Origin of the sequence: Stutzerimonas nitrititolerans, from assembly GCF_003696285.1 — a bacterium.
GTDB classification, from domain to species: Bacteria; Pseudomonadota; Gammaproteobacteria; order Pseudomonadales; family Pseudomonadaceae; genus Stutzerimonas; species Stutzerimonas nitrititolerans.
On sequence record NZ_RFFL01000010.1, the window covers coordinates 56228 to 171570 of the forward strand.

Below are 115343 nucleotides of genomic sequence, written 5' to 3' on the forward strand. Positions count from 1 at the left end.
CGACATCCTGTCGGACGAAGCGTCGATGCTCACCGGTTCCATCGGCATGCTGCCGTCCGCTTCGCTCGATTCCAGCAACAAGGGCATGTACGAGCCGTGCCATGGCTCGGCACCGGACATCGCCGGTCAGGGTATCGCCAACCCGCTGGCGACCATCCTTTCCGTGTCGATGATGCTGCGTTACAGCTTCAACCAGGTGGCCGCAGCCGATGCCATCGAGCGCGCGGTCAGCGACGTGCTCGACCAGGGCCTGCGTACCGGTGACATCTGGTCCGAAGGTTGTAACAAAGTCGGTACCCAGGCGATGGGCGATGCAGTAGTCGCGGCGCTCGCGAAGTTGTAATCTCTTGGCCCGCCTTCAGAGCGGCGGGCCACTTTATATATAGGTGTAGTTGCGATGAAACGTGTAGGTCTGATCGGTTGGCGCGGTATGGTGGGTTCCGTGCTCATGCAGCGGATGCTGGAGGAGCGGGATTTCGACCTGATCGAGCCAGTCTTCTTTACCACTTCCAACGTAGGCGGTCAGGGACCTTCCATCGGCAAGGATATCGCGCCGCTGAAGGACGCCTACAGCATCGACGAGCTGAAAGGCCTCGACGTGATCCTGACCTGTCAGGGGGGCGACTACACCAACGAAGTGTTCCCCAAACTGCGCGAAGCCGGCTGGAACGGTTACTGGATCGATGCCGCCTCTGCGCTGCGCATGGAAGATGATGCCGTCATCGTGCTCGATCCGGTCAACCGCAAGGTGATCGATCATCAGTTGGCGGCCGGGACCCGCAATTTCATCGGCGGCAACTGCACCGTCAGCCTGATGTTGATGGGCCTCGGTGGCCTGTTCGAAGCCGGGCTGGTGGAGTGGATGAGCGCGATGACCTACCAGGCGGCATCCGGTGCCGGTGCGCAGAACATGCGCGAGCTGATCAAGCAGATGGGCACCATTCATAATGCCGTTGCCGAGGAACTGGCCGACCCGGCCAGCGCCATCCTCGAGATCGACCGCAAGGTTGCCGAGTGTCAGCGTTCCGAGACCTTCCCGGTGGACAACTTCGGCGTGCCGCTGGCCGGCAGCCTGATTCCCTACATCGACAAGGAACTGCCCAACGGCCAGAGCCGCGAGGAATGGAAGGCGCAGGCCGAAACCAACAAGATCCTGGGCCGCTTCAAGAACCCGATTCCGGTCGACGGTATCTGCGTGCGCGTCGGCGCCATGCGTTGCCACAGCCAGGCGCTGACCATCAAGCTGAACAAGGATGTGCCGATTTCCGACATCGAGGGAATCATCAGCCAGCACAACCCCTGGGTGAAGCTGGTGGCCAACCATCGTGACGCCAGCATGCAGGAGCTCAGCCCGACCTCGGTAACCGGTACGCTCAATGTACCCGTTGGCCGCCTGCGCAAGCTGAACATGGGATCCCATTATCTGGGTGCCTTCACCGTAGGCGATCAGCTGCTTTGGGGTGCCGCCGAGCCCTTGCGTCGAATGCTGCGGATTCTTCTGGAACGTTGAGTTTCAGAATGAACGAAAAAAGCGCCGCCGGTCATGCCGCGGCGCTTTTTCGTTTTCATCGGCTGGCGGCAAAGGTGCTCATCGACATAGTGCTTCTCACTGGAAAAGATTCACGAAATGAGGCGTCGTCGATGGCACGCTCGTTCATTAAGTGGCCAAGAGCCAGTATGTGGGTTGGCGGCCTTTCGACCGATAGCATGCCTGTGCGGTCAATTTGTGGATTGTGTCTGATAACGTGCCAAAAGGCGCAGCAGTCAAGGCCTGCGGTCCGGTGGGTTGTTGATAAAACACTATCTGTAAAAGATACTTACCGGAAATTCGAAGAACTATTCTAGTGTGGCGCCTCGGATGTTCGCGTGAGAATTGGCGGCAAAAGCATCGCCAGAATCATGCAGTCAACTTCCGAGGCACCAGACTAGCCAACACTGTTCAGGCTTATCGCTGGCAGGGGGCCGCCGAGAGGTGGCGCAGGCAGTGACTTCAAGACCCTCTCGAAAGTCCGAGAAAGCAAAACAAGGGATTACATAATGGTTCGGGTTCGCAATCTGGTGCTGGCAATCGCGGCTGCTTCCGCGCTGACTTCCGAAGCGGCTTTTGCGCTCGGACTGGGAGAGGTCACGCTGAAGTCGGCGCTGAATCAGCCGCTGGTAGCCGAAATCGAACTGCTGGATGCGAAGTCGCTGGCCCCTGGCGAGGTGGTCCCGGTACTGGCTTCTGCCGAGGACTTCAATCGTGCAGGAGTCGACCGGCAGTATTTCCTGACCGATCTGAAGTTCACCCCGGTTCTGCGTCCTGATGGCAAAAGTGTCATCCAGGTCTCGTCCAGCAAACCGGTGCGTGAACCCTATCTGAATTTCCTCGTGGAAGTCATCTGGCCGAGCGGGCGCTTGCTCCGCGAATACACCCTGTTGCTGGATCCGCCGCTTTACTCGCCGGAAACCGCAGCCGCCGTAGCCCCGCAACTGCCGGTCGCCGTGCCTGCGCCGCGCCCTGCGGCTACCCCGAAAGCAGCAACGAGCGCTCCCGCCAGCCGGCCGGCTGCGCCTGCGTCGGTGCCAGCGTCCGCGCAGGGTGGCGAATACAAGACCACCGCGAACGATACGCTCTGGGAAATCGCCGAGCGCAATCGCCAGGGCGGCACCGTTCATCAGACGATGCTGGCCATCCAGGACCTCAATTCCAGTGCGTTCATCGACGGCAATATCAACCGGATGAAGAGTGGCCAGGTGCTGCGCCTGCCCAATGCCGAACAGATCGCCAGTCGCTCGCAGTCCGAAGCCATTCAGGAAGTGTCCCGGCAGAATGCCAGTTGGCGTCAGGGCACGGCCGGCGCGCGCCAACTGGATGCCACCCAGCGCAGCACCGCCGGCGCGGCACCGACTCGCAGCGAGACGGGCGACAGCCTGCGTCTGGTCGCACCGGAAGCGGGCAAATCCACCGACGGAAGCGATTCCGGCACGGGCGGTGATGAGAAGGCATTGCGCGACCAGCTCGCCACTGCCCAGGAAAGTCTTGACTCCAGCCGTCGTGAAAATGCCGACCTGCAGGACCGTCTGGGTGATCTGCAGGGACAACTGGACAAGCTGCAGCGCCTGATGCAGCTCAAGGATGATCAGCTGGCGAAGCTGCAGGCCCAGTTGGCAAACGGTGTTGAGGCCACCGACGATACAGCGGCCGCTGGTATGGATGAGCCGGGCGCTTCGGCCACCGGTGATGACGCAGGCGAACCGGCTACAGGCGAGGCGGATCAGGCCGCTGTAGAAACGGAACCCGCCGCTGCTGCACCGGCTGCTGAACCGAACGCTACGCCTGCACCTGCACCTGCACCTGCAGCCCAGCCGGCAGCTGAGCCAAAAAAGTCGGCAGCGCCGGCAGCCAAGCCTGCTCCGCCAGTTGCCCCCGCTCCCAGCGAACCGGATAGCTTCATCAAGGACCTGATGGGTAACTCGATGCTGCTCGCGGTCGTCGGTGGCAGCGCATTGCTGTTGTTGCTGATTGGCTTGATGGCGCTTTCTCGTCGTAATGCCATGAAGGAGGCCGAGCTGCAGGATAGCCTCCTCGCGGAGAGTCTGCCGGACAACCTGTACACCGCCGAGGTGGATCGCCAGGTAACCGCGCCCGCCGAAGACAAGGCGGACGTGCGCAATGATCTCGCCACGCCTCGCGCTGCCGATCCGATTGCCGATACCAACAGCGATCCACTCGCCGAGGCCGACATCTATATTGCCTACGGCCGCTTCAATCAGGCCGCCGAGTTGCTGCAGAACGCCTTGAATGACGAACCTCAGCGCAGCGACCTGCGGCTCAAGCTCATGGAAGTCTATGCGGAGCTGGGCAATCGCGAAGGTTTTGCTCGAGAAGAAGCCGAACTGCGCGAGATCGGCGGCTCGTCGGCTGGCATCGACCAGCTGAAGCTCAAGTATCCAGCGATGGCTGCGGCCGGCTTTGCAGCGGCTGCCGCTACCAGTTCCAGCGATGATTTCGATAGCTTCAGCCTGGATGACCTGGCGCTCGACGAGCCTGCCCCGGCAGTGCCCGGACAGGATATGAACGAAGAAGCATTCGATCTGAGTCTGGATGATCTGGAACTCGATTCGCCCGAGACGCCTACTGCTGCTGGCGATTCCCTGAGCCTGGACGACTTGAGTTTCGATGACCTGGCGAGCGAGCCCGCTGCAGAGTCTCAGTCTGCCGAGGCGTTTTCTTTCGAGCTGGATGAGCCGGCGCCTTCGAACGATGTGTCGCTGGAAGATGAACTGGCCGACTTCTCGTTGGATCTGGACGATGAAAAGCCTGCCGCCTCTGCGAGCGCTGGGCTGCAGCTTGACGAGGAATCAGCAACTGCATCGGCGGATTCGCTGGAAGACACTGGCTTCGAGTTCGACCTTCCTGCCGAAGCGGACGAGCCGGAAGCCGCTCTGGCCGACGAGTTCGATCTGTCGCTGGGTGAGGAGGAAGTGGCGGAGCCGCAGGCCGACAGTTTCTCCAGTCAGCTGGAAGCGGTCGAGACCGAGCTGGATGAGCTTTCGCGCGATCTCGATACTCCGGTGCCGACCAGTGCCGATGACTCGCTCGATGAAATGGACGAGGACTTCGACTTCCTCTCCGATACCGACGAAACCACTACCAAGCTGGACCTTGCCAGGGCTTACATCGATATGGGCGATGCCGAAGGGGCGCGCGACATTCTCGATGAAGTCATCAGCGAGGGGAGCGATGTTCAGCAACAAGAGGCGCGCGAGATGCTCGCCAAACTCGCCTGATTATGATCGAAGCAGTACCTGCAGCGGCAGCCGAGATGGCTGCCGTTGGCATTTCCAGAATTGCCCTGGGCGTCGAATACAAGGGGTCGCGTTATCGCGGCTTTCAACGCCAGCGTGCGGGCGTCCCCTCCATCCAGGAATCCCTCGAAACGGCCCTGAGCAAGGTGGCGGGCGGTGCTCCGGTCGTTCTGAGCTGCGCAGGACGCACCGATGCGCTGGTTCATGCAAGCGGCCAGGTGGTGCATTTCGACACACCGGTAACGCGCAGCATGCATGCCTGGGTAATGGGCGCGAACATGAACCTGCCCGGCGATATCAGCGTGACTTGGGCCAAGCAGATGCCGGCGCATTTCGATGCCCGTTTCAGTGCGATGGCGCGGCGTTATCGCTACGTCATCTACAACGACCAGATCCGTCCTGCGCATATGGCCGAGGAGGTCACCTGGAACCATCGGCCACTCGACATCGAGCGGATGCGCGAGGCGGCCAAGGCGTTCGAGGGTACCCACGATTTCAGTGCGTTCCGCGCCCGTCAATGCCAGGCCAAGTCACCGATCAAGACTATTCATCACTTGCAGTTGCTCCAGCATGGACGACTCATCGTCATCGATGTGCGCGCCAATGCCTTCCTGCATCACATGGTTAGAAACTTCGCCGGTGTGCTGATGACCATCGGCGCCGGCGAGCGGCCGGTAGAGTGGGCGAAGGAAGTGCTGGAATCGCGAGTGCGGCGTACGGGTGGTGTCACCGCGCATCCTTACGGGCTGTATCTCATTCAAGTGGATTATCCTGCCGAGTTCGAACTGCCCGAGCGCTACCTTGGGCCGCATTTTCTCTCGGGCCTGGTTGACGTCCGTAACGATCAGCCCTGTTGAGCTGGCAGCCACAAAAGATAAGCATGGACAATCGAAGCGTTTGTAGGGTGGAAAACGCGCGCAGCGATTTTCCACGCGTGGCAAGAATACGTCGACAGGTTCAGCGCCGCCCGCGTGGATGACTTCGGCATCCACCCTACGGATTTGGTAGACGGTAGGGGCGACCGTGCTCACGTGCCTGCAAGGCACTTGCAGGCTGTGTCGCTTTTGTTACCATCCGTGGTCTTTCAAGCAGATAGGCAATCAATTGGCGGTCGTTCGTAGCAAGATATGCGGGATTACCCGTATCGAAGATGCACTAGTCGCAGCCGAAGCCGGTGCGGATGCGATCGGCCTGGTGTTCTATGCCAAGAGTCCCAGAGCCGTGACTGTGCAACAGGCCCGCCAAATCGTTGCTGCGCTCCCACCTTTCATCACTACGGTTGGGTTGTTCGTCAATGCCAGCCGTTGTGAGGTCGGTGAAATCCTCGATGCGGTGCCTCTGGACATCCTGCAGTTCCATGGCGACGAAACGCCTGCCGAATGTGAGGGGCATGGCCGTCCCTGGTTCAAGGCCCTGCGGGTGAAAGCCGGCGAGGACATCGAGGCCCAGGCAGCACGCTACGCAGGGGCCAGCGCGATCCTGCTGGATACCTTCGTGGCCGGTGTGCCGGGCGGCACGGGTGAGATGTTCGACTGGTCGCTGATCCCGGACCGATTGCCTAAACCAGTGATTCTCGCCGGCGGGTTGACTGCGCAGAACGTGCAGCAGGCGATTGCGCAGGTTCGCCCGTTCGCCGTGGATATCAGCGGCGGGGTGGAGCAGAGCAAGGGAGTCAAGGATGCCGTCAAGGTGCGTGAATTCGTCGAGCATGTGCGCTCGGCCATGTGACCCTCGGGCGATCCTTGCCGTCCAGTAACGAATCGCTGGAAGAGAGTGCCCGCTTGGGCCGCTCGCGACAGACGACTGAGTTTTTGCGAAATGCCGCTTGGCGTCTCGCCCACGCGGTGGAACCGCAGGCCTTTCCGGCTTGCAGCCGCAACGATGATTTGCCCTGAGGCCTATCGCAGAAGCCTCGCCGGGACTGAGCTGTGGAGAATAAAAGCATGAGCAACTGGCTGGTAGACAAGCTGATCCCTTCGATCATGCGCTCGGAAACGCAGAGAAGTTCGGTACCCGAAGGACTGTGGCACAAATGCCCATCATGCGAGGCCGTGCTGTATCGTCCCGAACTGGAAAAGACTCTGGACGTATGTCCCAAGTGTCAGCACCACATGCGTATCGACGCGCGTACCCGTCTCGACATCTTCCTCGATGCCGACGGCCGCGAGGAAATCGGCGCCGATCTGGAGCCGGTCGACCGCCTGAAATTCCGCGACAGCAAGAAGTACAAGGATCGCCTGTCCGCCGCGCAGAAGCAGACGGGCGAGAAGGATGCACTGATCGCCATGCGCGGCACCCTTCTGAATGCGCCGGTCGTGGCCTGTGCTTTCGAGTTCGCCTTCATGGGCGGGTCGATGGGCGCCATCGTGGGTGAGCGTTTCGTACGTGCCGCCAACGTTGCACTGGAACAGCGCTGCCCGCTGGTCTGCTTTTCGGCCTCCGGCGGTGCGCGTATGCAGGAAGCGCTGATTTCCCTGATGCAGATGGCCAAGACCTCCGCCGTGCTGGCACGCATGCGCGAAGAAGGCTTGCCGTTCATTTCGGTTCTGACCGATCCGGTCTACGGTGGGGTGTCCGCCAGTTTGGCGATGCTGGGTGACGTGATCGTTGCCGAGCCCAAGGCGCTCATCGGTTTTGCCGGTCCCCGCGTGATCGAGCAGACCGTGCGCGAGAAGCTTCCTGAAGGCTTCCAGCGCAGTGAATTCCTGCTCGATCACGGTGCGATCGATCTGATCATTCCGCGTGCCGAACTGCGTCCACGTCTGGCGCGCCTGCTGGCACAACTGCAGCAACTGCCTTCCCCGGTCGAGCCCGCGCTGGTAACGGCGAGCGCATGACCCATCGGAGCCTGGGCGACTGGCTCGCCTACCTCGAACAGCTGCACCCGACTGCCATCGACATGGGGCTGGAGCGTGCGAGGGAGGTGGCCGTCAGGCTCGGTCTCGGGCGCCCGGCGCGGCGCATCGTTACCGTCACGGGTACCAACGGCAAAGGCTCCACCTGTGCTTTCATCGCTTCCCTGCTGCACGCGCAGGGGCTGAAGGTGGGTGTGTACAGCTCGCCACATCTGCTGCGCTACAACGAGCGCGTGCAAATCGATGGTGAGCAAGCCAGCGATGAAGCGCTTTGTGCTGCCTTCGCTGCCGTCGAGGCGGCTCGTGGCGATGTATCCCTGACCTATTTCGAAATGGGGACGCTTGCGGCTTTCTGGCTCTTCCAGCGGGCCGGCCTGGACGCCGCGGTGCTGGAGGTCGGGCTGGGCGGGCGCCTGGATGCGGTCAATCTGGTCGATGCGGATGTTTCCGTGGTGACCAACATTGGCCTCGATCACAGCGAGTGGCTGGGCGACAGCCGCGACAGCGTAGCGACCGAGAAAGCTGGAATCTTTCGCAGCGGCAAGCCCGCGCTGTGCGGCGACCTCCATCCGCCGGCTTCATTGCTCGACTGTGCTGCCAGCCTGCCGGCACTGCTCTATCTGCGTGGACGGGATTTCGATCTGGCCCTCGACGCCCAGGGCTGGCACTGGCGCGGTGTGAGTTCTGCCGGTGAACCGCTGGAGCTGCACGATCTGCCCTTGTTATCGCTGCCCGTGGAAAACGCGGCGCTGGCGATTCAGGCGTTCGTGCTGCTGGAACCAGACTGGCAGCCCGAGCGTGTGGCCGGCGCCCTATTGCAGACCCGAGTGACGGGACGATTGGATCGACGCACGCTGCGAAGCAAGGGCCAGGATGTGCCGCTCTTGCTGGACGTCGGGCACAACCCGCACGCGGCGAGCTATCTTGCCGAGTCGCTGGCGGCGCGACCGCCGACCGGGCGCCGCCTGGCGGTGTTCGGTCTGCTGGCAGACAAGGATCTGGACGGCATTCTTGATGTACTGCTGCCACGGGTCGATGGCTGGGCCGTGGCGCCGCTCGCCACACCTCGTTCGGCGCCGGCCAGCGATCTTCAGGAGGCATTGCTCCGACGCGGCGCCTCGGTCAGTATTCATGCGGGCGTCGCTCAGGCGCTGGAGGCACAGTTGGCGCAGGCCGAGGAAGGAGACGAGATCCTGCTCTTCGGATCCTTCTACTGCGTGGCCGAGGCGCTGGAATGGCTGAACCGATACGCTGGGGAGAGCGAGCATGGCGATGGATAGAGGGTTGATTCAGAGGATGGTCGGGGCGCTGGTGCTGATCGCGCTGGCGGTCATCTTCGTGCCCATGCTGTTCAATCGTGAAGATGACGCGCGGCGCGTCGAGGTCGATGCGCCCGCAATGCCACAAACCCCGGCGATGCCGGACGTCGAAGTACAGCCGGTTGAAGTGCCGGAGCCTGCGGCGGAACCCTTCCCCGAAGAGTTCGAAATCATCGAAGAAGGGCCCGAGACGGCGGCACAAGTGCCGGCGGAGCCCATCACGGCACCGCCAGCCGTCGCGGAGCCCACACCCACGCCGCCAGCCGAACAGCCAGAACCGGAGCAACGTCTGGATGCCGCCAACCTGCCCGTCAGTTGGTCGGTGCAACTGGCGAGCCTTTCCAATCGTGAAAGCGCTGAGGCGCTGACCGCGAAGCTCCGCTCGCAGGGCTACAACGCCTATGTGCGGACATTCGAGGGAATGAACCGGGTATTCGTGGGGCCGCTGGTCGAGCGGGCCGAGGCCAACCGCCTGCGCGATGTGCTGGAACGTCAGCAGAAGCTGAAAGGCTTCGTGGTGCGCTTCAAACCCGAGGAAAGCTGAAGCCTCGAAGGTCGTTGGCGGCGAAGGCAGACGGCAACCTGCCGGAAGACGCAAGAGCTTCGCGCCGGGGCCGGCCCTCCCACGAAGCGACAGTCTGCACAGGGCTGCCTTTGCAGGAGGCGCGCCCTCGCGGCGAACGCGTGAATGATCGCGCCCATGCTCCTGCGTGGGCACGCAGCTTGCGATCCTCCGCGTCGCAGAGCGCAGAGCGCTCTGGTTCGGGTTCCCACGCAGGCGCATGGGACAGTCTGCACAAGGCTGCTTTTGTAGGAGCCCTTGCGGCGAACGCGTGAATGATCGAGCCCATGCTCCCGCGTGGGCGCGCCGCTTGCGGTGCTCCGCGTCGCTGGGCGCACAGCGCCCTGGCTGGGGTTCCCACGCGGAGCATGGGAACCATCAGAATTACAAGCGGCCAAACCAACCGATCCGCAATCCTTCATCCGACTTACTCCCGCCCCAGCCCTCTGCTAAACTTCTCCGCCTTTCTCCTTCGCAGGAACCCCCGTGACTTTCACCTGGGTCGATTGGGCCATCGTCGCCGTCATTGTCATTTCCAGCCTGATCAGTTTGAAGCGAGGTTTTGTCAAGGAAGCGCTGTCGCTGCTCACCTGGATCATCGCCGGTGTGGTGGCGTGGATGTTTGGCGGGGCGCTCTCGCACCACCTCGCCGAGTTCATCAGCACGCCGTCGGCACAGGTCATCGCCGCGTGTGCCATCTTGTTCGTGGCGACATTGCTGGTCGGTGCGTTGGTCAACTTTCTGATTGGCGAGTTGGTGCGTGTTACCGGGCTTTCCGGGACCGACCGTTTTCTCGGCATGGTATTCGGCGCGGCGCGCGGGGGATTGCTGATCGTCGTGCTGGTCGGCTTGCTGAGCCTGGCACCGGTACAGGAAGACCTCTGGTGGCGTGAATCGGCGTTGGTGCCGCATTTCCTGCTGGTGGCCGACTGGTCGAAGAACCTCATTCTGAGTTTTGGAAGCCAATGGGTCGCCGGCTCGCTCGAGGCGCCCTGATCTATTACTGCGGACGTGCCGCCGACTCGCCGGTCGCGTCCAGATTCGCCTGTATAACTGAGAGGTTCTTGCATGTGTGGCATTGTCGGCATCGTCGGTAAGTCGAACGTCAATCAGGCGCTGTATGACGCGCTTACGGTTCTGCAGCACCGTGGGCAGGACGCCGCCGGGATCGTCACCAGCCATGGCGGCAAGCTGTTTCTGCGCAAGGACAACGGTCTGGTACGCGACGTGTTTCAGCAACGTCACATGCAGCGACTGGTCGGCAATATGGGAATAGGCCATGTGCGCTATCCGACGGCAGGCAGTTCCAGCTCGGCGGAAGCCCAGCCTTTCTACGTCAACTCGCCCTATGGCATCACGCTTGCGCACAACGGCAACCTGACCAACGTCGATCAGTTGACCAAGGAAATCTACGAGTCCGACCTGCGGCATGTGAACACCAACTCCGACTCGGAAGTACTGCTCAACGTGTTCGCCCATGAACTGGCGGTGCGCGGCAAGCTGCAGCCCACCGAGGAGGATGTCTTCGCTGCGGTCACCAAGGTGCACGACCGTTGCGTCGGCGGTTACGCCGTGGTGGCCATGGTGACCGGTTACGGCATCGTCGGTTTCCGTGACCCCAATGCGATTCGTCCCATCGTGTTCGGCCAGCGCCACACCGATGAAGGCGTCGAATACATGATCGCTTCGGAGAGCGTGTCGCTGGACGTGCTCGGCTTCACCCTGATTCGCGATCTGGCGCCGGGCGAGGCGGTGTACATCACGGCGGACGGCAAGCTGTTCACCCGCCAGTGCGCGAACGAGCCGCGCTACGCGCCCTGCATCTTCGAGCACGTCTACCTGGCGCGTTCCGACTCCATCATGGATGGCGTCTCGGTGTACAAGGCACGCCTGCGCATGGGCGAGAAGCTGGCCGACAAGATCCTGCGCGAACGCCCCGAGCACGATATCGACGTGGTGATCCCGATTCCCGATACCAGCCGCACCGCGGCGCTGGAGCTGGCGAATCGTCTGGGCGTCAAGTTCCGCGAAGGTTTCGTGAAGAACCGCTACATCGGTCGCACCTTCATCATGCCGGGGCAGGCGGCGCGCAAGAAGTCGGTCCGTCAGAAGCTCAATGCCATCGATCTGGAGTTTCGCGGCAAGAACGTGATGCTGGTGGACGACTCCATCGTGCGCGGCACCACCTGCAAGCAGATCATCCAGATGGCCCGCGAAGCCGGCGCGAAGAATGTGTACTTCTGCTCGGCGGCGCCGGCGGTGCGCTATCCCAACGTCTATGGCATCGACATGCCCAGCGCCCACGAACTGATTGCTCACAACCGCAGCACCGAGGAAGTCGCCGAACTGATCGGCGCGGACTGGCTGGTCTACCAGGATCTGCCCGACCTGATCGATGCGGTGGGTGGCGGCAAGATCAAGATCGAGAACTTCGATTGCGCCGTCTTCGATGGCAAATACGTTACCGGCGACATCGACGCGGCCTACCTGCACAAGATCGAGCAGGCGCGTAACGACCAGAGCAAGGCCCATAGCAACCTGGGTAGCGCCATCATCGATCTTCACAACAACTAATCGGCATCGAGGCGGGGGCAGCGCTGTCGCCTCGATCAAGGTGAACGAGCATGACTACTGAATGGGATGCCGGGCGGCTGGACAGTGATCTGCAAGGCGCCGGGCTCGATACCCTGGCGGTGCGCGCCGGGCAGCACCGCACACCCGAATGCGAGCATGGCGAGGCGCTGTTTCTGACCTCGAGCTACGTCTATCGCAGCGCCGCCGAAGCGGCTGCGCGTTTTTCCGGCGAGGTGCCGGGCAATGTCTATTCGCGCTACACCAACCCCACGGTACGCGCCTTCGAAGAGCGTATCGCCGCGATGGAAGGGGCCGAGCAGGCCGTCGCGACGGCTTCCGGCATGGCGGCGATCCTGGCGACGGTGATGAGCCTGTGCTCGGCGGGCGACCACGTGCTGGTTTCGCGCAGCGTGTTCGGCGCCACTGTGTCGCTGTTCGACAAGTACCTGAAGCGTTTCGGGGTCGAGGTCGACTATGTCCCACTCACCGAACCCGCTGCCTGGCAGGCGGCCTTCAAGGCCAATACCCGGCTGGTATTCGTCGAGTCACCCTCCAACCCCCTGGCCGAGCTGGTGGACATCGCCGAACTGGCGCAGCTGTGCAAGGCCAAGGGGGCGCTGCTGGTAGTGGATAACTGCTTCTGCACGCCCGTGCTGCAGCAACCTCTGGCGCTGGGTGCGGATATCGTGATCCATTCGGCAACCAAGTTCATCGACGGGCAGGGAAGGTGTCTGGGTGGCGTGGTTGCTGGTCGTGCCGAGCAGATGAAGGAAGTGGTGGGCTTCCTGCGCACCTGTGGCCCGACGCTGAGCCCCTTCAATGCCTGGCTCTTTCTCAAGGGGCTGGAAACGCTGCGCCTGCGTATGCAGGCCCATTGCGCGAGCGCGCAGGCGCTGGCCGAATGGCTGGAGCAGCAGCCGGGTGTCGAGCGGGTGTATTACACCGGGCTTGCCAGCCATCCCCAACATGAACTGGCCAAGCGTCAGCAGAAGGGCTTTGGTGCCGTGCTCAGCTTCGAAGTCAGCGGCGGCAAGGAAGGTGCCTGGCGCTTCATCGATGCGACGCGGTTGATTTCCATCACGGCGAACCTGGGCGACAGCAAGACCACCATCACTCATCCCGCCACGACCACTCATGGCCGGCTGTCACCGGAAGACCGCACCAATGCGGGTATTCGCGATAGCCTGATCCGTGTGGCGGTAGGCCTGGAAGACGTGGCGGATCTGCAAGCCGACCTGGCAAGAGGTTTGGCAGCGCTCTGACGTCTCGGCACGCCTGATGATGGTGCCTGCGCTCCGTAGGCACCACCGCCCGGGGGGCGCTTTGGCGTCCCATCGACGCAGCCCGTCGGGCCGCAGTCGTTCCAATGTGGAGCATTCCATGCTGCGCACCCACGCAGAAGCATGGGCGCGATCAACAGGCGTAGGGTGGATAACGGCGAAGCCTTATCCACCTTGGGCTGAAGCGCCGCAGGATGAGTTTGACCTGTAGGCGCCCACCCGCAATCCAGGCGTAAAGCTTCGCCAGCGAGGGTGTGTAAATGCCTTAGTGGTTTCGGTCGATGGCAAGGCTTCGCTGCGCCTGCTTGGACTTGCAGGCGTTTGTGTCGCGGCTTCCGACAATCGGATCGGTGGAAAACGCTGCGCGGTTTTCCACCCTACGCCTTAATCCAGGCTACAGCCCCATGAAGGTAAGTGCGGAGGCTTTGGTCTTTTGTGGGGAGTGCCGGCCTCGGCACGAAGCTTTTCAGCTTTTAAGCAACGCTGCTGCTATCCACCATTTGCCGGCTGATACTGCACGACAAAGCCGTCCAGCCGCTGTTGCTGCGAGAGCCGGTCGCGCAATCGATTGGCTTCCTGGCGCTCTGCCACCGGGCCGACGAACACCCGGTTGAGTCCTCTCGATACCCGCACATAAGCATCGAAGCCTTTCGAGGTCAGCTGATCGCGCAGGGCTTGCGCGCTTTCAGGGTTTGAAAGGCTGGCGACCTGTACGGACCAGCCCGACCTTGATTGGGCCGGTGCTGCCTGGGGGGCGGCGTCCGGTATCGGTGCGGGTGCTGCTTGGCTTTGAGGTGCATTGTTCGGGCGCAGGTCGATGGCCGGCGCTGGAACACCCTGGCCATCGAACAGGCGCTCGGGCGTGGCGGGGAGAATGCTCGGTCTGCCGGCATTGGTCTCGATCACCCGTATATCGCTGTATTTCTTGCCGGAAAGGGCGGCGATACCAGCACGGTCACGGATTACCGTCGGCCGCAGGAACACCATCAGGTTGCGTTTGACCTGGGTTTCCTGGGTCGAGCGAAACAATGCGCCGAGAAACGGAATATCGCCCAGCAGCGGTACCTTGGAATCGGTGCGGGTGATGTCGTCCTGGATCAGCCCGCCCAGCACTATCACCTGGCCGTCCTCGGCAAGGATGGTGCTCTTGATCGAGCGCTTGTTGGTCACCAGGTCCACTGCCTGCGCCGTCAGGCTGGCGGTCGGCGCGATGGAGGATATCTCCTGTTCGATTTCCAGGCGCAGTGTCGCACCCTCGTTGATATGCGGCACCACACGCAAGGTGACGCCGATGTCCTCGCGCTCGATGGTGGTGAAGGGGTTGGTCGCGCCGGCGGCATCGGTGGTGTAGGCACCGGTCTGGAAGGGTACGTTCTGGCCGACCAGGATTTCCGCTTCCTGGTTGTCCAGTGTCAGCAGGCTCGGGGTTGAGAGCAGGTTGCTCTTGCTGTTGGCCGACAGTGCGGTAATCAGGGCCCCGAAGCTGCGTGTGCCCACGCCAATGATGGCGCCGTCGGGCAAGTTGCTGGGTATTTCATTCTCGTTGATGGCATTGAGCAAGCTACCGACGGAAAGCCCGGTATTGCCGAAGTTGACGCCCCCCGCGCCGCCGGTGCTGCCGCGCGCATCCACCGCCCACTGCACGCCGAGCGCGTCGGTGATGTCGCCGGAGACCTCGACGATGGCTGCTTCCACCATTACCTGCGCTCGGGGGACGTCGAGCTGGCGCACGATGGATTCCAGGGTGCCGATCAGTTCCGGCTCGGCGAGCATGACCAGCGCGTTGAGGCTTTCGTCGGCGCGGATCAGGATGTTCTGTGGGCGGCTGGCCGCTACTTCGCCATCCCCCGGCGTGGCCAGGCCCTCGGAGATATCGCCCAGGGTTTCCGCCAGTGCCTTGGCGTCGTTGTGGCGCAGGCGGATGACGCGCGTGTTGGCCGAGCGTGTACTCGGCGTATCGAGGGTCTGTGCGAGGCTGGCGAGCTTCTGCCGGGCCTGTGTCGGGCCGGTAAAAATCAGCCGGTTGGTGCGCGAGTCGGCGATGATTCGCGTGCCCGCCGTATCGCCGGCTTCGCCGCGCGCCAGAGTGTTGGTCAGCACTTCGGCAATGTCCAGCGCCCAGCCGTATTGCAGGTTGATCACACTGAAGTCGTCACTCTCGGTGCGGTCCAACTGGCGGACCAGATCTTCGATGCGCGCGATGTTGGCGCTGCGATCGCTGATGATCAGCGCGTTTGCCGAACTCACTGCCGCAAGGTGACCGTATTGGGGGATCAATGGCCGAATCAGCGGAATCAGCTCGGTCGCGGAGCTGTGTTGTACCTGGATCACGCGGGTTTCCAGCAGGTCGCCGCCGGTAGGGCCGCCGCCTGCCTCCGATTTCGCCTCGGCGTTGGGCACGATGCGCGCGACGTCGCCTTGCGTCAGCACGCTGAACCCATGAGTCGCCATCACCGACAGGAACAGCTGGTAAACCTCCGATAGAGAGAGGGTGGCATTGGATACCACGCTCACCTGGCCTTTCACGCGTGGATCGACGATGAAGGTCTGCCCGGTGAGCTGACTGATCTGGTCAATGAAGGCGCGGATATCGGCATCCCTCAGATTGATCGTCCAGCCTTCCTGGCTATCGGTACCCGGCTCGATGCCTGGCTCGGCAGCCAGTAGCGGCAGCGGTGCCAACAACAGGCAGGCAGCGAATAGAGCAGCGAGCGGGTGGGAGGAAAGTGGCGGCATCGTTCAGTCTTCTTCCGTGGGCGTTATTCGGAGGTCGTTTCATCGACCGGTGCATCGGAAGTTTCCAGTTGCTGACGCAAGGCTTCCATTTGTTGTAGCAGAGCGCTGTCGGGATTTTCAGAACCTTCGGTGGGCGGACTGGGTGCGGGCTCGTTGAGGTTGGAAAGGTCTTCGGGCAGCAATGGCGCGGAGTGTGTGACCGGAAAGTAAAGCGTTTCCAGACTGCCGTTGCGCAAAAGTTCCACCCGATCGGCATAGACCGTCTGCAAGCTGAGGCCGCTGTCGAGCTCATCTCCCGGATGAAAAAGCTCCGGCACACCGCCGGCACGCTGAATGATCGCGATGGAGCGCTCCGGCTCGGCATGCACGAAACTGCCATGCAGGGTCAAATCGACACTGGACAGGCTCGATACAGGGGCCTGTATCGGGGGCGGAGCGCCGAACAGGGTTTCCATGCGCTGTAGATCGGGTGCCACGCCCGCGACGGCCGCGGCATCGTCGCGGGTCTCCACAGGTGTTCGTGTGATGGCCAGCCAGTCGTTGATCTGCATGGCCAGGTAAGCGCCGAATGCCGCGACCACAACCGCGCTGAGGAGCAGGGGTAGCCTTTGCTGGAATCTCTGCAGCATCGCGGACGAGGCCAAGCGTGATACTCCTTGAAGCCCGTTTATTGGTGATGTCTGGCGTGACTGTTATTGGTTTGCTGCCGGACTCTGGCGTTCCGGTGATACGCGGCCGGGGCCGCAACTGGCTGAATGCACATCGCCGAAAGTCCAAACAGTCCTGTGCAACCGACTGTTTTCCGGCGAAAAGGTGCCGCAGCGGCACAAAATCCATCCACCAAGGCAACCTGACCACGGCCAGATGCAAAAAATTCAATGTCGGTGTTGACTTGATGTTGGGCTATGCGTAAATTGCGCGCCTCGCAAGGCGATCGGCTGATTAGCTCAGCTGGGAGAGCACCTGCATCACACGCAGGGGGTCGGCGGTTCGATCCCGTCATCAGCCACCAACTCTTGCGAGATACGGACGAAAGTCCGGCCGACGCGCAGCGGTAGTTCAGTCGGTTAGAATACCGGCCTGTCACGCCGGGGGTCGCGGGTTCGAGTCCCGTCCGCTGCGCCATATCTGCTTCAATCAAGGTCTGCTGAACACCTTGGAAGCCAAACAAGAAAGCGACCTTCGGGTCGCTTTTTTTGTTTCTGCCTTCTACCGGCCTCAGATTTGGGTGCGCTACTACGAGAGCGAAAAAAGTAGTGGCTGAGCTTCGGTTATAGGTCGCTATCCTCAGGACCTATGGGTGTTGGTGTGGCTTTAAGTCCTCCTGCTGTCTTCTCTGGCCGATATTTTGCTTGTAGGTCGACCAGGCTATTGAAAGCCAAATTTACGACGTGCCCGTGGAGGGCGCCTACTCTGCTATTCAATAGGCCCGGTTCTTTGAGGTTGATGAATGAAGGCTGTAATACTGGCTGGCGGCTTAGGGACTCGAATAAGCGAAGAGTCCCATCTCAAACCCAAGCCGATGATCGAAATAGGCGGCAAGCCGATCATCTGGCACATCATGAAGATTTACTCTCACTTCGGCATCAACGACTTCGTGATCTGCCTGGGCTACAAGGGTTATGTCATCAAGGAATACTTCGCCAACTATTTCCTGCACATGTCCGATGTGACGTTCGACATGGCAGAGAACCGCATGCACATCCACAACCGGCATGCTGAGCCATGGCGTGTGACGCTCGTTGACACCGGCGAGAATACGGCGACTGGCGGGCGGCTCAAGCGTGTGCGTGATTATCTAGGCGATGAGACCTTTTGTCTGACGTATGGAGATGGTGTTGCCAATATCGATATTGCCAAGTTGATCGACTTCCATCACAGCCATCGCAAACTGGCGACCGTTACCGCTGTACAGCCACCGGGGCGCTTTGGGGCGCTGGACGTGGAGGGCCAATGTGTGCGCGGGTTTCAGGAAAAGCCATTGGGTGATGGCGGCTGGATCAATGGTGGCTTCTTCGTGCTGGAGCCGGGCGTATTCGACTACATCGGCGGCGATGGCAATATCTGGGAGCAGGAACCCATGCGCCGTCTGGCTGACGATGGACAGATGATGACTCATCTTCATCATGGCTTCTGGCAACCGATGGACACTCTGCGTGATCGTAACCTCTTGGAAGATCATTGGAACAATGGCCAGGCGGAGTGGAAACTGTGGTCCTGAGCCCGGCGTTCTGGTCCGGTCGTCGTGTCTTGTTGACTGGGCACACCGGCTTCAAGGGCGGCTGGCTGGCACTCTGGTTGCGCGACTTGGGTGCCAATGTTCTGGGTTACGCGCTTCCGGCGTCGAGCGAGCCATCGCTGTGGGAGGAGGCACGCCTGCACGAAGTGGTGACCGGTGAACTGGCCGACATGCGTGATGCCCGGCGCCTGGCTACTGTACTCCAGGGCTTCAGCCCGGAGATCGTCTTGCACTTGGCGGCGCAGCCGTTGGTACGCGAGTCCTACCGAACGCCGGCGGATACCTATGCAACCAATGTAATGGGCACGGTCAACCTGCTGGAGGCTATACGCCGCTGTGATTCGGTCCGCGCTGTGCTGGTGGTGACCAGTGACAAGTGCTACGAGAATCGTGAGTGGGTTTGGCCCTACCGCGAACAGGACGCTCTTGGCGGCCATGATCCCTATAGCAGCAGCAAGGCCTGTGTGGAGTTGGTCTGCGCTTCTTGGCGTGACTCTTTCCTTCGGGAGGCCGGTGTCACCCTGGCTACTGCCCGTGCGGGCAACGTGGTAGGGGGCGGTGATTGGTCCATGGACCGCCTGCTGCCCGACATCCTGCGGGCCTGGCAGGCCGGTGAGACCCTGATCCTGCGTTATCCACATGCCGTGCGCCCGTGGCAGCATGTTTTGGAACCGCTGCACGGTTACTTGCATCTGGCCCAGGCTCTGCTGGAGCAGGGAGATGCCTTGGCTTCGGCATGGAACTTTGGCCCGGACGCCAAGAGCGTCGCCTCGGTGGCTCAAATAGTGGAGCGATTGGCCCGGCTATGGCCCGGCGAGGCACGATGGCAGCTGGAGAGTGATGCCCAGCCACATGAGGCCGGGTTGCTCACCTTGGATTCCTCCAAGGCGCGTCAACATCTGGGTTGGCGTCCGTGCTGGAGTCTTGAGGAAACTCTTGAGCGGACTTTTGCCTGGCACCATGCGTGGTGCGCCGGCGAAAACATGCAAGCATTCAGCCGCGCACAAATCGCGGCATATCAAGGCGATACTCCATGACAGACCAGACGGCGCAGCAGTTGCGCCAGCAAATTTCCGAACTGGTGGGGCGCTATGCCGATTTGCACATGGCGCCTGGGCCTTTCGTTCCTGGCCAAAGCAATGTTCCCCCATCCGGTAAGGTGATCGGCAGCGGCGAATTGAAAGCCATGACCGATGCCGTACTGGACGGTTGGTTGACCACCGGGCGTTTCAACGAAGCTTTTGAAAAGCGCATGGCCCGCTATCTAGGCCGACGTTACGTGCTCACTACCAATTCGGGCTCTTCCGCCAACCTGCTGGCATTTTCCGCGCTGACCTCCCCGCGCCTGGGCGAGCGGGCGATCCGCAAGGGCGACGAGGTGATCGGCGTGGCCGCAGGTTTTCCGACCACGGTCAATCCGATCCTGCAGTTTGGTGCCGTCCCGGTGTTCGTCGATGTCGAACTGGGTACTTATAACATTGACCCAGCCTTGGTGGAGGCGGCCATCAGCCCGAAAACCAAGGCCATCATGCTTGCCCATACACTGGGCAATCCCTTCAACCTCGAGGTCATTCGCGACCTCTGCGACCGCCATGGCTTGTGGCTGATCGAGGATTGCTGTGATGCGCTGGGCTCGCTCTACGAAGGTCGACAGGTCGGTGGTTTCGGTGATATCGGCACCCTGAGTTTTTACCCTGCGCACCACATCACCATGGGCGAAGGCGGGGCGGTATTCACCGACAGCCCATTGCTCAAGCGCATCATTGAATCCTTCCGCGACTGGGGGCGTGACTGCTACTGCGCACCAGGCGAAGACAACACCTGCGGCAAACGCTTCTGCTGGCAGCTGGGCGACCTGCCGGAAGGCTATGATCACAAGTACACCTACTCGCATCTGGGCTACAACCTGAAGATCACCGACATGCAAGCCGCCTGCGCCCTGGCGCAGATGGACCGTCTGGATGACTTCATCGCGGCGCGCAAACGCAATTTCGACTGGCTCAGCGAGCGTCTGGCCGGCAGCACTGATCAACTGATCCTGCCGCAGGCCACACCGGGTAGCGATCCGTCCTGGTTCGGCTTCCCGATCACTCTGCGCGACGGGTGCGGTGTCGAGCGTGTCGAGCTGCTGCGCTATCTGGACGAGCAACAGGTTGGCACGCGCCTGTTGTTCGCCGGAAACCTGACCCGCCAGCCGTACATGCAGGGCCAGCAGTATCGGATATCCGGTGAGCTGAAGATCACTGACAAGGTGATGCGCGATACCTTCTGGATAGGCCTGTGGCCGGGCTTGGGCGAAGCTCATCTGGAGCATGCTGCGCATAGCCTGGAAACCTATATGCAGAGGTTGCGCTGATGCGTGCCTACGTGCTCTGTGGTGGCTTCGGCACGCGCCTGCGCAGTGTGACCGGGGACTCGCAGAAAGCTCTGGTACCAATACACGGAGAGCCTTTTCTGGTCCATGTGCTGCGGCAGTTGGTCGTAGCCGGTATTACGGAGGCGGTGCTCTGCGCACATTACCGTGCTGACCAAGTGGCAAACCAACTGGAAGATTTGTCGCGGGCTAGCGGTCTGCCCTTGCGCATGGTCGTAGAGCCAGAGCCTCTGGGTACTGGCGGAGCGTTGCTCAATGCCCTTCGTGAATCGCCACCCGAGAATCGCTACCTGGTGCTCAATGCAGATACCTTCCTTGACCCCGAGGCTTACCGGTTGGCGGCCACCGCAGCGGGGGATGTTCTGGTGGCTGTACGTGTGGAAGATCGTGCCCGGTACGGCAGTCTCGAAACGGATACTCAAGGTCGGCTGGTAGCCCTCCGTGAGAAAGGTCAGCACGGACCGGGTTTGGTCAATGCTGGGGTCTATGCCTTCACGCCCATGGCTTTCGCCAATGCTGAGGTGAACGTCTGCTCTATGGAGCAGGACTTGCTACCCGCTCTGGTACTTGGGGAGGGCGTTGCGGTGCTGGAATACACCGATCGCTTCATCGATATCGGTACACCAGAATCCTTCGAGCACTATCTAAACAACTCTTACGGAGGGGCTACACAATGAACCCACTTGTGCAGACCCTCAGCATCGGTGCAAACCGTAGCATCCTCGATGCTGTTAAGTGCATCGAGGCAGGCGCATTACAAATTGCCTTCGTAGTTGCCGAGGATATGCGCCTGCTGGGCGTGGTGACCAATGGAGACGTACGCCGTCATTTGCTGCAGGGCGGCCTGACGGACCAGCCAGTAACCACTTGCATGAACCAGGAGTTCCGCTCAGTGCGCTTCGGTGCACCTCGTGAGGATCTGCTGAAGGCTTTCGACTTGGGCCACAATGCTTTGCCAGGCCTGGATACCGAGGGCCGTCTGGTGGAGGTTTACACCCGGCAGATGGCTGCCAGTGCCGAGGCGCCGGTGCTGGCACGCGCACGGGCTCCTGTGCGCATGAGCTTCGGAGGTGGTGGTTCCGACCTCACGTATTACTTCGTGGATAATCCTGCTGCAGTGCTCAGTTGCACCGTAGGCCTTTATGCCCATGCAACGCTCATTCCACGCACGGACTTGAAGATTCGCATCTTCTCCGAAGACCTAGGCACCGAAGAGCACTACCAAAATCTCAATGAGTTGTTGGCTACTGAGCACAAGAGCCTGTTGGCTACCATCGTATCGGTAATCAAGCCCCGCAACGGAGTGGATATTTACATACGCTCGGACTTCCCGGTCGGTTCAGGGCTAGGCGGGTCTTCGGCGGTGACGACCGCCGTGATCGCTGCTTTCAATGAGCTGCGCCAGGATCGCTGGAGCATTTATGAAGTTGCTGAGCTGGCTTTTCAGGCCGAGCGCCTGTGTTTCGGTATTGCCGGTGGTTGGCAGGATCAATACGCCTCGGCATTTGGCGGCTTCAATCTGATCGAGTTTGAGCAAGGGCGCAATGTGGTTCATCCGATTCGTCTTGAGGATGCCATTCGCAGTGAACTGGAAGAATGCTTGGTGTTATGCAATACCGGTATTTCCCATGACTCAGGTAAGTTACACGTTCAGCAGCGTGAAGAGATGACTTCCCAACAGTCCAAGGCGGCATTGCTCACCGAGAGCGTAGTCTTGTGCCGGCAGATGCATCACCATCTTATCCGCGGTGAATTACAGAAATTCGGTCAGCAACTCCACGAGGTATGGATGCTGAAGAAGCGCTTCTCGCGTGGAGTCAGCGATAACACGCTTGACCGCATCTACGAAACCGCCTGCGAAGCCGGCGCCTTGGGCGGCAAGCTGCTGGGGGCAGGTGGCGGTGGCTTTTTCCTGTTTTACGTGCAGCCTCAGCACCGCCAGGCGCTGACTCGTAGCGTGCAATCACTTGGCTGCACCATCAGTAACTTTCGATTCGAATCCAGTGGCGTTACCTCCTGGCGGACCAAAATTCAATGAGCAGCTATCAACTGAGTATCGATGGTTTCACCATCGGCGCTGAACGCACCTTCATCATTGCTGAAGTGGGCAACAACCATAATGGCTCGCTCGAACTGGCGAAAAAGTTGGTAGACGCGGCCATCGAGGCGGGTGCGGATTGCGTCAAGTTTCAGATACGTAACCGCGAGGCACTGTATCGGCGCAAGGCGGACGGTTCGCGTGCCGAGGATCTGGGCGTCGAATATATCCAGGACCTGCTGGACAAGGTCGAGCTGGCCATTGATGAGCATCGTCAGGTGCGAGATTACTGCGCGCAGAAGGGTATTACTTATCTATGCACACCGTGGGACGAGCCCAGTGTCGATGTGCTCGCTGATTTCAACGTGGGCGCGATTAAGATTGCGTCAGCCGATCTGTGCAATCCCTATTTGATTGCCAAGGCTGCCACGCTGGGCAAGCCGCTAATTCTTTCCTCGGGCATGTCGTTCGAGCACGAAATTATTCGGACAATCGAGCACCTCAAGAGCTTGGAAATTCCCTTCGCACTGCTGCATTGCAACAGTGCTTATCCGGCACCTGAATCGGATATTCAGCTTGGCTACCTGCGTCGTCTGCAAGAGTTGCATGGGCTGATCGGCTACTCAGGGCATGAGCGTGGTATCGCTATCACGCTGGGTGCCGTAGCACTGGGTGCCAAGCTTGTGGAGCGACACATCACTCTCGACCGCGCAATGGAGGGGCCGGACCACCTAGCCAGCCTGGAGCCTCAGGAGTTCCGCCAGTTGGTGGACGGTATTCGCCAACTGGAACTGGCGCTGCCGTGGTATGGCCCCGCTCGTCATGCCAGCCAGGGAGAGCTGCTGAACCGCGAGAACCTCGGCAAAAGCGTGATTGCCGCACGCGACATTCCTCGTGGTACCGCCATGGATGTATCGATGCTGCGTATCGCCAGCCCTGGCCAAGGTCTGCCACCGTATCGCCTACCGGAGTTGCTGGGCAAGCCGGCCCAACGTGACATCGGTCAAGGTGATTTCCTATTCGCGAGTGACCTGAGTGACCAGCAGGCCGATGCACGGCTGGAGTTCCGGATGCCGCTGCGCTGGGGTGTACCAGTGCGCTACCACGACTTTCTGGATTATCACCGCCGTATTACACCGGACCTGTTCGAGTTCCATCTGTCATATCGCGACCTGAGCCTAAAGCCGCAACCCTTCCTGGCGCCGGTCGAATGCTCGCGCCTGGTCATTCATGCCCCCGAGCTGTTTGAAAACAGCGAACTGCTCGATCTGGTCTCGGATGATCCGGCCTATCGCCAGCGCTCCATCGACAACCTGAAACGGGTGGTGGATGCCACGCTGCAGATCGGCGAGTTCTTCCCAAAAGCCGATGCTCGTCTGATTGTCGCCAACATTGGCGGCTTCTCGGCTGACGAGCCGCTTCCCGAGTCCATGCGCCCCGCGCTTTATGAACGCTTCTACGAGGCCTGTGAACATATCGACTTCGCCAGCACTGAGCTGATCCCGCAGAACATGGCGCCGTTCCCTTGGCACTTCGGTGGCCAGCGCCACCAGAACATCTTCATGTTGCCTGACGAGCTGGAAGCCCAGGCCCGCGAGCACAAGCTGCGCTTGTGCCTGGACCTGTCGCACCTGCAGATGACCTGCTTCCACTTCGGTCTCGACTTCCAGCAGGCGCTTGCGCTGTTGCTGCCGCATTCGGCGCATCTGCACGTGGCCGACGCCAAGGGCACCAACGGCGAAGGCGTGCTGATGGGCACCGGTGACGTCGACTGGCCCGCCACTTGGGCCAAGATCAAAGCCCAGCCCCACGTCAGCTTTATTCCTGAAGTGTGGCAAGGCCACAAAGACCATGGCGCGGGCTTTTGGTCCGCCCTTAACTTCCTGCAATCTCTGTAAGGGCGCCTGCCATGACAGATCAGACCTTGAGCCTTCGCCTCGACCAACTGCTGAGCGAGTCGCTGGACAGCGCCCGTGCGCGCCAAGCCAATACTCTGGACAGCCTGATTGGCAGCCTGGAGCAGCCTTTTGCCTTGTTCGGTGCCAGCCACTTGGGCCGTAAGGCACTGCAGGTGCTTAAACAGCTGGGCCATGTGCCGGGCGCCTTTATCGACAACAACAGTGCGGCTTGGGGCAGTGAGATCGACGGTGTGCCGGTGATGAGCCCGGCGCAGTTGGCTGAGCGTGAACAAGGCCAGTTGCCGGCGATTATCTGCACCATCTGGAGCGGCCATATCAAAGACCGCATGAGCCAGCGCCTACAGCCGCTGCGCGAGTTGGGCTTTAAGCGCATCGCGCTGTTTGGCCATCTGGCCTGGTGCTATCCGCAGCACTTCCTGCCGCATTATGCCCTGGACTTGCCGGAGAAGGTGCTGCAGCAAGCCGATGCCGTGCGCCGGGCCTTCAGTTTGATTGAAGACGCCGTCTCGCAGCAGCTGTTTGTTGACCACGTGCAGTGGCGTTTGGACCTCAACCACGACCTGCTGCCACCGGCCTCAAGCAAAGAGATTTACTTCGATGCGCACTTCAGCAGTGCCAGCGCCGATGAGGTGGTCTATGACATCGGCGCCTACAACGGCGACTCGGTGGCGGATTACCTGCGCCTTGGCCGCGCCTTTAAAGAAATCCACTCCTTTGAGCCTTCGCCGGCCAACTATGCCGAGTTGCAAGCCAACCTGACGCAGCTCAGCAGTGAGCATAGTGCCGCCTTGTTTGCCCACCCGCAGGCAGTCGGTGACAGCGTAGGCAGCGTGCTGATCGAAGACGACGGCGGCGCCTCCAACCGAGTCGGCCGTGGCACCCAGCAGGTGCAGAGCAGCACTCTGGATGAGCTGAGCAAGCAAATTGCTCCTGCCACCTTCCTCAAGATCGACATCGAAGGCTTCGAGCCGCAGTGCCTGGCTGGTGGCCGGCAGCTGATCGCGACGCATCGACCGGTCATTGCCGTGTGCGTGTACCACGAGCAGGACCACCTGTGGAGCATCCTCCTGCAACTGCATGAGTATTACCCTGGCTACCGCTTTGAGCTGTGTCCGCACCTGGCCGAAGGCTGGGACTTGGTGCTTTACGCCGTGCCAGCCGAGCGCCTGCCAACTCACTTGCAGCAAGGGGCGTAATGGTCATGCGGGTAGCCGATTACATCTTTGAATTCATCGCCAACCAGGGCATCGGCCATGTGTTCTTCCTGCCGGGCGGCGGCGCCATGCACTTGAACAACGCGCTGTATCGCCAAGAACGGTTGACTGCGGTGAGCATGCTGCACGAGCAGGGCGCGGCGATTGCGGCGGAAGGCTATGCACGGACCTCGGGCAAGTTCGGCGTGTGCCTGACCACCTCCGGGCCGGGGGCGACCAACGCCATCACCGGCTTGGCCGGTGCTTACTTTGAATCGACCCCGGCGCTGTATATCTCCGGGCAAGTTAAGCGGGCTGACCTTAAGGGCGACAGCGGCCTGCGTCAGTTGGGCACCCAAGAGCTGGATATCGTCAGCGTGGTCACGCCGCTGAGCAAATACGCGGTGTGCCTGACCGATGCGCAGCAAGTGCGGTTTGAGCTGGAAAAAGCCCTGCACCTGATGCTCACTGGCCGTAAAGGCCCGGTGTGGATCGACGTGCCGCTGGATATCCAAGCAACCGAAATCGACCCGGTGCAGTTGCCAGGCTTTGTCGCGGAGACGGATCTCACGCCGCTGGCACCCGAAGCGCAAGCGCTTGGCCGTTTGCTGGAGCGCCTGCGCAAGGCGCAGCGCCCGGTGCTGTTGGTGGGCAACGGCGTGCATGCGTCCGGGGCTGAGAACGAGATGCGTGAGCTGATCGAAACCTTGGGCATGCCGACGCTGACCACCTGGATCGGCGCTGACCTGTTGGAGCACGAACACCCGCTGTACGTTGGCCGCTGTGGCACGGTGGCGCAACGCGGGGCCAACTTCAGCGTGCAGAACGCTGATCTGGTGTTGGCCATCGGTTGCCGCATGGACTTCTCCATCACTGGCTTTAATCGCGCTCACTTTGCCCGTCAGGCGGAAATTGTGGTGGTCGATATCGACGCCGCCGAAGTGGCCAAGCTCGGTGATATGCCCGATGAGCGTTTTATCTGTGATGCCCGCGCCTTTATCCAGCAACTGCTGGCCGCCAACGCCGGGCAAACCCTGAATTGCCAAGCCTGGCGCGAGCGCTGCCAGGGCTGGAAAAACGCCTACCCGGTAGTCCTTCCGGAGTACCGTGAGCCCAGCGAATACGTCAACACCTACGTGTTTACCGAAGCGTTGTCAGAGGCCATGGCCGAGGGTGATCAGATCATCCCCGGCAGCTCCGGCGCAGCGCTGGACACCTTCTGGTTGTCGGTACGCCTCAAGCGTGGTCAACGCGCGGTGGCCACTGGCGGACTGGGCTCCATGGGCTATGGCCTGCCGTCTTCGATTGGCGGCTGTTTGGGTAGTGGCGGCCGGCGCACCATTTCCATCGATGGTGACGGCGGTTTTGTGATGAATATTCAGGAGTTGGAAGTGGTGCGCCGCTTACAGCTGCCGATCAAATATTTCGTCCTGAATAACAACGGCTACGCCTCGATTCGCGCCTCCCAAGGTGGCTACTTCAAGCAAATCATCGGCTGTGATCCGACCTCAGGTCTGACCCTGCCGAATATCTCCGCCTTAGCTACTGCCTTTGGCTTGCCGGTGCGCCGTATCGACGGCAGCAGCAATCTGCGTGAGGCCATTGATGAAGCACTGGCGCTGGATGGCCCGGTGCTGTGCGAAGTGATGGTGCCCCCGGAGCAAGCCATTGGCCCGCGTATCACCTCGAAAATCGGCCAAAACGGCGCCATGGTATCCAGCCCGCTGGAAGACCTCTTTCCCTTCTTGGGGCGCGATGAACTGCGCGCCAATATGCTGATTCCGTTGGTGGATGAGTGATATGAGCGATTACCTGAGCCACTACGCCGACGCGGGCCTGTACACCATGCAGGGCCGTCTGGGCGCGCCTGAGCAGGGCCGTTTCCAGTCGTTCCCCCGTGACGGCTGGCGCCTGGAGATTGAACGCGCGGCAGACATCGGCCTGCGTGGCATCGAGTGGATTTACGACCTGTTCGGCGAAGGCGCTAACCCGCTGGAAACCCCGGAAGGCCGCAGTGAGCTGCAGGCGCTGTTGGCCGCGCACAACGTCAGCGTGGTGTCGATCTGCGCCGACTACTTTATGGACCGGCCTTTGCTGCGCTGCTCCAGCGCGCAGAACCAGGAACTGCTGGCGCGGCTTGAATGGCTGCTCAGCATCTGCCCGGAGATGGGCATCAACCGCGTGGTGCTGCCGTTTGTAGATGCTTCCAAAATCAGCACACCGGCCGAACAGGACCAGGTCGTGGCCATCTTGCAGCAGGTGCTGCCGGCAGCTGAGAAAGTCGGCGTTGAGCTGCACTTGGAAACTGACCTCAATCCACAGGACTTCCGTGATTTGCTGGCGCGCTTGCCGCACCCGCTGATCAAGGTCAACTACGACGCCGGTAACAGCGCCTCGTTGGGTTATCGCCCGGCGGATGAGTTTGCGGCCTACGGTGAGCGGGTCGGCAGCTTCCATATCAAGGATCGCCGTCTGGGCGCCACCACGGTGCCGTTGGGGCAGGGCGACACGGATTTTGCCAGCCTGCGCGAGCAACTGATCAAGTACCACTACCGGGGCGATTTCGTCCTCCAAGTGGCCCGTGGCGAGGTCGGTGCTGAGCCGCAGTGGTTGGCGTCGATGGCTGAGCTGGCCGCCGATTGGCTGCGTGGCCGCGCCTTGAATGAGAGCCCTGCATCGTGAAAATTCTGTTTTGTGGCTTAGGCGGCATCGGCCAGCGCCATCTGCGTAACCTGCGCGAATTGCTCGGTGACGAGTTGCAGGTGCATGCCTACCGTGTGCGTGGTCAGCGCATCAAACTGTGTGACAACCTCACGGTGGATGAGGGCGCGGATCTCGAACAGGATTACCAGATCACCGTGCACCATGATCTGCAGCAGGCGCTGGCGCAGCAGCCGGATGCGGCTTTTATCTGCAACCCCAATGCGCTGCATGTGCCCGTGGCGTTGCAGTGTGTGCGCGCCAACGTGCCGGTGTTTATGGAAAAGCCCCTAGCCAGCGGCCTGGAAGGCATCGCCGAGTTGGTGGCGGAAGTGGAGCAGCGGCAGTTGCCATTTCATGTGGGTTATAACTTCCGTTTCCACCCCGGTTTGCAACGTCTGAAAGCCCTGCTGGAGTCGGGCTTTTTTGGTCGCGTGTTGAGCGTGCGCTCGGAAATCGGCGAGTACCTGCCCAATTGGCACCGCTATGAAGACTACCGGCAGATGTATGCCGCCCGCGCTGATCAAGGCGGTGGTGTGATCCTCTCGCAGATCCACGAAATGGATTTGATCTACTGGTACTTTGGCTTGCCCAAGAGCATCGTCACCCACGGTGGCCAGCTCAGCCATCTGCAGATTGACGTGGAAGACACCGCATCTTCACTGATGCGTGGTGTTAGCCCCGAGGGCAGCTTCCCGATTCTGCTGCATCAGGACTACGTGCAGCGTCCGCCGGTGCGCAGCTTCAAGGTTGCTGGTGATTGTGGCTATGGCGAAATCGATTTGATCGCCGGACAACTGCGGGTCTACGACAACGACGGCGAGCTGTATGAGCAAGACGACTTCGCCGGCTTTGTGCGTAACGACATGTTCCGCGCCCAAGCCGCGCACTTTATTGCCTGCGTACGCGGCACCGAGCAGCCTCGGGTGAGCTTGCACGATGGCTTGCAAAGTCTGCGTTTGGCCTTGGCAGCGCTGCGCTCGTTACGGGAGGAGCGCGAAGTGGCGCTCAGCGAGGTGAATATCCATGGCTAACATCGACGCGTTGTTTCGTCTTGATGGCCGTGTGGCCGTTATCACTGGCGGCGCTGGTTTGCTCGGCTATCAACATGCGGCCACTATCGCCGGCTTAGGCGGCCGGGTGGTGTTGCTGGATATCAATGCCGAGGATTTGGCAGTCAATGCGGCGCGCTTGCGTGAAGAAGCCGGCGCGGCGGTCATGACCCAGGTGGCTGACATCACTGAGCTGGCTCAGGTCGAAGTGGCCGGTGCCGAGGTGCTTAAGCGGTACGGTCGAGTGGATGTGCTGATCAACAACGCTGCGCGTAACCCCAAGGTTGAAAGCAGCGCCGACAAAGACTTCTCGCGCCTGGAAAACTTCCCATGGGAGCAGTGGCAGCTGGATTTGAATGTGGGCTTGGGCGGCGCCTTTAACTGCGCCAAAGTCTTCGGCGCGCAGATGGCCACGCAGGGCGGTGGCGTGATCGTCAACATTGCTTCGGACCTGGGCGTGATCGCCCCGGATCAACGCCTATACCGCCAAGAGGGTCGGGCACCTGAGTTGCAACCGGTCAAACCGGTGACCTATTCGGTGGTCAAGCACGGCTTGATCGGCCTGACCAAATACCTGGCCACTTACTGGTGTGAGCAGGGCGTGCGTTGCAACGCGCTGTCGCCAGGCGGTGTGTATGCCGGACAGAACGATGTGTTTGTCAGCAAGCTCGCACAACTGATTCCTTTGGGGCGTATGGCTGAGGCTGATGAATACCGTGGCGCCATCGCCTTTTTGTGCTCCGATGCCTCGTCATACATGAACGGCAGCAACCTGGTGATCGATGGAGGTCGCAGCACATGGTGAATACTCGCGAGCTGATCGCCACCCGCTGTATCTGCTGTGACAGCACGCACCTGCAGCGCTCGCCTGCGGTGCTGATGCCTTTTGTGGCGCTGCGCGTATTTGGCCATGAGCCGGTGCAAATCACCGAAGAGTGGGGCCTGCGCGACCTTAAGCAAGGCACCGCGTACACCCTGTGTAGCAGTCTGCAATGTCAGGACTGCGGGGCTTTGTTCCTTGATTACCGCTTTACCGATGCGCAAATGGCGGCGTTGTATCACAACTACCGTGACGAGATGTACAACAGCCAGCGCATTCGTTTTGAGCCGGGTTACGTCAACGTGGTGGCGCATTATCATCAGCGTGCGGCGTATCTCAGTGAGGTCGAAAGTTGGTTGGCGCAGTACCTCCCGACCAACCCGGCGGTGCTCGATTGGGGCGGCGATACAGGTATCAATAGCCTGTTCCGCGAGCGCAATCGCTTGCTGCATATCTTTGATATTTCCGGAGTTGAGCTGGTGCCCGGCGCCGAGCGGGTCGATGTGGCCGCGTTGAGCCAGCAACACTACGATCTGGTGATGTGCAGTCAAGTGCTGGAACACGTGTCCTATCCCCAGGAGTTGGTGGCGCAGATGCTGCCGGCGGTGGGACCGCAGACGCTGTTGTATCTGGAAGTGCCCCACGAGGCTTTAGTCCGTGAGCATCCCGGCAGCCTGGAACTGGCGCCGCTTAAGCGGCACTGGCATGAACACGTGAACTTCTACAGTGAGGCGGCCTTGCGTCAACTGCTGGCGCGCGCCGGTCTTGAGGTGGTTGAAGTGTTGTACTTGCCGGTGGATGTGGGCTGGACCCGCGCCGAGATCATGGGTGTTTTAGCCAGAAGGGCCGCAGTGTGAGTGCACAACGTCACCCGGTGATTGCCGAAGATATGTCGACTCTGCTCGCCCAACGGCAAGATTGGCAACGCCTGGCCGGCAAGCATGTGCTGATTGCCGGCGCCACCAGTTTTCTCGCCGCTTATTTGATCGAGTTTTTTGCCACGCTCAGCGAGCGCTGGCCCGAGCAGCCGGTGGTGATTCACGCCCTGGCCCGCTCGCGCAGCAAGCTGGAAGCGCGCTTCCAGCACTTGCTTGAATACGCCTGGTTTCGTCCGCTGATTCAGGATGTTTGCGCGCCGTTGCCTGATTTTGCGCAGCTGGATTACATCGTCCACGCCGCTGGCGCGGGCAGCCCCAAACAGTATCTGAGCGATCCGATCGCCACGGTGCGCTCCAATGTGCTGGGCAGCCTCAATTTGCTGGAGCAGGCCCGTCAGCATCAGGCGCGCCTACTGTTTATGAGCAGCGGCGCCGTGTATGGCCATGGCGAGAGTGATCAACCGATTGCCGAGCAGGACTTCGGCGCCCTCGACCCGCTGGATGTCAGCGCCTGTTATGCCGAAGGCAAACGCGTGGCTGAGACGTTGTGCGCCGATTATCACCGGCAGCATGGCGTGGCCAGCGTGATTGCACGGATTTCCCACACCTATGGCCCCGGCATCGCGCTGGATGATGGCCGCTCGTTTGCTGACTTTGTCGCCGCTGCGGTGGCCGGTCATGACATTGTGCTTAACAGTGATGGCTCCGGCACCCGGCCGTTTTGCTATGTGGCCGACGCCACGGCGGCGTTTCTTACCTTGCTGCTGCGTGGGGAGGGCGGCCAGGCCTACAACGTCGGCATGGATGAAGAAATCAGCGTCCTAGAACTGGCCAAGTTGATTGCGCGGCTGTCGCCCACGGCTGGCATTGAGGTTAAGCATCCACCGCTTAACCCTGAGCGGCAGGCGCTGTTTCGCACTGGTGGCCATTTTGATTTAAGGAAGATCGCGCAGTTGGGGTGGCAGCCCAGCACCGCGCTTGAGCGGGGGTTTGCCCGAACTCTGCGTTATTTCACCACTTAACTGGATGAACATGGATACCAACGCGAACAATCGCTTTGCTCTGGCGAAAGAGCAATTCACAGCGGACGAGATCGATAAGTTTCAGTACGCCAAATACCTCAACAGCCAGCACTTGGCGTTGTTTGATTATCAAGTGTTGCTGGCTGGTACCGATGTGGCCAGCATCCAGATCAGTGCTGACGGCGTGGTGGTGAATTCGGCCAGCCACGGCATCGGGATGTTGCTCGATACCATCGACATGCACGCCACGCCTTACAGCCTACTGGATTTTGGTCAGTATGAAGTGGAAGAAACCCGCTTCTTAAAATCCGTGCTGAAAGACGGTGAAGTGTTCCTTGATGTCGGTGCCAACTTGGGCTGGTATTCCCTAGTGCTGGGCAAGCAGTACCCCAATGCACGGATTGTTGCCTTTGAGCCAATTCCGTCCACTGTGGCCAAGCTTGAGCGCAACATTGCCTTTAACCAACTGAGCAATATCGAAGTGCAGGCTGTGGGCCTGTTTAACTCGCAGGATAACCTCGACTTCCTGTTCGCTCCTGATGTGTCTGGCGCCACCTCGCTGAAAGTCGCCGGGCAATCCCGTGGTAACACCGCCATTGAGCGCGTGCAGTGCCCGACTACCACCCTTGATCTGTTCTGTGCCAGCCGTGAGCTGCAGCCCAGCTTGCTGAAGATTGATGTCGAGGGCGCCGAACTGATGGTGGTGCAGGGCGCTGATCAGGTTCTGCAAGGCCTACCCGTGGTGCTGATGGAGCTGCTGCGCAAGTGGTCCAATGCCTTCGACTACCACCCCAACGATGTTTTCGCTCTGATGGCCCGCTACGGTTACCAGGCTTGGGTGTTTACCGCGAGCGGCCAGCTCGAACGGTGCGCTGAAGTCACTGACGACACCGTTCAGACCAATTTTGTGTTTCTGCACAACGACAAACACGCCCCAATCATTCAACAGTGGGCCGCAGGTGCAGAGCGTTAATTTTATGAATTCACTGTTCAGGCCAAGCGTGGTGTTTTGCCTTGTCTGCCTCGGAGACCACTGCTATGCGTAAGCTCCTCGCGAAAAGGCCGCAGCCTTATTACATCTACGCTCCTGACTACCGCCGGAGTTCGTCGGGCATTCGCGTGTTGCACATGCTGTGTGACGCGCTGATTCGTGCCGGCTACGAGGCCTACGTCACCACCCGCGTGACCTGCGCGGAGTTTATGACGCCGCCGCTGACCGATGAGGTGATCCAGGGCCACAAGGCCCACGGTCTGGAGCCGATCGTCATCTACCCGGAAATCGTCGACGGTAACCCGCTCAATGTCGGTCTGGTGGTGCGCTATGTGCTCAACCGTCCAGGCTTTATCGAGGGCAGTGGGGTCTTCGCTGATGATGATCTGCTCTATGCCTACTCCAGGGACTTGCTGCAGCCAGGAATGCCTGAAGACCGCATCATGATGCTGCCTCCCTTTGACCTAAACGTCTTCTGCCCGCCGGAGGACCCCAGCAAACGAGTCCCCGGCCGGGTTTGCTATTACAAGGGCCGTCGCGGTGAGCTGAATATCGATCCGGCCTTGCTGCCTGATGACGCCATTGAGATCACTCCACAGTGGCCGGCGTCTTGGGAGGCCATGGCGGATCTGTTCCAGCAGTGTGAAATGTTCTACTGCGCTGGCTCCTCTGCTTTGGCCTCCGAGGCTGGGCTGTGCGGTTGCCTGACGGTGGTGATTGTCGACGATGATGCGCCGCGCATTGGTATTTCCGAAGCTAAGAGTCCAGGCGCCGCTTGGGGCTTTGCCGAAGAAGAACTGGCCCATGCCCGCCGCACCCTGCCGAGCGTGCGTGAAACCTGGCTCAAGCTGCAGGACGAGTTCTGGCCAGCGCTGGATCACTTTATTGACGTCACTCAGCAAGCCGCCACCGAACGAGCGGCTAATAAGAAAAGCAGCCAGATCCGGAGTTGGTTGGCCAGCCGCGCACCCAGCAAGGTGCAAGGCGATCTGATCGAGGCTCGGCTTTACTCTCAGCCACAGCCGAGAGTTGGCCTGCTGGTGCTGGACCAGGGCGGTGATCGTGAGCGGCTCGAACGAACGCTGCAAAGTCTCGATGTATCGACCGGCTGGCATATCTATGTTCTTAGTACGTCTGCTGTATCGCTTCCAGCTGATGAGTGCATAAGTTTCACTCGACTCGATGGTGAGCCATGTGCTGATGTATTAAACAGGGTGGTTGCTAGGAGTAGCGCCGACTGGTTCGTGTTGGTCGAGGCAGGTGAGGAACTCACCTCGAGTGGCCAACTTATTGCGCAACTGGAACTCGTTCAGACACCCGGCTGCCGAGCTATCAGCTTCGATGAAATCTATCGTCAGGATGGCGCCCTCGGCGCCGCTTGCCGCCCTTTTTTCAATCTGGATTATCTACTCAGTTTCCCCGCCGGCATGGCGCGGCACTGGTTGTTTCGGCGTGAGGCCGTGCTTGAAGTTGGCGGTTTCGATTCTTCCTTGAAAGATGCCTTGGAGCTGGATCTCATCCTGCGCCTGATCAATCAGGGGGGTATGGATGGATTGGGGCATATTTCCGAACCCTTGCTGATTACGGATATGCCAGCCTTGGCCAATGTCGAGGACGAGCGCCAGGCGATTATTCGCCACTTACAAGCGCGTGGTTACCCCGATGCTCAAGTAACTGCAGCCAAGCCTGGCCGCTACCACGTGGCATACGAGCACGTTGGTAGCCCAGGGGTATCGATACTGATCCTGGCAGGTTCGCAGTTGAGCAAGCTGCAACGCTGTGTTGAAGGGCTGTTGGGAAGCACTGCCTACCAGACCTTCGAGATTCTGTTGATCGAGAGCCATCCACAGGATCAGGCCGTACACGAATGGTTGTCGGCCCTGGTGGAACTGCAGGAAGCCAAGTTGCGGGTCGTTCAGCCTGCGAGCCTGAACATGGCGGCCATGTTGAATCAGGCAGCCAATGAAGCGCTGGGTGATTACCTGTTGTTCTTGGCACCCGATGCGGCAATTGTTGAAGAAGACTGGTTGGATAATCTGCTCAACCATGCTCAACGAGCCGAAGTAGGTGGGGTAGGGGGGAAATTACTGACGCCAGGCGGTAGGATCGCCCAGGCGATGCAGATTCTCGGATTACAGGGACCGCTGGGTAATCCGTACGTTGGTGAAAAACTCGACGAGCCGGGATACATGCAGCGTTTGCAGGTGGATCAGAACGTCAGCGCATTGAGCCAGGATTGCCTGATGCTTCCGCGCGACCTGTATGTTCAACTGGAAGGGCTGGATGAAGAGGGGGTTCTGTCACCTTATGCGATGACGGATCTATGCCTGCGAATCCGGGAAGCGGGATACTTGCTGGTGTGGTCTCCAAGCGTGCAATTGATGCTCGACCGCCAAGAGTCTACCGAGGTAACCGCACAGCAACAGGATGCCATGTATGCCAAGTGGCTGCCGCAGCTGGCACGTGACCCTTCCTACAACCCCAATTTCTCCTTGGTGCAACCGGGAGGCTTCAAGCTAGCGGATACGCAGATTTCCTGGCGCCCGCTGGATATTTGGCGTCCATTACCTGTGGTGCTTGCCCATCCGGCCGATACCATGGGTTGCGGACATTATCGTGTCATGCAGCCATTCAATGCCCTGCGTGAGGCGGGAATGGTCGACGGTGCGCTGTCAGTCGGCTTGATGCACGTCGTGGACCTGGAGCGCTACAACCCCGATGCCGTGATCCTGCAACGGCAAATCGGTGAGGAGCGCCTGGAGGCCATGCGACGGATCAAGGCGTTTTCCCAGGCATTCAAGGTCTACGAGCTGGATGACTACCTGCCGAACCTGCCGATGAAGAGCGTCCATCGTCAACATATGCCTAAGGATATCGTCAAGTCCTTGCGCCGTGGTTTGTCCTATGTGGATCGCTTCGTCGTTTCTACGGATGTGATGGCGGAGGCGTTCGCCGAATTCCATCCGGATATTCATGTGGTGAAGAATCGGCTTGATCCGCGTTGGTGGGGCGGGTTGTCAACGGGTGCTCGTCGAACTTCCAGCAAGCCTCGTGTCGGCTGGGCAGGTGGCGCCAGCCATACGGGCGATCTGGAGATGATTGTCGATGTGGTCAAGGAGCTGGCGGATGAAGTGGAATGGGTGTTCTTCGGCATGTGCCCGGAGAAGCTGAAACCTTATATCCACGAGTTCCATGAAGGCATGGCGATAGAACGCTACGCCAAGAAACTGGCCAGCCTGAATCTCGACCTGGCGCTGGCGCCGGTCGAGCAGAACCTTTTCAACGAGTGCAAGAGCAACCTGCGTTTGCTGGAGTATGGTGCCTGTGGTTTCCCGGTGATCTGTAGCGACGTGCGTTGCTATCAGGATGGCCTGCTGCCGGTGACACGGGTGAAGAACCGCTTCCGTGATTGGGTGGATGCGATCAGAGCCCATATCAACGACCTTGATGCCGCTGCCAGGGCGGGGGACGACTTGCGCGCCGCCGTGCTGGGCGGATGGATGCTTCAAGGTGAAAATCTCGAAGCCTGGCGCAAGGCGTGGTTGCCGAGTTAAGCGGTCAGCAGAGAGTTATGCACTCCTGATGATTTGGAAATCCGCCCCCTATAGGGACAAGCGTACTCACGAACTGCACTGAAGCTTTTGATAATGCCGATGCTCTTGCTGAGGCACGATCAAAAGCCTTACGCCGAAGGCGGTCCTCCCACTAAGTGACAGCCTGCACTACGTAGCTTTTTATGAAGGCAAGCCCTAGCCGGGGCTGAAGGTTCGCTCAGGTTTTCTGCAGGCCTGCCGAAATGATCTGTGGGGTGATCGTGTAGGCCGTTCGGGAAGTCAAGGAAAACGGAAAAATTTCCTCAACACCCCTAAAGCTTTCGAAACCACCGCCGACATAAACCTCGAATGCGAACTTTATGGGTGCCTGGGTAATGTCCCTCCCCAAGGTCGCACACTCAGGCAAACAAGCTAGGTCCGATGGAGGACACACATCATGGCTTTGACCGTCAACACTAACATCGCGTCGCTCAATACCCAGCGTAACCTCAACACTTCGTCTAGTGCGCTCAGCACCACCATGCAGCGTTTGTCTACTGGCAGCCGTATCAATAGCGCCAAGGACGATGCCGCCGGACTACAGATTTCCAATCGATTGACCAGCCAGGTCAACGGCTTGGGTGTCGCGACCAAGAACGCCAATGATGGTATTTCTCTGGCACAGACGGCCGAAGGCGCTCTGCAACAGTCCACCAATATCCTGCAGCGTATGCGTGATCTTTCGTTGCAAGCAGCCAACGGTTCCAATAGTACTAGCGAGCGTGAGGCACTGGATGGCGAGGTGCAGCAACTGCAGAAAGAGCTGGATCGTATCAGCAACACTACTACTTTCGGTGGCCGCAAGTTGCTCGATGGTTCCTTCGGGGTCGCGAGCTTTCAGGTTGGTTCTGCTGCCAACGAAATCATCAGTGTTGGTATCGATGAGATGAGTGCTGACTCGCTGCGCGGTACATACTACGAAGCTAGCGGAACTGTGGCCGGTACGATCCCCGCGAGTGGTGGAACCGTATCGATTACGGTCAGCGGTGCGGCGGTTGATGGAGCAGCAAGCGGTGTTACTACTGTCAAAGTCGAACTGAAGGGCTCTGAAACCACTGAACAAGCGACAGCTAAAATCGCCGCTGCCATAAATGATGCCAACATCGGCATTGGCGCATTCGCTGATGGTACGAGTATTAATTATGTCAACAGAGCAGGTGAAAACGCCTCGGGAGCAACGACAAGCGCTATTACCGGTGTCGGTGTTACCGGTGCAGGTATGAGCGCCGGAGGTTTCACAACTAGCACTGCGGTGTCAGGTTCGGCAGCAAGCATCAAGGAAATCGACATCAGCACCGCTAAGGGAGCTCAGGCTGCTGTCCTCGTTATCGACGACGCGCTCAAGATGATTGACTCGCAACGTGCCGATTTGGGTGCGATTCAGAACCGCTTCGATAATACAATCGCTAACCTGCAAAATATTGGCGAGAACGTCTCGGCTGCCCGTGGCCGTATCCAGGATACCGACTTCGCTGCAGAAACCGCGAATCTGAGCAAGAATCAGATCCTGCAGCAGGCCGGTACCGCGATCCTGGCCCAGGCCAACCAACTGCCGCAGGCGGTGCTGAGCCTCCTGCAGTAAGCTGAACAGGTAGGTCTGCAATAACTGCGGGGGGAAGTGCTTGGCGCTTCCTCCCGTTTTGCCGTTGCGAGGTAACGAAAATGGATATTGCGATTTCAACCCGGTTGCCAACCGGCACGGCCCAGACGCAGGGACAGCAGGATGCGTTGCGAGGGGCCGCGAGGCAGGAGGAGGCGGCTGCCAAAAAGGTCCAGGCCGAGCAGAAAGTCACCGCCGAGTCGCTCGAAGAGGCTGTTTCCAGTATCAAGGATTTCGTCCAGACCATCCGCCGCGACCTGAGCTTCGATCTGGATGACTCCAGTGGCAGGATGGTCGTCAAGGTGACGGACAGGGCAAGTGGCGAGATTGTGCGGCAGATTCCCACTGAAGAAGCGCTGCGCCTGGCCGAAAACCTGGAAGAGGCACGTAGTTTATTGTTCAAGGCTCAAGCGTAGCGGCGCGATTATTGCTTTTGTCGAGCTTTACTTGAATAGCGTCAACCCTATGGCGAGGTATTGGTAATGGCAGGCATCACAGGTATTGGTTCAGGGATGGATATCGACGCGATGGTCGGTGCCCTGGTTGCAGCGGAAAAGGCGCCGAAGGAGGCGCAACTGAACCGTTTGGAGACTGCGACCACTACCAAGATTTCCGCTCTGGGAACCCTGCGTACAGCCCTGAGCAGCTTCCAGACGGCGCTCAAGGATCTGAACGATATCAAGCTGTTCGAAAACCGTTCCGCCAGGTCGTCCAATACAGATCTGCTGACCGCTACGGCCAGCAAAACCGCGCAGTCGGGCACCTACAGCGTCAAGGTCGAACAGTTGGCTACGGGTAGCAAAACGGCTACCAAGGCGCTTGAGGGTGATTTCACCGCAAGCGTAGCCGGTACTTTGACGGTCAAGGTAGGAAGCGGCGAAGGTATCGACGTCAAGATCGAAAAAGGCGCTTCACTGACGCAGGTAAAGGAAGCGTTGAATGCCGCCCTCAAGGATTCCGGTGTTAGTGCCAACCTGCTGACCGACCCCAGCACGGGCAAGACTCGTTTGGTGATGTCTTCCAGCAATACGGGAGAGGGCAAGGACGTTTCGATCAGCACCAGCACTGGGCTGGAAGCGTTTGAAATCGACACCGAAAGCGATGCCACTGCGGAGACGGGCGGCGTGTTGGAGCGTGCCCAAAACGCCAAATTCACCATCGATGGTTTGGCCTTGGAAAGCGCAACCAATAAGGTCGAAGGTGCTATTCCCGATGTGACATTGGATCTGGTTGCGGCCGACAAGGACAAGAGCATTACGGTTACGGTTGCCCAGGATCAGGAGGGTGTTACCGCCAATATCAAGAAATTCGTCGATGCTTACAACAACCTGATCAAGACAACCAATTCGTTGACCAAGGTGACCAAGGTTGGCGAAGACGGTACGCCACTGACCGGTGGGCTGGTGGGTGACTCCAGTGTCCGCAGCATTCTTTCCGGCATTCAGAATGAGCTGATTTCGGCCGGTGGCGGCGATGGAGTGCGGTTGCTGTCGGATCTTGGCATCACCACCCAGAAGGATGGCACGCTGGGTATCGATGACAAGAAACTGAAGACAGCGCTTGAGAATAATTTCGACGCAGTCGGGAGTTACTTTACTGGCGACACCGGCTTGATGAATCGCCTCAATAATCGCGTGGACGGCTTCAATCAGACTGGCGGTATTCTGGCGCAGCGGGTCTCCGGCTTGGAAGCCACCACCGCAGATATCAAGGCTCAGCGTGAGAAGTTGGAGCTGCGGATCGAATCGATGACGGCGCGTCTCTATTCCCAGTTCAATGCCATGGACACCATGGTCGCGCAGCTCTCCAACACCAGTAGCTGGCTGGAGTCCACGCTGTCAAGCTTGCCAGGTGTCGTCAAGAAGAGCGCTAAGTAAGCGAGCAGCCCCGCTGCTTGTCTGGTTGCAGGGGCTCGTTGGTTTCGATGCTAGCGTTATTTCGTTGGCCGTGAACGACCCCAGGCTCGTTGCTTGATAGAGTCCTGTGCTATGGCACCCGGTAGGCCTCGGCCAATCGAGGCGCTGCCTGAGGGCTCTGGCTCGAGGCCCGCTGCGATGCAGCTTTAGCGTTTCCCCGTTAAAGCTGTTCGAGTAGATGCCGATACAGGTGGTATTCCCGCATCACCCGGAGCAATTTCCTCATGTATGCCATGTCCGCCATGAAGCAGTACCAGTCGGTCAACACCAACGCTCAGCTTGTCGATGCAACACCGCATCGCTTGATTCAGATGTTGATGGAGGGTGGACTCACTCGCCTGGCGCAGGCGAAGGGGGCTATGGAGCGTAACGATGTTGCGCTTAAGGGCACTCTGATCGGCAAGACCATCGATATCGTTGGCGGCTTGCGCCAAGGGCTGAATCTGGAGGCAGGCGGGGAGGTCGCGGCTAATCTGGACAGCCTCTATATCTATATGACTACGCGGCTGGTGGAAGCGAATCGCAAGAATGATCCCACCGTCCTCGATGAGGTCGCTGGGCTGTTGCGAGAGATCAAGTCTGGTTGGGACGGCATTTCGCAGCAGGGTTGATCGGTTATCCTTGTCACGCCTTTTAAATTGCTGTTTTCAGGAGCAACCCATGAATGTCATTCAGTCCATCGCCGCTCTCAAGGCTTCATTACAAGAAGCACTTGCGCAGCAGGACTGGGAGGCGATGGGGGAGTTGGACAGGCGATGCCGTGCACTGGTAGCTGAGGCGGCAGTCGGCGACGCGTCAGGTGACCCAGCCTTGCGCGAGCAATTGGAGGAACTCTCGCGGCTATATGTCGTACTTCAACAAGCGGCCCGGACGGAGCGTGATCGGGTTGCTAGCGAGCTGACCCGGCTCAATCAGTCCAAGCAAGTCAATCAAGCCTATCGATCGCTCGAATAGGGTGGCTTCCAATTCAGGCTAGAAGATTCTTGGTGGAAAACGCTTCGCGGTTTTCCACCCTATGAAGAGCTGCGAGGGTATCGCAGCCTTCCATTCCTTACCTGTACTCGCACAGATAAGCGGTATCCGCTGCAACCTTCAGCTGAAACTTGCTGTTCGCCGGCACGGTGAACTGGCTGCCTGCTCCGAATGTTTCAAAGCGCTCGCTTCCCGGCAGTTTCACGTCCAGGCTGCCGGCGATCACGTGCATCACTTCCAGTTGGCTGGTGCCGAATTCGTAGTCGCCTGCTGCCATAACGCCAATGGTGGCGGGGCCAGCGGCCATGTCGAAGGCGATGGATTTGACGGTGCCGTCGAAGTATTCGTTAACCTTGAACATGCGGATTACCTAGGGTAGGTGAAAAAAGGCTGGCCAGTATGCCCAAGTGGCTCGAGGGCGTCATCTGGCGGAATGAAGGTATAGAGGACTGTGGCCACATTCGCCGCGGGGGCGGCCCCACAAAAATGGCCTGATGGTTCCCACGCTCCGCGTGGGGACCAAGTCGCAGCACTCTGCGCCCAGCGACGCGGAGCATCGCAAGCGCACGCCCACGCAGGAGCATGGGCGCGATCACTCATGCATCGTTGGCGTGGTGCATGTCGTGGGAGGGCCGCCCTCGACGCGAAGCTTTTGGGGGCAAGCAGATCCTCGGTTTCGCCGAGAGGGCGGCTTGCATGAGTGGCTAACTGCGAAATATGAAATACACCGCCCCCAATAGGCACAATCCGGCCCAGAGGTAATCGAGCTTCAGGGGTTGATGCATGTAGAGCACGCTGAAAGGCACGAAAATGGCCAGTGTAATGACCTCTTGCATGATCTTCAGCTGGCCGATCGATAGCTCGGTGTAACCGATGCGGTTGGCTGGGACCATGATCAGGTATTCGAACAACGCGATTCCCCAGCTGATCAGTGCGGCGATCAGCCAGGGTTTGGTATTGAGCGCCTTGAGGTGGCCATACCAGGCAAACGTCATGAAGAGGTTGGAGACGCAGAGCAGGGCAGCAGTCTGAAGCCAGATGGGCATAGGGGGCATCCTTGATGATGCGCGATGCTATTGGTAGTGGCGAGTTACCTGCAAGTGGGTGATGTGCGGCTCACGCGGCCTGGTGCGTTTCGCCGTAATCGACTAACAGAACTTGCCAGACAGACCACCAGGTACTCATTTATTATCGGCGCCCGTTTTTCTCGGATGACTGGAATGGATTGTCGCCCTGGCTGTGGTGCCTGTTGCATAGCCCCTTCAATCAGCACGCCGATGCCTGGCATGCCTTTGGGCAAGCCGGCGGGTGTCCGTTGCGTTCATCTATCCGAATTCAATCTTTGTGCGCTGTTCGGTGACGAGGCGCGACCGGCTGTATGTGCTGCGTTCCAGGCCGATCCGGTGGTTTGTGGGGAAAGTCGGGAGGAGGCGATCCGGCTGCTTGGTTGGTTGGAACAGGTAACTGCCTGTTAAGGTCGGAATTTCATGTTGCTTCAGGAAAGGAAGGTTTGCATGGGTTTGTGGAGTCGATTGTTGGGGATCGGTCTGGTGCTCTCCGTAGCGCCGGTTGTGACTGCCGAAGAGCAGTGGGTGTTGGCCAAGGACGAGGAGGGGATTCAGGTCTATCTGAAGGCTGTGCCCGGTTCGTCGTATAAGGCCTATCGCGGCGTTGCGACGATCCAGGCGGATCTCGCCAAGGTGCGGGCGCTTCAGGAAGATGTGGCCGATGCATGTGGGTGGGTGCATGAGTGCAGGTCACAGAAGCTCCTCAAGCATGAGGGCGCGCAGGCCTGGACTTACACACAATTCAATACGCCCTGGCCGGTAACGCCGCGAGACTCCATTGTGAAGGTCACTACCCATGAAAGTGGTGATGGTTCGTTGAGGCGCGATCTTGAGGGGGTTCCCACCTATCAGGACAAGAATGATGACTTCGTTCGGGTGAGCAAGGTCGATGGGTTCTGGCTGTTGGAGTCCAAGGCGGCTGGCAACGTGCAGGTGACCTATCAGGTGCATACGGAGCCGGGCGGAAGCGTACCGTCGTGGCTTGCGAACAAGTTCGTGGTCGAGGCGCCTTTCAATACACTCAAGGCGCTGCGGGAGCGTGCCGAGGCAGAGTGAAGGGGAGGAAGATGACGGTAGGTGGGTTTGGCCTTTTACTGTCGGTGCGTCTCCCTTGAAGGGTTATGTGTTGGTGTTGGGCGTTGGTGGCGGGCCTTTTTACCCTCTCCCCTGGCCCCTCTCCCGTCAAGGGAGAGGGGGTTATCAGCATGCGTTCTGCTGGCGTGGCGCATATGTTCCCTCTCCCCTCGCGGGAGAGGGCTAGGGAGAGGAGCTAGGCTTTTAATTGAGGCTTTGCCTGTATTACAAGCAAAGAAGGCTGCCCCAGGGCAGCCTTCTTTCATTGCAGTAACCGATTTCTTCAGCGTGGCAGGTCGCGCTTCGGATGGCCGGTATACAGCTGGCGTGGGCGGCCGATCTTCTGGCCGCTGGCGATCATTTCCTTCCAGTGGGAAATCCAGCCGACAGTCCGCGCCAGGGCGAAGATGACGGTGAACATGCTGGTTGGAATGCCGATGGCCTTGAGGATGATGCCCGAGTAGAAGTCTACGTTCGGGTACAGGTTGCGCTCGGCGAAGTAGGGATCGTTGAGGGCGATTTCTTCCAGCTTCATCGCCAGGTCCAGTTGCGGGTCGTTGATGCCCAGCTCGCCCAGGACTTCGTCGCAGGTCTGCTTCATGACCTTGGCGCGCGGGTCGAAGTTCTTGTAGACGCGATGGCCGAAGCCCATCAGCTTGAATGGATCGTTCTTGTCCTTTGCCTTGGCCAGGAATTTCTCGACATTCGAGACGTCGCCGATCTCGTCCAGCATGGTCAGCACGGCTTCGTTCGCGCCGCCGTGTGCCGGCCCCCACAGTGCAGCGATGCCGGCTGCGATACAGGCGAACGGGTTGGCGCCGGTGGAGCCTGCCAGGCGAACGGTGGAAGTGGAGGCGTTCTGCTCATGATCGGCGTGCAGGATGAAGATGCGATCCATTGCCTTGGCCAGCACCGGGCTGATCGGTTTGATCTCGGCCGGTGTGTTGAACATCATGTGCAGGAAGTTTTCCGAGTAGTTCAGGTCGTTGCGCGGATACATCAACGGCTGGCCCATCGAATACTTGTAGACCATGGCCGCGATGGTCGGCATCTTCGCGACCAGGCGGTGTGCGGAAATTTCACGATGCTGGGGGTTATTGATGTCCAGCGAGTCATGGTAGAAAGCGGACAGGGCGCCGACGATGCCGCACATCACGGCCATCGGGTGAGCGTCGCGACGGAAACCGTGAAGGAACGACTTCAGCTGCTCGTGAACGATGGTGTGATTCTTGATGGTGTCGACGAACTTGGCTTTCTGCTCGGTGGTCGGCAGTTCGCCGTTCAGCAGCAGGTAGCAGGTTTCGAGGTAGTCGGATTTTTCCGCCAGTTGCTCGATCGGGTAGCCACGATGCAGCAGGATGCCCTTGTCGCCATCGATGTAGGTGATCTTGGACTCGCAAGAGGCGGTCGACATGAAGCCGGGATCGAAGGTGAAACGACCCGTGGAGGTCAGGCTTCTTACGTCAATTACGTCAGGCCCTACGGTGCCGGTCAGAATGGGCAGTTCGATGGCTTCGGCGCCCTCGATAACCAACTGCGCTTTGTTGTCAGCCATGTATGGCCTCCTGTCTTATGCTTGGAATCATCATGGCCCCCCACGCAGGGCCCGCATCACTATAGTGAGATAAATCTCAAAGTCAATTTGCGTAAGCCCGTGTCGCAGAGGGGTTTTCTGGGTGAATTCGCAACACAGGTTGTCTGTTTACGGCATTTATATATAGGTCGCCATCAGCCTTTAGTGGCACTTCACCACATTGTCATTAGCGACCTAACTGTTTATACTCGGAAACCGACCGGCAGGGGCCTCACAGGCAGTTTCCTGTAGGTTGTCACTCGTGGGTGGCGGGTGCCGCAGTGCACTCTTCCCAACAACTTTGCCCTGTGTCCTGGGGCTCTCAAGTGTGAAAAAAAGCCGTGAAAAGCCAACGACCTGTAAACCTAGATCTTAGGACAATAAAACTCCCAATCACTGCTTACACATCGATTATTCACCGTGTATCCGGGGTGATCCTGTTTGTCGGTGTGGCCATCATGCTGCTCGCGCTCGACGCTTCGCTGTCTTCCGAGGAAGGCTTTGCCGAGGTCAAGGCGTATCTGAGCAGTCCGCTGGTCAAGCTGATCGTTTGGGGGCTGTTGTCTGCACTGCTGTATCACCTGGTGGCCGGCATTCGTCACCTGATCATGGACGCCGGACATGGCGAGACGCTGGAAGGCGGCAAGCTGGGTTCGAAAATCGTAATCGCCGTTTCGGTGGTGCTGATCCTGCTGGCGGGGGTGTGGATATGGTAACCAATGTCACGAACTTTTCGCGTTCGGGCCTGTATGACTGGATGGCTCAGCGCGTTTCGGCAGTTGTCCTCGCTGCTTATTTCCTGTTCTTGATCGGATACCTGGTCGTTAACCCCGGGCTCGAATACGCTCAGTGGCATCAGCTGTACTCCGCCACCTGGATGCGTATCTTCAGTCTCCTGGCTCTCGTCGCGCTGAGCGTTCATGCGTGGGTTGGTATGTGGACGATTTCCACCGACTACCTGACCAACATGGCGATCGGTAAGTGGGCTACCGGTGTGCGGTTCATCTTCCAGGCAGTGTGTGGCATCGCCATGTTCACTATGTTCGTCTGGGGTGTGCAGATTCTTTGGGGTATCTGATTCATGGCTAGCATTCGTACTCTTTCCTATGACGCCATCATCATTGGTGGCGGTGGCGCTGGCATGCGTGCCGCGCTGCAACTGGCCCAGGGTGGCCACAAGACTGCCGTGGTCACCAAGGTGTTCCCGACCCGGTCGCACACCGTTTCCGCCCAGGGTGGCATCACCTGCGCCATCGCCTCGGCCGACCCGAACGATGACTGGCGCTGGCACATGTACGATACCGTCAAGGGTTCCGATTACATCGGCGACCAGGACGCTATCGAATACATGTGTTCCGTAGGACCCGAAGCGGTATTCGAACTGGAGCACATGGGGCTGCCGTTCTCCCGTACCGAGCAGGGCCGCATCTATCAGCGTCCGTTCGGCGGTCAGTCGAAGGACTACGGCAAGGGCGGCCAGGCCGCTCGTACCTGCGCCGCTGCCGACCGTACCGGTCACGCATTGCTGCACACGCTTTACCAAGGCAACCTGAAAGCCGGCACGTCTTTCCTCAACGAATGGTACGCAGTCGATCTGGTCAAGAACCAGGACGGCGCCATCGTTGGCGTGATCGCGATCTGCATCGAGAACGGCGAGACCGTTTATATCCGTTCCAAGGCCGTAGTGCTGGCTACTGGCGGTGCCGGTCGTATCTATGCCTCCACCACCAACGCATTGATCAATACCGGTGACGGTATCGGCATGGCGCTGCGTGCAGGCGTGCCGGTTCAGGACATCGAAATGTGGCAGTTCCACCCGACCGGTATCGCCGGCGCGGGTGTACTGGTCACCGAAGGCTGCCGCGGTGAAGGCGGTTACCTGATCAACAAGCATGGCGAGCGCTTCATGGAGCGTTACGCTCCGAACGCCAAGGATCTTGCCGGTCGTGACGTGGTCGCACGTTCCATGGTCAAGGAAATCCTCGCCGGCAATGGCTGTGGTCCGAATGGCGATCACGTCATGCTCAAGCTCGATCACCTGGGTGAGGAAGTGCTGCACAGCCGCCTGCCTGGTATCTGCGAGCTGTCGAAGACCTTCGCTCATGTCGACCCGGTTACCGCTCCGGTTCCGGTCGTTCCGACCTGCCATTACATGATGGGTGGTGTCGCCACCAACATTCATGGTCAGGCGATCACCCAGGATGCCAATGGCAACGACAAGATCGTCGAAGGCCTGTTCGCGGTTGGCGAAGTGGCTTGCGTATCGGTTCATGGTGCCAACCGCCTGGGTGGCAACTCGCTGCTCGACCTGGTGGTGTTCGGTCGTGCCGCTGGGCTGCACCTGGAGAAGGCACTGAAGGAAGGTGTCGAGCATCGTGGCGCTAGCGAGACCGATCTGGATACGGCGCTCAACCGCCTTGCCAGTCTCAACGAACGTACCACTGGCGAAGACGTCGCCTCGCTGCGCAAAGAGCTGCAGAGCTGCATGCAGAACTATTTCGGTGTGTTCCGTACCGGCGAATACATGCAGAAGGGTATCGCACAGTTGGCCGACCTGCGTCAGCGTATCGCCAGCGTGAAGATCTCCGACAAGAGCCAGGCGTTCAATACCGCCCGTATCGAAGCGCTCGAGCTGCAGAACCTGTTGGAAGTCGCCGAAGCTACCGCGATTGCCGCGGAAACTCGCAAGGAATCGCGCGGCGCTCACGCTCGCGAAGACTTCGAAGAGCGTGACGACGAAAACTGGCTGTGCCACACCCTGTATTTCCCGGGTGAGAAGCGTGTATCCAAGCGTGCCGTGAACTTCTCTCCGAAGACAGTACCGACATTCGAGCCCAAGGTTCGGACATACTGAGGTCGCCTAAAATGTTGCAAGTGAGCGTCTATCGCTACAACCCGGATCAAGACGAAAAGCCCTACATGCAGGATTTTCAGGTCAATACCGATGGTAAGGACCTGATGGTGCTCGACGTGCTGGCACTGATCAAGGAGCAGGACGAAGGCTTCTCCTATCGTCGCTCCTGCCGTGAAGGGGTCTGTGGCTCCGATGGCATGAACATGAACGGCAAGAATGGCCTGGCCTGCATCACGCCGCTGTCCGACGTGGTCAAGGGGGGCAAGCTGGTTCTGCGTCCGTTGCCTGGTCTGCCAGTCATTCGTGACTTGGTCGTCGATATGGGCATCTTCTACAAGCAGTACGAGAAGGTTCGTCCTTATCTGATGAACAATACGCCGGCACCGGCTATCGAACGACTGCAGAGCCCGGAAGATCGCGAGAAGCTGGATGGTCTGTACGAGTGCATTCTGTGCGCTTGCTGCTCCACCAGTTGCCCGTCCTTCTGGTGGAACCCGGACAAGTTCCTCGGTCCCGCCGCGTTGCTGCAGGCTTATCGCTTCCTGGCCGACAGCCGCGACACCGAAACCGAGGAGCGTCTGGCGGCACTGGACGATCCGTTCAGCGTGTTCCGTTGCCGTGGCATCATGAACTGCGTGAGCGTTTGCCCGAAGGGTCTGAACCCGACCAAGGCAATCGGCCACGTGCGTAACATGCTGCTGCAGAGCGGGACCTGATGTATCCGGGCAGGCGATTGCGGTTGATTCGCCTGCCTGCTTCGCTTCACCGTGACACCTGCGGCGCCGTAGTTGATCTCGGCGCCGTAGCTTTAGTAGGAAACCCAGCCCACAAAGCCGGGATTCCACTCTGAAAATTGACGACCAGCAGGAGCATCCGGGGTGGTGCCCGGAAACTATCTGCGCGGTCCGTAGTGGCTTTACCTGAGTCGCTGCTTCAGAACTTGGGAAGTCATGCTGCGGTCTCCACGCTGGTGGTGTCTCCTTATCGAAGGTGACCGAACATGCAAGAAAGCGTAATGCAGCGCATGTGGGACAGTGCCCACCTATCCGGTGGTAATGCTGCCTATGTGGAAGAGCTTTATGAGCTCTACCTGCACGACCCCAATGCTGTGCCCGAAGAATGGCGCAGCTACTTCCAGAAGTTGCCCGTCAGCGGCAGCACTACGACCGATGTATCGCATTCGACGATTCGCGATCATTTCGTCTTGCTGGCCAAGAATCAGCGTCGCGCCCAGCCTGTTTCAGCCGGTAGCGTCAGTAGCGAGCATGAGAAGAAGCAGGTCGAAGTCCTTCGCCTGATTCAGGCTTACCGCATGCGCGGTCACCAGGCCGCTCAACTCGACCCACTCGGTCTCCGTCAGCGTCCCGTTCCTGCCGATCTTTCGATCAACCACTATGGTCTGACCGACTCGGACCTGGACACCGTGTTCCGCACCGGTGATCTGGCGCTGGGCAAGGACGAGGCAACGTTGCGTGAAATTCATCAGGCGTTGCAAGAGACATACTGTCGCACCATTGGCGCCGAATTCACGCACATCGTCGATTCTGAGCAGCGCAACTGGTTCGTGCAGCGCCTGGAAAGCGTTCGTGGTCGTCCGGCTTTCTCGCCTGAAATCAAGAGCCACCTGCTCGAGCGCCTGACCGCCGCCGAAGGTCTGGAAAAGTACCTGGGTACCAAGTATCCCGGGACCAAGCGTTTCGGTCTGGAAGGTGGCGAGAGCCTGATTCCGCTGCTGGACGAGATCATCCAGCGTTCCGGTTCCTATGGCACCAAGGAAATCGTCATCGGCATGGCCCACCGCGGTCGCCTGAACGTACTGGTCAATACCTTCGGCAAGAATCCGCGCGACCTGTTCGACGAGTTCGAAGGCAAGAAGGTGGAAGGACTGAGTTCCGGTGACGTGAAGTATCACCAGGGCTTTTCCTCCAACGTGATGACGCCTGGTGGCGAGATTCACCTGGCCATGGCCTTCAACCCATCCCACCTGGAAATCGTTTCCCCGGTGGTCGAAGGTTCGGTGCGCGCCCGCCAGGACCGCCGTTGCGATCCGGTCGGCGACAAGGTCCTTCCGGTGACCATCCACGGTGACGCTGCCGTCGCCGGTCAGGGCGTGGTCATGGAAACCTTTCAGATGTCGCAGACCCGCGCCTATCGCACGGGCGGCACCATCCGCATCGTGGTCAACAACCAGGTTGGCTTCACTACCAACAAGCAGGAAGATGCGCGCTCCACGGAGTACGCCACCGACGTGGCGAAAATGATCCAGGCGCCGATCTTCCACGTGAACGCCGATGATCCGGAGGCCGTGCTGTTCGTCACCCAGCTGGCCGTCGATTATCGCATGCAGTTCAAGCGCGATGTGGTGATCGATCTGGTCTGCTACCGCCGCCGCGGCCACAACGAGGCCGATGAGCCGAGCGGTACCCAGCCGCTGATGTACCAGCAGATCGCCAAGCAGCGCACCACGCGCGAGCTGTATGCCGACAGCCTGATCCAGGCCAATGTGCAGGACGCCGAGAGCGTGCAGGCGAAGATCGACGAGTACCGCACCGCGCTGGACAACGGTCTGCACGTGGTCAAGAGCCTGGTCAAGGAGCCCAACAAGGAGCTGTTCGTCGACTGGCGTCCCTACCTGGGCCATGCCTGGACCGCGCGTCACGATACCCGGTTCGATCTGAAGACCCTGCAGGAACTCTCCAGCAAGATGCTTGCGGTGCCCGAAGGCTTCGTCGTCCAGCGCCAGGTATCGAAGATTCTCGAAGACCGCCAGAAAATGGGTGCCGGTGCACTGGCCATCAACTGGGGCTATGCCGAGACGCTGGCCTACGCGACCCTGCTGTTCGAAGGCCACCCGGTCCGCATCAGTGGTCAGGACGTCGGTCGCGGCACCTTCTCGCATCGCCATGCGGCGCTGCACAACCAGAAGGACGGCAGCACCCACATTCCGCTGCAGCACCTGTACGAAGGCCAGCCTCGCTTCGATCTGTACGATTCCTTCCTCTCCGAGGAAGCCGTGCTGGCATTCGAATACGGCTATGCCACCACCATGCCGAACGCTCTGGTGATCTGGGAAGCGCAGTTCGGTGACTTCGCCAACGGTGCTCAGGTCGTGATCGACCAGTTCATCACCAGTGGCGAGCATAAGTGGGGACGCCTGTGCGGCCTGACCATGCTGTTGCCGCATGGTTATGAAGGGCAGGGGCCGGAGCACTCCTCCGCGCGTCTGGAGCGTTACCTGCAGCTGTGTGCCGAGCAGAACATCCAGGTGTGCGTACCGACCACGCCGGCGCAGGTCTACCACATGCTGCGTCGTCAGGCGATCCGCCCTCTTCGCAAGCCGCTGGTCGCGCTTACGCCGAAGTCGCTGCTACGCCACAAGCTGGCTACCTCGACGCTCGAGGATCTGACCGAGGGTTCGTTCCAGACCGTCATCCCGGAAATCGATCAAATCGATCCGGCCAAGGTCGAACGACTCATCATGTGCAGCGGCAAGGTCTACTACGATCTGCTGGACAAGCGTCGTAGCGAAGGCCGGGAAGATATTGCCATCGTGCGTATCGAGCAGCTGTATCCGTTCCCGGAAGAGGATCTGGCCGAGGTGCTCGCGCCTTACCAGAAGCTCAAGCAGATCGTCTGGTGCCAGGAAGAGCCGATGAACCAGGGCGCGTGGTATTGCAGCCAGCACCATATGCGTCGTGTGGCCACAGCGCACAAGAAGGAGCTGTTCCTTCAGTACGCCGGTCGTGAAGCCTCCGCCGCACCTGCGGTCGGTTACGCCTCCATGCACGCCGAACAGCAGGAAAAACTGCTGCAGGACGCATTCACCGTTTAAATCATCGAGCAAGAGGCCGCGGACTTCGCGGCCTCGCCGTAGAAACCGAATCAATAGGACCCCAGCTAATGGCTATCGAGATCAAAGCCCCCCAATTCCCGGAATCGGTCGCTGACGGCACCGTTGCCACCTGGCACAAGCAACCGGGCGAAGCAGTCAAGCGTGACGAATTGATCGTCGATATCGAGACCGACAAGGTCGTGATGGAAGTACTCGCCGAAGCCGATGGCGTGCTGACCGAAATCGTCAAGAACGAAGGCGACACCGTGCTCAGCGGCGAGTTGCTCGGCAAGCTGGAAGCGGGTGCCACCGCTTCGGCAGCGCCAGCGCCCGCAGCGGCACCTGCCGCCGCTCCGGCTGCCGCTCCCGCCGCTGCCAGTGCCGAAGAGGCGATCCTCGCGCCAGCCGCTCGCAAGCTCGCCGAAGAGAATGGCATCGACCCCAACAGCGTGAAGGGCACCGGCAAGGACGGTCGCGTCACCAAGGAAGACGTGGTTGCCGCCATCGAGGCCAAGAAGTCCGCTCCGGCCGCAGCCAAGCCTGCTGCCAGCGCTGCCGCTGCGCCTGTCGTTGCAGCCGGTGACCGCACCGAGAAGCGTGTGCCGATGACCCGTCTGCGTGCCAAGGTTGCCGAGCGTCTGGTCGAGGCACAGTCGAACATGGCGATGCTGACCACCTTCAACGAAGTCGACATGACCGAAGTCATGGCGCTGCGTTCGAAGTACAAGGAGCTGTTCGAGAAGACTCACAACGGCGTACGCCTGGGCTTCATGTCCTTCTTCGTCAAGGCTTCCGTCGAGGCGCTGAAGCGCTTCCCGGCGGTCAACGCCTCGATCGACGGCAGCGACATCGTCTACCACGGCTATCAGGACATCGGCGTTGCCGTTTCCAGCGACCGTGGTCTGGTCGTGCCCGTGTTGCGCAATGCCGAGCTGATGAGCCTGGCGGAAGTCGAAAGCGGCATCGCGACCTTCGGCAAGAAGGCCCGCGACGGTAAACTGTCGATCGACGAAATGACTGGTGGTACCTTCACCATCACCAACGGTGGTACTTTCGGTTCGATGATGTCCACTCCTATCGTCAATCCGCCGCAAGCCGCCATCCTGGGCATGCACAACATCCTGCAACGACCGATGGCCATCAATGGTCAGGTGGTCATCCGGCCGATGATGTACCTGGCGCTGTCCTACGATCATCGCCTGATCGACGGCAAGGAAGCGGTCAGCTTCCTGGTGACCATCAAGAACCTGCTGGAAGACCCGGCCCGCCTGCTGCTGGACATCTAAAAAGCAGCGGCAAGTCGCAAGCGGGAGCTGCCTCGAGGTGGCTTCGCTTGTGGCTTGCCGCTTTTCGCTTGAAGCTAGAGAGGATTTGCAATGAGTCAGAAATTCGACGTCGTCGTCATCGGTGCCGGTCCGGGGGGCTATGTGGCTGCCATTCGCGCGGCGCAGCTGGGCTTGAAGACCGCCTGCATCGAAAAGTATCAGGGCAAGGAAGGCAAGACCGCTCTGGGCGGCACTTGCCTGAACGTGGGTTGCATCCCCTCCAAGGCGCTGCTCGACAGCTCCTACAAGTTCCACGAAGCCCACGAGAGCTTCAACGTCCATGGCATCAGCACCGGCGATGTCAAGATGGACGTGCCGACCATGGTCGCGCGCAAGGACCAGATCGTTAAGAACCTCACCGGCGGCGTTGCGGCGCTGCTGAAGGCCAATGGCGTGACCGTTTTCGAAGGCCACGGCAAGCTGCTGGCCGGCAAGCAGGTGGAAGTCACCAAGCTCGATGGCAGCACCGAGACGCTGGCCGCCGAGAACGTCATCCTGGCTTCCGGCTCCAAGCCGGTGGATATTCCGCCTGCGCCTGTCGATCAGAAGATCATCGTCGACTCCACCGGTGCGCTGGATTTCCAGAGCGTTCCGGCTCGCCTGGGCGTCATCGGCGCGGGTGTCATCGGTCTCGAACTGGGTTCGGTCTGGGCACGCCTCGGCGCCGAAGTGACCGTCATCGAAGCGATGGACAAGTTCCTGCCGGCTGCCGATGAGCAGATCTCCAAGGAAGCCTTCAAGGTACTGTCCAAGCAGGGTCTGAAGATTCTGCTGGGTGCGCGCCTGACCGGTTCCGAAGTCAAGGGCGAGGAAGTGACCGTCAGCTTCACGTCCGCTGAAGGTGAGCAGCAGCAGACCTTCGACAAGCTGATCGTCGCGGTTGGCCGTCGTCCGGTCACCACCGATCTGCTGGCGGCCGATACTGGCGTGGACATGGATGAGCGCGGCTTCATCTTCGTCGACGATCAGTGCGCAACCAGCGTTCCCGGCGTCTACGCTATCGGTGACGTGGTGCGTGGCGCGATGCTGGCGCACAAGGCGTCCGAAGAGGGCGTGATGGTTGCCGAGCGTATCGCCGGCCACAAGTCGCAGATGAACTACGACCTGATCCCGTCGGTCATCTACACCCATCCGGAAATCGCATGGGTAGGCAAGACCGAGCAGGCGCTCAAGAGCGAAGGCGTTGAAGTCAACGTCGGTGTCTTCCCGTTCGCGGCCAGTGGCCGTGCCATGGCGGCCAACGACACGGCCGGTCTGGTCAAGGTCATCGCCGATGCCAAGACCGACCGCGTACTGGGCGTTCACGTGATGGGTCCGGCGGCGGCCGAGCTGGTTCAGCAGGGCGCCATCGGTATGGAATTCGGCACCAGTGCCGAAGACCTCGGCATGATGGTGTTCTCGCACCCGACCATGTCCGAGGCGCTGCATGAAGCAGCGCTGGCCGTCAACGGCCATGCGATCCACATCGCCAACCGCAAGAAGCGTTGATGGTTGTGTGAACTGACGAAGCCCGCCGTGTTCTCGCGAACACTGCGGGCTTTCGTCGATGTGGGCAGCTAAAAAACAACCAGGTCTTTGAAAGGTATTTCCGATAGTTTTCAGTGACTTGGGGTGGCGCGGCCTCAGCGCTGCGTCTGATGCATATCAACCGAATGGTAGCTAAGCATGAATCTCCACGAATATCAGGGTAAGCAACTATTTGCCGAGTACGGACTGCCGGTTTCGGCAGGCTACGCGGTAGACAATCCACGAGAAGCCGCCGAGGCTTGCGACAAGATTGGCGGCACCGAATGGGTGGTCAAGGCTCAGGTGCATGCCGGCGGTCGCGGCAAGGCCGGCGGCGTCAAGCTGGTGCGCAGCAAGGACGAGGCCCGAGCGTTCGCACAGCAGTGGCTCGGCGAGCGACTGGTGACCTACCAGACCGATGCCAATGGCCAGCCGGTCAGCAAGATTCTGGTCGAAGCCTGCACTGATATTGCCAAGGAGCTTTACTTGGGCGCGGTGGTCGATCGCGCCTCGCGTCGTATCGTGTTCATGGCCTCCACCGAAGGTGGCGTGGATATCGAGAAAGTCGCCCACGACACACCTGAGAAGATCCTCAAGGCCACCGTCGACCCGCTGGTCGGCGCGCAGCCGTTCCAGGGCCGCGAGCTGGCTTTCCAGCTGGGGCTCAAGGGTGACCAGGTCAAGCAGTTCGTGCACATCTTCGTCGGCCTGGCCAAGCTGTTCGTCGACTACGACCTGGCTCTGCTGGAAGTCAATCCGCTGGTGATCAAGAAGGACGGCAACCTGCATTGCCTGGATGCCAAGATCAACATCGACAGCAACGCCATCTATCGCCAGCCCAAGCTGCGCGACATGGCCGACCCGTCCCAGGACGACCCGCGTGAAGCCCATGCGGCACGTTGGGAACTCAACTACGTGGCCCTCGATGGCAACATCGGTTGCATGGTCAATGGCGCCGGCCTGGCGATGGGCACCATGGACATCGTCAACCTGCACGGTGGCAAGCCGGCCAACTTCCTCGATGTCGGCGGTGGCGCCACCGAGGAGCGGGTCGCCGAAGCCTTCAAGATCATCCTGTCCGACCCGAACGTGGCGGCGGTGCTGGTGAACATCTTCGGCGGTATCGTGCGTTGCGACATGATTGCCGAAGGCATCATCGGCGCGGTGAAGGAAGTGGGCGTGAAGGTGCCGGTCGTGGTGCGCCTGGAGGGTAACAACGCCGACCTGGGCGCCAAGATGCTGAGCGACAGCGGGCTGAACATCATCGGTGCGAACAGCCTGACCGATGCGGCGGTACAGGTTGTCAAAGCCGCGGAGGGCAAGTAATGAGCATCCTGATCAACAAAGACACCAAAGTCATCTGCCAGGGCTTCACTGGCTCGCAAGGTACCTTCCACTCCGAACAGGCGATCGAGTACGGCACCCAGATGGTCGGCGGCGTGACGCCCGGCAAGGGCGGTACCACCCATCTCGGTCTGCCGGTCTTCAATACCGTGCGCGAAGCGGTGGAGGCCACCGGTGCCGATGCATCGGTCATCTACGTGCCGGCTCCCTTCTGCAAGGATTCGATCATCGAGGCGGCGATGAGCGGCATCAAGCTGATCGTCTGCATCACCGAAGGCATCCCGACGTTGGATATGCTGGAAGTGAAGATCAAGTGCGACGAACTGGGTGTGCGCCTGATCGGGCCGAACTGCCCGGGCGTGATCACACCTGGCGAGTGCAAGATCGGCATCCAGCCGGGGCATATCCACCAGCCGGGCAAGGTGGGGATCGTCTCGCGTTCCGGTACCCTGACCTATGAAGCGGTCAAGCAGACCACCGATGCCGGCTTCGGCCAGTCGACCTGCGTGGGCATCGGTGGCGATCCGATTCCGGGCTCCAGCTTCATCGACATCCTCGCGATGTTCCAGGAAGACCCGCAGACCGAGGCGATCGTGATGATCGGCGAGATCGGCGGTTCCGCCGAGGAAGAGGCGGCGGCCTACATCAAGGCCAACGTCACCAAGCCGGTGGTGTCCTACATCGCTGGCGTGACTGCACCGCCCGGTAAGCGTATGGGCCACGCCGGCGCGATCATCTCGGGTGGCAAGGGTACGGCGGATGAGAAGTTCGCTGCGCTGCAGGATGCCGGGGTGAAAACCGTGCGTTCCCTTGCCGATATCGGCAAGGCGCTGGCCGAGGTGACGGGCTGGGAAACCAAGTAAGTCCTGGTGTTCCGTTTCGTCGCGGCCGCGGACGAAACGGGAACAGACCTTAGCTGTCCTGCTGTAAAAAATGCCAGTCAGGTCTGCTGACTGGCATTTTTGTGTCCGGCGCAGCGTTTCCTGGCCTGCTCGGGCGGCGCTCACGGCGAGAGCTTGACCGCGTGGTCACCAATTCCGTCGCAAGAAACTCGTCTGAAGCCGGTAATTCCAGTAAGGTGCCACGTCTTTTTTGCGTGCGCCTCGCGCCGCAAATGAATCGAATAGTCTCGGACGCGCTTGCGTCTTCTGCGGTGGTACTCCAATGACTCGATTGAAAGGCCAGGATCTTCTGGCACTTGGTTTCATGACGTTCGCGCTGTTTCTTGGCGCGGGCAACATCATCTTTCCACCTAGCGCCGGTATGGCCGCCGGTGGGCGCATCGTGCCGGCCTCGATCGGCTTTCTGCTGACCGGAGTGGGCTTGCCGTTGCTCACGGTAGTGGCGCTGGCCCGTGTGGGTGGCGGCATGGATCGTCTGACCGCGCCGCTGGGCCGTTGGGCGGGTCTGGCGCTAGCTGTCGCCGTCTATCTGGCGATCGGTCCTCTGTTCGCGACACCACGCACCGCAACGGTGTCGTTCGAAATGGGGATCGCACCCTTTGCCGGTAATTCGGCGGGTCCGCTGTTCATCTATACCTCGCTGTTCTTCCTGGCGGTCCTGTTGCTGGTACTGAACCCCGGACGGCTGATCGACCGGGTCGGTAAGTTCATCACGCCGGTGCTGCTGGCGGCATTGCTGGTCCTCGGTTGTGCTGCGCTGTTCGCGCCGGCCGGCGCGATCGGCGAGACGGCCGAAAGCTATCGCACCAGCCCGCTGCTCAAGGGATTTCTCGACGGTTACCTGACCATGGACGCCCTTGGCGCGCTGGTGTTCGGCATCGTGATTGCCACGGCGATCCGTGACCGTGGCGTAACGGAACCGGCATTGGTGACCCGCTATTCGATGATCGCCGGCGTGATCGCCGCGATCGGCCTTTCGCTGGTGTACCTGGCGCTGTTCTATCTCGGGGCCACCAGCCAGGGCATCGCCGGCGATGCGTCCAATGGTGTGCAGATCCTGACGACTTACGTACAGCATACGTTCGGCAGCACCGGCAGCCTGTTGCTGGCGGTGGTCATTACGCTGGCCTGCCTGACGACCGCGGTTGGCCTGACGGCGGCCTGTGGTGAGTTTTTCAGTGGCGTGCTGCCGGTCAGCTATCGCACCGTGGTGGTGGTGTTCACGGCATTCAGCCTGCTGGTATCCAACCAGGGCCTGACCCAGCTGATCAGTGTTTCCGTTCCCGTACTGGTGGGCCTCTATCCATTGGCGATCGTGCTGGTCGCGCTTAGCCTGCTGGATCGCTTGTGGGTATCGCCGTGTCGCATCTTCGTCCCGACGATGGCGATCACGCTGATCTTCGGTGTGGTGGACGGTTTCGCCGCCGCGGGCTTCGACCAACTGGTGCCGGAGCTGTTCAAGCAGTTGCCGCTGGCCGCGCAGGGCATGGGCTGGCTGCTGCCGGTGCTGGTCACGCTGCTGGCCGCGATCATCGCCGACCGGGTGGCAGGCACACGCAAGACAGGTTGAGCCTGGGGTCCGTTGCCGTTTCGCCGCGAACGAAACGGCAACGAAGCCGAAAGTTTGCAACTGGCGGGCCTCGACAGCCTGGCGAGCGTGCTGGCTATAATGCGGCGCAGTGTCGGAGGGAGGCCCGATGTCTATTCCTGACCATTTGCTGCCGCATCTGATTGCCGTCGTCTGGTTCGTTTTCTGCTGGGTGGGTTACACCCGTTATGCCATCTGGCGCGGTCGTGATACGGCCTGCCTGGCCAGCGTGCTGCATCTCTACCGCAAGGATTGGATGCGGCGTCTAATGTTGCGTGACAACCGCATCGCCGATGCCAACGTGATCGGCAATCTCGAGCGCAATGCTTCCTTCTTCGCCTCCAGCACATTGATCATCCTCGCCGGTATCCTCACCGCGCTGGGGGCTTCGGATCGCGCGGTGTCGCTGCTGGCCGATCTGCCGTTTGCCCAGCCGGTCAGCCGGGGCCTGTCAGAGATAAAGCTGCTCGGCCTCGCCGTGGTGTTCGTCTATGCCTTCTTCACCTTCAGCTGGTGCATGCGCCAGTACAACTTCGCGGCCGTGCTGGTGGCTTCCGCGCCGGCGGTGGGTGAGCCCAATGTCAGCGACCAGCAGCGCAAGTCCTTCGCCGAGCGTGGGGCACGGGTCATGTCGATGGCGGCCAACCAGTTCAACTTCGGCCTGCGCGCCTATTACTTCGGCATGGCGACGCTGTCCTGGTTCATCAATCCCTGGGTCTTCATGCTGGTGACGGCGGGCGTCGTGCTGATCCTGTACCGTCGCGAATTCCACTCTGACGTGCTCAAGGTAATGGTATTCACGCCAACCTTGCCGAGCGAACTGCCCAGGGAATAGGTTGCTCCGCCGCGAGGCGTTACCATGCCCGGCTTGTTCGATTGTCGAGAGTTCGCATGAGCGACCCCGTTATTCTGGAACGTACCCAGCACTTCCTGTCCTTCCTGCGCCACTGCCAGGTACTGGGCATGCGTGTCGAACAGGCCGATCGAAAAGGCCTGACGCTGCGCCTGCCTTACAGCGACAAGATTGTCAGCGACCCCGAAACCCGGATCATCCATGGCGGCGCCATCACCACCCTGATGGATACCACCTGCGGCATATCCACGGCTTGCGCGCTGCCCGAACTGGAAATCTGTCCGACGCTGGACCTGCGTATCGACTACATGCATCCCGCCGAGCCGGACCATGACGTGTTCGGTTTCGCCGAGTGCTACCGGGTCACGCCGACCGTTATCTTCACTCGCGGCGTGGCCTATCAGCGCGACATCAACGAGCCCATCGCCCACGTCGTCGGTGCCTTCATGCGCATGGGCAAGGGTGTGGTGACGGGCGAGCGGGGCGCATCCAGATGAGTAACAGAAATCTCAACGAATGGGTGCGCCAGGCCCATGAAAGCAACAACTACGATCCGCTGCTGCAGATGGTGCCCTACGCCAGGCTGATCGGTATCCAGTGCCTGCGCCTGGGTGACGAGATGGTGTTCCGCCTGCCCAGCAACCAGGACAACATCGGCAATCCCACCTTGCCGGCGCTGCATGGCGGGGTCATCGCCGGCTTCATGGAACACGCGGCGATGTTGCATCTGCTGATGTTCATGGGCAGTCCACATTTGCCCAAAATCATCGACTTCTCGATAGATTATCTTCGTGCCGGTCTTTATCGTGACACCTTCGCTGCCTGCCAGGTGTGGCGTCAGGGTCGCCGTGTCGCCAACGTCGCCGTCACTGCCTGGCAGACGAATCAGGCCGAACCCATCGCTACCGCTCGCTGCCATTTCAAGGTGGACGAGCCCTGAAGCGGTGGGCGATGTTTCAAGGAACTTGGATGGATGCGTTGCTGATACTCGGCGGCTTGCTGCTGATCGTGCTGGGGGCTGTCTGGCTGGTGGCGCTGGCTTTCGGTACCAGCCTGTTCTGGGGCGTCGGGGTACTGGCGCTGCCGCCCGTCTCGCTGCTGTTCGTGTTTCGCCACTGGACAACGGCGCGCAGGGCGCTGTTGCTGAGCAGCCTGGGGTTCATTCCGCTGGTGGCGGGTTTCACCCTGCTGGCGAGCCAGAATCCCGAACGACTGGCGGCGATCATCAGCCTCGAATGGCTGCACGAGAAGAGCGACGATCAGGTTCGACTGGCAATGGATGTACGTGGGCGCCTCGATGGCCGTCCGTTCAGTCCGCACCAGGGCGAGTTCATCAATGGCGTGCTGACGCTGCGTGAGGGTAGCGACTTCTTCGCCAACCAGGCCGTCAGCATTCGCCTGCCGCTCTCTGGCGATGGGCCGCTGCGCCTCGATGTGCTGCCTCAGGATACCGGCTCGCTTCCTGAGGTCGAAATCAGCTGGATGCAGCCCGAACAGGAGCTCCCCGAGGCCCGGCGCCTGTCCCATGGCTACACCCTGCATCTGGATCTGCAGCCGGTGCCGCCGAACAAGCTCGCCGGGGATTTTCATCTGGTACTGCCGCCTCGTTACAACACCAATCTCAGCGGTCGGGTAGAGCTCTACACCGACGACTTGCGTTATCGGGCCGGAGCGGTGGATACCCGCCATGACTCCCAGGCCACACTGGAACATGTGGCCACGGATTATCTGCAGCGTCGACATGCTACGCGACAGGTACAGCTCGAGTCCTTTCCGGCGGTGAGATTCCCTGCGACGTCCTTGCTGGCGACCATACAGGCCCGTGTGGATGGTCAGCAGCAGACCTACGAACTGCCGCTTGGCAAGGGGGCTCAAGGCTGGGCGGTGGCTGGCGATGAATACCCGCCGCTACCCGCCGAGCCCGAGCCGGTGGCTCCGCAGATCTCGACCCGAGCCGAAGAAGCGCCGGCTCCCACGCCGCGACTCGACCGGCGACAGCGTTTCTCCATGGAGCGTCTGCTGCGCGATCCTTCTGCCTATCGGAATCTCATGGTGCGCGCGCGTACCGAGCGGGGCGGCCTGGCCGAGGGACGTTTCCTCGGTATCGACCAGGATGGCAACCTGAACATTCGCCGGGTGATCAACGGACCTGGCGAGGCGCTTTACAACCTGGCGCCGGCGGAGATCGCCTCGCTCGAATTGCTGGAGCCCTGAGTGCAGCGCTCCGGCGCTGCGCGACTCTGCAGTCTTGAAATCCTCTCGTCTGCCCCCATCTGGCTGTCATCGCCGCGATCGCGGTCCGTGCCATTGACGATGTGGAGTTCGTAGACGATGAGTGTGGAAACTCAAAACAAAGAAACCCTGGGCTTCCAGACCGAAGTGAAGCAACTGCTTCACCTGATGATCCATTCGCTGTACTCGAACAAGGAAATCTTCCTTCGTGAGCTGATCTCCAACGCTTCCGACGCTGCCGACAAGCTGCGCTTCGAGGCGTTGGCTAAACCCGAATTGCTCGAAGGTGCCAGCGACCTGCGGATTCGCGTCAGCTACGACAAGGACGCCAAGACCGTTACCCTCGATGACAACGGCATCGGCATGAACCGCGACGACGTGGTGACCCACTTGGGCACCATCGCCAAGTCCGGCACCGCCGATTTCATGAAGCACCTGACCGGCGACCAGAAGAAGGATTCGCACCTGATCGGCCAGTTCGGTGTCGGCTTCTACTCGGCGTTCATCGTTGCCGACCAGGTGGAAGTCTTCAGCCGCCGCGCCGGTACGCCGGCGGAAGAGGGCGTCTACTGGTCCTCGAAGGGCGAGGGTGAATTCGAGGTTGCCACCGTCGAGAAGGCTGAGCGCGGCACCCGTATCGTCCTGCATCTGAAGGCTGGCGAAGAAGAGTTCGCCGACGGCTGGCGCCTGCGCAACGTTATCAAGAAGTACTCCGACCATATCGCGCTGCCCATCGAGTTGCCCAAGGAATTCCATGGCGAGGAGGAAGACAAGCCCGCCGAGCCTGAGTGGGAAACGGTCAACCGCGCCAGCGCGCTCTGGACCCGTCCGCGCACAGAGGTGAAGGACGAGGAATACCAGGAGTTCTACAAGCACGTTGCCCACGACTTCGAGAACCCGCTGGCCTGGAGCCACAACAAGGTCGAAGGCAAGCTGGAATACACCTCCTTGCTCTACGTGCCGGGCCGCGCACCGTTCGACCTGTACCAGCGCGAAGCGCCCAAGGGCCTCAAGCTCTATGTGCAGCGCGTGTTCATCATGGACCAGGCCGATGAGTTCCTGCCGCTGTACCTGCGCTTCATCAAGGGCGTCGTCGATTCCAACGACCTGTCGCTGAACGTCTCGCGCGAGATCCTGCAGAAGGACCCGGTGATCGACTCCATGAAGTCGGCACTGACCAAGCGCGTGCTGGACATGCTGGAGAAGCTGGCGAAGAACGAGCCCGAGCAGTACGCCTCCTTCTGGAAGCAGTTCGGCCAGGTGCTCAAGGAAGGTCCCGCCGAAGACTTCGCCAACAAGGAGAAGATCGCCAGCCTGCTGCGCTTTGCCTCCACCCAGGATGCCTCCGGCGAGCAGACGGTTTCGCTGGCCGATTACCTGGGCCGCGTGAAGGACGGCCAGGACAAGATCTACTTCCTCACCGGCGAGTCCTACGCCCAGGTCAAGAACAGCCCGCACCTGGAAGTCTTCCGCAAGAAGGGCATCGAAGTGCTGCTGCTCACCGATCGCATCGACGAGTGGCTGATGAGCTACCTGACCGAGTTCGACGGCAAGCAGTTCGTCGACGTGGCGCGTGGCGACCTGGATCTCGGCAAGCTGGATTCGGAAGAGGACAAGAAGGCCCAGGAAGAAATCGCCAAGGCGAAGGAAGGCCTGGTGGAGCGCCTCAAGGGAGCACTGGGTGACGCAGTGGCCGAGGTGCGGGTTTCCCATCGCCTCACCGACTCCCCTGCGATCCTCGCCATCGGCGAGCAGGACCTTGGACTGCAGATGCGCCAGATCCTCGAAGCCAGCGGGCAGAAGGTGCCGGAGTCCAAGCCGATCTTCGAGATCAACCCGCAGCATCCGCTGGTCGAGAAGCTGGATGCCGAGCCGGACGAAGACCGCTTCGCCGACCTCTCGCACATCCTCTTCGACCAGGCGGCGCTGGCGGCGGGCGACAGCCTCAAGGATCCGGCGGCCTATGTGCAGCGTCTGAACAAGCTGCTGGTGGAACTCTCCGCCTAAGCTCCGGCAGACGTAGCGAACTGAAGACACCGCTTTTCCTCACAAGGGAAAGCGGTGTTTTTCATTGCGCGCGAGTCTACCCGAATGGGTCGTCGGTCCCGGTCAGCATACAAAGCTTCGCGCCGAGGGCGGCCCTTCCACGGCTTGCACCATGCCAGCTGTCGAGAGTGATCGTGCCCATGCTCCTGCGTGGGTACGCGGCGTGCGATGCTCCGTCGCTGGGCGCAGAGCGCTGGGGTTGGGGTTCCCACGCGGGAGCATGGGAACCATCAGATCCTTGTGTGGGCGCGCCCTCGCGGCGAAAGCAGATGTCAGCCTGCCAGAAATGCCCGAAGCCTCGCCCCGAGGGCGGGGCTCCCACGATCAGAGCCTGCACGCCTTTCCTCCGGCGCCCCCCTGCCATTTCCAGTAGAATGTCCGTTTTGCTTGTCACCGGGAGCCGGCCATGTCGTCCTATATCGAAGCCATCGAAAACATCACCCCCGAAATCTATGAAAACCTCAAGACTGCCGTCGAGCTGGGCAAGTGGGGCGATGGGCGCAAATTGACCGCCGAGCAGAAGGAAACCTGCCTGGCCGCCATGATCGCCTGGGAAATGCAGAACCTGCCGGAAGAGCAACGCACGGGCTACATGGGTGGCCAGGAGTGCGGCTCCAAGAGCAAGAAGAACCAGGCACCCATCGACACCAGCCTGTTCGCTCCCGCTTCGGGAACTCGTCATTGATGCTTGAGTTGGGACGTGGCGCGCTGAGCAAGATGTCGGTGCAGCTGGGTGCGCCGGCACAGTATTTCTTCCGCCTGGACGATGCGCTGGTGCCGGTCAATCCGCTGATCGGCAAGACCCTGCGCCTGGAATACCTGGGTGCCATCCATTGCACGCATTGCGGGCGCAAGACCAACAAGAGTTTCAGCCAGGGATATTGCTATCCCTGCTTCAAGAAATTGCCGCAGTGCGACCTGTGCATCGTCAGCCCCGAGAGATGCCATCACGAGCTGGGCACCTGCCGTGATCCGCAGTGGGGCATGGACTTCTGCATGACGGACCATGTGGTCTATCTGGCCAATTCATCCGGCATCAAGGTGGGCATCACCCGCGCCACGCAGTTGCCGACACGTTGGCTGGATCAGGGCGCGAGCCAGGCGTTGCCGATCATGCGGGTCGCCACTCGCCAGCAGTCGGGCATGGTCGAAGACCTGCTGCGCAGTCAAGTCGCCGACCGCACGAACTGGCGCGCGCTGCTCAAGGGCGACGCAGACCCCATCGACCTGATACAGACCCGCGAAGATATTTTCGATACCTGTGCGGACGGCTTGCGAGCGCTCCAGCAGCGCTTCGGCTTGCAGGCGATCCAGCCGGTGGCCGACGCGGAAGTCGTCGAGATCCGCTATCCGGTCGAGGCGTACCCGACCAAGATCGTCAGCCTGGACCTGGAAAAGACGCCGGTGATCGAAGGCACGCTCAAGGGCATCAAGGGTCAATATCTGATTCTCGATACCGGCGTGATCAACATCCGCAAGTTCACGGCCTATCAGATAGCCGCAAGCTGCATGCAATGAGCTTGATCAGGCCCCCAGCTGTGGGTCACTCTTCAGCGATCCGCCGCAGCCAGCAGTAGGCGACTCAGCTACTGTCCCCGAACAACCTGCAGCTCGAGCCCGTCGCTTCGAGCTGCCTCGAAGAGGCCCGCCAGATGCGTACCGAACAACCGAAAGTCATTCATCTCAAGGATTACCAGGCGCCCGAATACCTGATCGATGAAACCCACCTGACCTTCGAACTGTATGAGGACCGCACGCTGGTGCACGCCCAACTGGTGATGCGCCGCAACCCGGCCGCGGGCAGTGGCCTGCCGCCGCTGGAGCTGCATGGACAGGACCTGGAATTGGTGTCGCTGTCGCTGAACGACCGTGAGCTGGGTCTGGGCGACTACCAGCTCGGCGAAAGCACCCTGACCCTGCAGCCGGACAGCGCCGAGTTCACCCTCGACAGCAGCGTGGTCATCCGCCCCGAAAGCAACACCGCGCTGGAAGGCCTGTACAAGTCCGGCAGCATGTTCTGCACCCAGTGCGAGGCGGAGGGCTTCCGCAAGATCACCTGGTACCTAGACCGTCCGGACGTGATGAGCAAGTTCACCACCACGGTCAGCGCCGAGCAGCACGCCTATCCCATCCTGCTTTCCAACGGCAACCCGATTGCCAGTGGCAGCGAAGACGATGGCCGGCACTGGGCCACCTGGGAAGACCCGTTCAAGAAGCCCGCCTATCTGTTCGCCCTGGTGGCCGGCGACCTCTGGTGCGTGGAGGACAGCTTCACCACCATGAGCGGTCGCGAGGTCGCCTTGCGCATCTACGTCGAGCCGGAAAACATCGACAAATGCCAGCACGCCATGGACAGCCTGAAGAAGTCCATGAAGTGGGACGAAGAGGCCTATGGCCGCGAGTACGATCTGGACATCTTCATGATCGTCGCGGTCAATGACTTCAACATGGGCGCCATGGAGAACAAGGGGCTCAACATCTTCAACTCCAGCGCCGTGCTGGCGCGCGCCGAGACGGCCACCGACGCCGCGCACCAGCGTGTCGAGGCCATCGTCGCCCACGAGTACTTCCACAACTGGTCGGGCAACCGTGTGACCTGCCGCGACTGGTTCCAGCTGTCGCTCAAGGAAGGTTTCACCGTCTTCCGTGACGCGCAGTTCTCCTCCGACATGAACTCGGCGACGGTCAAGCGCATCGAGGATGTGGCCTACCTGCGCACCCACCAGTTCGCCGAGGATGCCGGTCCCATGGCCCACTCGGTGCGCCCCGAATCCTTCATCGAGATATCCAACTTCTACACCCTGACCGTGTACGAGAAGGGTGCCGAAGTGGTGCGCATGATCCAGACGCTGCTCGGCGCGGAGGGCTTCCGCAAGGGCAGCGATCTGTATTTCGAGCGCCATGACGGCCAGGCCGTGACGGTCGATGATTTCGTCAAGGCCATGGAAGATGCCAATGGCGTGGACCTTGCTCAGTTCAAGCGCTGGTACAGCCAGTCCGGTACGCCACGCCTTGTCGTCAGCGAACAGTATGACCCCCAGGCGCAGAGCTACAGCCTGACGTTCCGCCAGAGCTGCCCGCCGACGCCGGGGCAGCCGAACAAGGAACCCTTCGTGATTCCGGTGGCCCTCGGCCTGCTGGATGCCAACGGCGCGGAGATCGCGTTGCGCCTGCAAGGCGAGGACGCGGCGAGCGGCACCACGCGGGTGCTGGCGGTGAGCGAAGCCGAGCAGACCTTCACCTTCGTCGATGTGCCTGAGCGTCCGCTGCCGTCGTTGCTGCGCGGCTTCTCGGCGCCGGTGAAGCTCGAATTCCCCTACAGCCGCGACCAGCTGATGTTCCTCATGCAGCACGACAGCGATGGCTTCAACCGCTGGGAAGCCGGCCAGCAGCTGTCCGTGCAGGTGTTGCAGGAGCTGATCGGGCAGTACCAGCGCGGCGAGCCGCTGGTCATGGACGAGCGACTCACCGAGGCGCTGCGCAGCCTGCTGCAGAACGAAACGCTGGATGCCGCCATGGTGGCCGAGATGCTCTCGCTGCCGAGCGAGGCCTATCTCACCGAGATCAGCGAAGTGGCCGATGTCGACGCTATCCACGCGGCGCGGGAATTCGCCCGGCGCGAACTGGGCAACGGTCTGTTCGAGCCGCTTTATCAGCGCTACATGACCAACCGCGAGGTGTCGCGCCAGACAGCCTACGAGGCCTCGGCCGAGCATTTCGCACGGCGTGCGCTGCAGAACATCGCGCTGGCCTATCTGATGTTCAGCGAGCGCTCGGACATTCTTTCCCTGTGCCTGGACCAGTTCGACAATGCCGACAACATGACCGAACGCCTGTCGGCACTGGCGTCGCTGATCAATTCGCCCTTCGAGGAGAAGCGTGCCAAGGCACTGGAAACCTTCGCCGAACACTTCAAGGACAACCCCCTGGTGATGGACCAGTGGTTCAGCGTGCAGGCGGCCAGCCCCTTGCCCGGCGGGCTGGAGCGAGTACAGGCGTTGATGCTGCACCCGGCCTTCACCCTGAAGAACCCCAACAAGGTGCGCGCGCTGATCGGTGCCTTCGCCAACCAGAACCTGGTCAACTTCCACCGTGCCGATGGCAGCGGCTACCGCTTCCTAGCCGACCAGGTCATTACCCTCAATGCACTGAACCCGCAGATCGCTTCGCGCTTGCTGGCGCCGCTGACGCGCTGGCGCAAGTACGACAGCGCTCGTCAGGCGCTGATGAAGGGCGAACTGGAGCGGATCCTTGCTTCTGGCGAGCTGTCCAGCGATGTCTACGAGGTGGTGAGCAAGAGCCTGGCCTGAGGCTTGGACGCGGAGCAGGCCATGCCCGGGCGAATGCCTTTCGCGGCTATGGCCTGCGTCTGCCGATGCATATCCGGTTGCAGGAATCGATGGCCGTCACCGGCCCTGTCCATGCCCTGTGATCAGGTTCCGAGAGTTAACAAAACATAACGTCCCGTCGATTGTAAGTGCTTTCTAAAGCTGGCTAGGATGGCTGCGCCCGTCACGATATTCGGGCCCTTACTAATAAGAACAAAGGGGATTGTTATGACTGAGCCCGTCTTCTGGCGCGGCCAGGCCGGCCCTGTGCCTGCCACTTCCTGTGGGGTGGAGCGCAACGGTTTCGCGTCCTTCATCCGGTTGTTTTCCACGTGCGGCCTGCTTGCGCTGCTGTGTGGCGGCGCGCCACTCCATGCGCAGACTGGCGATCCCCAGATTCGCTATTCCATCGAATCCGCCAGGGCGGCTTCCAGCCTGCTGCTCGATGTCACTCACGCGGGGGAACGTCTGGTCGCGGCGGGCGACCGGGGGCACATCCTCTATTCCGACGACGGCGGCGCCAGCTGGACCCAGGCGAAGGTACCTACCCGGCAGCTGCTTACCGCCATCTACTTCACCGATGCGCAACATGGCTGGGCGGTTGGCCACGATGCGCTGGTTCTGGCGAGCACCGATGGCGGCCAGACCTGGACGCAGCAATACGAGAATCGCGAGGGCGAGGTGCCCCTGCTCGACGTCTGGTTCGAGAACGCCGAACACGGGCTGGCGGTAGGCGCCTACGGGACGTTATTGGAAACCCATGACGGTGGAAAGACCTGGGATGATATCGCCGACCGACTCGAGAACGAAGACGGCTACCACCTGAACGCCATCGCCGCGATCAAGGATTCCGGCCTGTTCATCGTTGGTGAAATGGGCGGCATGTTTCGCTCCGCTGATCTCGGCCAGACCTGGGAACAGGTGGAATCGCCTTATCAAGGCTCCCTGTTCGGCGTAATCGGTGGCAGCGAAGCGGGTACCGTCGTTGCCTTCGGGTTGCGCGGGCACCTGTTTCGTTCGACGGATTTCGGCAACAGCTGGAAGCAGGTCGATTTGAATATCCGCGGTAATCCGCTCGAGGCCGGCCTGGCCGATGGCAATCTTCTTGGCGATGGCCGCATGGTGGTGGTTGGCCATGGCGGTGTAGTGCTGAGCAGCGATGACCAAGGGCGCTCGTTCCAGATTTACAGCCGTCCCGATCGTCGGTCACTGTCGGGAGTGATCGCCAATGCCGATGGCAACCTGATCCTCGCTGGGCAGAGCGGCGCGATCCTCGCTTCGCCTTCGGGCGCGAATTTGCCAACAAACAAGAATAAGTCGGAGCAGCCATGACCCAGCATCAACAGAGGCCGGCGTCCTTTCTCGAACGCCTGATTTTCAATAACAGACCGGCCGTCATTCTGGTCTGTCTGCTGCTCAGCGTGTTCCTGTTCTATCAGGCTGCTCAGGTTCGCCCCTCGACCAGCTTCGAAAAGATGATTCCGCTGGGGCATCCCTATATCCAGAACATGCTTGAGCATCGCGATGATCTGGCCAACCTCGGCAATACGGTGCGGATATCCGTTGCCGCCAAGGATGGCGATATCTTTTCGCGGGAATACATGGAAACGCTTCGCCAGATCCATGACGAAGTGTTCTACATCCAGGGTGTCGATCGCTCGAACATGAAGTCGCTCTGGAGCCCCAGCGTTCGCTGGACCGAGGTGACCGAACAGGGCTTCGCCGGGGGCGAGGTGATCCCCCAGACGTACGACGGTTCGGAAGAAAGCCTCGACGACCTGCGCAACAACATTCTCAAGTCGGGGCAGATCGGCCGACTGGTCGCCAACAACTTCAAGTCGAGCATCATCGATGTGCCGCTGATGGAGTCCTACTCGGACCCTGAGGATCGCAGCAAGCAGATCACCCTCGACTATCAGAAGTTCTCCCACGAGCTGGAAGAGAAAATCCGCGACAAGTACGAGACGCAGAACCCCAACGTGGAGATCCATATCATCGGCTTCGCCAAGAAGGTGGGTGATCTGATCGATGGGCTGGTGGGCGTCGCGCTGTTCTTCTTCGTCGCCATCGGCATCACGCTGGCATTGCTGCTGTGGTTCACCCGCTGTGTGAAGAGCACCATGGCGGTGGTGGTGACGACGCTGATCGCCGTGATCTGGCAGCTCGGCCTGCTGCACACCCTGAGCTTCGGTCTCGATCCCTATTCGATGCTGGTACCGTTCCTGGTCTTCGCCATCGGCATTTCCCATGGCGTGCAGAAAATCAACGGCATCGCCATGGCGTCGGGCGAAACCGACGACCCGCTGGTCGCGGCGCGTCTGGCGTTCCGCCAATTGTTCGTGCCCGGCATGGTGGCGCTGGCTTCCGACGCCGTGGGTTTCGTGACGCTGCTGCTGATCGACATCGGGGTGATTCGCGAACTGGCTATCGGTGCCTCCCTGGGTGTGGCAGTGATCATCCTGACCAACCTGATCCTGCTCCCGGTGGCGATTTCCTATCTGGGTATCAGCCAGCGCTCGGTCAAGCAGGCACGTGAAGAAGCCTCCCGCGAGCATCCGTTCTGGCGCTTGCTGTCCAATTTCGCGAACCCGGTGGTTGCACCGATCTCCATCGTGATCGCCTTGATTGCCGTGGGTGGTGGCCTCTGGTACGGCCAGAACCTGAAGATCGGCGATCTCGATCAGGGAGCCCCTGAGCTGCGTCCCGATTCGCGCTACAACCAGGACAACGATTTCGTCATCAACAATTATTCGACCAGCTCCGATGTGCTGGTGATCATGGTTAAGACCGCGCCCGAAGGCTGTGCCCATTACGACACGCTCGCCGCCATGGACGAGCTGATGTGGAAGATGGAAAACACTGCGGGCGTGCAGTCGGCGGTATCGATGGTGACCGTCGCCCGGCAGAGCATCAAGGGCATGAACGAAGGCAGCCTGAAGTGGGAGACGCTGTCGCGCAACCAGTTCGTGCTCAACAACTCCATTGCGCGTGCCGAGGGCATGTACAACGGCGACTGCTCGCTGGCTCCGCTGCTGGTGTTCCTTAACGATCACAAGGCAGAGACCCTGGAACATGTGGTTTCCGCAGCTAGGGAATTTGCCGAAGCGAACAATCGTGAGGGACTGGAGTTCGTGCTGGCGGCCGGTAACGCGGGTATCGAGGCGGCTACCAACGAGGTGATTGCCGCATCGGAAACCACCATGCTCATTGCCGTCTATGCCGCGGTAAGTTTCATGTGTCTGCTGACCTTCCGCTCGGTCGCCGCGACGCTGTGCGTCATTCTGCCGTTGGTGCTGACCTCCATTCTGGGCAACGCGCTCATGGCGTTCATGGGTATCGGTGTGAAGGTAGCGACGCTTCCGGTTATCGCTCTGGGCGTCGGCATCGGTGTGGACTATGGCATCTACATCTACAGCCGCCTGGAAACCTACCTGAGGCAAGGCATGACGCTGCAGGAGGCCTACTACCAGACCCTCAAGTCGACCGGCAAGGCGGTCATTTTCACGGGAATCTGCCTGGCGATCGGAGTCTTTACCTGGGTCTTCTCGGCGATCAAGTTCCAGGCGGACATGGGCTTGATGCTGACCTTCATGTTCCTCTGGAACATGGTGGGCGCGATCTGGCTGCTGCCGGCCCTGGCCCGCTTCCTGATCAAGCCAGCGAAACTGACAGGCAAGGTTGGGGGGCCGCTGCTGGCGAACTGAAACGTTTCAAAGTCGCTCGGGGGTTTGAGGCTCGCATCGGAGGATGCGGGCCTTTTTTTATCCGGCCGTGATGTCTGCTGGTGGTGTCGTCGAGCCGATTGCCGAGCGCGCTCGGCAACTGACTCGATGTGAGCCTCGGCTTTTTCCAGGAGTCTCAGTGACGGGCGCCTTCTGCGGGCATCGTCAGCAGCTGCTTCTCATGGTTCCAGTCGAACGGCTCGTCGTTCTGTTCGGCTTCGTAGCGGCGCTCTTCCAGAGCCTGGAAGATGGCGATCTCTTCGTCGGGCATGAAGTGCAGGCAGTCGCCGCCGAAGAACCACAAGAGGTCGCGGGGAACCAGGTGAGCGATTTGCGGGTAGCGATGGAAGACCTGGCAGATCATGTCCTGGCCCAGATGGCGTTCTTCCGGGACTTCCCGCAGGTTCATGACCAGTTCATCGAAACGCTCGAGAAACATGGCGTGGCTTTCTTCCGATACTTGCTCGTTCTCGCCCATGGCCAGCAGGATGCCGCGCAGATGGGCGAGGAGGGCGAGGTTGTAGTCGTGGTATGCGTTGGCCATTGTGCACCTATGTCTTTGATGTGGGCGCGATTATAGAGGGACGCGCCTGGTGAGTGGGGCTTGTCTGGTTGACTCGCTGGGTGGGTGAGGGTTCGGAGGGGTTGACGAGTGCGCCTGTTCGCGAGGGCATACCTTCCACAAAAGCGCTGCGTTTTGCCGTTCGATCTTATGGGAGGCTGCCCCGGCACGAAGCTTTCAGCTCGCGGGCAGGCTCTCGCCTGCATTTGCTGCGAGGGCGCAGCTCCCACGGAAGCGATGCGGTGTGGCTTTCGATTTTGTGGGAGGGCCACCCTCGGCGCTAAGCTTTTGGGAACGATCCTGACTAGCGAACCCGCCCCGCCTGCAGTTCCAGTTCCTCCTTGCTGAAGTCATCGACGTCGATGACCTGGCGCCTGGCGGATTCGGCGTTGCGCAGTTGCATGGCTTCTTCTTCGCTGACGATGCCGGCCTCGGCTGCCGCCTGAATCGGATCTTCGTTGGCGGTGATCCGCAGTTCGCCGCTTTTGATCGCCTTGTGCAGCTTGCGTGCAAGCGGTTGCGTGGCTGCGAGGGTGTCGAATGCGTGGCTGAGCGCGCCCAGCGGTTCCTCGGCATCCTGTGGCCGGTACGTGCCATCGAGAATCTGTTCCAGGGCCGGATCGCCTTCGCGGCGTCCGAGAATTTCCGCGACTTGTGCATCCAGCGCATCGGAAGGGCCCGTGTGCCGAGCACCGAAGGGGAACACCACCAGGTGGAGCAAGCACCCCAGGGCACGGTTGGGGAAGTTGCTCAGCGTACCCTGCAAGGCCTCTTCGGCCTTGCAGAGACAGTCTTCCAGCGCCCAGCGCAGCAGCGGCTCCTGTTCCGTCGGGTGGCCGAGGTCGTGGTAACGCTTGAGCGCGGCGGAAGCCAGGTAGAGATGACTGAGCACATCACCCAGGCGCGCTGACAGTCGCTCGCGCCGCTTGAGTTCACCGCCCAGCAGCATCATCGACAGGTCGGCCAGCATCGCGAACGCGGCGGCGAGCCTGTTCAGCGCGCGGAAATACGGGCGGGTAACGGCATTGCCCGGCGCCTTGCCGAGCAACCCGAAGGAGAGCCCCAGCACCAGCGTGCTGGCCGTGTTGCCGACGGCGAAGCCGATATGCTGCATCAGCAGCTCGTCGAAGCGGGCTACCGCGGCGTCGCGATCCGGCTCCTGCACCAGCTCCATTTCCCTCAGCACGAAGGGATGGCAACGGATCGCGCCCTGGCCGAAGATCATCAAATTGCGCGAGAGGATGTTGGCGCCCTCCACGGTGATGGAGATCGGTGCCGACAGCCACAGACGGCCGAGGTAGTTGTTCGGGCCGAGGATGATGCCTTTGCCGCCGTGGATGTCCATGGCGTCGGTGATGCACCTGCGGCCGCGTTCGGTGAGGTGGTACTTGAGGATGGCCGAGAGGACCGAGGGTTTTTCGCCCAGGTCCACCGCATGGGCGGTCAGGATGCGCGCGCTGTCCATCAGCCAGGCGTTGCCGCCGATGCGTGCCAGGGGTTCCTGGATGCCTTCGAAGGCCGCCAGCGGCACGTTGAACTGCTCGCGGATGTTCGCGTAGCGGCCGCTGACGAAACTGCAGACCTTGGCGGCGCTGGTACCGGTGGCCGGCAGCGAGATCGAGCGTCCGACCGAGAGGCAGTTCATCAGCATCATCCAGCCTTTGCCGATCATCTCGCGCCCGCCGATGATGGCTTCCAACGGTACGAAGACGTCCTTGCCCCAGTTCGGGCCGTTCATGAAGGCCGCGCCCAGGGGCAGATGACGGCGGCCGATTTCGACGCCGGCGGTCTCGGTGGGGATCAGCGCCAGGCTGATGCCGAGCTCCTCTTCGTCACCCAGGAGGTGATCCGGGTCGTAGGTCTTGAAGGCGACGCCGAGCAAGGTCGCTATCGGACCGAGGGTAATGTAGCGCTTTTCCCAGTTCAGGCGCAGGCCGAGCACTTCTTCGCCTTGCCACAGGCCTGTGCAGATCACCCCGCTGTCGTTCATGGCGCCGGCATCCGAGCCGGCATAGGGGCCGGTGAGGGCGAAGCAGGGGATGTCGGTGCCGTTGGCCAGGCGCGGCAGGTAATGGTTGCGCTGTTCGTCGGTGCCGTAGTGCATCAGCAATTCGGCCGGGCCGAGGGAGTTGGGGACCATGACCGTGCTGGCCAGATCGCCGCTGCGGGTGGCGAGCTTCATCACGATCTGCGAATGGGCATAGGCGGAGAAGCCCTTGCCGCCGTACTCCTTGGGGATGATCAGCGCGAAGAAGCCCTGGGCCTTGATGTACTCCCAGGCTTGCGGCGGCAGGTCCATGCGCTGGCTGATGTCCCATTCGCTGACCATGGCGCAGAGCATTTCGGTGGGGCCGTCGAGGAATGCCTGTTCCTCTTCGGTGAGCTTCGCCCTGGGATAGCCGAGCAGGGTGTCCCAGTTAGGGCGCCCGCTGAACAGTTCGCCGTCCCACCAGACGCTGCCGGCCTCGATGGCATCGCGCTCGGTGTCGGAGATCGGTGGCAGGACCTTCTTGAACCAGTCGAACATCGGCCCGCTGAAATACTTGATGCGCACATCCGCCAGCAGGATCGGGATCGCCACCACGAGCAACACGAGCCAAAGCACGACCATCAGCCAGACCGGCGTTCCATCGGCCGCGCCCATGAGCGCCAGGTAGACCGCGACGATGGCGAGCGCCGGAACGGGCGACACGCGGTAATGGGCTATCAGCGCGATACCGAGCAGTAGAACGAGCAACCAGATCAGCGTCATGGGGAGTCCTTGTACGTTGGCCATATGGGTTTCAGCATAGCTGGATAGCGATATGGACAAGCTGCGGCTGTTTGTTCTCCGGTGAGGCCTTTCTCCTCATGCCTCGCGCAAAAACAGGCTCCGCGCGGCCGCGGACGAAACGTCAACAGACCCTGGCCGGCTGTTGCGTCCCGTTCGAACCTAGAAGTTGCGGCCCAGGTTCATATAGAGCGCCCGCTCGTCCTCGTCGTTGAACCCGTAACTGAAGTTCAGCGGGCCCAACGGCGTCTCGTAGCTGAGAAACAGGCTGGCTGCATTGATGTAGCCGCTGTCGAATTCGTTGTCGTTGTTCCAGGCGCGCCCACGCTCCAGCGAAGCACCGAGGTACAGCGGAAAATCCAGCGGCGAGAACGAGCGCGGCGTCAGGCGGCGCAGATAGACCATCCGGCCCAGGCTGACGTTCTGCCCTGCCAGCGAATCCTGACGGAAGCCGGACAGTTGCCGAGCGCCGCCGAGCAGGAAGCTGGAGGTCACCACTTCGGCATCATCCAGGGTGCGGCCGTAGCGCCCACCCAGCACGAAGGTGTTGGGGCCGTAACTGAGCGCCTTGTCCAGGTGCAGCTCCCACTGGCGATAGCGCTCGTCGGAGCCCAGGCTGGGGTCGTACTGCCGCAACGTCAGGCCGATCTCTTCGCCTTCACGCGGGAAATCGACGTTGTCCACCGTATCGAAGGAATACTGCAGGCCGTAATAGCCCTCGGTGAAGCTGAAGTCCGGTAGCCGCTGGTCGCCGACGCGCACCTCGGCGTTGCCCCAGGCATGGCCGATGCCGAAGCGGATTTCGCCATTGTTGGCGATCTGCCGGCCCAGGTTCAGGCCGTAGCCGTAGCGCTGCAGGCGGTATTCGGCGACGGGGTCGTTGTCCAGGATCGATTCGACGTTCTGCGCTTCGGCGAGCAGGTTGGGCGCGACGAACCAGCGCGAGCCGGCATCGAGCGGCTGATAGAACTCGGTGTAGAGCTCCTGATGATCGCCTAGCTGCAGACGCGTCAGCCATTCCGCGCCCAGTTCGTTGATGCCGTTCTTGCGGTAGCTGGCGCCGATATTGAACGCGCTGTCGCCACGAAAATCATCGGACAGGTTCAGCCCCAGGCGCAGGTAGTCGGTACCGGAGCGTTTCTCCCGTGCGCTGATGACCAGGATGTTGCCCAGCGAGCCCGGAACGACGCGGTATTCGACCTGTTCGAAATACTCCAGACCGTACAGGGTGCCCATGTCCTTCTGCAGACCCTCCAGGTCCAGGGGCTCGCCGAGTTCCTGACGGATATGGCGACGGATCACCCGGTCGCCGACCTTGGAGTCGTTCTCGATGCGAATCCCGGTGATCATGGGCGTGCGCGGCTCCGAGGTCCTGGCCAGGCTGAGCGCCGGATTGCCGCCGGCGTTCACGCTCATGCTGGCCAGGCGCCCTTGCAGGGCGGACGCGGCGCGGTAGCCGGCGTCGATCAGTTGCTCGGCGCGGCTGAAATCGGTGGAACCGTAGCCGCTCAGGGCCGGCTGCACCAGCAGGTCCTCGGGGCGCAGGGTGGCCAGCTGGGCCTCGGAATTGCGTCGGGTCATCATGGTAGTGGTCTGATTGAGCACATCGACCACCGTCAGCAGTTCGTTGCGCGGCTTCAGCGGCGTGCCGATATCCACCACGATCAGGCGATCGACACCCATGTCGCGGGCGACGTCCATGGGAATGTTGTCGACCATGCCGCCATCGACCAGCAGACGGCCCTCGATCTCCACCGGCGCGAACACCGCCGGGATCGACATGCTGGCGCGGATGGCCTGGGGCAGGTGGCCGCTGCGGAATATTACCTTCTCGTCGTTGGCGACATCGGTGGCCACGGCGCGGAAGGGAATCGGCAGGTGGTCGAAGTTGCGCGTATCGCTGATGTGCACCAGCAGCCGCTCCAGCAGGAGCGCGAGGTTCTGGCCCTGGATCACGCCGAGCGGCAGGCCCAGGCTACCGTCGTCACGGAAGCTCAGTTTCTGCTTGACCAGGAAGTCGCGGTCATCCTGCTTGCGGCGAAAGGGAACGTCCTGGCGCGGCGGGTCGTCGGACAGCACCTGCTGCCAATCCAGCGTCAATGCCAGTTTCTCCAGCTCGGCCACGCTGTAGCCCGATGCGTAGAGCCCGCCAATCACCGCGCCCATGCTGGTGCCAGCCACCGCGTCGATGTGCACGCCGTTCTCTTCCAGCGCCTTGAGCACGCCGATGTGAGCCAATCCGCGTGCGGCGCCTCCGGAAAGCACCAGGCCGGTTTTCGGCTGCGGCACGTCGGCGAAACCGGAGAGGGGTAGCAGCAATAGCAGAGTCAGCAGCAGACGAGACATGGTCACCCGGGGCAGGCGCAGGGAAAAAGGGCCGTTATTATAGGCGCTTCCACCATGCCGTCAGAGTAGAGCGAGATGAGTCCAGCCAGGCCTGAAATCGTCATCACCTATTGCACTCAGTGCCAGTGGCTGTTGCGCGCGGCCTGGCTGGCGCAGGAGCTGCTGTCCACATTTGGCGAGGACCTGGGCAAGGTGTCGCTGGTGCCGGCTACCGGTGGCACCTTCCACATCAGCTGCGATGGCGCGCAGATCTGGGAACGCAAGCTGGACGGCGGGTTTCCCGAGGCCAAGGTATTGAAGCAGCGCGTGCGCGATCGCATCGATCCGCAGCGCTCGCTGGGGCATAACGACCGCTAGGGCTTCACTACGGCAGGGCTTGCCGCCTTCAGGCGGCTGGTGATGACGCTGGCCAGGATGATCAGCACGCCGCCGACCAGCATGCTCAGGGTGGGCTGCTCATTGAACAGCCACCAGGCGATGGCGATTCCGTAGACCGGTTCGAGCGCGAAGATCACCGAGGTGGTCCGTGCCTTGAGCACCCGCAGGCTGGCCACGAACAGGCTGTGGGCCAAGCCGGTGCAGAGTACGCCGAGCAGCGCCAGCCATAGCCAGTCGGCAGCGGGTATGGCGGGGATCGCCGACCAGGCGAACGGCAGCAGACCCAGCATGATGGCGGCGTTCTGCCAGAGCGCGGCCTGCACCGGATCGACGCCGACGGTGACGGCCCGGTTGAGCAGCGAGAGCAGGGCGAACAGCAATCCCGACAGCACGCCGTACAGCAGGCCGATGGTCGCTTCGCTGCCCAGGTCGAATTCCGGTGTGACCAGCAGCAGGCCCAGGCAAACCATCGCCACCATGGCGAATTCGATCGGCCGGGTGCGCTCGCGAAACAGCAGACCTTCGAGCATCAGGGTGAATGCGGGAAAGCTGGCGAACCCGAGCGTGGCGATGCCGACGCCGGCGACCTTCACGGCGACGAAGAAGGTCAGCCAGTGTCCGCCCAGCAACAGCGCACCCAGCACCAGGCCCGCGCGTTGCCGTACGCTCGGGCGCGCGCCGCTGCGTGGCAGCAACTGCGCGGCCAGAAGCAGGGCGAGCACGGCAAACAGCGCGCGACCGAAGGTGATCGTCAGCGGATCGCTGACGGCCAGCTTGCCGAAGACGCCGGACAACCCGAACATCAGCGCGCCGAAGTGGACGGCGAGCAGTGCATTGCGACGGGTCATGGGCGGTGGACCGACGCTGGACGCTCGATAGCAGGCCGTTGAAAAACTACCTGTGTTGGCAATACTGCGTTAAAAACAGCCTCAAAATGCTCATTTAGAACACCTAAACTGCGCTTTTTCGGCCGTTTTTGCCTTGTCTTGCCTGCCTCGCCTACGTTTTTCAACAGCCTGATAGGGGAGGATTTTCCGCTGATGTCGAGCATGAAGCCTCTTTGGCGTGCCTGAGTCAGAAATTTCGGTGCGCCCATGGTAAGACTCGCCGGGTGGCCCGTCTGTCGCAGCGCTATCCGCGATTGTCGAGCGACTCGCGGCGCAACGCCCTCGGTGTCATGCCGAACTCCCGGCTGAGGGCAGCGGTAAAGGCGCTTTGCGAGGCATAGCCGACCCGGGCGGCGATCTCGCCCACAGCCAGCCGCGTGCCGATCAGCAGCTCCCGGCCCTGTTGCACGCGGCGCCGGCGGACGAACTCCATGGGCGTCATGCCGGTCTCGCTGACGAAGCGGGCATGGAAGCGTGGCACCGAGAGACCGGCCAGGCGCGCCAGATCCCGGACCTCGAGCGGATGCCCCAGGTGGCGCTCGACGTGTGCGTGGATCGCTGCCAGGGGAAGCGGGCTGCTCTGCATGACTGGCTCGCAACCACCGGCAAGGCTGGCCAGAAGCAACGCGGCCCCTTGTTCGCTGATGACCGGATCGTCGACCGGGCTGGCTGCGAGCCAACCGACCAGCTGGCTTTGCGCCGGGCTCAGGTGCAAGGCCGCGGGTTTCTCCAGTAGCCGCCGGCCGGGCTCCGAGTGATGGCCGAGCCGTTGCTGCAGCCAGTTGTCGTCGGGAATATCCAGAATCAGGCAGCGGCTACCCGAGGCGCTGCCGCAGGCATGGCGCGTTTCGCTCGGGACCACCGCCAACTGTTGCTGCTGGATGCGGCTTCCGCGGCCGTCCATCTCGAAATCCAGCTGCCCACGCAGGCCGAACACCAACTGGGTGTGCTGGTGGCTGTGGACGATCTGGTCGTGGTTGTAATGACGCAGTGAGAGGATGGGCGGCATGGGTGAACTCGTCAGCATCTGGATGCGATGTTCGCTCGGCACTCCTCGGAGCGCAATCACCGGCACGCCGATGCTACATGATGACCTTGTCGCGCAGCTTGTCCGCTGCCTGGTTGAGCGCCTGGATCACGCGTTCCTTGTCGAAGTTCTGCACGCCGTTGGTGTCCAGGTACATGGAAAAACCCGGCAGTTCGTGCTCGACGAAGCTGGACGTCGCGCCCAGGTCGCGGCGGAAGTCCACCACCTGGTAGATCTGCACCGGGCGGGAAAAGCCCTTGACCGTGATCTGGCCCTTGTCGCGGCACATGATCACGTCCTTGATCAGCGAATAGGTTTCGTGGGAGATGAGGATTTCGCCGGCTTCGGCAGAGCTTTCCAGGCGGCTGGCCAGATTCACTTCGCGGCCGATGATGGTGTAGTCCATGCGCGTATCGGCGCCGAAGTTGCCCACCGTGCAGTAACCGGTATTGACCCCCATGCGGATCTCCATCGGCTTGGTGATGCCCTGGGCGCGCCACTGCTGGCGCAGCACCTTCATGTGCTTGCGCATGGCGATGGCCATCGAGACCGCTGCCACCGCATCCTTCTTGGCGCCCTGGCTGGTGGGGTCGCCGAAGAACACCATCACGCAGTCACCGACGAACTTGTCGATGGTGCCGCCGTACTTGAGGGTGATCTTCGACATCTCGTTGAGGTAGTTGTTGAGCAGGTCGGTCAGGGCTTCGGCTTCGAGTTCTTCGGACAGTTCGGTGAAACCCTTGATGTCGGAAAAGAACACGGTGAGCTTTTTGCGCTGTGTCTCCAGGCGCACGCTGCGCTTGCCGGAGAAGATCGACTCCCACACCTGGGGTGACAGGTACTTGGCCAGGTTGCGTGCCAGGCGTGCGGCCTTAGCCTGCTCGGTCTCGATTTCGCGACGTGCCTGGGCCAGGCGCATGCCTTGCTGGTGAACGAAGTAGGCGGTGATGCAGACGTAGGTGGTGGTGAACAGGATGCTGACCGCTGCCACCAGCGGCGGTGTCTCCAGATTCAGCTGGAAGGGCACCAGCAGGTTGGTCAGCCCGACTCCCACGAGCACCATCAGCAGCGTTATCAGCAGGTGTCCCAAGCTGCCAGTAACCAGTGCGCTGAAGCTCAGCGTGAGCAGGAACATCAGCGTCGGCACCAGCGCGCCGCCGAGCAGCACGATGCCTGCACCGGCATTGAGTGCGTCGAGGCTGAGCAGCACCTGCGAGGTCCGCTCGGGATGGTTGCGCTTGAAGCGGTAGCTGAGGTGGTAGGCGAAGTGTGGATAGAGCAGCGTGTACGGCACCATCCAGATCAGTTCGATCGCGAAGTACTGACAGTGGACGCCCGCTGCGAGCGTGGCGGCGCCGACCAGGTAGGCGAGTACGCGAGAGTAGTATTCCCTTAATGGGCGGGTGGCCAGACCGTTGCGCCGTTCCCCTGTGACGGATGCCATTTGTTGATCCTTGGTCGGTTCAGTGCTTCGTGCGTCGATCGGCATGTAATCTAAGCGAGCGCGTCAGCCGCGTGATCATAACCAAGTCGCCACTATTGCGCCAAACCGAAGAATGCCGGTCTAGAGCAATCAGACAGCCGGTGTCATACGATGTGACGTACGGTTGGTCATCGGAACTTGTGGTGTGGCGCGATAGCCTTTAACTACAGGCGGCAGATGCTTGCTGCCGCCCACTTCTTCATAGTGCTCGAGGTATGTCAATTGGCCACTAGTCTGCTTGTCCTGATCGACGACATCGCCTCGGTGCTCGATGACGTCTCCGTAATGACCAAGGTTGCCGCGAAGAAAACGGCCGGGGTGCTGGGTGATGACCTGGCGCTCAATGCGCAACAGGTGACGGGCGTCAAGGCCGAACGGGAGTTGCCGGTGGTGTGGGCGGTGGCCAAGGGCTCGTTGCGCAACAAGGCGATTCTGGTGCCGGCCGCGCTGTTGATCAGCGCTTTCGCGCCCTGGGCCATCACGCCGTTGCTGATGCTTGGCGGAGCGTTTCTCTGTTACGAGGGCTTCGAGAAGCTCGCCCATCGCTTCCTGCACCGGGACGAGGGCCAGCACGCCGAGCAGCGCAAGGCGCTGCAGGACCCCAGCGTCGATATGGTGGCGTTCGAGCGAGACAAGATCAGTGGGGCGGTGCGCACCGACTTCATACTCTCGGCAGAAATCATCGCGATCACGCTGGGAACCGTAGCCGCGGCGCCTTTCACGCAGCAGGTGACGGTGCTGATAGGTATCGCGGTGCTGATCACCGTGGGCGTGTATGGTCTGGTCGCGGCCATCGTCAAGCTCGACGATCTGGGGCTGGCCTTGAGCAAGCGCGCCAGCGCCGCTGCCCAGAAGATCGGGCGGGGCATCCTGCGGATGGCGCCCTGGCTGATGAAGTCGCTTTCGGTGATCGGCACCGCGGCGATGTTCATGGTCGGCGGCGGCATTCTCACCCATGGCTTCAAGGCCATTCACCATCTCATCGAGGGCAGCGCGGAGCAGAGTCTCGCGCTGCCCTATATCGGCAGTCTGCTGTCCGGTCTGTTGCCCACCTTGCTGGATGCGCTGTTCGGAGTCATCGTCGGCGCCTTGATACTGGCGGTGGTGACCGTTGGCGGCCGTGTTTTCGAGAAAGATTCCAGCAAGGGCTGAGCCCGCGGTGGGCAGCGCCAATCACAACGGAGCGAATCCATGGATGCTTTCATGCAAGCCGCCATTGCCGAGGCGGAGAAGGGACTGGCCGAGGGTGGTATTCCCATCGGCTCGGTCATCGTCCATCGGGGCAGGATCATCGGGCGCGGTCACAACCGCCGCGTGCAGCAGGGCAGTGCCATTCTCCATGGCGAGATGGACGCATTCGAGAACGCCGGCAGACAACCGGCGAGCGTCTACGCCGAGTCGGTGCTCTACACCACGCTCTCGCCGTGCGCGATGTGCAGTGGGGCGATCCTGCTGTACGGGATCCCGAAGGTGATCATCGGTGAAAACCAGAGCTTCCTCGGTGAGGAGCTGCTGTTGCGTGGGCGTGGAGTAGAGGTCGAAGTGCTCAACGATCCGAGCTGCGTGGCGATGATGCGTCGCTTCATCGCCAGCCATCCACAGGTCTGGAATGAGGACATCGGCCAGGACTGACGGTTAGTGCCGCCAGAATGCCGGGGTCAATAGCACCAGGACGGTGATGATTTCCAGGCGCCCGAGTAGCATGCCCACCGACAGCAGCCACTTGGCGGTGTCCGGCAAGGTAGAGAAATTGCCGGCTGGCCCGATGATATTGCCCAGGCCTGGTCCGACGTTGCACACGGCGGTGGCAGCGCCGGTAAGGGCGGTTATCGGATCGAGGCCCAGCAGCGTCAGGCATAGAGCCAGCACGCCGATGGTTATGGCGATGATAAAAGAGAATGTGAGAATCGAACGGACGATTTCCTCGTCAAGGTTGTGGCCGTTGTATTGCTGACGGATCACCGCGCGTGGATGGATCAGCTGCTTGAAGTTAGCGCGCAACAGCGAGTAGGCCACCTGGAAGCGAAAAATCTTCAAGCCTCCGGTGGTGGAGCCCGAACAGCCGCCGATGAAGGTCAGGTAGAAAAACACCATTACCGCAAAGCCACCCCATTGGGTGTAATCGTTGACTGCATAGCCTGTCGTAGTGACCACCGAAACGACGCTGAAAGTCACGATGCGCAAGGAATCGAGCAGCCCTTCGTCGTGATTGAACCAGTACCAAGCTGTGAACAGCAGGCTGGTGACGATCAGCGTCAATATGAAACCGCGCACCTGCTGGTCGACGAGCAGTGCCTTGTGATTGCCCCGCACCGTGGCGATGTACAGGGTAAACGGCAGACTGCCGAGCACCATGAAGACGATCGCCACCCAATGCGATGCAGGGCCGAATTTGCCCAGGGAGGCGTCGGAGGTGGAAAAGCCACCTGTCGCTACGGTGGACATCGCATGGTTGAGCGCATCGAAGCCGCCCATTCCCGACAGCCAGAACGCAATGAACGCGGCCAGGGTGAAAGACAAGTAGATCGCCAAGAGATACCTGCCCACCATGTGCGAGCGCGGCATGACCTTTTCCGACCAGTCGGACGACTCGGTCTGGAACAGGCGCATGCCACCGACCCGCAGCAACGGCAGAATCGCCACCGCCATGCCGATGAAGCCGATGCCGCCGAGCCAGTGCAGCAGCGAGCGCCATATCAGCAGCCCCGGCGAGGCGCTGTCCAGACCGGAAAGTACCGTTGCGCCCGTGGTGGTGATGCCCGACATGGTTTCGAAGAAGGCGTCGGTATAGCTGATGTGCTGGACCAGCATCAGCGGCAACGCCGCGAAGCAGCACACCGTGACCCAACTGATGGTCGTCAGGAAATACATGTCGCGCGGGCGCAGGTTGGTATTGGTCGGTCTTCCCGGCGCGACCAGGGCGAAGCCGGAGCCGAAGGTGATCAGGCTCGCCCAGATGAAGGCTTGCAGATCATCCGTGCGCTCGAACGCCAGCAACGTGAACATCGGAATGACCATGCTCACGGCGAGGGTGATGAGGAAAATGCCGAGGATGAAACCGATGATGCGCAGCGTCGGCAGGGCCATGTTCTGGTGATGCTCGGCTCAAAATGAGGCCCGACATTCTACTCCCTGCGCGATGTTAGTAAACCGCTCGGCAGATCCGCCGAAATTTTTCTCGGTGCGCGGCCGCAGCCCTCTTCCCAAGGCGCAGGCGATGAATAAAATGGCCGCTCGCCGGTTCGATCCGGTATCTGAGCGTGACCTCCATGTCCATCGATAATCCCTGCCTCACGTGCGGTGCCTGCTGCGCGTACTTTCGTGTGTCTTTCTTCTGGGGTGAATGCGTTTCGTCCGGCGGAACGGTTCCGGACAATGCGACGGTCCAGGTCAGCCCTTTTCACGTCGCCATGCGCGGCACCGAGGCCAAGCCGGCTCGTTGCGTCGGCCTGATGGGCGACATCGGTTGCGGCGTGCGCTGCACGTTGTACGAGCAACGCTCGAGTACCTGCCGCGAGTTCGAAGCGTCGTGGGCCGACGGCCAGCACAATGCGCATTGCGATGCGGCGCGCGCCGCCCACGGATTGCCGCCGCTGACGCCGCCTTTGCAGCCGCATCTGAGTCCGGACCGGGTGGCCTGATCGGCAACAAACCCTAGCGTCTTAGCCGATGCAGCACGTCCGCGAGTTTTTTGACGGCGACTTCCAGCTCATTCGGGGCGTGCGCGGCGAACCCCATCAGGAAGCCCGCTTCGTGCCGACTCGATGCATGCAGCCCTGTCAGTCCCAGCAGGTCGATTCCCGCCCGGCGAGCGGATTCCACAGCCTCGCGTTCGGGAATGTCGCGGATGAATACGCAAGGCATCTGCATCCCTCCGGCGGGTATTCTTGGCTCCACGAAGTCGGCCAGATGCTGGCGCACCAGCCGCTCCAGCACATCGCGCCGTTCGGCGTAGACGGCGCGCATGGTGCGCACATGCGCGCCAAAGTGCCCACCCTCGATGAAGCGCGCCAGCGTGAGCTGCGGAATGGGCGCGCTATGCCCATCCAGCAGGGTGCGCGCCACTGTCATGGGTGCCACGAGCGACGGCGGCAAGACCATGTAGCCGATGCGCAGACCGGGAAACAGCGATTTCGTGAAAGTACCGATGTAGATCGTCCGCTCGTAGGGATCCAGCCCCTGCACGCAGGCCGTGGGCTTGCCGGCATAGTGGAACTCGCTGTCATAGTCATCCTCGATGATCCAGGCCTGCTCCTGTTGCGCCCATTCGATGATGGCCAGGCGCCGATCCAGTGCCAGCGTCGCTCCGGTGGGGAATTGGTGCGAAGGCGTCAGAAACACGGCCTTGGCAGGCTGCGTGGCCTCGCGCAGGTGCTCCAGCCGCATGCCATCGGCATCCAGCGGCACCGGCACGCATTCCAGGCCGGCGGCGTCGAACGCCTTGCGCGCCCCGTGGTACACGGGGTCTTCGATGAAGATCCGGTCCCCGGCATCCAGCAGCACCGTGGCGCACAGGGTCAGGGCCTGCTGAGAGCTGGTCAGCACCAGTACGCGTTCGGGGGTGGCGCGTGCGCCGCGCTCGAGATTTACGTAGTCCGCGATGGCGCGCCGCAGTGGCTCCATGCCCTGCGGCGGGCTGTGCAGCAAGGCCGAGGTGCCATGTTCCTTCAACACCTGCCGCCCCAGCCGCTCCCAGATCTGTAGCGGAAAGCCGCGCGTTTCTGGCACGCCGGGGGCGAAAGGTCGCGACATCAGGAAGTCGCGCACACCACCGCCCTGGAACAGGATGCTGCCGCGTCGACTGAGCGGCAGCGCGTCTTCGGCAGATCCCGCACGCTTTGCCACCGCACGCCTTGGCAGCCGCTGCGCCCGCTCCGACACAAAACTGCCGCTGCCTACGCGCCGCTCGATGAAGCCTTCCGCATGCAACTGGCTGTACGCCGCCTCCACCGTATCCCGGGAAACATCCAGCGACTTGGCCAGTGCGCGTGAAGAGGGCAGCGGCCTGCCTACGTCGAGCACACCGTCGAGGATCAGTTGCCGGATGGCCCGCTGGACACGCGCATGCAGCGGCAAGGCACCGTGGGCCGCGTCGCCGATCCAGGCTTTGACGGTTTCGAGTTGGGCATGCTTGAACAATTGGCTGGTATCTCTTCGAAGAAGTGGTGGGGAACAACCATCCATTTAAACGCTATAAAACCGTTCACAGCCAGGTCAACCAGATCGTTCAGGAGTCGCGTGCCGCCCATGTCATCTCACTCACCCTCATCCGTTCGCTTGCGCGATCTGACTCACCCCGTCGTGGCCGGTCTGATCTCGGTCATCGTCAATTACGGCGGCACCTTCATTCTGGTATTCCAGGCAGCCAGGGCGGCGGGGCTGAGCCCGGAGTCGACGGCATCCTGGGTGTGGTCGATTTCGATCGGCGTGGGGATTACCGGCATCCTTCTGAGCTGGGCGTCCCGCGAGCCCATCATCACCGCCTGGTCCACGCCGGCGGCGGCGTTTCTCGTGACGGCGCTGGCGACCACGCCCTACGCCGAGGCGGTGGGCGCATACATGATCTCGGCGGTCGCTTTCGTGCTGCTTGGAATGTCAGGCTACTTCGAAAAGGTCATCCGGCTGATCCCGCCGGGTGTAGCCGCCGGATTGCTGGCCGGCATCCTGCTGCAGTTCGGCATCGGCGCCTTCGGCGGGATGAGCATCGACCCATGGCTGGCCGGCTTGCTGATCGTCGCCTATGTGGTGCTCAAGCGCCTTACCACGCGCTACGCCGTGGTCGGCATCCTGGTGCTGGGGCTGGCCTTTCTGCTGATCCAGGGGCGTGTCGATCTTTCGGGGCTGCAACTGACGCTCGCCGCTCCCGTCTTCACCCTGCCGGCGTTCTCGCTCAGTGCATTGCTGAGCCTGGCCTTGCCGCTGTTCCTGATCACCCTGACCGGCCAGTACATGCCCGGCATGCTGGTACTGCGGGCGGATGGCTTCAGGAGTAGCGCCGATCCCATCGTCACCGTCACGGGCCTCGGTTCGCTGTTGATGGCGCCGTTCGGTTCGCATGCCTTCAACCTCGCGGCGATCACGGCGGCGATCTGCACGGGCAGAGAAGCGCACGAAGATCCGTCCAAGCGCTGGCTCGCCGGCATCGCCGCAGGCGTTTTCTACATACTCGTGGGCGTGTTCGGCGTGACGCTCGCGGCGGTCTTCATGGCGTTCCCGGCGACGTTCATTACCACGCTGGCGGGTCTGGCACTGCTGGGTACCATCGGTGGCAGCCTCGCCAGCGCCATGGCCGATGTGAAGGGGCGTGAAGCCTCGCTGATCACGTTCCTGGCAGCTGCCGCCAACATCACCCTGCTGGGCGTCGGCGGTGTGTTCTGGGGCTTGGTGATCGGGCTGGTGGCCTACGCGGTGCTCAATGGCCGGTTGCCGCGGGAAGCGTCGAAACCCGTCGTTGCACTCGACAAGAGGGCGAACTGATGCCCGCGCCTTTCGACACAGGGACCAGCCACGACAGGCACGGCCGCTATCCCGAAGCCATCACCGTCGAGGATTTCCAACACAACCTGGCGGCGGTTCGGGCACGTATCGAGGCCTCCTGCCAGCGCGTCGGACGCGATCCGGCAGGGGTGCGTCTGTTGCCGGTCAGCAAGACCAAACCCGAGGCGAGCCTGCGCATGGCTCATGCGGCGGGTTGCCGGATGCTGGGCGAAAACAGGGTGCAGGAGGCCCATCTCAAATGGCAGGCCATGCAGGATCTGGCCGATCTGCGCTGGTCGGTCATCGGCCACCTGCAAACCAACAAGGCCAGGTACGTGGCGCGCTTTGCCGCCGAGTTCCAGGCCCTGGACAGCCTGCACCTGGCCGCGGCGCTGGATCGCCGCCTGCAGATCGAAGGGCGCTCGCTGGACGTGTTCGTGCAGGTCAACACCTCCGGCGAGGCAAGCAAGTACGGCCTGGCCCCCGAGGAAGTAGCCGGCTTCGTGCAGGCGCTGCCGGCGTTCTCGGCGCTGCGCGTGCGCGGGCTGATGACGCTGGCGCTGTTCTCCAGCGAGGCCGCACGGGTGCGCCAGTGCTTCGTGTTGCTGCGCACCTTGCGCGACCGACTGCGGCAAAGCGCACCTGCCGGCATCGCGCTGGACGAGTTGTCTATGGGCATGTCCGATGACTTCGAGATCGCCATCGAAGAAGGCGCCAGCGTGGTGCGCATCGGCCAGGCCATCTTCGGTGCCCGCACATTGCCGGACAGTCACTACTGGCCGGGTGAAGTACCGGACGCCCCGGCGTAGGCGGCTCTCCAGACCAAAAGCCCATGTATGACGCGAAGCTGCGCGTGTCGTTTTCTGATCCCCTTGGAGTCATCATCATGCAACACACCCACTCCCACCTGATGCGCGCCTACGCCCGTCAGCCGGTTTCCTTCGTGCGCGGCAACGGTGCGCGGCTTTGGGACGAACAAGGCGTGGAGTATCTGGATGCCATCGCCGGTGTCGCGGTCACCAGCCTGGGCCACGCCCACCCGGAGATCGCCTCCGTCATTGCCGAGCAGGCGGGAATGCTGCTGCACACCTCCAACGTCTTCCGTATCGGCTGGCAGGAGCGACTTGGCGAGCGCCTGTGCGCGCTGGCCGGTATGCAGAAGGCGTTCTTCTGCAATTCTGGCGCGGAGGCCAACGAAACCGCCCTCAAGCTGGCGAGGCTGCACGGTCGTCGCAGGCAGGTAACGACGCCGAAGATCCTAGTGATGGAGAAAGGCTTTCATGGCCGCACCATCGCTACGCTTTCTGCCACGGGCAACCCTGAGAACCAGTGTGGCTTCGAGCCGCTGTTGCCTGGTTTCCTGCGCGTGCCCTACAACGATATCGAGGCGGTCCGCCGTGCGGCAGCGCAGTCGCCCGATATCGTTGCGGTGCTGATCGAGCCGGTACAGGGCGAAGGCGGCATTCGTGCGGCCAGCACTGAATACCTGCGAGAACTGCGGGCCCTGTGCGACCGGCACGACTGGTTGTTGATGCTCGACGAGATCCAGGCCGGGATGGGCCGCACCGGCGCCTGGTTCGGCCATCAGCATGCGGGCATCGCGCCCGATGTCGTGACGCTGGCAAAGGCCTTGGGCAACGGCATCCCCATCGGTGCCTGCCTGGCGCGTGGTGCTGCGGCCGACCTTTTCTCGCCCGGACAGCACGGTTCGACCTTCGGCGGCAATCCGCTGGCCTGCCGGGTGGCATGCTCCGTACTCGACATCCTGGCGCGCGACGAGCTGCCGGCGCGTGCCGCCGTGCTGGGGGCTCGCCTGCTGGTCGGGCTGCAGCGGGCGCTGGGTGATCATCCTCGTGTCCTCGCCATTCGTGGTCAGGGTCTGATGGTCGGAATCGAACTGGACAGGGACTGCAAGGAGTTGGTCGGGCGGGCACTGGAGGAGCAGCGCCTGCTGATCACGGTGACCCGCGATACCGTCATCCGGCTGCTGCCACCGCTGATCTGCGATGAGAAACAGATCGACGACATCGTGCTGCGTGTCGCTCGCCTGTTGTCGACGAGCGTGATGGGTGGTGTGACCACGACGGGCATGGCCTTGCAGGCGGAGCCGACAACATGATGCAGAAACCAACCTGCGACCAGGCTGCCGATGCTGCTCTAGCGCTTCGGCAGGAAGAGACATTACCCGGCGCGGCCGCGAACGAAATGGCAACAGACCCTAGGACGACACTCTCCATGTACGACATATCCCTGACCCTTGCCGACTTCGACCCCGAACTGGCCGGAGCGGTCCGGCGCGAAGAATGCCGCCAGGAAGACCACGCAGAACTGATCGCTTCCGAGAACTATGCCAGCCCGTTGGTGATGGCCATCCAGAACTCGGTGTTCACCAACAAGTACGCCGAGGGCTACCCCGGCAAGCGCTACTACAGTGGCTGCGAGAACGTGGACGTGGCCGAGCGCCTGGCCATCGAGCGGGTCAAGGCGCTGTTCGACTGCGACTACGCCAACGTCCAGCCTCATGCTGGCGCTCAGGCCAACGCGGCGGTGTTCCTCGCGTTGACCAACCCCGGCGATACCGTGATGGGCATGAACCTGGCCCAGGGCGGCCACCTGACCCATGGCAATCCATCCAACTTCTCTGGTCGCCATTACCGGATCGTGCCCTACGGTCTTGACCCGAAGACAGGGCTGATCGACTACGACGAGATGGAGCGCATCGCGCTGGAGGCCCGGCCCAGGATGCTGATTGGCGGCTTCTCCGCCTATTCGCGGCACAAGGACTGGGCGCGTATGCGCGCCATCGCCGACAGGGTGGGAGCCATCTTCTGGGTGGACATGGCCCATGTCGCCGGGCTGGTGGCGGCCGGTGAATACCCCAACCCGCTGCCCCATGCCCATGTGGTGACCAGCACCACCCACAAGACTCTGCGCGGCCCGCGCGGTGGCATCATCCTGGCCAGAGGGCAGGGCGAGGACTTTTACAGGAAGCTCAATTCCGCGGTTTTCCCCGGTATCCAGGGCGGTCCGCTGATGCATGTCATCGCCGCCAAGGCCGTAGCGTTCAAGGAAGCGCTGCAACCTGAGTTCAAGACCTACCAGCGCCAGGTGGTGGCCAACGCCCGCGCCATGGCTGTGGTGCTGCACCGACGCGGCTATACCATCGTCTCCGGTGGCACCGACAATCACCTGATGCTGATCGACCTTTCCTGCAAACCCTACACCGGCAAGGATGCGGATGCCGCGCTGAGCGACGCCTACATCACGGCCAACAAGAACTCGGTGCCCAACGACCCGCGTTCGCCCTTCGTCACCTCGGGGCTGCGCATCGGCACACCCGCCGTGACCACCCGGGGTTTCGGCGTGGGCGAATGCGAACAACTGGCCGGCTGGCTGTGCGACGTGCTGGATGCGCTGGAGGCTGGTGGCGGTGAGCTGGCCAGGGTGCGTGATCGGGTGCGGCAACGGGTGGTGGAGCTGTGTCGCCGCCATCCGGTGTACCGATGAGTCACGACGGTATGCCAGGCGCATTGCGCCTGTTCACTTGGCGGTTGCAGACAGGGACCGCCAGGTGAATCACACCCTTTCCACGAGCTATGGTCGCAGTCCGGCAGCAACACACCCTAGAATGCTCTCCATTCGATCTGGAGGTAGTGGATGGACGCTCTCGACCTGTTGCTCAACCGTGTCTCGGTTACCCGGCTTTTCGATCCGGCTCCGGATGAGGCACAACTCGATCTGCTGTTTCGCGCGGCGCTGCGCGCGCCGGACCACGGGCAGCTGCGGCCCTGGCGGTTTCTGGTGATCCAGGGAGCGGCGCGCGAGCGCCTTGGCGAACTCTTTGTGGAATCGCTGAAACTGAGTGATCCGGACTGCAGCGAAGAGGCCTTGCAGAAGGCGCGCAAGATGCCGCTGCGTGCGCCGATGCTGGTGGTGGTTGTCGCGCGGTTGCTGTCGCATCCTAAGGTACCCGAATCCGAACAGGTGCTGGCGGCGGCTTGTGCGGCCCACGGCCTGTTACTGGCAGCGCACGCGCAGGGGCTCGGGGCGGTCTGGCGTACCGGGGCGTTCTCCTATGACGAGCACGTGGCCCGGGGGCTGGAGCTGGCGGCCCATGAGCGTCTGCTCGGCTTCATCTACCTGGGCACGCCCGAGGAAGGGCGCCTGCGCACGCCGCCCACGCTGGAACCGCGCGACTTCGTCAGTCAATGGCATGGTGGCGTCTGACCGCCGTTGAAAACGGCTGCTTCAAGAGCGGTCTCTTTTGTTCCGCCTGGTTCGCAACGGAGTGCTGTTCAGCCTGATGCTAGATTCCGGGCGTTGCCTTTCGGCGGCGACAGCGGCAGCTTCAGGCTGGCGATGAAGCCGCCTTGCGGATGGTTGCTCAGCTGCAACCGTCCGCCATGACGTTCCGCCGCGCGCCGTGCGATCGCCAGCCCCAGGCCGTGCCCGGCAGTCGTCTGGCCCGGCGCGCGGAAGAAGGGCTCGCTCAGTTGCGTCAGGTGCGCCTCGTCGACGCCCGGGCCGTGATCGCGAACGCTCAGGGTCAGTTCCTCGTCGTCTTGGGCTGCATGTAGCTCGATCGGCTGGCCTTCGGGGTTGAAGCGCAGAGCATTTCGCAACAGGTTGTCCAGGGCGCGTTCGAGCACGTCCGGCCAGCCCCACAGCTCGATGCCAGGCTCCAGTTCGCTGTCGATGCGCTGGTTGGGCGCGATGATCTGCGCATTCTCCTCGAGTTGCGCGAATATCTGTCTAAGGTCGACCTGGCTGGCGACGCCGGGGTCGGCATCCAGTCTCGCCAGTTCCAGGATTTCGCTGATCAGCAGTTCCAGGCGGTCGCACTCCTTGGTCAGGCGCGGCCAGATCACTTCTCGCTCGACCGGCGTCGCACGCTCGGCCAGCCCCAGTGCAATGCGCAGGCGCGCCAGCGGCGAGCGCAGCTCGTGGGAAACGTCACGCAGCAACTGCCGCTGGCTGCCGATGAGGCTCTGCAGCCGGGCGCCCATGCGGTTGAAATCGCCGGCCAGCACGCCCAGCTCATCGCGCCGTCTGGCCAGGCGAGCCAGGGAATGCTGCTGATAGGCCGTCTGCCCCAGGTCGTGCACGGCGCTGCGCAGGCGATCCAGCGGCCGGGTGATGGACAGTGTCAGCAACAGACTGAAGCCGGTCAGCACCACCAGCGCGATGGCGATGGCGCTGAAGGGCCAGAGCATGCTGCCGCGATGCCAGGCATGCAGCTCCGGGTAGGGGATGCGATACATGAACAGATAGGTGGCGTCCGTTGTGGGACTGCTGTAGTCCTCGGTCAGACGGCGCCAGGGAAGTCGCCCAGGCTGGTCCTGCTGGCGCGCCTCGAAGGCGGCGGCACGGGCTGAAAAGGTACCGCGAACGATCGGCTGGCCGTTTTCGGCGAGAACCTGTATGTCGATGCGGTAGTTGCGGCGATGCTGCTCCAGCAACTGCTGGGCCGCGCGCGGGCCTTGTCGTTCGTAGACCTCGGTCCAGCGTTCGGCGAGATCCTTGACGCCCGGGTGCCGGTTGAGAATCCAGGCGTCCTGATTCAGCGCCTGGCCCAGGAGCATGGACAGGCCCGCGACCAGCGCGATGGCCAGCCAGAATGTCGCGAGGATGCGCCAGAACAGTGATCGCACCGGGATTCTCCACGGCAGGATCCGGCTCACGCGCGAGGCGTGGCCGGATCGATGGTTAGTAGGGAGCTGCAGCGTCGTCTGTCTCGTTTGCCGCCGGATCGGTGGCCGCGGGGCTCACCGACCGGCAAGGGTGCTGGTATCAGTTCTTCTGATCGCGTTCGGCTTTCCACTTGAGGAACTCGGCACGTTCGGCGCGCTTGGCTTCCATCTTGCTGTGGAACTCGTCGAACTGCTTCTGTTGCTCGGCATTGAGCAGTTTGCGGATGTCCTGGTGGGTCTTTTCCTTGCTGTCAGCCAGCTCCTTGGCCATGGCCTGGCGCTCGCCTTCGGGCAGTTTGTCCAGGTAGCGCTGGGTGATCTCGTGGCGGCTTTTCATCTGCTCGCCCATCAGCTTGCGCATGTCGCGGCGCTGTTCCTTGCTCAGGTCCAGCTGCTCGAACATGTGCGGTGCGGCGTGCTTGCCGCCATGGTGGCGCTGTCCTGCATCGGGCATCGCCATGGCGACGGCGGGCAGGGTGGCGGCGAACATCAGGGCAATGAAGGTCTTGCGCATCATGAGTTTTCTCCTGTGTGTGGATGCCGATCACCGGGCGGTTCGTAGCGGTTTGGTTCGTCGCCGCCGGGTCGTGATCGGATGAGTCCAGTGTATGGCGCGCAAGGTCAGCCGCGGTCAGGGCTGGGTAAAGGCAAGGTAAAGCCGTTCAGGGCCTGTTTCAGTTTCGTTCGCGGCCGTGCCGAAGCGGAAACGGGCCCCTATGCACTGTAAAGATAGCCGCGGTTGCGCAAGGCGATGATGCGCGGGCGACCGTCAGGGTGGGGCCCCAGCTTGCGCCGCAGGTTGCTGACGTGCATGTCCAGGCTGCGATCGTAGAGGGTCAGCTTGCGGCCGAGGGCAAGCTGCGCGAGGGCCTGCTTGTCCAGCGGCTCGCCGGCCTGGGCGAGCAGAGCTTCGAGGATGCGCCCTTCTGACAGCGTCAGGCTGACGTCGTGATCGCCAACGCTCGCGACGCCGCGCGCCGGGCTGTAACGCAGGTCGCCCAGCTCCAGCTGGCTGGGTGTGGCCGGCGGCTGGCTGCGCCGCAGCACGGCACGCAACCGTGCGGTCAGCTCGCGAGGGTCGCAGGGCTTGGCCAGGTAATCGTCCGCGCCCAGTTCCAGGCCGAGAATGCGATCCAGCGGCTCGCCGCGGCCGGACAGCATCAGCACCGGCAGGTTGGGGTGCTCGCTACGCAGTTGCTTGAGCAGCTCCAGGCCGCTGCCGTCGGGCAGCATCACGTCGAGTACCACGGCAGCGGGACTCAGTTCGCGCAACGCTGCCCGCGCGCTCTGGCCGTCGTGGCAGGCGTGAGCGACGAAGCCCTCCTGGGCCAGCCAGCTGACCAGCAGCTCGCAGAGCTCCTGGTCGTCGTCTATCAGCAGCAGTTCGCTCATGGCCTCGCTCGTTCCCGTTTCAGTTCAACCACTGACGCCGGCGACGTCCGCGAGTTGCCAGTACTCCGAAAAGGAAACCCAGCACGCCGACACCGCCGCCCACCGCGAACCACTGCTGCTGGTCATTCAGCAGCGGCGCCGCAGCGTTCGCCTGTTGCTGTTGCAACAGGGCCTTCAGGCGCTGGTTCTCTTCGCGCAGCTGTATCAGTTGCGCAGAAGTCTCGCGGGTCACGGCATCTTGCGGGGGAGCGACCTCCAGGCGCTGCTGCGGAGCGGCCTCGGGCTCCGGCGCAGGCTGACTATCGGGTTCTTGTGCCTGCAGTGTCGGCGCAAGCAGACACAGGGCGAATAGCACGGACAACGAACCTTGGCGCATCGGAACTCCTATTTCCTTATGGGGCCGTAGACCATTCCTACGGCCGGACAGATGGGCGCGCGAATCAGGGCAGGACTTTCTTGAATGGCTTGACCACCACGTCGGCGTACACGCCTGCATCCTTGTACGGATCGGCTGCCGCCCATTGCTCGGCCGCCTGCAGCGACTCGAACTCGGCGACGACCAGGCTGCCGGTGAAGCCCGCCGTGCCGGGGTCGTTGCTGTCGATCGCCGGAAGGGGACCCGCGAGTACCAGGCGTCCTTCGTTCTTCAGCTGCTCCAGGCGTGCCAGGTGAGCCGGGCGCGTAGCCATGCGGTTCTCCAGGGAATCGGGTGCGTCGGTAGCGATGATGGCGTAAAGCATGGTTACTCCTTGGTCACTGCAGTTCTTGGCGCCGCAGCTGATGGGTGAGATGAAATGTCTGGGCGAGTATGAACAGCCGCGAACTCCAGCTCCAGCGGGCGGATATCGACGATTTGTTTCATGGGACGAGCCAGATGCCGCATCGGGTCGGCATAATAACAAACCGCGCTTTTGGCGAAACGCTATCACGCGTTGTTTCGTTGCCATGCGATTTGCCGCCACAGGGTGGCACGAAGCGCGGCTACCGGCAGTCGAAGTGTGTGAATTGCCGTCTTTGGAGAACCTGTTCCGGATGATTGTCGACCTGCATTGCCACAGTACCGCCTCGGATGGCGTCCTGGCCCCCCGAGCACTGGTGGAGCGTGCCCATGCGCGAGGCATCGAGCTGCTGGCGCTGACCGATCACGACACACTGGAGGGCCTGGAGCAGGCGCATGCCGCGGCCGCGGCGCTGGGCATCCGGCTGGTCAATGGTATCGAGCTGTCCTGTATCTGGAATGGTGCGACCATCCACGTGCTCGGCTATGGTTTTTCCCGCGATGCCGCCGCGTTGCAGCAGGCCATTGGCGAGCTGCGCGAAGGGCGCTGGAGCCGTGCCGAACTCATCGCGCAGCGACTGGCCGCGAAAGGCATGCCGGGAGCTCTGGAAGGCGCACGGGCCGTGCAGCAGGAACTTGGTGACAGCGGTAACGCGCCCGCACGACCTCACTTCGCCGAGTTTCTGGTGCGTGCCGGGCATGTTCGCGACCGCGCCGAAGCGTTCCGCAAATGGCTGGGTTCGGGCAAGCTGGGCGATGTCAAACAGCACTGGCCGAGCCTGGAGCAGACCGTGGCGACACTGCGGGACGCCGGAGCCTGGATCAGCCTGGCGCATCCCTGGCAGTACGATTTCACGCGCAGCAAGCGGCGACGCCTGGTGGCCGCGTTCGCCGAGGCCGGCGGGCACGCGCTGGAGGTGGTCAACGGCATGCAGCCGCTCGAACAGGTGGGCGGGCTTGCGATACTGGCGCGCGAATTCGGCCTGATGGCCAGCATCGGCAGCGATTTCCATGCGCCGGGCGACTGGTCGGAGCTGGGCCTCTATCGCACCTTGCCGGAAGATCTTCAGCCTCTCTGGAGACGTTTCGAACATGAACCTCGCGAATCTGTTGCCCGCTGAACAGGGAGTTGCCATGAGTCAGTTCTTTCAGATCCATCCGGAGAATCCGCAGGCGCGCCTGATCAAGCAGGCGGTGGAGATCATTCGCAACGGCGGTGTGGTGGTCTATCCCACCGATTCGTCCTACGCCATCGGCTGTGCGATGGGCAACAAGGCCGGGATCGAGCGCATTCGCCGGCTGCGCCAGCTGGATGACAAGCACAACTTCACCCTGGCCTGCCGCGACCTGTCGCAACTGGGCCTGTTCGCCAAGGTCGACACCGTGGCCTTTCGGCTGCTCAAGACGCACCTCCCGGGGCCTTACACCATCATTCTCAACGCGACGCGCGAAGTGCCGCGCATGCTGCTGCATCCCAAGCGCCGCACCATCGGCCTGCGCGTGCCGGCACAGCCCATCGCGCAGGCGCTGCTGGCCGAGCTGGGCGAGCCGCTGATGAGCGTCAGCCTCATCCTGCCCGGCGAAAGCGAGCCGATGAGTGATCCTTATGAAATGCGCGATGCCCTGGAGCATCAGGTGGACCTGATCATCGATGGCGGGTACGGTGGCGTCGAGGCATCCACCGTGATCAGTCTGGTGGATGGCGAGCCCGAGGTGCTGCGTGTAGGCTGCGGCGATCCGCAACCCTTCATGGCCTGAGTGGCACCTTCTCGAACGGACAAAGGACACCTTTCTTGAGTTTCATGGATTCGCAGCGGCGCGTCGTCTCGGGAATGCGGCCCAACGGCCGCCTTCATCTCGGCCATTACCACGGCGTGCTGAAAAGCTGGGTCAGGTTGCAGCACGAGTACCAGTGCTTCTTCTCCATCGTCGACTGGCACGCACTGACCACCGACCACGCGGCCGGCGAGGACATCTCCCGGAACGTGATGGACATGGCCATCGACTGGCTGGCGGCGGGCGTCAGCCCGAGCTCGGCAGTCATGTTCATCCAGTCGCAGGTGCCGGAGCATGCCGAGCTGCATCTGCTGCTGTCGATGGTCTGTCCGCTGGGTTGGCTGGAGCGGGTGCCTTCCTACAAGGAATCGCAGCAGGACCTGCAGCACAAGGACCTGGCCACCTACGGCTATCTCGGTTACCCCTTGCTGCAGGCGGCGGATATCCTGGCGTATCGCGCCGGCGTGGTGCCGGTGGGTGCCGACCAGCTGCCGCACATCGAATTCGCCCGCGACGTGGCGCGCCGCTTCAACCACCTGTATGGCCGCGAAGAGGACTTCGAAGCCAAGGCCGAAGCGGCCATCCGCAAGCTGGGCAAGAAGGTCTCCAAGCTCTACGTCAGCCTGCGCAAGAGCTACCAGGAGCAGGGCGATCTCGACGCCTTGAACACCGCAAGGGCGCTGCTCAAGGAGCAGCAGACCATCACCATCGGCGACCAGGAGCGGCTCTACGGCTACCTCGAAGGCGGCGGCAAGCTGGTGTTGCCCGAGCCGCAGGCGCTGCTTGGGGAGGCGCCGAAGATATCCGGGCTGGATGGCGGCAAGATGTCGAAATCCAGCTGCAACTCGATCTACCTGCGCGACACGCCCGCCGAGATCGAGGAAAAGATCAAGCGCATGCCCACCGATCCGGCGCGCGTGCATCGTCATGATCCGGGCGAGCCGACGCGCTGCCCCGTCTGGCAGATGCACCAGGTGCATTCCGGCGCTGACGTCTGCCAATGGGTTGAACAGGGTTGCCGCAGCGCCGGCATCGGTTGCCTGGAATGCAAGGCACCGCTGATCGATGCGATCAGGGTGGAACTGGCGCCCCTGCAGGAGCGCGCGCTGGATTACGAGCAGAATCCGGACCTGATCCGCAGCATCCTGGCCGAAGGTGCCGAACAGGCGCGCGACGAAGCGCGTGAAACGCTGGTAGAAGTGCGGCAGGCCATGGGCTTGAATTACCGTTAACAGGCCGCTGGCCCTTTTTGGAACGCACATGCAACCAACCCCGACCGAGGCCGATGCAATCCAGCCAGGCGAGCAGCTGCGGCTGGCGCTGGTCTACGGTGAAGCCTTCAACGAGCTGCCGCTGGATCTGTACATCCCGCCGGATGCGCTGGAGGTTTTCCTCGAGGCCTTCGAAGGTCCGCTCGACCTGCTGCTGTACCTGATCCGCAAGCAGAACATCGACATCCTCGACATTCCCGTGGCGGAGATCACCCGCCAGTACATGGGGTATGTCGAGCTGATGAAGACGGTGCGCCTGGAGTTGGCTGCCGAATACCTGGTGATGGCGGCGATGCTGGCCGAGATCAAGTCGCGCATGCTGCTGCCGCGTTCGGCCGAGGCGGAGGAGGATGAGGGCGACCCGCGCGCCGAACTGATTCGCCGGTTGCAGGAGTACGAGCGCTTCAAGGCGGCCTCGGAGGACCTCGACGAGCTGCCGCGGGTAGGGCGCGACTTCCACATCCCACGCCTCGAAGCGCCCGAAGCACGGGCACGCAAGTTGCTGCCGGAGGTCAGCCTGGAAGAGTTGCTGCTCTCCATGGCCGAGGTGCTGCGGCGGGCCGACATGTTCGAAAGCCATCAGGTCACGCGCGAGGCACTGTCGACCCGCGAGCGCATGAGCGACGTGCTGGAGCGCCTCAAGGGCGGCGGTTTCGTTCCCTTCGTCGCGCTGTTCAGCGTTGAAGAGGGGCGTCTCGGCGTGGTCGTCACCTTCATGGCCGTGCTCGAGCTGATCAAGGAATCGCTGGTCGAGCTGGTGCAGAATGAACCCTTCGCGCCGATCCACGTTCGCGCCAGAACCGAATAGCATGAGGTAGCCCGGCTTGAATCTTTCCGATCCCAAGGATCTTGCTTCGCTGCTCGAAGCCTTTTTGCTGGCGGCGGGCAAGCCGATGTCGCTTGAGCGGATGGCCGAACTCTTCGAAGAGACCGAACGGCCGTCGTCCGCGCTGTTGCGCAAGGCGCTGGAGTTACTGGACAAGTCCTGCAAGGGTCGCGCGTTCGAACTGAAGGAAGTGGCCAGCGGTTACCGGCTGCAGGTGCGCGAGCGCTTTTCGCCCTGGGTCGGGCGCCTCTGGGAAGAGCGGCCACAGCGCTATTCGCGGGCGCTGCTGGAAACCCTGGTGCTGATCGCCTATCGCCAGCCGATTACTCGCGGTGAAATCGAAGACGTGCGTGGCGTGGCGGTGAACAGCCAGATCGTCAAGACCCTGCTCGAGCGCGAATGGATTCGTGTAGTGGGGCATCGCGACGTACCGGGGCGGCCGGCGATGTTCGCCACCACCCGGCAGTTCCTCGATCATTTCAATCTCAAGAGCCTGGACGAGCTGCCGCCGCTGGCGGTGCTGCGCGAGATGGAGCCCGAACCGCTGCCGGATGTGGAAGACGCGCCGGTGCCCGAGGCGCTGCAGGCACGCGCCGATCTCGAAGTCGCCGAGCAGGAGCCGCGCGAGCAGACCAGTTTCCGCAGCCTGCTGATGGAGCTGGACAACATGGAAACCGGCCTCAAGACCGATTTCCAGGACCTGCCTGACGAGTCCGAGACGCCCGAAGATGAAAGCGAAAGCCTGGCGGAGCAGGCGCCGCGCGACTACTAGGGTCTGTTCCCGTTTCGTCGCACTCCGCGTTGCTGCGACAAATGTCGCCAGGCCGGGCGGCGTTCCGCAAGGCGCGAGGACGCAGGCTCCGGCGCGGACGCGTACGAAACGGGAACAGACCTTAATCTAGTCGGCTGCTGACTGCCTGCCTTGCAGATAGCTGCCGTAGTCGGGAATTCGNTAATCTAGTCGGCTGCTGACTGCCTGCCTTGCAGATAGCTGCCGTAGTCGGGAATTCGCAGCGCGTGCGGCTGATCCAGCAACGGGCTGGAAAGCAGGTAGTCCGCGCTGCTCTCGTTGGCTGCCAGCGGAATGTTCCAGACCGCCGCGACCCGCAGCAATGCCTTGACGTCGGGGTCGTGAGGCTGCGGCTCGAAAGGGTCCCAGAAAAACACCAGCAGATCGATCCGCCGTTCGGCGATCCGTGCGCCGATCTGCTGATCGCCACCGAGCGGTCCGCTCACGGTGCACTCCACCGGCAAGCCCAGGCGCTGATTGAGCAGCATCCCGGTGGTGCCGGTCGCGATCAGCTCATGCCGCTCCAGACGGGAGCGCTGGCGCTCGGCCCAGCTCAGCAAATGCTCCTTGCAGTGATCATGGGCGATCAGCGCGATGCGTTTCCGTGCTGGCAGGGTCGCTGTGGTGAAGTCGATGCGGCTCATGGCGGTCCTTCGTTCAGGGTTGCAGCAGGTTCAGGCGGCTTCGCAGAGCGCCCGGCAAGTGTCGAGCATGCGGTTGGAGAAGCCCCACTCGTTGTCGTACCAGGCCATCACTTTCAGCAGGCGACCGCTGACCTTGGTGTGGTTGGTGTCGAATATGGACGACATGGGGTTGTGGTTGAAATCGCAGGAGACCAGCGGCAGGGAGTTGCATGCCAGAACGGCTGAACGGCGGCTGGCCTCCAGCATCAGAGCATTGACCTCTTCGGCGCTGGTTTCGCGGCTCAGCTCCAGGGTCAGGTCGACCAGCGAGACGTTGATCACCGGTACCCGGACCGCCATGCCGGTCAGCTTGCCGGCCAGCTCCGGCAACACCAGGCCGACGGCTTCGGCCGCGCCGGTCCTGGTCGGGATCATCGACTGGGTGGCCGAGCGCGCGCGATAGGGGTCACTATGGTAGACGTCGGAGAGATTCTGGTCGTTGGTGTAGGCGTGAATGGTGGTCATCAGACCGTGCTCGATGCCGTATTCGCGCGAGAGGATCTGCGCCACTGGCGCCAGGCAGTTGGTGGTACAGGAGGCATTGGAGATGATCTGATGGGACGGGCGCAGGCTTTCGTGGTTGACGCCGTAGACGATGGTGGCGTCGACGTCTTTGGCTGGGGCGGAAATGATCACCTTGCGCGCACCGGCTTCGAGGTGGGCGCTGGCTTTTTCGCGGGAGGTGAACAGCCCGGTGCACTCGAACACCACGTCGATCTGGTGTTCGCGCCACGGCAGTTCGGCCGGATTACGAATGGCGCTGACGGCGATTCGATCACCGTTGACCACAAGCTGCCACTCATCCGCTTCGACCTGGCCGTCGAAATGGCCATGCACGCTGTCATAGCGCAGAAGGTGGGCGTTCATCGCAGGGCTGCCGAGGTCGTTGATGGCCACCACCTGCAGATGTTCGCGGTAGCTCTGGCTGTAAAGCGCGCGAAGGACGTTGCGTCCGATTCGACCGAAGCCGTTGATGGCGATGCGAATAGTCATAGTGAATACCGGGTTGGATTTTGTTGTAGGAATTACAAGATTATTCCTGTCAAAATAGAAATCAAGTCCAATTAACCCTCGTTTTGTTTGTTAAAACTACAGTTTCAAGCAGGAGTGATGACATGCACCCGCAGATTCAAGAGGTTACCGAGCGTCTGATCGAGCGCAGCCGGCCCACTCGGCAACGCTATCTGGCCCAGATGGCTGCGGCTGCCAGCGACGGACCGCAGCGTGGCCGGCTGCAATGCGCCAACTTCGCCCATGGCGTGGCCGGTTGCGCCTCGAGTACCGACAAGCAGCGGCTGCGCCTGATGAACGAAGTCAACGTGGCCATCGTCTCGGCCTACAACGACATGCTGTCGGCGCATCAGCCTTACGAGCATTTCCCCGAGATCATCAAGCAGGCCCTGCGCGACGTTGGCTCCGTGGGGCAGTTCGCCGGCGGCGTACCGGCCATGTGCGATGGCGTGACCCAGGGCGAGGCGGGCATGGAGCTCAGCTTGGCCAGCCGCGAGGTGATCGCCATGGCGACGGCGATCGCGCTGTCGCACAACATGTTCGACGCGGCGCTGTATCTGGGCATCTGCGACAAGATCATCCCGGGGCTGATGATCGGCGCGTTGCGTTTCGGCCACCTGCCCGCCGTGTTCGTCCCCGGTGGGCCGATGCCGTCGGGCATCCCCAACAAGCAGAAGGCCGAGGTTCGCCAGCGCTATGCCGAAGGCAAGGCGAGTCGGGAAGAGCTGCTTGAGTCGGAAATGCTCTCCTATCACAGCCCCGGCACCTGCACCTTCTACGGCACCGCCAATACCAACCAGGTGGTGATGGAGATCATGGGCCTGCACCTGCCGGGCTCTTCCTTCGTCAATCCCTACACACCACTGCGTGACGAGCTGACCCGCGAGGCGGCACGCCAGGTGACCCGCATGACTCCGCAGGCGGGCAACTACGTGCCGCTCTGCCAGATCATCGACGAGAAGGCCATCATCAACTCGGTGGTGGCGCTCAATGCTACCGGCGGCTCCACCAACCACACGTTGCATATACCCGCATTCGCGCAGGCGGCCGGGATTCAGCTGACCTGGCAGGACATGGCCGACATTTCCGCGGTGACGCCGACGCTGGCCAAGGTCTATCCCAATGGCCAGGCCGACGTGAACCATTTCCATGCCGCCGGTGGCGTGCCGTTCATGGTGCGTACGCTGCTCGGCGCCGGGTTGCTGCACGAAGACGTGCAGACGGTGATCGGCCAGGGCTTGCAACGTTACACCCGCGAGCCCTTTCTCGACGATGGCAAGCTGGTCTGGCGGGAAGGGCCGGAAAACAGCCTGGACGAAAGCATCCTGCGCCCGGTCGAGCGCCCGTTCTCGGCGGAAGGCGGGTTGCGCGTGCTGGAGGGCAACCTCGGCCGCGGCGTGACCAAGGTATCGGCGGTGGCGCCGGAACACAGGGTAGTCGAGGCGCCGGCGCGGGTGTTCAGCGACCAGGCGGAGCTCGCCCAGGCGTTCAAGAATGGTGAGCTGGAGAAGGATTTCGTCGCGGTGGTGCGCTTCCAGGGGCCCAAGGCCAACGGTATGCCGGAGCTGCACAAGCTGACGCCTTTCCTCGGCGTGCTGCAGGACCGCGGTCACAAGGTGGCGCTGGTCACCGACGGGCGTATGTCGGGCGCATCGGGCAAGGTGCCGGCGGCGATTCATGTCAGCCCCGAGGCGCTCGACGGCGGCCCGCTGTGCAAGGTGCGCGATGGCGACATCATCCGCGTCGACGGCGAGGCCGGCACGCTCGGCGTGCTGGTGGATCAGGCCGAACTCGACCGTCGCGAGCGCGTGTCGACGCCCGACGACCTGGGTATCGGCTGCGGTCGCGAGCTGTTCGGCTTTCTGCGTTCGGCCTTCAGCCCGGCGGAGCGGGGCGCCAGCGTGTTCTCCGACGAGCTGGAGGCGCTCAAGTGAGAACGGCACTGGTTGGGGACATCGGCGGTACCAATGCGCGCTTCGCCCTCTGGCGCGACCAGCGACTCGAGGCCGTGCGTGTACTGCCGACCATCGATTACGCGCGACCGGAAGAGGCGATTCGCGCCTATCTGGCGGACGTCGGGCATGGCGTGCAGGAACTGCAGGCCGTTTGCCTGGCCTGCGCCGGGCCGGTATCGGGCGACATTTTCAGTTTCACCAACAACCATTGGAGCCTGAGTCGCCGGGCTTTTTGCGCGGACCTGGGCCTGAGCGACCTGCTGCTGATCAACGATTTCAGCGCCATGGCCCTTGGCATGACGCGCTTGCGCAAAGGTGAGTTGATCGATATCTGCGAAGGGCAACCGGAGCCCGACCGGGCACGCTTGGTCATCGGCCCCGGCACCGGGCTGGGTGTCGCCACGCTGTTGCCGTTGAAAAACGGCGCCTGGCACGCGTTGCCGGGCGAGGGCGGGCACGTCTGCCTGCCTATCGGCACGCCGCGCGAGGCTGCGCTGTGGGCAATTCTGCATCGCAAGCGAGGGCACGTGAATGCCGAGGCGATTCTCAGTGGCGGTGGGCTGCTGGAACTCTATCGCACCAGTTGCGAGTTGGACGGGCGGGAGCCGCAGCTGACCACGCCGGCCGAGGTGACCGCGGCGGCGCTGGCCGGCGAGCCCTATGCGGCGGCCGTATTGGAACAGTTCTGCACCTGGTTGGGTCGGATAGCCGGAGACAACGTGCTGACCACCGGCGCGCGTGGCGGCGTGTATGTGGTGGGCGGCATAGTGCCGCGCTTCGCGGAATTCTTCATACGTAGCGGTTTCAGCCGGAGTCTGCGCGACAAGGGCGACATGAGCCGCTACTTTGACGACATTCCGGTATGGCTGGTGACCGCCCAGTATCCGGGCCTGGAAGGTGCGGGCGTGGCTCTTCAACAGGCACTGGAGGGCACGTCGGCCGGGTGACTCGCCGGCCGCAGCGACTGATAACAAGAGAAAGGATGCCGAGGTGAACCAGACTGGTAAATCGATCCTCCTGGTCGATGACGATCAGGACATTCGCGAACTGTTGCAGACCTACCTCAGCCGTTCCGGCTTCCGGGTGCGGACAGTCCCCGACGGTACGAATTTTCGCGAGGCGCTGACCGGCGATCCGGCTGACCTGGTGATCCTCGACGTGATGCTGCCCGACGAGGATGGCTTCAGCCTGTGCAGTTGGGTGCGCGGACATCAGAAGCTGGCGCAGATGCCGATCATCATGCTCACCGCCAGTTCTGACGAGACCGACCGCATCATCGGCCTCGAACTGGGCGCCGATGACTATCTTGCCAAGCCCTTCAGCCCGCGCGAATTGCTGGCGCGCATCAAGGCGCTGCTGCGCCGGGTGAACTTCGCTCAGGAGCGCACCGGCGACGTGCTGGCCTTCGACGAGTGGCGGCTGGACATGGTCAGCCACCGCCTGTTCCACCGGGATGGGGAGGAGGTGTTGCTGTCCGGCGCCGATTTCGTCCTGCTCAAACTCTTTCTCGATCATCCGCAGCAGATCCTCGATCGCGACACCATCGCCAATGCCACGCGCGGGCGCGAAGTGATGCCGCTCGAACGCATCGTCGACATGGCGGTCAGCCGCCTGCGCCAGCGGCTGGGCGACACCGGCAAGTGCCCGCGGCTGATCCGTACCGTGCGTGGCAGTGGCTACCTGCTGGCCGCCCAGGTTGCGCCGCATCATGACGCGCTCGGCTAAGCGTCGCTGGTTGCCGGTGCCGCGCTCGCTGCTCGTCCGCATGCTGTTCCTGACGCTACTGGTGGTGCTGGTGGCGCAGGCGTTGTCGAGTTTCATCTGGGTATCGCAGCTGCGTGCGAGCCAGATGGAAGGCCTGCTGGCCAGTGCCCGCAGCCTGGCGCATTCCATGTCCGCGAGCGTCAGCTACTTCCGTTCGCTGCCCCTGGGCTATCGGCCGCTGGTGCTCGATCAGCTGCGCAGCATGGGTGGCACGCGTTTCTTCGTATCGTTGAACGACAAGCCGCTGGACATGCAGATCCTGCCGCCCACGGAGCGCAAGCAGGCGGTGCTGGCCGAGGTGGATGAGGTGCTCCGCGAGCGCCTCGGCCACGCCGTGGACATGTCGGTCAACTTCGTCAGCCCCGATGATCTGCGCATTTTCAACGGTGGGTTGAAGCTCGACGAACTGCCGCGATCCTGGGCGCACTACGCGCTGAGCCTGCAGCCCTTGAACCCACCCGTGCTGGTCACGCAGATACAGATCGCGCCGGGCGAGTGGCTATACCTCGCGTCGCTGATGCCGGCGCCCTACGTCAGCCTGGAGGACGAGGGCATTCCGAACCAGCAGCTCTGGTTCATCCTGTTCACCACCAGCTTTCTGCTGTTGTTCATCGGCATCCTCGTGCACTGGCAGAGTCGTCCGCTCAAGCGATTGGCCCAGGCGGCGCGGGACATGTCCCTGGGCAGCGAAGTGGAGTTGCTGCCCGAAGCGGGCGGCAGCGAGGTGGCCGAGGTCAGCCGCGCGTTCAATGCGATGCGCGAGCGCATCGGGCGCTACCTGACCGAGCGCGCGCAGCTGTTCACCGCCATCTCCCACGACCTGCGCACGCCGATCACCCGCCTGCGCCTGCGGGTGGAGCTGCTCGAGAACCCGGCCCTGCAGGACAAGTTCAGCCGTGATCTCGACGAACTCGAGCTGCTCGTCAAGGGCGCGCTGCAGTGCGTCAAGGACACCGATATCCACGAGAACATCGAGCCGCTGGATCTGAACCTGCTGCTCGACTGCGTCACCGAGCCTTACCTCGCGCCGACGGGCAATGGCCGGGTCACGGTACGGGGCCAGGCCCTCTCGCCCTATGCAGGCAAGCCGCTGGCGCTCAAGCGTTGCATCGGCAACCTGCTGGACAATGCATTGAAGTACGGCGAGCGGGCGCACCTGTCGATCGAAGACGACAAGGATGCCTTCGTCCTGCACGTCGACGATGAAGGCCCAGGCGTGCCGGAAACCTGGCTGAAGCAGGTGTTCGAGCCGAACTTCCGCCTGGCCGCCAAGCAGCCCGGTTATGGGCTCGGTCTGGGCATTGCGCGCAACATCGCCCACAGCCATGGCGGCGAGATCAGCCTGCGCAACCTGCCCGAAGGCGGGTTGCGCGTGACCTTGCGTCTGCCGCGCAAGCTGGAATGAATGTCACGACGTGGTGACAAAGGTGGGCGCGTTCGTTACCTGGCGGGCGCTGGGCAGCCACTAGACTCTGGCAGCAGGTTCGGTCGTCGAGCCTCATCGCCACTGCGTTGCCGCATGGAACAAGAACAATGAAAACTCCTGCAATCCCCCACGACAGTTGGTTGCGCAAGCCCGCCCACCTGGCCTGGCTTGCTGATGAAGGCATGCGCCTGCTGCCATTCGCCCGGGCGGCGCGAGTCGACCAGGGATTCGCCGCGCTCGATGCGAGCGGGCGGCTCCCGGAGCATGCCCGCGCTGAGCTGATCCACACCGCGCGCATGACCCATTGTTTCGCCCTGGCGCAAATACAGGGAATTCCCGGCCATGCCGAACTGGTCGATCACGGCATCGCCGCACTGCAAGGTGCCTTGTGCGATGCGGAGTTCGGCGGCTGGTTCGCCGATGCCCGTTGCCGAGGCGACAAGTCCGCCTACCTGCATGCCTTCGTCGCGCTGGCCGCCAGTTCCGCGGCAGTTGCTGGCCGACCTGCGGCGCCGGCCTTGCTGGCCGAGGCGATCGCTATCCTCGAGACGCATTTCTGGCGCGAGGAGGAGGGCGCCTTGCGTGAAAGCCTGAGCCGCGATTGGCAGCGGGAAGAGGCGTACCGGGGTGCCAACAGCAACATGCACGCCACCGAGACCTTTCTCGCCCTGGCCGATGCCACGGGTGACGAGGTGTGGCTGCTGCGCGCCCTGCGCATCGCCGAGCGCCTGATCCATGGCCATGCAACGGCCAATGGGCAGGTGGTGGTCGAACATTTCGATTGGCAGTGGCAGGCCCTGCCGGACTATAACGAGGCCAATCGCGCCGACCCGTTTCGCCCCTACGGCAGCACGCCGGGCCACAGCTTCGAGTGGGCGCGTCTGCTGCTGCATCTGGAAGCGGCCTTGCAGCACGCCGGGCTGGCGGTGCCGGAGTGGCTGCTGGATGATGCCTGCGGTTTGTTCGCCCGAGCCAGCTGTGATGCCTGGAATGCAGACGGCAAGCCCGGGCTGGTCTACACCCTCGACTGGGCGAGCCGGCCGGTGGTGCGCGCGCGCTTGCACTGGGTGCACGCCGAAGCCATCGCGGCGGCCGCAACGCTGCTCAGGCGCACGGGCGAATCCATTTATGAGGATTGGTACCGCTGCTTTTGGGAGTTCTCTGCGAGCTATTTCATCGATCTGCAGAATGGCAGCTGGCACCATGAACTCGATAGCGACAACCAGCCGGCGAGCAGCATCTGGCCGGGCAAGCCGGATCTCTATCACGCCTATCAGGCCGTGCTGCTGCCGCGCCTGCCTCTGGCGCCGAGCCTGGCAACCGCCCTGGCCGCTGTGTAACGACGTGGTGACATACACGCATCCCTTCGTTACCTCCGAAGGTGATGGCCCAACCTAGAATCCATGCAACGCAAGCAGCAGGCTTGCCTGTATAAAAACAAGAAAAGGTACTCGAATGAACGCGATCACTCGCTTTGCCACTGTCGTTTCTCTCGCCTCGCTGTTTCCTCTTTCCGCACTGGCCGCTGCCTCCAAGGGCACCGTCGAAGTGGTCCACTGGTGGACATCCGGTGGCGAAGCCGCCGCGGTGAAGGTCCTGAAAGATCTGGTCGAGAAGGACGGCTTCACCTGGAAGGATGGTGCCGTCGCCGGAGGCGCCGGTTCCGCGGCCATGACCGTGCTGAAAACCCGCGTGGTATCCGGCAATCCGCCAGGCGCCGCACAGATCAAGGGTCCCGATCTGCAGGAGTGGGGCGCACTCGATCTGCTGAGTCCGCTTGATGAAGTGGCCGAGGCCAATGACTGGGATGGCCTGCTGTCGAAGACCGTCACCGACACCATGCAGTACGACGGCCACTACGTGGCGGTGCCGGTGAACATCCACCGCGTCAATTGGCTGTGGATCAATCCAAAGGTGTTCGAGAAGGCCGGAATCGACAAGGTGCCCACCACCCTCGAAGAACTTTATGCCGCCGGCGACAAGCTCAAGGCTGCCGGTTTCGTGCCCTTGGCTCACGGTGGTCAGCCCTGGCAGGACAGCACCGTTTTCGAAGCCCTGGTGCTGGGCATCATGGGCGCCGATGGCTACCACAAGGCATTCGTCGAGAATGACGAGGCGACCCTCACCAGCCCGCAGATGACCGAGGTGTTCACCGCGCTGAAGAAGTTGGCCAGTTACATGGACGACAACCGTGCGGGTCGCGACTGGAACCTCGCCACCGCCCAGGTGATCGACGGCAAGGCCGGCATGCAGATCATGGGCGACTGGGCGAAGAGCGAGTGGACCGCTGCCGGCAAGGTGGCCGGTGAGGATTACCAGTGCGTACCCATGCCCGGAACCGCTGGCAGCTACACCTACAACATCGACTCCATTGCCATGTTCAAGCTCAAGGACGAGGGTGACATCGCGGCGCAGCATGCTCTGGCGCGGATCGCCCTGGAGCCCGAGTTCCAATACGTGTTCAACCAGAACAAGGGTTCGATTCCGGTGCGCTCCGATCTGGACATGAGCAAGTTCGACAGCTGCGCCCAGGCGTCGATGAAGGACTTCAAGGAAGCCGACCAGAACGGCAAGTTGGAGCCGAGCATGGCTCACAGCATGGCCACCAACCTGGCGGTGCAGGGTGCCATCTTCGATGTGGTGACCAACTTCATGAGCGAGAAGAACGCCGACCCGAGCAAGGTTGGCGCGCAGCTCTACGCGGCGATCAAGTCCGCCCAGTAGGCTGATTCGGGTCGGCATCCGCGATCCGTTCTCCCCAGGTCAATGCCCCTCGCGACAGGTCTGTGGTCCTGTCGGAGGGCGCGTTCGCCCCGGTTTTCACTCTCTGACTGGTAATGCCCGATGAGTGTCATGATGGTTCATACCAAGACCTCACCCCTGGATGCGCTGCAGCGTTGGCTACCCAAGCTGGTGATGGCGCCGACCGTGGTGATGATCCTGGTCGGTTTCTATGGCTACATCTTCTGGACGCTGGTGCTGTCCTTCACCAACTCCAGCTTCATGCCCAGCTACAAGTGGGTCGGCCTGCAGCAATACGCCCGCCTGATGGCCAACGATCGCTGGTGGGTGGCGAGCCAGAACCTGCTGGTGTTCGGCGGCCTGTTCATCGGCGTCAGCCTGGTGATCGGCGTGTTCCTTGCGGTGCTGCTGGACCAGCGCATTCGCCGTGAAGGCTTCATCCGGACCATCTACCTGTACCCCATGGCGTTGTCGATGATCGTCACTGGCACCGCCTGGCAGTGGTTGCTCAATCCGGGCCTCGGCATCGACAAGATGCTGCGTGACTGGGGCTGGGAGGGTTTTCGTTTCGACTGGCTGGTCGACCCGGACCGCGTCGTCTACTGCCTGGTGATCGCGGCGGTATGGCAGGCCTCCGGCTTCGTCATGGCGCTCTTTCTCGCCGGCTTGCGCGGGGTCGACCAATCCATCGTGCGCGCCGCGCAGATCGACGGCGCCAGCCTGCCGATCATCTACCTGCGCATCGTGCTGCCGAGCCTGCGGCCGGTGTTCTTCAGCGCGCTGATGATCCTCGCGCACATCGCCATCAAGAGCTTCGATCTGGTGGCGGCCATGACCGCCGGCGGGCCCGGTTACGCCTCCGACCTGCCGGCGATGTTCATGTACAACTTCACCTTCAGCCGCGGCCAGATGGGCATAGGTTCGGCCAGCGCGATGATGATGCTGGGCGCGATCCTGATGATTCTGGTGCCCTATCTCTACTCGGAACTGCGGGGCAAGCGCCATGACTAGAGCATTCAGTCCGAGCCGGTTGGCGATCCACGCCACCCTGCTGCTGGCGGCGGCCTTGTACCTGGTGCCGCTGGTGGTGATGTTGCTGACCAGCTTCAAGACGCCCGAGGACATCCGTACCGGCAACCTGCTGTCCTGGCCGGAAACCTTCACCCTGATCGGCTGGGTGAAGGCCTGGGCTACGGTCGATGGCTATTTCTGGAATTCCCTGAAGATGGCGGTGCCTGCCGTGCTGATCTCGACGGTGATCGGGGCGTTGAATGGCTATGTGCTGTCGATGTGGCGCTTCCGCGGCTCGCAGCTGTTCTTCGGGTTGTTGCTGTTCGGCTGCTTCCTTCCGTTCCAGACCGTGTTGCTGCCAGCCTCGTTCACGCTCGGCAAGTTCGGCCTGGCCAACACCACGGCGGGGCTGGTGCTGGTGCACGTGGTTTACGGCATTGCCTTCACCACGCTGTTCTTCCGCAACTTCTACGTGAGCGTGCCGGATGCCCTGGTGCGTGCGGCGCGTCTGGATGGCGCGGGCTTCTTCACCATCTTCGGGCGAATCCTGCTGCCGATGTCGATCCCGATCATCATGGTGTGCCTGATCTGGCAGTTCACACAGATCTGGAACGACTTCCTCTTTGGCGTGGTGTTCGCCAGCGGCGATGCCCAGCCGATCACCGTGGCGCTGAACAACCTGGTCAACACCAGCACGGGCGCCAAGGAATACAACGTCGACATGGCCGCGGCGATGATCGCCGGGCTGCCAACGCTGGTGGTGTACATCCTCGCCGGCAAGTATTTCCTGCGCGGGCTCACCGCCGGCGCGGTCAAGGGGTAGATAACCATGGCAGCACTCGAACTACGCAATGTCCGCAAAAGTTACGCCAGCGGGCTGGCCGACACCCTGAAGGACATCGACCTGAAGATCGAAGACGGTGAGTTTCTGATCCTGGTCGGCCCGTCCGGTTGTGGCAAATCCACGCTGATGAACTGTATCGCCGGGCTGGAGGCCATCACCGGCGGCGAGATTCGCATCGATGGCGCCGACATCAGCAACGCCAGCCCCAAGGATCGGGATATCGCCATGGTGTTCCAGTCCTACGCGCTGTACCCGACGATGAGCGTGCGCGACAACATCGCCTTCGGTCTGAAGATGCGCAAGGTGCCCAGCGCGCAGATCGAGGAGGAAGTATCGCGGGTGGCCAAGCTGCTGCAGATCGAACACCTGCTCGGACGCAAGCCCTCGCAGCTGTCCGGTGGCCAGCAGCAGCGGGTCGCCATGGGGCGCGCGCTGGCGCGGCGGCCGAAGATCTATCTGTTCGACGAACCGCTGTCGAACCTCGACGCCAAGCTGCGGGTGGAGATGCGCACCGAGATCAAGCTGATGCACCAGCGGCTGAAGACCACAACCGTCTATGTCACCCATGACCAGATCGAGGCCATGACCCTCGGCGACAAGGTGGCGGTGATGAAGGACGGCGTGGTGCAGCAGTTCGGCACGCCCAAGGAGATCTACGGCAATCCGGCGAACCTGTTCGTCGCGAGCTTCATCGGTTCGCCGCCGATGAACTTCATTCCGTTGCGGCTGCATCGAGAAGGCGAGCGCTGGTACGCGCTGATCGAAAGCGGTCAGGACCGCTGCCAGCTGCCGCTCGATGTCACCCAGGGCGAGGTGCTGGAAGGTCGCGAAGTCATCCTCGGCATCCGTCCGGAACAGATCACCCTGGGACGCGGCGAGGCAGGGCTGGCGTCGTTGCGCGCCGAAGTCCAGGTCGTCGAACCGACCGGGCCGGACACCATGGTTTTCGTCAGCCTCAACCAGACCAAGGTCTGCTGTCGCCTCGCGCCCGATGCGGCGCCGGCCCCCGGCCAGAGCCTGACGCTGCTGCTGGAGCCCGACAAGGTCCTGCTGTTCGATGCACGGACGGGAGAGCGGCTGGGCGTATCGCCGGGTAACGGCTCGGCGGGTCAGGGCGCAAATATCACCCGCCTGGCCGCGCGTTGAGCGGGCGAAACGGAGCAGTGCGAAAAAGGCCCGGTCGTGGGGCTTCTGCGTACCGGCGCGGGTTTCGTGCGGATGTTATTGATGTTCCTCGATTTCCATGCCGCGAGGCAGACGCCTCCGGCTGAACGAGTCGAACCGCGGCACGCTTCGATGCGGGCATGCGGATCGGAAGGAGAGCCAAGGGTGGCTCGATCCAGAAGCAGTAACAAAAATAAGAGCTGATTGGAGCGGATATGAAAACAACGATGCATCTGGGCCTGGCCATTTCGCTGGCCAGCCTTGCCATACCCTTTGGCGCGCAGGCGCTGGAATTCAGCGGCTACATGCGCAGTGGGGTCGGTGAATCGAGCGCCAGCGGATCGCAGTCCTGCTTTCAGTTGCCCGGGGCGCCTTCCAAGTACCGTCTGGGTAACGAATGCGAACAGTACGCCGAGCTGGATCTGCGGCATGACCTGATGACCTTCGATAACGGCTCGGTGTTGAGCCTGGAAGGTATGGCGGCGCTCTACAACGAGTATGACCACACACCCAAGTTCACCGGCGACCATGGCTGGGCGCGGATGGTGCAGGCCTACGCCGAATGGAGCAAGGTTCCGGAGCTGTATGGCGGTTCGCTCTGGGCCGGCCGGCGCTTCTACAAACGTAACGACATCCATATCTCCGATTTCTACTACTGGAACCAGAGTGCGACCGGCGCGGGCGTCGAAGACATGGAGATCGGCGGGCTGAAGTACAGCTACGCGTTTTCCCGCAAGGACAACGTCTTCCAGGACAAGTACATCAATCGGCACGACTTCAACGTCGGCGGCTTCGACAGCAATCCCGGTGGCGAGCTGGAGTTCGGCGTCAGTTACATCGACGAGCCGGACGGTGAGGACGCTCACAGCGGCTGGGCGGTTACCGTGCAGCACAAGCAGGACGGCTTTCTGGGGGGCAGCAACACCTTTGCCGTGCAGTACGGCGAGGGGCCGGGTACCGGGCTGGGCTACACCGGCGACGTGACGCTGGGCAGCAGTGCCAAGAGCTGGCGGGTCGTGGAGTACTTCGACTGGCAACTGACGCCGCGCTTCGGCGGGCAGTTCCAGGCGGTGTATCAGAAGGACAAGCGCCAGGACGGCGGCGATCAGGACTGGATCTCCGTGGGCGTGCGCCCGGTGTACGCCCTCACCGATCAGTTCAAGCTGGTGGCCGAGGTCGGCCATGATCAGATCGACGCGCGCGAAGGAACCCGCAAGCTCACCAAGTTCACCGTGGCGCCTACCTGGTCGCCCGCCGGGCCGGACTTCTGGGCCCGGCCCGAGATACGCCTGTATTACACCTACGCGCAATGGAACGATGCGGCACAGGTGGCCGCCAATGCCATGGCTGCGGGCAGTGCCTTGTCCGATACCGGTGTTTTCGGCGGGGATCAGCACGGCTCCAACTTCGGCGTGCAGATCGAGTACTGGTGGGATTGAGGGTCAACACGGCGCCGCATGAAGGGCCCGTTGGGCCCTTCGCTTCTGCAAGGGGGCGAGCCGGTTCAGCTGTCCTCGTTGGGATAGCGAGTGGCCACGAGACTCTCCTTGATCCTGCGCAGATGCGGCTGGAAATCCACGCCGCGGCGCAAGGTCACTCCGGCCGCCAGCGTATCGAGCACGGTCAGTTGCACGATGCGCGAGGTCATCGGCATGTAGATGTCGGTGTCTTCGGGCAGCGGTATGTGCAGGCTGAGCGTGCAGACCCTGGCCAGCGGCGAGTCCGCGGCGGTCAGGCCGAGCACCGAGGCGCCGTTGTCGCGGGCGATGGTTGCCGCTTCCACCAGTTCGCGGGTGCGTCCGGTGTAGGAAATGATCACGAACAGATCACCGGTATGGGCGACCGAGGCGAGCATGCGCTGCATGAGCACGTCGCTGTGCGCGGAGACCGGCAGGTTGAAGCGAAAGAACTTGTGCTGAGCGTCCAGCGCGACGGAGGCCGAGGCGCCCAGGCCGAAGAAATGGATCTGGCGTGCCTGGATCATCAGGTCCACCGCGTGGCTGATCGTCTTCGGGTCGATCGCCTGGCAAGCGCTGTCCAGAGAGGCGATGGCGCTGCCGAAGATCTTCCGCGTGTAGGCTTCGGGCCCGTCATCGGCTTCCACTGCCTGGCTGACGTAGGCCGCGCCGCTGGCCAGACTCTGCGCCAGCTGGATCTTCAACGCAGGGTAGCCGGTCGCGCCGAATGAGCGGCAGAAGCGATTGACCGTGGGTTCGCTCACCTTCGCGGCCTGGGCCAGCGCGGCAATGCTGTAGCGGGTCGCTTGCTGCGGGTCTTGCAGGATCACCTCGGCGACCTTTCTTTCCGCCTTGTTCAGCTCTTCGAGGCGATTTTTGATCTGTTCCAAGAGATTTTTCATGCGATCCATGTCTCTTCTTCAAGGGGCTATGCCGTCGCGTAGCGGCCGGCCAAACGAAAGGTAAGCTGAAAAATCAAATTATGTTGTTTTAATAACAACATTCTGTGCTTAAAATCGGAAGCATCCACACCGCTATCAAGCTTTATTTTGTTGGTATAAAAATCATGCCTGCTATAACTGTCGAAGCGACCCTCTTTGCCTTGTTCGGCGCCTCGGGCGATCTGGCCATGCGCAAGCTCTTTCCGGCGCTCTATCAACTGG

Annotated in this window: 101 protein-coding genes, 2 tRNA genes and 1 pseudogene (2 of these 104 running past the window's edge); 82 read left to right on the forward strand and 22 right to left on the reverse strand. The window is 61.7% G+C overall.

Annotated elements, in window-relative coordinates:
- The 12 genes and pseudogenes from leuB to EA795_RS13665 form a co-directional block, all read left to right on the forward strand.
- Positions 1-343, forward strand: partial view of a 3-isopropylmalate dehydrogenase gene (leuB, locus tag EA795_RS13615; RefSeq protein ID WP_058075041.1) — the 3' end only. Its footprint begins 740 nt before the window's first position; only the last 343 of its 1083 coding nucleotides appear in the window; its start codon lies off the left edge, out of view; the stop codon is at positions 341-343.
- A gap of 54 nt (positions 344-397) precedes the next feature.
- Positions 398-1510 (forward strand): aspartate-semialdehyde dehydrogenase, encoded by a 1113-nt coding sequence (gene asd, locus EA795_RS13620; RefSeq protein ID WP_122077868.1) that lies wholly within the window; start codon positions 398-400, stop codon positions 1508-1510.
- A 202-nt stretch (positions 1511-1712) separates the two neighbouring features.
- Positions 1713-1810, forward strand: a pseudogene (locus EA795_RS21635) (aspartate-semialdehyde dehydrogenase); the annotation flags it as partial.
- A 227-nt stretch (positions 1811-2037) separates the two neighbouring features.
- Positions 2038-4773: a motility hub landmark protein FimV gene (locus EA795_RS13625; protein ID WP_122077870.1), complete on the forward strand. Its 2736-nt coding sequence runs from the start codon at positions 2038-2040 to the stop codon at positions 4771-4773.
- Positions 4774-4775: 2 nt separating this feature from the next.
- On the forward strand, positions 4776-5648 hold the full coding sequence (gene truA, locus EA795_RS13630) for a tRNA pseudouridine(38-40) synthase TruA (RefSeq protein ID WP_058075044.1): 873 nt from the start codon (positions 4776-4778) through the stop codon (positions 5646-5648).
- Between the two features lie 247 nt (positions 5649-5895).
- Positions 5896-6519 (forward strand): phosphoribosylanthranilate isomerase, encoded by a 624-nt coding sequence (locus EA795_RS13635; protein WP_122077872.1) that lies wholly within the window; start codon positions 5896-5898, stop codon positions 6517-6519.
- A 215-nt stretch (positions 6520-6734) separates the two neighbouring features.
- Positions 6735-7628: an acetyl-CoA carboxylase, carboxyltransferase subunit beta gene (gene accD, locus EA795_RS13640; protein ID WP_014852283.1), complete on the forward strand. Its 894-nt coding sequence runs from the start codon at positions 6735-6737 to the stop codon at positions 7626-7628.
- Positions 7625-8926 carry a bifunctional tetrahydrofolate synthase/dihydrofolate synthase gene (folC, locus tag EA795_RS13645; protein ID WP_122077874.1) on the forward strand — a complete coding sequence of 434 codons (1302 nt, stop codon included), beginning with the start codon at positions 7625-7627 and terminating at the stop codon, positions 8924-8926. The genes accD and folC overlap by 4 nt, the downstream gene beginning before the upstream one ends.
- On the forward strand, positions 8913-9509 hold the full coding sequence (locus tag EA795_RS13650; protein WP_122077876.1) for an SPOR domain-containing protein: 597 nt from the start codon (positions 8913-8915) through the stop codon (positions 9507-9509). The genes folC and EA795_RS13650 overlap by 14 nt, the downstream gene beginning before the upstream one ends.
- A gap of 504 nt (positions 9510-10013) precedes the next feature.
- Complete coding sequence (locus EA795_RS13655; RefSeq protein WP_122077878.1) at positions 10014-10523, forward strand: CvpA family protein; 510 nt, start codon at positions 10014-10016, stop codon at positions 10521-10523.
- Between the two features lie 72 nt (positions 10524-10595).
- A complete protein-coding gene (purF, locus tag EA795_RS13660) occupies positions 10596-12101 on the forward strand; it encodes an amidophosphoribosyltransferase (RefSeq protein ID WP_122077880.1) in 1506 nt (501 codons plus the stop codon).
- Positions 12102-12151: 50 nt separating this feature from the next.
- Complete coding sequence (locus EA795_RS13665; RefSeq protein ID WP_122077882.1) at positions 12152-13363, forward strand: O-succinylhomoserine sulfhydrylase; 1212 nt, start codon at positions 12152-12154, stop codon at positions 13361-13363.
- A 507-nt stretch (positions 13364-13870) separates the two neighbouring features.
- On the opposite strand, the gene gspD is transcribed toward EA795_RS13665, so the two are convergent.
- Together gspD and EA795_RS13675 are read right to left on the reverse strand one after the other, a co-directional pair.
- Positions 13871-16117, reverse strand: a complete 2247-nt coding sequence (gene gspD, locus EA795_RS13670) for a type II secretion system secretin GspD (protein WP_122077884.1) — start codon at positions 16115-16117, stop codon at positions 13871-13873.
- Between the two features lie 23 nt (positions 16118-16140).
- Positions 16141-16761 carry a type II secretion system protein N gene (locus tag EA795_RS13675; RefSeq protein WP_147456303.1) on the reverse strand — a complete coding sequence of 207 codons (621 nt, stop codon included), beginning with the start codon at positions 16759-16761 and terminating at the stop codon, positions 16141-16143.
- Positions 16762-16763: 2 nt separating this feature from the next.
- On the opposite strand from EA795_RS13675, the gene EA795_RS20925 reads away from it, so the two are divergent.
- The 23 genes from EA795_RS20925 to fliT all read left to right on the forward strand — a co-directional run bounded on the left by EA795_RS20925 (position 16764) and on the right by fliT (position 41406).
- Positions 16764-17030: a hypothetical protein gene (locus tag EA795_RS20925; RefSeq protein WP_147456304.1), complete on the forward strand. Its 267-nt coding sequence runs from the start codon at positions 16764-16766 to the stop codon at positions 17028-17030.
- Positions 17031-17053: 23 nt separating this feature from the next.
- A tRNA-Val gene (locus EA795_RS13680) sits at positions 17054-17129 on the forward strand.
- A 36-nt stretch (positions 17130-17165) separates the two neighbouring features.
- Positions 17166-17242, forward strand: a tRNA-Asp gene (locus EA795_RS13685).
- A 325-nt stretch (positions 17243-17567) separates the two neighbouring features.
- On the forward strand, positions 17568-18338 hold the full coding sequence (rfbF, locus tag EA795_RS13690) for a glucose-1-phosphate cytidylyltransferase (RefSeq protein ID WP_122077888.1): 771 nt from the start codon (positions 17568-17570) through the stop codon (positions 18336-18338).
- The gene (gene rfbG, locus EA795_RS13695; protein WP_122077890.1) at positions 18329-19393 is read left to right on the forward strand and encodes a CDP-glucose 4,6-dehydratase; all 1065 of its coding nucleotides are present in this window, start codon (positions 18329-18331) and stop codon (positions 19391-19393) included. The genes rfbF and rfbG overlap by 10 nt, the downstream gene beginning before the upstream one ends.
- Positions 19390-20712: a lipopolysaccharide biosynthesis protein RfbH gene (gene rfbH, locus EA795_RS13700; protein ID WP_122077892.1), complete on the forward strand. Its 1323-nt coding sequence runs from the start codon at positions 19390-19392 to the stop codon at positions 20710-20712. Before rfbG ends, rfbH begins: the two co-directional genes overlap by 4 nt.
- Positions 20712-21407 (forward strand): sugar phosphate nucleotidyltransferase, encoded by a 696-nt coding sequence (locus tag EA795_RS13705; RefSeq protein ID WP_122077893.1) that lies wholly within the window; start codon positions 20712-20714, stop codon positions 21405-21407. Before rfbH ends, EA795_RS13705 begins: the two co-directional genes overlap by 1 nt.
- The gene (locus EA795_RS13710) at positions 21404-22768 is read left to right on the forward strand and encodes a GHMP family kinase ATP-binding protein (protein WP_122077895.1); all 1365 of its coding nucleotides are present in this window, start codon (positions 21404-21406) and stop codon (positions 22766-22768) included. Before EA795_RS13705 ends, EA795_RS13710 begins: the two co-directional genes overlap by 4 nt.
- Positions 22765-24666, forward strand: a complete 1902-nt coding sequence (locus EA795_RS13715) for an N-acetylneuraminate synthase family protein (RefSeq protein WP_122077897.1) — start codon at positions 22765-22767, stop codon at positions 24664-24666. The genes EA795_RS13710 and EA795_RS13715 overlap by 4 nt, the downstream gene beginning before the upstream one ends.
- A 26-nt stretch (positions 24667-24692) precedes the next feature.
- Positions 24693-25883, forward strand: coding sequence for an FkbM family methyltransferase (locus tag EA795_RS13720; protein WP_158601309.1), 1191 nt, complete (start codon positions 24693-24695; stop codon positions 25881-25883).
- Positions 25884-25888: 5 nt separating this feature from the next.
- Entirely contained in the window at positions 25889-27679 is a 1791-nt protein-coding gene (locus EA795_RS13725; RefSeq protein ID WP_122077991.1) for a thiamine pyrophosphate-binding protein, read from the forward strand.
- A gap of 1 nt (position 27680) precedes the next feature.
- Entirely contained in the window at positions 27681-28562 is an 882-nt protein-coding gene (locus EA795_RS13730; RefSeq protein WP_122077901.1) for a sugar phosphate isomerase/epimerase family protein, read from the forward strand.
- Positions 28559-29614, forward strand: coding sequence for a Gfo/Idh/MocA family protein (locus EA795_RS13735; RefSeq protein WP_158601310.1), 1056 nt, complete (start codon positions 28559-28561; stop codon positions 29612-29614). Before EA795_RS13730 ends, EA795_RS13735 begins: the two co-directional genes overlap by 4 nt.
- Positions 29607-30437, forward strand: a complete 831-nt coding sequence (locus EA795_RS13740; protein WP_122077905.1) for an SDR family oxidoreductase — start codon at positions 29607-29609, stop codon at positions 30435-30437. Before EA795_RS13735 ends, EA795_RS13740 begins: the two co-directional genes overlap by 8 nt.
- Positions 30431-31309 (forward strand): class I SAM-dependent methyltransferase, encoded by an 879-nt coding sequence (locus EA795_RS13745; protein ID WP_240645020.1) that lies wholly within the window; start codon positions 30431-30433, stop codon positions 31307-31309. The genes EA795_RS13740 and EA795_RS13745 overlap by 7 nt, the downstream gene beginning before the upstream one ends.
- Positions 31306-32352 (forward strand): NAD-dependent epimerase/dehydratase family protein, encoded by a 1047-nt coding sequence (locus EA795_RS13750; RefSeq protein WP_147456305.1) that lies wholly within the window; start codon positions 31306-31308, stop codon positions 32350-32352. The genes EA795_RS13745 and EA795_RS13750 overlap by 4 nt, the downstream gene beginning before the upstream one ends.
- A gap of 10 nt (positions 32353-32362) precedes the next feature.
- Entirely contained in the window at positions 32363-33325 is a 963-nt protein-coding gene (locus EA795_RS13755) for an FkbM family methyltransferase (protein WP_122077994.1), read from the forward strand.
- Between the two features lie 65 nt (positions 33326-33390).
- Positions 33391-36897 (forward strand): glycosyltransferase, encoded by a 3507-nt coding sequence (locus EA795_RS13760; protein WP_122077909.1) that lies wholly within the window; start codon positions 33391-33393, stop codon positions 36895-36897.
- 436 nt (positions 36898-37333) lie between these two features.
- Positions 37334-38518 carry a flagellin gene (locus EA795_RS13765; RefSeq protein WP_122077911.1) on the forward strand — a complete coding sequence of 395 codons (1185 nt, stop codon included), beginning with the start codon at positions 37334-37336 and terminating at the stop codon, positions 38516-38518.
- Positions 38519-38598: 80 nt separating this feature from the next.
- The gene (locus EA795_RS13770; protein ID WP_122077913.1) at positions 38599-38952 is read left to right on the forward strand and encodes a flagellar protein FlaG; all 354 of its coding nucleotides are present in this window, start codon (positions 38599-38601) and stop codon (positions 38950-38952) included.
- 66 nt (positions 38953-39018) lie between these two features.
- Positions 39019-40413, forward strand: coding sequence for a flagellar filament capping protein FliD (gene fliD, locus EA795_RS13775; RefSeq protein WP_158601311.1), 1395 nt, complete (start codon positions 39019-39021; stop codon positions 40411-40413).
- Between the two features lie 263 nt (positions 40414-40676).
- Positions 40677-41063, forward strand: a complete 387-nt coding sequence (gene fliS, locus EA795_RS13780) for a flagellar export chaperone FliS (RefSeq protein ID WP_122077917.1) — start codon at positions 40677-40679, stop codon at positions 41061-41063.
- 49 nt (positions 41064-41112) lie between these two features.
- Positions 41113-41406 carry a flagellar protein FliT gene (gene fliT / locus EA795_RS13785; RefSeq protein WP_122077919.1) on the forward strand — a complete coding sequence of 98 codons (294 nt, stop codon included), beginning with the start codon at positions 41113-41115 and terminating at the stop codon, positions 41404-41406.
- Positions 41407-41503: 97 nt separating this feature from the next.
- Here fliT and ppnP read toward each other — a convergent pair whose 3' ends face one another.
- Positions 41504-41785: a pyrimidine/purine nucleoside phosphorylase gene (gene ppnP / locus EA795_RS13790; protein ID WP_058075067.1), complete on the reverse strand. Its 282-nt coding sequence runs from the start codon at positions 41783-41785 to the stop codon at positions 41504-41506.
- A gap of 343 nt (positions 41786-42128) precedes the next feature.
- A complete protein-coding gene (locus EA795_RS13795) occupies positions 42129-42470 on the reverse strand; it encodes a DMT family protein (RefSeq protein WP_122077921.1) in 342 nt (113 codons plus the stop codon).
- A 174-nt stretch (positions 42471-42644) separates the two neighbouring features.
- Between EA795_RS13795 and EA795_RS21420 the strand changes: the two genes are divergently transcribed.
- Positions 42645-42899 carry a YkgJ family cysteine cluster protein gene (locus EA795_RS21420; RefSeq protein WP_122077923.1) on the forward strand — a complete coding sequence of 85 codons (255 nt, stop codon included), beginning with the start codon at positions 42645-42647 and terminating at the stop codon, positions 42897-42899.
- Positions 42900-42938: 39 nt separating this feature from the next.
- On the forward strand, positions 42939-43547 hold the full coding sequence (locus EA795_RS13805) for an START domain-containing protein (protein ID WP_122077925.1): 609 nt from the start codon (positions 42939-42941) through the stop codon (positions 43545-43547).
- 301 nt (positions 43548-43848) lie between these two features.
- Here EA795_RS13805 and gltA read toward each other — a convergent pair whose 3' ends face one another.
- Positions 43849-45120 carry a citrate synthase gene (gltA, locus tag EA795_RS13810; protein WP_014853544.1) on the reverse strand — a complete coding sequence of 424 codons (1272 nt, stop codon included), beginning with the start codon at positions 45118-45120 and terminating at the stop codon, positions 43849-43851.
- Between the two features lie 359 nt (positions 45121-45479).
- Here gltA and sdhC point away from each other — a divergent pair, with 359 nt between their 5' ends.
- The 20 genes from sdhC (at position 45480) to EA795_RS13910 (ending at position 71652) form a co-directional block, all read left to right on the forward strand.
- Positions 45480-45854 (forward strand): succinate dehydrogenase, cytochrome b556 subunit, encoded by a 375-nt coding sequence (sdhC, locus tag EA795_RS13815; protein ID WP_122077927.1) that lies wholly within the window; start codon positions 45480-45482, stop codon positions 45852-45854.
- The gene (gene sdhD / locus EA795_RS13820) at positions 45848-46216 is read left to right on the forward strand and encodes a succinate dehydrogenase, hydrophobic membrane anchor protein (RefSeq protein ID WP_014853546.1); all 369 of its coding nucleotides are present in this window, start codon (positions 45848-45850) and stop codon (positions 46214-46216) included. The genes sdhC and sdhD overlap by 7 nt, the downstream gene beginning before the upstream one ends.
- A gap of 3 nt (positions 46217-46219) precedes the next feature.
- On the forward strand, positions 46220-47992 hold the full coding sequence (sdhA, locus tag EA795_RS13825) for a succinate dehydrogenase flavoprotein subunit (RefSeq protein WP_122077929.1): 1773 nt from the start codon (positions 46220-46222) through the stop codon (positions 47990-47992).
- Positions 47993-48003: 11 nt separating this feature from the next.
- Positions 48004-48708 carry a succinate dehydrogenase iron-sulfur subunit gene (locus tag EA795_RS13830; RefSeq protein WP_014853548.1) on the forward strand — a complete coding sequence of 235 codons (705 nt, stop codon included), beginning with the start codon at positions 48004-48006 and terminating at the stop codon, positions 48706-48708.
- Positions 48709-48992: 284 nt separating this feature from the next.
- Entirely contained in the window at positions 48993-51824 is a 2832-nt protein-coding gene (locus tag EA795_RS13835) for a 2-oxoglutarate dehydrogenase E1 component (protein WP_122077932.1), read from the forward strand.
- Between the two features lie 68 nt (positions 51825-51892).
- Positions 51893-53110 (forward strand): 2-oxoglutarate dehydrogenase complex dihydrolipoyllysine-residue succinyltransferase, encoded by a 1218-nt coding sequence (odhB, locus tag EA795_RS13840; RefSeq protein WP_058075072.1) that lies wholly within the window; start codon positions 51893-51895, stop codon positions 53108-53110.
- A gap of 90 nt (positions 53111-53200) precedes the next feature.
- Positions 53201-54637, forward strand: a complete 1437-nt coding sequence (gene lpdA, locus EA795_RS13845; protein WP_014853551.1) for a dihydrolipoyl dehydrogenase — start codon at positions 53201-53203, stop codon at positions 54635-54637.
- A gap of 177 nt (positions 54638-54814) precedes the next feature.
- Positions 54815-55981 (forward strand): ADP-forming succinate--CoA ligase subunit beta, encoded by a 1167-nt coding sequence (gene sucC, locus EA795_RS13850; RefSeq protein ID WP_014853552.1) that lies wholly within the window; start codon positions 54815-54817, stop codon positions 55979-55981.
- On the forward strand, positions 55981-56862 hold the full coding sequence (sucD, locus tag EA795_RS13855; RefSeq protein WP_014853553.1) for a succinate--CoA ligase subunit alpha: 882 nt from the start codon (positions 55981-55983) through the stop codon (positions 56860-56862). The genes sucC and sucD overlap by 1 nt, the downstream gene beginning before the upstream one ends.
- Positions 56863-57163: 301 nt before the next feature.
- Complete coding sequence (gene brnQ / locus EA795_RS13860) at positions 57164-58471, forward strand: branched-chain amino acid transport system II carrier protein (RefSeq protein WP_122077934.1); 1308 nt, start codon at positions 57164-57166, stop codon at positions 58469-58471.
- Between the two features lie 127 nt (positions 58472-58598).
- Positions 58599-59324, forward strand: coding sequence for a DUF599 domain-containing protein (locus EA795_RS13865; RefSeq protein ID WP_014853555.1), 726 nt, complete (start codon positions 58599-58601; stop codon positions 59322-59324).
- A 56-nt stretch (positions 59325-59380) separates the two neighbouring features.
- Positions 59381-59839: a PaaI family thioesterase gene (locus EA795_RS13870; RefSeq protein ID WP_014853556.1), complete on the forward strand. Its 459-nt coding sequence runs from the start codon at positions 59381-59383 to the stop codon at positions 59837-59839.
- Entirely contained in the window at positions 59836-60282 is a 447-nt protein-coding gene (locus tag EA795_RS13875) for a PaaI family thioesterase (RefSeq protein WP_014853557.1), read from the forward strand. Before EA795_RS13870 ends, EA795_RS13875 begins: the two co-directional genes overlap by 4 nt.
- Before the next feature lie 29 nt (positions 60283-60311).
- Entirely contained in the window at positions 60312-61556 is a 1245-nt protein-coding gene (locus EA795_RS13880; RefSeq protein WP_122077937.1) for an MFS transporter, read from the forward strand.
- Positions 61557-61673: 117 nt separating this feature from the next.
- The gene (gene htpG / locus EA795_RS13885) at positions 61674-63581 is read left to right on the forward strand and encodes a molecular chaperone HtpG (protein WP_122077939.1); all 1908 of its coding nucleotides are present in this window, start codon (positions 61674-61676) and stop codon (positions 63579-63581) included.
- 445 nt (positions 63582-64026) lie between these two features.
- On the forward strand, positions 64027-64305 hold the full coding sequence (locus EA795_RS13890; protein WP_058075081.1) for a YeaC family protein: 279 nt from the start codon (positions 64027-64029) through the stop codon (positions 64303-64305).
- Positions 64305-65138 carry a DUF2797 domain-containing protein gene (locus EA795_RS13895; protein ID WP_122077941.1) on the forward strand — a complete coding sequence of 278 codons (834 nt, stop codon included), beginning with the start codon at positions 64305-64307 and terminating at the stop codon, positions 65136-65138. Before EA795_RS13890 ends, EA795_RS13895 begins: the two co-directional genes overlap by 1 nt.
- Before the next feature lie 134 nt (positions 65139-65272).
- On the forward strand, positions 65273-67930 hold the full coding sequence (gene pepN, locus EA795_RS13900; protein ID WP_122077944.1) for an aminopeptidase N: 2658 nt from the start codon (positions 65273-65275) through the stop codon (positions 67928-67930).
- A 339-nt stretch (positions 67931-68269) separates the two neighbouring features.
- Entirely contained in the window at positions 68270-69280 is a 1011-nt protein-coding gene (locus EA795_RS13905; protein WP_376749658.1) for a WD40/YVTN/BNR-like repeat-containing protein, read from the forward strand.
- On the forward strand, positions 69277-71652 hold the full coding sequence (locus tag EA795_RS13910; protein WP_122077946.1) for an efflux RND transporter permease subunit: 2376 nt from the start codon (positions 69277-69279) through the stop codon (positions 71650-71652). The genes EA795_RS13905 and EA795_RS13910 overlap by 4 nt, the downstream gene beginning before the upstream one ends.
- Positions 71653-71806: 154 nt before the next feature.
- Here the strand turns inward: EA795_RS13910 and EA795_RS13915 are convergent, their stop codons facing one another.
- From EA795_RS13915 to EA795_RS13925, 3 genes are all read right to left on the reverse strand, one after another.
- Positions 71807-72214 (reverse strand): PA2817 family protein, encoded by a 408-nt coding sequence (locus tag EA795_RS13915; RefSeq protein ID WP_014853322.1) that lies wholly within the window; start codon positions 72212-72214, stop codon positions 71807-71809.
- 322 nt (positions 72215-72536) lie between these two features.
- Positions 72537-74984, reverse strand: a complete 2448-nt coding sequence (locus EA795_RS13920) for an acyl-CoA dehydrogenase (RefSeq protein WP_122077948.1) — start codon at positions 74982-74984, stop codon at positions 72537-72539.
- A gap of 180 nt (positions 74985-75164) precedes the next feature.
- A complete protein-coding gene (locus EA795_RS13925; RefSeq protein ID WP_058075086.1) occupies positions 75165-77348 on the reverse strand; it encodes a patatin-like phospholipase family protein in 2184 nt (727 codons plus the stop codon).
- A gap of 75 nt (positions 77349-77423) precedes the next feature.
- On the opposite strand from EA795_RS13925, the gene EA795_RS13930 reads away from it, so the two are divergent.
- A complete protein-coding gene (locus EA795_RS13930; protein ID WP_122077950.1) occupies positions 77424-77705 on the forward strand; it encodes an Rdx family protein in 282 nt (93 codons plus the stop codon).
- Here the strand turns inward: EA795_RS13930 and EA795_RS13935 are convergent.
- The 4 genes from EA795_RS13935 to EA795_RS13950 form a co-directional block, all read right to left on the reverse strand.
- Positions 77702-78574, reverse strand: a complete 873-nt coding sequence (locus EA795_RS13935) for a DMT family transporter (protein ID WP_058075087.1) — start codon at positions 78572-78574, stop codon at positions 77702-77704. The two genes, EA795_RS13930 and EA795_RS13935, sit on opposite strands and share 4 nt — an antisense overlap.
- A complete protein-coding gene (locus EA795_RS13940; RefSeq protein ID WP_082641833.1) occupies positions 78571-78777 on the reverse strand; it encodes a hypothetical protein in 207 nt (68 codons plus the stop codon). Before EA795_RS13940 ends, EA795_RS13935 begins: the two co-directional genes overlap by 4 nt.
- Positions 78778-78857: 80 nt before the next feature.
- Positions 78858-79622, reverse strand: coding sequence for a helix-turn-helix domain-containing protein (locus EA795_RS13945; protein WP_058075088.1), 765 nt, complete (start codon positions 79620-79622; stop codon positions 78858-78860).
- 73 nt (positions 79623-79695) lie between these two features.
- Positions 79696-81084 (reverse strand): adenylate/guanylate cyclase domain-containing protein, encoded by a 1389-nt coding sequence (locus tag EA795_RS13950; protein ID WP_014853316.1) that lies wholly within the window; start codon positions 81082-81084, stop codon positions 79696-79698.
- Between the two features lie 261 nt (positions 81085-81345).
- On the opposite strand from EA795_RS13950, the gene EA795_RS13955 reads away from it, so the two are divergent.
- Together EA795_RS13955 and EA795_RS13960 are read left to right on the forward strand one after the other, a co-directional pair.
- Positions 81346-82275, forward strand: coding sequence for a DUF808 domain-containing protein (locus tag EA795_RS13955; RefSeq protein WP_083237757.1), 930 nt, complete (start codon positions 81346-81348; stop codon positions 82273-82275).
- A gap of 39 nt (positions 82276-82314) precedes the next feature.
- Entirely contained in the window at positions 82315-82755 is a 441-nt protein-coding gene (locus EA795_RS13960; protein WP_014853314.1) for a nucleoside deaminase, read from the forward strand.
- Positions 82756-82758: 3 nt separating this feature from the next.
- On the opposite strand, the gene EA795_RS13965 is transcribed toward EA795_RS13960, so the two are convergent.
- Positions 82759-84210: a TrkH family potassium uptake protein gene (locus tag EA795_RS13965; protein ID WP_122077952.1), complete on the reverse strand. Its 1452-nt coding sequence runs from the start codon at positions 84208-84210 to the stop codon at positions 82759-82761.
- A 182-nt stretch (positions 84211-84392) separates the two neighbouring features.
- Between EA795_RS13965 and EA795_RS13970 the strand changes: the two genes are divergently transcribed.
- Positions 84393-84764, forward strand: a complete 372-nt coding sequence (locus EA795_RS13970) for a YkgJ family cysteine cluster protein (RefSeq protein WP_065983123.1) — start codon at positions 84393-84395, stop codon at positions 84762-84764.
- Positions 84765-84777: 13 nt separating this feature from the next.
- Here EA795_RS13970 and pdxR read toward each other — a convergent pair whose 3' ends face one another.
- Positions 84778-86262, reverse strand: a complete 1485-nt coding sequence (gene pdxR, locus EA795_RS13975) for a MocR-like pyridoxine biosynthesis transcription factor PdxR (protein WP_122077954.1) — start codon at positions 86260-86262, stop codon at positions 84778-84780.
- 108 nt (positions 86263-86370) lie between these two features.
- Between pdxR and EA795_RS13980 the strand changes: the two genes are divergently transcribed.
- From EA795_RS13980 to EA795_RS14000, 5 genes are all read left to right on the forward strand, one after another.
- Positions 86371-87600, forward strand: a complete 1230-nt coding sequence (locus EA795_RS13980) for a benzoate/H(+) symporter BenE family transporter (protein ID WP_122077956.1) — start codon at positions 86371-86373, stop codon at positions 87598-87600.
- Positions 87600-88409 (forward strand): YggS family pyridoxal phosphate-dependent enzyme, encoded by an 810-nt coding sequence (locus EA795_RS13985; protein WP_122077958.1) that lies wholly within the window; start codon positions 87600-87602, stop codon positions 88407-88409. The genes EA795_RS13980 and EA795_RS13985 overlap by 1 nt, the downstream gene beginning before the upstream one ends.
- Before the next feature lie 77 nt (positions 88410-88486).
- Entirely contained in the window at positions 88487-89719 is a 1233-nt protein-coding gene (locus EA795_RS13990) for an aspartate aminotransferase family protein (RefSeq protein ID WP_122077960.1), read from the forward strand.
- 116 nt (positions 89720-89835) lie between these two features.
- Positions 89836-91107, forward strand: a complete 1272-nt coding sequence (glyA, locus tag EA795_RS13995; RefSeq protein WP_122077962.1) for a serine hydroxymethyltransferase — start codon at positions 89836-89838, stop codon at positions 91105-91107.
- 150 nt (positions 91108-91257) lie between these two features.
- Complete coding sequence (locus EA795_RS14000; RefSeq protein WP_058076990.1) at positions 91258-91827, forward strand: nitroreductase family protein; 570 nt, start codon at positions 91258-91260, stop codon at positions 91825-91827.
- 68 nt (positions 91828-91895) lie between these two features.
- Here the strand turns inward: EA795_RS14000 and EA795_RS14005 are convergent, their stop codons facing one another.
- The 5 genes from EA795_RS14005 to EA795_RS14025 form a co-directional block, all read right to left on the reverse strand.
- On the reverse strand, positions 91896-93251 hold the full coding sequence (locus tag EA795_RS14005; protein ID WP_058076991.1) for a sensor histidine kinase: 1356 nt from the start codon (positions 93249-93251) through the stop codon (positions 91896-91898).
- 139 nt (positions 93252-93390) lie between these two features.
- Positions 93391-93804, reverse strand: a complete 414-nt coding sequence (locus EA795_RS14010; protein ID WP_058075115.1) for a Spy/CpxP family protein refolding chaperone — start codon at positions 93802-93804, stop codon at positions 93391-93393.
- A 200-nt stretch (positions 93805-94004) separates the two neighbouring features.
- Positions 94005-94682 carry a response regulator transcription factor gene (locus EA795_RS14015; RefSeq protein ID WP_065983120.1) on the reverse strand — a complete coding sequence of 226 codons (678 nt, stop codon included), beginning with the start codon at positions 94680-94682 and terminating at the stop codon, positions 94005-94007.
- Between the two features lie 19 nt (positions 94683-94701).
- Positions 94702-95058, reverse strand: coding sequence for a hypothetical protein (locus tag EA795_RS14020; protein WP_122077963.1), 357 nt, complete (start codon positions 95056-95058; stop codon positions 94702-94704).
- A 64-nt stretch (positions 95059-95122) separates the two neighbouring features.
- Complete coding sequence (locus tag EA795_RS14025; protein WP_122077965.1) at positions 95123-95422, reverse strand: YciI family protein; 300 nt, start codon at positions 95420-95422, stop codon at positions 95123-95125.
- 292 nt (positions 95423-95714) lie between these two features.
- On the opposite strand from EA795_RS14025, the gene EA795_RS14030 reads away from it, so the two are divergent.
- Genes EA795_RS14030 through scpB form a run of 5 tightly spaced genes read left to right on the forward strand, consistent with a single transcriptional unit; the run spans position 95715 to position 100105 of the window.
- Entirely contained in the window at positions 95715-96581 is an 867-nt protein-coding gene (locus tag EA795_RS14030; protein WP_014853300.1) for a PHP domain-containing protein, read from the forward strand.
- A gap of 13 nt (positions 96582-96594) precedes the next feature.
- A complete protein-coding gene (locus EA795_RS14035) occupies positions 96595-97218 on the forward strand; it encodes an L-threonylcarbamoyladenylate synthase (RefSeq protein ID WP_058075096.1) in 624 nt (207 codons plus the stop codon).
- A gap of 44 nt (positions 97219-97262) precedes the next feature.
- On the forward strand, positions 97263-98468 hold the full coding sequence (locus tag EA795_RS14040; protein ID WP_122077966.1) for a tryptophan--tRNA ligase: 1206 nt from the start codon (positions 97263-97265) through the stop codon (positions 98466-98468).
- Positions 98469-98496: 28 nt separating this feature from the next.
- Entirely contained in the window at positions 98497-99315 is an 819-nt protein-coding gene (locus EA795_RS14045; protein WP_014853297.1) for a segregation and condensation protein A, read from the forward strand.
- A 16-nt stretch (positions 99316-99331) separates the two neighbouring features.
- On the forward strand, positions 99332-100105 hold the full coding sequence (gene scpB / locus EA795_RS14050) for an SMC-Scp complex subunit ScpB (protein WP_058075098.1): 774 nt from the start codon (positions 99332-99334) through the stop codon (positions 100103-100105).
- 185 nt (positions 100106-100290) lie between these two features.
- Here scpB and EA795_RS14055 read toward each other — a convergent pair whose 3' ends face one another.
- Both EA795_RS14055 and gap read right to left on the reverse strand, forming a co-directional pair.
- On the reverse strand, positions 100291-100767 hold the full coding sequence (locus tag EA795_RS14055) for a methylglyoxal synthase (RefSeq protein WP_014853295.1): 477 nt from the start codon (positions 100765-100767) through the stop codon (positions 100291-100293).
- A gap of 30 nt (positions 100768-100797) precedes the next feature.
- Positions 100798-101799: a type I glyceraldehyde-3-phosphate dehydrogenase gene (gene gap, locus EA795_RS14060; protein WP_122077968.1), complete on the reverse strand. Its 1002-nt coding sequence runs from the start codon at positions 101797-101799 to the stop codon at positions 100798-100800.
- Between the two features lie 122 nt (positions 101800-101921).
- Between gap and edd the strand changes: the two genes are divergently transcribed.
- The 10 genes from edd (at position 101922) to EA795_RS14110 (ending at position 114162) form a co-directional block, all read left to right on the forward strand.
- Entirely contained in the window at positions 101922-103751 is a 1830-nt protein-coding gene (edd, locus tag EA795_RS14065) for a phosphogluconate dehydratase (RefSeq protein WP_122077969.1), read from the forward strand.
- Entirely contained in the window at positions 103748-104719 is a 972-nt protein-coding gene (locus EA795_RS14070; protein WP_122077971.1) for a glucokinase, read from the forward strand. Before edd ends, EA795_RS14070 begins: the two co-directional genes overlap by 4 nt.
- Positions 104720-104762: 43 nt before the next feature.
- On the forward strand, positions 104763-105497 hold the full coding sequence (locus tag EA795_RS14075; RefSeq protein WP_014853291.1) for a response regulator: 735 nt from the start codon (positions 104763-104765) through the stop codon (positions 105495-105497).
- Positions 105481-106941 carry an ATP-binding protein gene (locus tag EA795_RS14080; RefSeq protein WP_122077972.1) on the forward strand — a complete coding sequence of 487 codons (1461 nt, stop codon included), beginning with the start codon at positions 105481-105483 and terminating at the stop codon, positions 106939-106941. Before EA795_RS14075 ends, EA795_RS14080 begins: the two co-directional genes overlap by 17 nt.
- Positions 106942-107069: 128 nt before the next feature.
- Complete coding sequence (locus EA795_RS14085; protein ID WP_122077974.1) at positions 107070-108302, forward strand: D-mannose isomerase; 1233 nt, start codon at positions 107070-107072, stop codon at positions 108300-108302.
- A 115-nt stretch (positions 108303-108417) separates the two neighbouring features.
- Positions 108418-109686, forward strand: coding sequence for an ABC transporter substrate-binding protein (locus EA795_RS14090; protein ID WP_122077976.1), 1269 nt, complete (start codon positions 108418-108420; stop codon positions 109684-109686).
- A 132-nt stretch (positions 109687-109818) separates the two neighbouring features.
- Positions 109819-110715 carry a carbohydrate ABC transporter permease gene (locus EA795_RS14095; RefSeq protein ID WP_376751584.1) on the forward strand — a complete coding sequence of 299 codons (897 nt, stop codon included), beginning with the start codon at positions 109819-109821 and terminating at the stop codon, positions 110713-110715.
- Complete coding sequence (locus EA795_RS14100; protein WP_058077001.1) at positions 110708-111538, forward strand: carbohydrate ABC transporter permease; 831 nt, start codon at positions 110708-110710, stop codon at positions 111536-111538. The genes EA795_RS14095 and EA795_RS14100 overlap by 8 nt, the downstream gene beginning before the upstream one ends.
- A 6-nt stretch (positions 111539-111544) precedes the next feature.
- On the forward strand, positions 111545-112705 hold the full coding sequence (locus tag EA795_RS14105; RefSeq protein ID WP_122077979.1) for an ABC transporter ATP-binding protein: 1161 nt from the start codon (positions 111545-111547) through the stop codon (positions 112703-112705).
- Between the two features lie 233 nt (positions 112706-112938).
- Positions 112939-114162: a maltoporin gene (locus EA795_RS14110; protein ID WP_043942624.1), complete on the forward strand. Its 1224-nt coding sequence runs from the start codon at positions 112939-112941 to the stop codon at positions 114160-114162.
- Positions 114163-114227: 65 nt separating this feature from the next.
- On the opposite strand, the gene EA795_RS14115 is transcribed toward EA795_RS14110, so the two are convergent.
- Positions 114228-115091, reverse strand: a complete 864-nt coding sequence (locus EA795_RS14115; RefSeq protein WP_014853283.1) for a MurR/RpiR family transcriptional regulator — start codon at positions 115089-115091, stop codon at positions 114228-114230.
- 155 nt (positions 115092-115246) lie between these two features.
- On the opposite strand from EA795_RS14115, the gene zwf reads away from it, so the two are divergent.
- A protein-coding gene (gene zwf, locus EA795_RS14120) for a glucose-6-phosphate dehydrogenase (protein ID WP_122077980.1) crosses the window boundary here: on the forward strand, positions 115247-115343 show its start. Its footprint extends 1373 nt past the window's final position; the window shows 97 of its 1470 coding nt (coding positions 1-97); it begins with the start codon at positions 115247-115249; the stop codon falls past the right edge of the window.

Bases quoted from the DNA above. Each gene is read 5' to 3' on its own strand.
- asd (WP_122077868.1), top strand. From the start codon at position 398: ATGAAACGTGTAGGTCTGATCGGTTGGCGCGGTATGGTGGGTTCCGTG.
- EA795_RS13625 (WP_122077870.1), top strand. From the start codon at position 2,038: ATGGTTCGGGTTCGCAATCTGGTGCTGGCAATCGCGGCTGCTTCCGCG.
- truA (WP_058075044.1), top strand. From the start codon at position 4,776: ATGATCGAAGCAGTACCTGCAGCGGCAGCCGAGATGGCTGCCGTTGGC.
- accD (WP_014852283.1), top strand. From the start codon at position 6,735: ATGAGCAACTGGCTGGTAGACAAGCTGATCCCTTCGATCATGCGCTCG.
- folC (WP_122077874.1), top strand. From the start codon at position 7,625: ATGACCCATCGGAGCCTGGGCGACTGGCTCGCCTACCTCGAACAGCTG.
- EA795_RS13650 (WP_122077876.1), top strand. From the start codon at position 8,913: ATGGCGATGGATAGAGGGTTGATTCAGAGGATGGTCGGGGCGCTGGTG.
- purF (WP_122077880.1), top strand. From the start codon at position 10,596: ATGTGTGGCATTGTCGGCATCGTCGGTAAGTCGAACGTCAATCAGGCG.
- EA795_RS13665 (WP_122077882.1), top strand. From the start codon at position 12,152: ATGACTACTGAATGGGATGCCGGGCGGCTGGACAGTGATCTGCAAGGC.
- gspD (WP_122077884.1), bottom strand. From the start codon at position 16,117: ATGCCGCCACTTTCCTCCCACCCGCTCGCTGCTCTATTCGCTGCCTGC.
- rfbF (WP_122077888.1), top strand. From the start codon at position 17,568: ATGAAGGCTGTAATACTGGCTGGCGGCTTAGGGACTCGAATAAGCGAA.
- rfbH (WP_122077892.1), top strand. From the start codon at position 19,390: ATGACAGACCAGACGGCGCAGCAGTTGCGCCAGCAAATTTCCGAACTG.
- EA795_RS13705 (WP_122077893.1), top strand. From the start codon at position 20,712: ATGCGTGCCTACGTGCTCTGTGGTGGCTTCGGCACGCGCCTGCGCAGT.
- EA795_RS13710 (WP_122077895.1), top strand. From the start codon at position 21,404: ATGAACCCACTTGTGCAGACCCTCAGCATCGGTGCAAACCGTAGCATC.
- EA795_RS13715 (WP_122077897.1), top strand. From the start codon at position 22,765: ATGAGCAGCTATCAACTGAGTATCGATGGTTTCACCATCGGCGCTGAA.
- EA795_RS13725 (WP_122077991.1), top strand. From the start codon at position 25,889: ATGCGGGTAGCCGATTACATCTTTGAATTCATCGCCAACCAGGGCATC.
- EA795_RS13730 (WP_122077901.1), top strand. From the start codon at position 27,681: ATGAGCGATTACCTGAGCCACTACGCCGACGCGGGCCTGTACACCATG.
- EA795_RS13740 (WP_122077905.1), top strand. From the start codon at position 29,607: ATGGCTAACATCGACGCGTTGTTTCGTCTTGATGGCCGTGTGGCCGTT.
- EA795_RS13745 (WP_240645020.1), top strand. From the start codon at position 30,431: ATGGTGAATACTCGCGAGCTGATCGCCACCCGCTGTATCTGCTGTGAC.
- EA795_RS13755 (WP_122077994.1), top strand. From the start codon at position 32,363: ATGGATACCAACGCGAACAATCGCTTTGCTCTGGCGAAAGAGCAATTC.
- EA795_RS13760 (WP_122077909.1), top strand. From the start codon at position 33,391: ATGCGTAAGCTCCTCGCGAAAAGGCCGCAGCCTTATTACATCTACGCT.
- EA795_RS13765 (WP_122077911.1), top strand. From the start codon at position 37,334: ATGGCTTTGACCGTCAACACTAACATCGCGTCGCTCAATACCCAGCGT.
- EA795_RS13770 (WP_122077913.1), top strand. From the start codon at position 38,599: ATGGATATTGCGATTTCAACCCGGTTGCCAACCGGCACGGCCCAGACG.
- fliD (WP_158601311.1), top strand. From the start codon at position 39,019: ATGGCAGGCATCACAGGTATTGGTTCAGGGATGGATATCGACGCGATG.
- fliS (WP_122077917.1), top strand. From the start codon at position 40,677: ATGTATGCCATGTCCGCCATGAAGCAGTACCAGTCGGTCAACACCAAC.
- fliT (WP_122077919.1), top strand. From the start codon at position 41,113: ATGAATGTCATTCAGTCCATCGCCGCTCTCAAGGCTTCATTACAAGAA.
- ppnP (WP_058075067.1), bottom strand. From the start codon at position 41,785: ATGTTCAAGGTTAACGAATACTTCGACGGCACCGTCAAATCCATCGCC.
- EA795_RS13795 (WP_122077921.1), bottom strand. From the start codon at position 42,470: ATGCCCATCTGGCTTCAGACTGCTGCCCTGCTCTGCGTCTCCAACCTC.
- EA795_RS21420 (WP_122077923.1), top strand. From the start codon at position 42,645: ATGGATTGTCGCCCTGGCTGTGGTGCCTGTTGCATAGCCCCTTCAATC.
- EA795_RS13805 (WP_122077925.1), top strand. From the start codon at position 42,939: ATGGGTTTGTGGAGTCGATTGTTGGGGATCGGTCTGGTGCTCTCCGTA.
- gltA (WP_014853544.1), bottom strand. From the start codon at position 45,120: ATGGCTGACAACAAAGCGCAGTTGGTTATCGAGGGCGCCGAAGCCATC.
- sdhD (WP_014853546.1), top strand. From the start codon at position 45,848: ATGGTAACCAATGTCACGAACTTTTCGCGTTCGGGCCTGTATGACTGG.
- sdhA (WP_122077929.1), top strand. From the start codon at position 46,220: ATGGCTAGCATTCGTACTCTTTCCTATGACGCCATCATCATTGGTGGC.
- EA795_RS13830 (WP_014853548.1), top strand. From the start codon at position 48,004: ATGTTGCAAGTGAGCGTCTATCGCTACAACCCGGATCAAGACGAAAAG.
- EA795_RS13835 (WP_122077932.1), top strand. From the start codon at position 48,993: ATGCAAGAAAGCGTAATGCAGCGCATGTGGGACAGTGCCCACCTATCC.
- odhB (WP_058075072.1), top strand. From the start codon at position 51,893: ATGGCTATCGAGATCAAAGCCCCCCAATTCCCGGAATCGGTCGCTGAC.
- lpdA (WP_014853551.1), top strand. From the start codon at position 53,201: ATGAGTCAGAAATTCGACGTCGTCGTCATCGGTGCCGGTCCGGGGGGC.
- sucC (WP_014853552.1), top strand. From the start codon at position 54,815: ATGAATCTCCACGAATATCAGGGTAAGCAACTATTTGCCGAGTACGGA.
- sucD (WP_014853553.1), top strand. From the start codon at position 55,981: ATGAGCATCCTGATCAACAAAGACACCAAAGTCATCTGCCAGGGCTTC.
- brnQ (WP_122077934.1), top strand. From the start codon at position 57,164: ATGACTCGATTGAAAGGCCAGGATCTTCTGGCACTTGGTTTCATGACG.
- EA795_RS13865 (WP_014853555.1), top strand. From the start codon at position 58,599: ATGTCTATTCCTGACCATTTGCTGCCGCATCTGATTGCCGTCGTCTGG.
- EA795_RS13870 (WP_014853556.1), top strand. From the start codon at position 59,381: ATGAGCGACCCCGTTATTCTGGAACGTACCCAGCACTTCCTGTCCTTC.
- EA795_RS13875 (WP_014853557.1), top strand. From the start codon at position 59,836: ATGAGTAACAGAAATCTCAACGAATGGGTGCGCCAGGCCCATGAAAGC.
- EA795_RS13880 (WP_122077937.1), top strand. From the start codon at position 60,312: ATGGATGCGTTGCTGATACTCGGCGGCTTGCTGCTGATCGTGCTGGGG.
- htpG (WP_122077939.1), top strand. From the start codon at position 61,674: ATGAGTGTGGAAACTCAAAACAAAGAAACCCTGGGCTTCCAGACCGAA.
- EA795_RS13890 (WP_058075081.1), top strand. From the start codon at position 64,027: ATGTCGTCCTATATCGAAGCCATCGAAAACATCACCCCCGAAATCTAT.
- EA795_RS13895 (WP_122077941.1), top strand. From the start codon at position 64,305: ATGCTTGAGTTGGGACGTGGCGCGCTGAGCAAGATGTCGGTGCAGCTG.
- pepN (WP_122077944.1), top strand. From the start codon at position 65,273: ATGCGTACCGAACAACCGAAAGTCATTCATCTCAAGGATTACCAGGCG.
- EA795_RS13910 (WP_122077946.1), top strand. From the start codon at position 69,277: ATGACCCAGCATCAACAGAGGCCGGCGTCCTTTCTCGAACGCCTGATT.
- EA795_RS13915 (WP_014853322.1), bottom strand. From the start codon at position 72,214: ATGGCCAACGCATACCACGACTACAACCTCGCCCTCCTCGCCCATCTG.
- EA795_RS13920 (WP_122077948.1), bottom strand. From the start codon at position 74,984: ATGACGCTGATCTGGTTGCTCGTTCTACTGCTCGGTATCGCGCTGATA.
- EA795_RS13925 (WP_058075086.1), bottom strand. From the start codon at position 77,348: ATGTCTCGTCTGCTGCTGACTCTGCTATTGCTGCTACCCCTCTCCGGT.
- EA795_RS13930 (WP_122077950.1), top strand. From the start codon at position 77,424: ATGAGTCCAGCCAGGCCTGAAATCGTCATCACCTATTGCACTCAGTGC.
- EA795_RS13935 (WP_058075087.1), bottom strand. From the start codon at position 78,574: ATGACCCGTCGCAATGCACTGCTCGCCGTCCACTTCGGCGCGCTGATG.
- EA795_RS13940 (WP_082641833.1), bottom strand. From the start codon at position 78,777: ATGCTCGACATCAGCGGAAAATCCTCCCCTATCAGGCTGTTGAAAAAC.
- EA795_RS13945 (WP_058075088.1), bottom strand. From the start codon at position 79,622: ATGCCGCCCATCCTCTCACTGCGTCATTACAACCACGACCAGATCGTC.
- EA795_RS13950 (WP_014853316.1), bottom strand. From the start codon at position 81,084: ATGGCATCCGTCACAGGGGAACGGCGCAACGGTCTGGCCACCCGCCCA.
- EA795_RS13960 (WP_014853314.1), top strand. From the start codon at position 82,315: ATGGATGCTTTCATGCAAGCCGCCATTGCCGAGGCGGAGAAGGGACTG.
- EA795_RS13965 (WP_122077952.1), bottom strand. From the start codon at position 84,210: ATGGCCCTGCCGACGCTGCGCATCATCGGTTTCATCCTCGGCATTTTC.
- EA795_RS13970 (WP_065983123.1), top strand. From the start codon at position 84,393: ATGTCCATCGATAATCCCTGCCTCACGTGCGGTGCCTGCTGCGCGTAC.
- EA795_RS13980 (WP_122077956.1), top strand. From the start codon at position 86,371: ATGTCATCTCACTCACCCTCATCCGTTCGCTTGCGCGATCTGACTCAC.
- EA795_RS13985 (WP_122077958.1), top strand. From the start codon at position 87,600: ATGCCCGCGCCTTTCGACACAGGGACCAGCCACGACAGGCACGGCCGC.
- EA795_RS13990 (WP_122077960.1), top strand. From the start codon at position 88,487: ATGCAACACACCCACTCCCACCTGATGCGCGCCTACGCCCGTCAGCCG.
- glyA (WP_122077962.1), top strand. From the start codon at position 89,836: ATGTACGACATATCCCTGACCCTTGCCGACTTCGACCCCGAACTGGCC.
- EA795_RS14000 (WP_058076990.1), top strand. From the start codon at position 91,258: ATGGACGCTCTCGACCTGTTGCTCAACCGTGTCTCGGTTACCCGGCTT.
- EA795_RS14010 (WP_058075115.1), bottom strand. From the start codon at position 93,804: ATGCGCAAGACCTTCATTGCCCTGATGTTCGCCGCCACCCTGCCCGCC.
- EA795_RS14015 (WP_065983120.1), bottom strand. From the start codon at position 94,682: ATGAGCGAACTGCTGCTGATAGACGACGACCAGGAGCTCTGCGAGCTG.
- EA795_RS14020 (WP_122077963.1), bottom strand. From the start codon at position 95,058: ATGCGCCAAGGTTCGTTGTCCGTGCTATTCGCCCTGTGTCTGCTTGCG.
- EA795_RS14025 (WP_122077965.1), bottom strand. From the start codon at position 95,422: ATGCTTTACGCCATCATCGCTACCGACGCACCCGATTCCCTGGAGAAC.
- EA795_RS14030 (WP_014853300.1), top strand. From the start codon at position 95,715: ATGATTGTCGACCTGCATTGCCACAGTACCGCCTCGGATGGCGTCCTG.
- EA795_RS14035 (WP_058075096.1), top strand. From the start codon at position 96,595: ATGAGTCAGTTCTTTCAGATCCATCCGGAGAATCCGCAGGCGCGCCTG.
- EA795_RS14040 (WP_122077966.1), top strand. From the start codon at position 97,263: ATGGATTCGCAGCGGCGCGTCGTCTCGGGAATGCGGCCCAACGGCCGC.
- EA795_RS14045 (WP_014853297.1), top strand. From the start codon at position 98,497: ATGCAACCAACCCCGACCGAGGCCGATGCAATCCAGCCAGGCGAGCAG.
- EA795_RS14055 (WP_014853295.1), bottom strand. From the start codon at position 100,767: ATGAGCCGCATCGACTTCACCACAGCGACCCTGCCAGCACGGAAACGC.
- gap (WP_122077968.1), bottom strand. From the start codon at position 101,799: ATGACTATTCGCATCGCCATCAACGGCTTCGGTCGAATCGGACGCAAC.
- edd (WP_122077969.1), top strand. From the start codon at position 101,922: ATGCACCCGCAGATTCAAGAGGTTACCGAGCGTCTGATCGAGCGCAGC.
- EA795_RS14080 (WP_122077972.1), top strand. From the start codon at position 105,481: ATGACGCGCTCGGCTAAGCGTCGCTGGTTGCCGGTGCCGCGCTCGCTG.
- EA795_RS14085 (WP_122077974.1), top strand. From the start codon at position 107,070: ATGAAAACTCCTGCAATCCCCCACGACAGTTGGTTGCGCAAGCCCGCC.
- EA795_RS14090 (WP_122077976.1), top strand. From the start codon at position 108,418: ATGAACGCGATCACTCGCTTTGCCACTGTCGTTTCTCTCGCCTCGCTG.
- EA795_RS14095 (WP_376751584.1), top strand. From the start codon at position 109,819: ATGGTTCATACCAAGACCTCACCCCTGGATGCGCTGCAGCGTTGGCTA.
- EA795_RS14100 (WP_058077001.1), top strand. From the start codon at position 110,708: ATGACTAGAGCATTCAGTCCGAGCCGGTTGGCGATCCACGCCACCCTG.
- EA795_RS14105 (WP_122077979.1), top strand. From the start codon at position 111,545: ATGGCAGCACTCGAACTACGCAATGTCCGCAAAAGTTACGCCAGCGGG.
- EA795_RS14110 (WP_043942624.1), top strand. From the start codon at position 112,939: ATGAAAACAACGATGCATCTGGGCCTGGCCATTTCGCTGGCCAGCCTT.
- EA795_RS14115 (WP_014853283.1), bottom strand. From the start codon at position 115,091: ATGGATCGCATGAAAAATCTCTTGGAACAGATCAAAAATCGCCTCGAA.